This window comes from Alloyangia pacifica (assembly GCF_020524285.1).
GTDB classification, from domain to species: Bacteria; Pseudomonadota; Alphaproteobacteria; order Rhodobacterales; family Rhodobacteraceae; genus Salipiger; species Salipiger pacificus_B.
In genome coordinates this window covers 1-112650 of the sequence record NZ_JAIVKX010000006.1, presented here as the reverse complement: position 1 = coordinate 112650, position 112650 = coordinate 1, and the positions used below count along the sequence as shown (strand labels likewise).

Sequence of the window (112650 nt, the reverse complement as noted above, 5' to 3'; positions counted from 1 at the left end):
TCTCAAGGCCATCGCCAAGGAACTCAACATCCCGGTCATCGCCCTGTCGCAGCTCTCGCGCCAGGTGGAAAGCCGCGAGGACAAGCGCCCGCAGCTGTCGGACCTGCGGGAATCGGGCTCGATCGAACAGGACGCTGACGTGGTGATGTTCGTGTTCCGCGAGGAATATTACGTCGAACGCGAGAAACCCTCGGACGACCGGCTCGACGAGATGGCCGCCTGGCAGGAGCGCATGGAGCGTCTGCACGGCAAGGCCGAGGTGATCATCGGCAAGCAGCGTCACGGCCCGATCGGCACGGTGGAACTCAGCTTCGAGGGCCGTTTCACCCGCTTCGGCAACCTCGTGCGCCCCTGGCAGAACGGCGAAGGCGACAACTTCTGAGCCGCGCACCAGCGGTTGCGGCAACGGCGCGCGCGGGGCAGGAGAACCTTGATTTCCGGCGCCGCGCCCCCTAGATTCAAAGGGCAAGCAGGAAGGAAAGCCTCATGACCGGACCGGATCCCATCATCATCTGACCTTCACCGGGCAGCGCATTCGTGGCTACGACGTGGCTCGGCGCTGCCTTTTCGTGTCTGGCCTCTTCGTATCTGGCCTCTCCGCTTTTCGCTTCTCGCTTTCCGACCAGCCTGACACCCGGCCCGGCACCTAGCCTAGCCAGTACCTAGCCTAGTCTGAGTGCCTGCCGCGCCTGAACGCATCGATTTTTCCTTCCAACTCAACTCTTTGCACAGCCAGTTCCGCCAGCGACCGGGCATCGTCGAAACGGAACCTCTCGAGGCCAAGCGCCCGGTGATCCTGCGCGAGGCTGCCGAGCAATTCCTGCCCGCAGGCTGCCGCATCGCTGGCGCTCTCGATGATCAGCGCGATCACCTTGACCCGCGACTCCGGCGACAGCGTCAGGTAGCTGGGCTGCTGAACACCCTCGATCTGCACCCGGATCTTCTCCAGAAGGCCGTAGAAATTCACCGTCTGGTGCAGCGCCCCGTCGGCGATATTGTGCACCTCGCTGATCCGCGTGCGGTAGATTTCCGTGTGCCGCGCATCGGTGATGTGGGGGATCAGCGCGCGATCTTCCCGGAAGCGCTTCAGCAGGTCCGCCTCCGACGGCGAGCGTTTCAGGAAGCGCTCCATGTCCCGCGTGTTGAAGTCGATCTCGGCAAAGAGCGCCCGCACGAGACTGTCCTGCTGCTTCCTGCGCCGCCGCTCCTCGCGCTCGTCGTCGATGAGCCGTTTCACGAACCAGGCAAGGAAGCCGAGGGTCGGCGCGAGGAAGGCCAGGAAGAACCTGATATCCACATCTTCCATCTCGGAAATTCCTGCCTCTGCCCGTCTCTTGCCGAAAATGCAGAATGAAGAACTTCCGCCCGCAGGTCCAACGCTTTCCCTCTTGACGCCCCGCCCGCGCCCGGCAATCAACGCGCCATGGCACAGGCACAGCTTACCATCGATCTCGATGCGATCCGCGCCAACTGGCGCGCTCTCGACGCCCTCTCCGACTGCGAGACAGGCGCCGTCGTCAAGGCGGATTCCTACGGTCTCGGCGCAGACACGGTCGCGCCGATGCTCGCGCGCGAAGGCGTGCGCCGCTTCTTCACCGCCACGGTCGAAGAGGGCGCGGCGGTCCGCAAGGCGCTGGGGGATGGCCCCGAGATCAACGTCTTCGGCGGACACATGGCGGGCGATGCCGCACTGATCAGGGCGGCGGGGCTGACCCCGATGCTGAACTCCATCGACCAGATGCTGCGCCACGTCGAGGCCCTGCCCGGCCACCCCTTCGGCATCCAGCTCGACAGCGGCATGAACCGGCTCGGCATGGAGGCCGAGGAATGGGCCGCCCTGCGCGAGCTGGCGATGAAGCAGAAGCCCCGACTGATCATGTCGCACCTTGCCTGCGCCGACGAGCCGAACCACGGCATGAACGCCCACCAGCTGCGGAATTTCCGCGAGATGACCGACGGCATCGACGCCCCGCGCTCGCTTTCGGCCACGGGCGGCATCCTGCTGGGCAAGGACTACCATTTCGACGTCACCCGCCCGGGCATCGGCCTCTACGGCGGCATGCCCTTCCGCGACGCGCAGCGCGTGGTGTCGCTGCACATCCCGGTGATCCAGACCCGCGAGGTCAAAACCGGCGAGTCGGTGGGCTACGGAAACAACTTCGTCGCCCGCTCGCCGATGAAGGTCGCGACGATCTCAGCGGGCTATGCGGATGGCATCCAGCGCGCGCTCGCACCCAAGAGCTACCTCTGGGCCGGCGAGACCCGCTGCAAGCTGCTCGGCCGCATCTCGATGGACCTGATCACCGTGGACGTCACCGCCGTCGACACCGTGCCGGCCACGCTCGAACTGCTCGGCCCGCACCAGACCGTCGATCACCTGGCGAACCACATCGACACCATCGGCTACGAGATCCTCACCTCGCTCGGCGGCCGCTACGCGCGGGTTTACGCGGGCGCATGAGCCTGACGCGCACCCTCGTCGCCGCGCCTGCCGCGGCACTGGGGACGCTCGGCCGCGCGGTGATCCGCGCGCTGGGGGCGGCCGGACGGCTGACCCTCTTCGCCCTCGCCGCACTCAGCCACATCGTCCGCCCGCCGCTCTACCCGCGCGAATTCGGCATGGCGCTGCTGCACGTCGGCTGGCTGTCGCTGCCGGTGGTGGGCATGACGGCGGTCTTCACCGGCGGCGCGCTGGCACTGCAGATCTATTCCGGCGGCGCGCGCTTCAACGCCGAGGCGGTGGTGCCGCAGATCGTCGCCATCGGCATGGTGCGCGAGCTTGGGCCGGTACTGGTGGGCCTGATGATCGCGGCGCGCGTCACCTCGTCGATCGCCGCCGAGATCGCCACGATGAAGGTCACCGAGCAGATCGACGCGCTGGTCACCCTGTCGACCGATCCGATGAAATACCTCGTCGCGCCGCGGCTTCTGGCCGCGCTGCTCACCGTGCCGCTGCTGGTGGCGGTGGGCGACGTGATCGGCATCGCCGGCGGCTACGCCGTGGCCACCAGCTCGCTCGGCTTCAACCCCGTGGGCTACCTCGCCAACACGCTGAACTTTCTCGAGCCGCTCGACGTCCTGTCCTCGCTCGCCAAGGGCTGCGCCTTCGGCGGCATCGCGGCGCTTCTGGGCTGCTACTACGGCATGCATTCGGGCCGCGGCGCGCAGGGCGTGGGCCGGGCCACCAAGACTTCGGTCGAGGCGGCGGCGATCCTGATCCTCGCCGCCAACTTCCTGCTCACGGGGGTCTTCTTCTCGGCATGATCACCCTGACGGACCTGCACAAGAGCTTTGACGGCGCCCCCGTGCTGCGCGGTGCCAACCTGCATGTGCCCAAGGGCAGCTCGATGGTGATTATCGGCGGTTCGGGCACCGGCAAGTCGGTGCTGCTGAAATGCATCCTCGGCCTCGTCACCCCCGACAGCGGCACCATCGAGATCGCCGGACAGGACGCCACCCGTGGCGAGCGCGAGGCGCTGCTCTCCCGGTTCGGCATGCTGTTCCAGGGTGCCGCGCTCTTCGACTCGCTGCCGGTCTGGCAGAACGTCGCCTTCCGCCTGCTGCGCGGCCCGCTGAAACGCCCCCGCCGCGAGGCACGCGAGATCGCCGTCGAGAAGCTGCGCCGCGTCGGGCTCGGCCCCGAGGTCGCCGACCGGCTGCCCGCCGAGCTTTCGGGCGGCATGCAGAAGCGCGTCGGCCTCGCCCGCGCCATCGCCGCAGACCCCGAGATCATCTTCTTCGACGAGCCCACCACCGGGCTCGACCCGATCATGGCCGGGGTGATCAACGAGCTGATCCGCGAGATCGTCACCGAGATGGGCGCCACCGCGCTGACCATCACCCACGATATGAGCTCGGTGCGCGCCATCGCCGACCGCGTCGCCATGCTCCATGCAGGCAAGGTCCGCTGGGAAGGCCCGGTTGGCGAAATGGACGCGGCACCGGACCCTTACGTGCAACAGTTCATCCACGGACACGCGGCGGGCCCGATCGAGGCGCTGCGATGACCCTCTTCGAGCCGAGCCCGCTGCTCATCGCGCTGATCGTGCTCAAGAGCTTCGTCTACCTCGAGGTGCTGGCGCTGCTCGCCCTGCTTCGCGCTCTCTTCGCCCGCGGCCCGGCGCGGCTGGCGGCCCTGCTCTCGCTTGTCCTCGCGGGCTGCGGCATCTACGCGAACTTCGCCCCGACGCTGGCCGCCTCCCACGGCCTCTCCGACGTCCCGCTCCTGCCCTCCGTCTCGCGCCTGCTCGCCTGGCAGCAGGGGCTGCCGGCGCTGCTGCTCGCCTCCGCCCCGCTGGCGCTGAGCGCGGCGCTGCCCGGCAGGCGGTTCCGCACCATCGACATCCTGCATATGCTGCTCATCGCGGGGCTTGTCGGCCTGTGGCTGGCAGCGCGCTTCGTCTGACCCACCCCTTCTTCTCTTTCCAAATACGCCGGGGTGAATTCGCCGCTAGGCGAAGAGGGGCAGCGCCCCTCGCCCGGCCTGAGACATTCCATGCTGAAATACGCCAACCTCGCCCTGTTCGTGCTCTACCCCATCGCCTGGGTCGCGCCGCTGATGCGGGCCGGGCTGCTGCCGCTCTTCGGCCTGTCCGAGATCAGCGTCATCTCGGGCATCGTCACGCTCTGGCACAGCGACGTCTTCCTGGCGCTGGTGGTGGCGCTCTTCGCGCTGGTGGCCCCCATGGTGAAGCTCGGAGGGCTGGCGCTGATCCAGTTCGGGCGGGTGCCGCGCCGCGCGCTGCCGCTGGTCAACGGACTGGGCAAGCTCGCCATGGCCGATATTTTTCTCGTCGCGGTCTATGTCACGCTGGTCAAGGGCATGGGCATCGGCCGGATCGAGACCGGCTGGGGGCTTTATCTCTTTACGTTCTGCGTCCTAGCCTCGCTGACCATCGGTCTGCTCGAACGTCAAAAGGAAGGCGATCAGGACTAAATCCATTCTCGGAACAATTGCAATTCTGCCACTGCGATTGTTCACACGGACTTAGCGCCAGTCATTAAAGTTAACTTTTCTCTCTCCTTTCGGTACACTCGACCTATTCTATTTCGTTACCGTTCTTTCTTTGGCTTTTTTCTTGGGAGTCGCCCATGGTGTCCCAACTTCGTGACGCAGGTCTGGCCCTGCACTATCTCCTCCAGAGGCTGGCATTCCTAGTTGTGGCTGCCGTTGGCTTGGGACTGCTGATCTGGACCGCCGCCGCGGCCGCCGGGTTTGCGCCCTGGCTCGAAATCGAGCTCAGCCTCGGCGGTCAACCCGTTGAGAATGCCGGAATTTGGTTGCAGTGCATCCTCGCCGGACTTGCCCTTGTACTCGTGTCCTTCCTGCCAAATGCCACCCACGTCATGGCGCTGGAACGGTCGCATCGCTCTTTCCAGATCGGCATGCGTGATATCGCCCGGGCCTATACGGTCTCGCACCGCGCCGACCGAGAGGGCGTTTTCAAGCTGCAGTCCGAGTTCGATTCGGTGCGCGAGCGCCTCGCCTATCTGCGCGACCACCCGGACCTCGCCGAGCTCGAGCCCTCGGTGCTCGAAGTGGCGGCGCAGATGAGCCACGTGTCCCGCGATCTTGCCCGCACCTACTCTGACCGCAACGTGCAGCGGGCTCAGGATTTCCTGATCGCCCGCCAGCAGGAGGTCGAGGATTTCAACGTCCGGATCGAGAAGGCCAAGGCCGCCGCGGTGGAGATCCGGCGTTGGCACGAACGGCTCGAACTGGACGAGGCCATCGCGCAGGCGCAGCTCGCACGGCTGGTGGACGAGCTCGAGGACATCCTGCCCGAGATCCTGCCCGAGGCCACGGTCAGCATGGATGCCCCCGCTCCCGAGGCACCGGAGGAACCGCGCCCCGATCGCGTGGTGCCGATGCCCCGCGCCGCCGAGTGAGCGCCGCGCACTGATCTCGTCGGAGGGGGCACAGCCCCCTCTGCGGCATTGTCGCGGTAACCCCCGGCGTATTTCTCAAGAGACGAAGAGCCGCGCTTGCGCATGGCCCCGTGACCGGGCAGAAACCGCGCATGGCCAAAGCTTCCGCGAATTTCGTCTGTCAATCCTGCGGCAACGCCACCTCGAAATGGTCGGGGCGCTGCGATGCCTGCGGGGAATGGAACACCATCACCGAAGAGGTGCCGCTCTCGCAGGGGCCCGGCGGCAAGACGCTGGGCGCGACGCGCGGGCGCAAGGTGGCGCTCTCTGACCTTGCCACCACCGAGGCCGCGCCGCCGCGCACCGCCTCGAAGATCGAGGAACTCGACCGGGTGCTCGGCGGCGGGCTGGTGCCCGGTTCGGCCATTCTCGTGGGCGGCGATCCCGGAATCGGCAAATCGACCCTGCTGCTGCAGGCCGCCGCGGCCTTTGCCCGCGCCGGGCAGAAGGTGATCTACGCCTCGGGCGAGGAGGCGCGCGCGCAGGTGCGCATGCGCGCCCAGCGTCTGGGGCTCGGCGAGGCGCCTGTGCAACTTGCCGCCGAGACCAACCTGCGCGACATCCTCACCACACTCGAGGCCGAGAAGCCCGGCCTCGTGATCGTCGACTCGATCCAGACCATGTGGGTGGACAATGTCGCCAGCGCGCCGGGCTCGGTGGCGCAGGTGCGCGCCGCGGCCCACGAGCTGACCACCTTCGCCAAGCGCCACGGCACTTCGGTGATCATGGTCGGCCATGTCACCAAGGACGGGCAGATCGCCGGCCCGCGCGTCGTCGAACACATGGTCGACACGGTGCTCTACTTCGAGGGCGAGCGTGGCCACCAGTTCCGCATCCTGCGCTCGGTGAAGAACCGCTTCGGCCCGGCCGACGAGATCGGCGTCTTCGAGATGACCGGCGGCGGCCTCGCCGAGGTTCTGAACCCCTCGGCGCTGTTTCTGTCAGAACGCGGCACACCCGCGCCCGGCTCGGTGGTCTTCTCCGGGATCGAGGGCACGCGGCCGGTGCTCGTCGAGTTCCAGGCGCTGGTCGCCCCGACGCCGCAATCGCAGCCGCGGCGCTCGGTCGTCGGCTGGGACGGCGGCCGCCTGGCGATGATCCTCGCGGTGCTGGAAGCGCGCTGCGGCATCCCCTTCGCGGGACTCGATGTCTATCTCAACGTCGCCGGCGGCATGAAAATCAACGAGCCGGCGGCGGATCTTGCCGTTGCGGCTGCGCTGCTTTCCGCCCGCGAAGATATTGCGGTGCCGCCGGAAACAGTTGTTTTCGGTGAAATCAGCCTCTCCGGCGCCCTGAGACCCGTGGGCCAGACCGAAAACAGGTTGAAAGAAGCGCAAAAACTTGGTTTTTCCAACGCGATCCTGCCAAGGGGCGGAAAGGCCACGGGCAAGAGCGGCATGTCGCTCAGCCAGATGCCCGACCTTGTCACCCTGGTGGGAGAGGTGTTCGGCGCCGGGTAAGGCGCGACACCGATCAATCGGATCAGACGAGGGGCGCGAGGCGCATGGACGGATTCACTATCATCGACGGGGTCGTCGCGCTCGTCATCGTGCTGTCGGCACTGCTCGCCTATTCGCGAGGGCTGGTGCGCGAGGCGCTGGCCATTCTGGGCTGGATCGTCGCGGCGATCCTCGCCTTCGTCTTCGCGCCGCAGGTGCAGCCGCTGGTCAAGGAAATCCCGGTGCTCGGCGATTTCCTCGCTGACAGCTGCGAGCTGTCGATCATCGCCGCCTTCGCCGCGGTCTTCGCGCTGGCGCTGGTGATCGTGTCGCTCTTCACCCCGGTGTTCTCGAGCCTCGTGCAGCGCTCGGCGCTCGGCGGGCTCGATCAGGGGCTCGGCTTCCTGTTCGGCGTGGCCCGCGGCGTGCTGCTCGTGGCGATCGCCTTCTTCGTCTACGAGACGGTGATCACCGCGCAGGACATCCCCATGGTCGACGATTCGCGCTCGGCCGCGGTCTTCGCGCAGTTCACCGGCAAGATCGAGGAACAGAACCCCGAAGCGGCGCTTGGCTGGATCACCACCCAGTACGAGCAGCTCGTCGGCATCTGCGAAGTTCCGGGCGCCAACGACGCCTGAGCCACTCAGGCTGCCCCCGAGGCATCGAGCCGCGCTTTCGGGCGCGGCTTTTTTCGTGTCACCCGCGCACATGTCGGTTCAAAGCGGCACAGGGCGGCACAAAGATCACGAAATCGCGCAGAGGTGTTAGCGCACGTCTTGCCACGCCGCGCCGCGGCGTCCATATGCGAAGCTTCCGTGACACCCGCCCCTCATGACAGTATGAGGGGGCTGTCCCCAGCCCTATGGATTCGGAGCCGCCCTTGTCCGATCGCCAGATGCCCCCCGCCCATCCCTTTGATTTCGACGCCGTCGATGCCGACAAGCTGCACGAAGAGTGCGGCGTGTTCGGGGTCAACGGGGTCACCGACGCGGCGAATTTCGTCGCCCTCGGCCTGCACGCGCTGCAGCACCGGGGACAGGAAGCCGGCGGGATCGTTTCGTACCACCCCGAGCACGGGTTCAACTCTGCCCGCCGCTTCGGCTACGTGCGCGACAACTTCACCCGCGCCTCGCTCATGGAAACCCTGCCCGGCGAACTGGCCATCGGCCACGTGCGCTACTCGACCGCCGGCTCGAAAGGCGCGGCGATCCGCGACGTGCAGCCGTTCTTCGGCGAGTTCTCGATGGGCGGCGCCGCCATCGCCCACAACGGCAATATCACCAATGCCGACGCGCTGCGCCGCGAGCTGATCGAGCGTGGCTCGATCTTCCAGAGCTCCTCGGACAGCGAATGCATCATCCACCTGATGGCCCGCTCGCTGCAACGCGACATCCCGGCCCGCATGGAAGACGCACTGCGCCGCGTCGAAGGCGCCTTCTCGGTTGTCGCCATGACGCGCACCAAGCTGATCGGCGTGCGTGACCCGCTGGGCGTGCGCCCGCTGGTGCTCGGCAAGCTGGCCGACGACGGCTACGTGCTGAGCTCGGAAACCTGCGCGCTCGACATCATCGGTGCCGAGTTCGTGCGCGAGATCGAGCCCGGCGAGATGGTCGTGATCTCGGGCGGCAAGGTCGAGAGCCGCCGCCCCTTCCGCACGCAGCCCTCGAAGTTCTGCATCTTCGAACATGTCTACTTCTCCCGTCCCGACTCGATCATCGGCGGCCGCTCGGTCTACGAGACCCGCCGGCAGATCGGCGTCGAGCTGGCCCGCGAAGCGCCGGTCGAGGCCGACCTCGTCTGCCCGGTGCCCGACAGCGGCACGCCGGCGGCGATCGGCTTCGCGCATGAGAGCGGCATTCCGTATGGCATGGGGATCATCCGCAACCAGTACATGGGCCGGACCTTCATCGAGCCGACCGAGCAGATCCGTAACATGGGCGTGCGCCTCAAGCTCAACGTGAACCGCGCGCTCATTCGCGGCAAGCGGGTGATCCTGGTCGACGACTCGGTGGTGCGCGGCACCACCTCGCGCAAGATCAAGGAAATGATCCTCGACGCCGGCGCCGCGGAGGTGCACTTCCGCATCGCCTCGCCGCCCACCGCCTGGCCGTGCTTCTACGGCGTAGACACGCCGCAGCGCGAGAAGCTGCTGGCCGCCACCATGTCGGAAGAGGAAATGCGCGAGCACCTTGGCGTCGACAGCCTCAAGTTCATCTCGCTCGACGGCCTCTACCGCGCCGTCGGCGCGAGCGAGCAGGGCCGCGACAACAAGTGCCCGCAGTATTGCGACGCTTGCTTCTCGGGCGAGTACCCGGTCGAGCCGGCGGACATGATCGAGAAGGGCTTCAAGCTCAAGACTGCGGCAGAGTAACACATGCGCTGCGCGCCTCGCCGCCGAGGCGCGCGCCGCTTTCCGCCGTAGCAGATGTTCTGTTGCGGCGCGCACGGGGACGTGACCATTCGTCCCCCTTTTTTATGCCGACGCGCATCCCTTATTTTGGCAGCAATCCGCCGCAACCAGATCAAGGAGAGCGCGCCATGGCAAATTCCACCCCCCCGAAAGTTGCCGCAACGGCCACCACGCGCGCCCCGCTGCCGCGCGGGATCGCCCTGCTCGGCGTCCGCGGCTCCGACCGCAACGCCCGCGCGCTGGTGCGCCTGCCCGATGGCCGCGTGGTCACGGTCGGCGTCGGCAGCCAGATCGGCCGGCAGAAGATCGTCGCCATTGACGAGGATCGCATCGCCCTGTCGAAGGGCGGCGCGGCGGAATGGATCGAGCTACCCTGAGACGCGGCTGACGCACCGCCGACACGCCCGGCCCGCACCGCCCTCTGCGACATCTCGCGCGAATTGACATTTTCCGGTGTCCGGGCGAGACGACGGACATGAGTGAAAAGATCGCCCTTGTCACCGGAGCCTCGCGCGGGCTGGGCTTCGCCCTCGCCGAAGCGCTCGCGCCGGAGTACCACATCGTCGCTGTCGGCCGCACCGTCGGCGGGCTCGAGGATCTCGACGACCGCATCAAGGCCAAGGGCGGGGCGGCGACGCTCGCCCCCATGGACATCACCAAGCCCGAGGCCATGGCGCAGCTCTGCCGCTCGGTCTGGGACCGCTGGGGCGGCATCAAGCTCTGGCTGCACACCGCCGTGCATGCGGGACCGCTCACCCCGGCCAACCACATGGACCAGAAGGACTGGGCGAAGTCGATCGCGACCAACCTGACCGCGACCGGCGTGCTGATCCCCTACGTGACGCCACTGCTTGGCGAAGACGGCCGCGCGGTCTTCTTCGAGGATGACCACGCGGGCGAGCGCTTCTACGGCCACTACGGCACCACCAAGGGCGCACAGATCGCGCTGGCCCGCAGCTGGCAGGCCGAGACCGGCAAAACCGGGCCCAAGGTGGATATCGTCAGCCCCAAGCCGATGCACACCACGATCCGCGTCGTCTTCCACCCGGGCGAGGACAAGACCGCGCTCGCCTCGCCCTATGCCGAGGCCGCACGGATCGTGGACGAATTGGGTCTCGTCTGACCTCTCGGCTTCGGGCCGGCGATCACGTCAGCTCGAAGCGCGACACGCCCGCCGCGGCAAGCCGCGCGTCCAGCTCCGGTGAGGTCAGGAACTCCAGCACCGCCATCGCCTCAGGCCCGGCCATGCGGGTGACGAAGACCGACATGTCGATATGCGTCTCCAGGGCGTCCGGAAAGATCGCCGCGGGCTCGACGCCGGGGCTCGCGAGGATGGTCGTCAGCGGGGCAACCGCAAACTCGATGTCTCCAGCCGCCACCGCCGCGACCGGCGCGCCGCCCCCCATCGGCCTGCACCGCGGGCCGATCTGCGCGACGAGCCCCAGCCGACCAAGCACCCCGAGGAAGGTCCGCCCGCTGGTGCCCGCCCCGGTGTAGCCGATGCTCCGCGCCGCGCTCAGCATCTCCACGATCTCCTGAGTCTCGGTCAGCACCGGCCCGCCGACCCCGTCCCTGCGCGCCACGGCTAGCCGCACCCGGCCAAAGGCACGGTGCGCCTCGGGGGCGACGTGGCCCGCGTCGATCAGCTGCCGGACATAGCGCGGATTGCTCAGACCGATGTCGCCGCGCCGCCCCTCGAAGACCCGCTCGGCGATCGCCGGGTTGAGGTCATGCACCGCCCGCAAGGGAGCCCCCGCGGCGCTTTCCATGCCCGGGCGCAGCTCCGCGACCACGGGCTTGATTGCGAGCGGGACGAGAATGGTAAGTTCCTGCAACGGCATGGGGATGGCCCTGAATGGTAGACTGCGGCGGACGATAGCATGTTCCGCGCTGCCGCGAAGCCCTTCCCGCAGAACGTGATCACACGGCCTGCGACCGCCCCGACCCGGCGCGAGCCGCTACTTCTGAGTCACACCTGAGACCAGATCGCATCAGCGACGCCTCGCAGCCCTGCTGCGCCTTGCTCCACCCCGGGCCATTGCCTATGGAAGGTCCATAACAGGGGTCCATCATGCGCATTCTCATCACCAACGACGACGGCATCAACGCCCCGGGGCTGACGGTGCTGCAGGCCATCGCGGAAGAGCTCGCCGGTCCCGAGGGCGAGGTCTGGACCGTGGCGCCCGCCTTCGAGCAATCGGGGGTCGCCCATTGCATCAGCTACACCCATCCGATGATGATCGCCGAGATGGGCCCGCGCCGCTGGGCCGCCGAGGGCAGCCCCGCCGACTGCGTGCTCGCCGGCCTGCACGACGTGATGAAGGACGCCCCGCCCGACCTGGTGCTCTCCGGCGTGAACCGGGGCAACAACTCGGCCGAGAACGCGCTCTATTCCGGCACACTCGGCGGCGCCATGGAAGGCGCGCTGCAGGGGCTGCCGTCGATCGCCCTGTCGCAATACCTCGGACCGCGCACCCGCGAGCTGCAGAACCCCTTCGAGACCGCCGCCACCCATGGCGCCGAGGTGGTGCGCCGGATCCTCGCCTCGGGCACCCAGACCGATGGCGACTACCGGCTGTTCTGGAACGTGAACTTCCCGCCCTGTCCGGCGCATGAGGTCAAGGGCACCCGCGTGGTGCCGCAGGGCCGCCGCGCCCAGACCAACTACTCGGTCGAGCCGCACCTGTCCCCCTCGGGGCGCAAGTTCCTGTGGATCCGCGGCGGCGACCAGCGCCAGCCCGCGCCGGCGGGCACCGATGCGGCGGTGAACCTCGAGAGCTACATCTCGGTCACCCCGATGCGCGCCGACCTGACCGACCATTCCGCGCTGGCGGCGCTGGAGGAGGCCTTCGCATGAGTTTCGACGCCGAGGCCAAGATGCAGCTGCTCTTCGCCCTGCGCTCGCGCGGGGTGACCGACAGCCTCGTGCTCGAGGCGATGGAGAAGATCGACCGCGGGCTCTTCGTGAAGGGCTACTTCACCGATCGCGCCTACGAGGACATGCCGCTGCCGATCCCCTGCGGGCAGACCATCTCGCAGCCCTCCGTGGTCGGGCTGATGACCCAGGCGCTGAACGTGTCGAACCGCGACAAGGTGCTCGAGGTCGGCACCGGCTCGGGCTACCAGGCTGCCATCCTCAGCCAGCTGGCGCGGCGCGTCTACACGGTGGACCGTCATCGCCGCCTCGTGGTCGAGGCGCGCAAGGTTTTTGATGCGCTCGACCTTTCCAATATCACCGCCTTCACCGCCGACGGCAGCTTCGGCCTGCCCGACCAGGCACCCTTTGATCGCATCTTGGTGACCGCCGCGGCCGAAGACCCGCCCGGGCCGCTCTTGGCCCAGCTGCGGATTGGCGGTATCATGGTCCTGCCCGTGGGGCAGTCCGACACCGTGCAGCACCTCATCCGGGTGACCCGCACGGAACAGGGCTTCGACTATGACGAGCTGCGCCCCGTGCGCTTCGTGCCGCTTGTGGAAGGTCTGGCCAAGGAGAGCTGACCGCCCCAGGCGGCAATTGACATGACGTCCCGGGACAAGGGGCGCAGGTGAGGATCGAGACAGATGGACGACGCATTCCGCAAATCCGCCACCCGGATCGCCGGGCCGTTGGCCGCGGCCGCCCTGCTGGCGGCCTGCTCCGGCCCGATCGACTACGACATGCGTGGCCGCATGGGCGGCTCGGTCGACACGTCGCAGGCCGCGCTTTCGGCCAGCACCATCGACCGGCCGGTGCCCGACGCGCGCGGCGTGCTGTCCTACCCGAACTACCAGGTGGCGATCGCGCGCCCCGGCGACACGGTGGCGGATGTGGCCAGCCGCGTCGGCCTGCCCGCCGGCGAGGTTGCCCGCTACAACGGCATGCAGGCCAACGACCCGCTCCGCCCGGACGAGATCATCGCCCTGCCGAGCCGCGTCGGCGTGGCCGTCCCGAGCAGCAACGTGGACATCGCCACGCTGGCGGGCAATGCGATCAACAACGCCCCCGCCACCGCGCGCCCCTCGGAGGTGACCAGCAGCACGCTGGCCCCGGCGCAGAGCAGTGCCCAGGCCAGCGCCCCGACCAGCGCCCAGAGCAATTCCGCGGCGCAGACCGGCGGCGTCGAGCCGATCCGCCACAAGGTGCAGCGTGGCGAAACCGCCTATACCGTGGCCCGGCTCTACGGCGTGACGCCGAAGTCGCTGGCCGAGTGGAACGGGCTCGACGCCAACTTCACCCTGCGCGAAGGCCAGTACCTGCTGATCCCCGTGGTCGAGCAGCGCGCCGCCCGCGCCGAGACGGTGACCGTGGCGCCGGGCACCGGCTCGCCGACACCGCAGCCGCCCTCCTCGGTGCAGCCGCTGCCGCAGGACGAACCCTCCCGCACCGCCCAGACCGCGGCCGCCGCGACCACTGCGGCGAAGCCGGTGGCCGACATCGGGCAGGCCTCGAGCAACGCGCTGATGGCGATGCCGGTGAACGGCTCGATCGTGCGCGAATACTCCAAGGGCAAGAACGAGGGCATCGACATCTCGGCCCCCGCCGGCAGCCCGGTGAAGGCCGCCGCAAGCGGAACGGTCGCGGCGATCACCCGCAACACCGACAACGTGCAGATTGTCGTCATCCGCCACCCGGACGAGCTGCTGTCGATCTACACCCACCTCGACGCGCTGCAGGTCAAGAAAGGCGACGCGGTGAGCCGCGGCCAGACCATCGGCTCGGTGCGCGCCGCCGACCCGGCCTTCCTGCACTTCGAGGTGCGCAAGGGGTTCGACAGCGTCGATCCGATGAGCTACCTGCGCTGACCGCGCCGCACGCAACGCAAAAGGCCCGGCGCGCGCCGGGCCTTTTTGTTTTTTAGAGTGACCTCACCGCTGCGGGTGAGGCACGACCATTTCAGACCAGCGACACCGCCACCGGGCCCAGCCCGGAGATCTCGCCCGAAACCTCGGTGCCCGCCGGGAAGTAGGGCAGCCCGCAGAGCGAGCCGGTGATCACCACCTGCCCCGGCTGCAGCCCGCCGCAGTGCTCGCCGATCACCTCGCAGAAGAGCCGCAGGTTGGCCAGCGCCGAGCCGCCCGGCACCGTCGCGGACCCATCCAGCACGACCGTCTCGCCGCACACCAGCCGCGCCTCGACCGCACCGAAATCGCTGCCGTCCCAGCCCTCGAGCGCCGCACCCGACACCAGGCCCGCGTTGATCTGCATGTCGGCGAGCTTGAGCAGCGGCGCACCGGCGCTCTCGCCCTCGAGCCGCGTGTCCACCAGCTCGATCACCGGGCGCGGCGCGAAATAGGCTTCCACCGGCTCGGGAAGGCCCGGTCCCGGCAGCGGCTGGAGCAGCTCGAAGCCGATTTCCAGCTCGATGCCGAGCTGGTCCTTCACCGCGGCCTTGCCACCGTCGGCGACAACATCCGCCGCCGCGATCGGTGCGACCACGGGCGCGACCACGCCCGTACCCGCGGCGACCTTGAAGCCCGCCACGGCACCGCGCAGGCGGGCCACCTCGGCCTGAACCACGAGGCTCTCGCTGCGGCTCTCGGGCAGCGCCATGTCGCCCGGCGCCGGCGCGAAACGCGCCCCGGTCTCATGCGCGCGCTGCAGTGCAGCGACAAAATCGGACAGATCTCTGGGGGCGGTCATCGGCACTCTCCGGCTCGGAAACAAGAACCGGCTGCGCGCAGCCGGCCCGGCAAGCCTTAGAGCATCCCAAACCCGCCGCCAAGCGACGGCGAATCTCCGCCTTCGGCGTCGGGCGGGTTGCGGCTTCCCGCAACCGCGCGGCCCGCCTTGTCTCAAAAGGACGGCACAAGTTGCGGAGGTTACTATTCAACTTTTTGTGTCCGCGCTTAGCGCAACCGCAACGCGCGATGCCTTTATCGGCGAAGCGCCGCCGACCCGGCGGCTCCGCAGCCACGCAAAATGATGCGGTCTTCCGCATGATTTCCCTAGAAACTCCGCCCCGGCCCGGTCTATTTCCAGCGCGCGCGGCGAACGAGTCGCGGCGCCGCACGTTTCGTCACGCAAAGCTGAACGGCAAACATGTGCGACGGAATGACCTATTCGGTTCGCGCCTGCAGCATTCTACGCGCGACCCACCTGTAACGGACGCGCCCGTTCTGAGTGCGCCCGAATTGTTCTCCCGGACCGGCCTCCTCCTCTCATCCGCCGATCCGGAAAGACCTGCGAGGCTGACTTGAGACTATCGTTCAAAATTCCGATCCTGCTGGGAGCGGTCGCGAGCCTGTCGGCATGCCAGTACGACGTGCTTGCACCGTCGGGCTGGGTGGCCGCCGAGCAGCGTGACCTGCTGGTCATCTCGACCCTGCTCATGCTGATCGTGATCATCCCGGTCATTTTCATGGCCATCTGGTTCCCGCTGCGCTACCGCGCCGACCGTCCGGACCAATCCGACTACGCGCCGGAATGGTCCCACTCGACCAAGCTCGAATACGTGCTCTGGGGCGTGCCTATTATCATCGTCGCGATCCTCGGCGTGTACACCTACATCTACACGCACCGGCTCGACCCCTACCGCCCGCTCGACGCGGCGGAGATCGGCACCGAGATCGGCGAGCCGATCGAGGTGGACGTGGTCTCGCTCGACTGGAAATGGCTGTTCATCTACCCCGAACAGGGCGTGGCCTCGGTCAACGAACTGGCCGTTCCGGCGAACCGTCCGATCAACCTGCGCCTGACCTCCTCGACCGTGATGACCACCTTCTCGGTCCCCGCGCTCGGCGGCATGATCTACACGATGGCCGGCATGGAGACGAAGCTGCATCTCATCGCAGATGAGGAAGGCACCTACTTCGGCCAGGCGGCGCACTACTCGGGCCCCGGCTTCTCGGAGATGCACTTCGACACGCTGGCGATGAGCGATGCCGATTTCGACCAGTGGGTCGAAAAGGCCCGCGCCTCGAACGACGAGCTGTCGCGCGAAGCCTACCTCGATCTCGAAGTGCCCTCGATGGCCAACGAGGTGCAGTACTACAGCGGCGTCGACGAGAATCTCTTCGACCGCATCCGTGGTCTCTGCGTCGACGAGGGCAAGGTCTGCATGGATCAGATGATGATGCAGGACGAGATGGGCGGCGGCGGCCTCGACGGGATCGCCAACAAGCACATGTACCAATACGACGACCAGCGCGCGATCGACGGCTTCGGCAATCTGATCGGCGAGCCGGCAACGCCCTCCGCCCCGGCCCACGGTGGTCACGCGGACGGCGAAACCCTTTCCATGAACACCCATGAGGGAGCAGCGCACGATGGCAACTGAAGCCCATGTCCAAGCCCCCGAGACCTGGTCGCCGCTCTTCGGCCGCCTGACCCTCGACTGGATTCCCTACCACGAGCCGATCCTCGTCGGCACCTTCTCGGCCATCGTTCTGGGCGGCATCGCCGCGCTGATCCTGATGACCTACTTCAAGCTCTGGGGCCCGCTCTGGCGTGACTGGCTCACCAGCGTCGACCACAAGAAGATCGGCATCATGTACATGGTGCTCGGCTTCGTGATGTTCATCCGCGGCTTTGCCGACGCGCTGATGATGCGCGCCCAGCAGGCCATGGCGGCCGGCGGTGCCGAGGGCTACCTGCCCCCGCACCACTACGACCAGGTCTTCACCGCCCACGGCGTGATCATGATCTTCTTCGTGGCGATGGCCTTCATCACCGGCATCATGAACTTCGTCATGCCGACGCAGATCGGTGCCCGCGACGTGGCCTTCCCCTTCCTGAACAACTTCTCGTTCTGGATGACGGTGGCCGGTGCGCTGCTGGTGAACATCTCGCTGTTCATCGGGGAGTTCGCCCGTGTCGGCTGGCTGGCCTTCCCGCCGCTGTCGGGATCGGCCTTCTCGCATGGACCCGGCGTGGACTACTACCTCTGGGCGCTGCAGATCGCCGGTGTCGGCACGACGCTGTCGGGCGTGAACCTTCTGGCGACCATCTTCAAGATGCGCGCCAAGGGCATGAAGCTGTTCGACATGCCGGTCTTCACCTGGACCACGCTGTGCACCAACGTGCTGATCGTCGCGGCCTTCCCGGTGCTGACCGCCACGCTCACCATGCTGACGCTCGACCGCTACCTCGATTTCCACTTCTTCACCAACGATCTCGGCGGCAACGCCATGATGTACGTGAACCTGATCTGGATCTGGGGTCACCCCGAGGTCTACATCCTGATCCTGCCGATCTTCGGCGTGTTTTCGGAAATCGTGCAGACTTTCTCGGGCAAGCCGCTGTTCGGCTACAAGACGATGGTCTGGGCGACCGCCTGCATCATGGTGCTGTCGTTCATCGTGTGGCTGCACCACTTCTTCACCATGGGCTCCGGCGCCAACGTGAACACCTTCTTCGGCATCACCACGATGATCATCGCGGTGCCCACCGGGGTTAAGGTCTTCAACTGGCTCTTCACCATGTACAAGGGGCGCGTGCAGTTCGAAGTGCCGATGCTCTGGACCACCGGCTTCATCGTCACCTTCGCCATCGGCGGCATGACCGGCGTCCTGCTGGCCGTTCCGCCCGTGGACTTCCAACTGCACAACACGCTGTTCCTCATCGCCCACTTCCACAACGTCATCATCGGCGGCGTGGTGTTCGGGGTCTATGCCGCCGTCACCTTCTGGTGGCCCAAGGCCTTCGGCTTCAAGCTGGACGACAAATGGGGACGCCGCACCTTCTGGTTCTGGTGCGTGGGCTTCTACTTCGCCTTCATGCCGCTCTATGCGCTCGGCCTGATGGGCGTGACGCGCCGCCTGCAGAGCTACATGGACCAGGCCTGGCAGATCTACTTCATCATCGCCGCCTTCGGCGCGGTGCTGATCGCCTGTGGCATCGCCTGCGGCTTCATCAACTTTGCCGTCTCGATCCTGCGCCGCAAGGAGCTGGCCGTCGGCAACGATCCGTGGAACGCGCGCACCCTCGACTGGGCAACCCAGTCGCCGCCCGCCAACTACAACTTCCCGCAGGACGTGGTGGTCTCCGGCCGTGACGCCTTCTGGAAGATGAAACAGGACGGGTTCAAGTGGTCCACCAACTACTCGGACATCCACATGCCGAACAACACGGCCACCGGCATCATCGTTGCCGCCATGGCCCTGGTCTTCGGCTTCGCGATGATCTGGTACATCTGGTGGCTCGCCGCGATCACCTTCATCGGCATGATCGCGACGGTGATCGCGCATACCTTCAACTACAATCAGGATCACTGGATCCCGGCGGCAAAGGTCGCTGAAACGGAAGCGAAGGGAGAGGTCGCATGACCATGCTCGACACTCCGCTGACCGGACGCGTGGAGGGGCCTAACGGCCCCGACCACCACCCCGATCATCACCACGCCAGCCCCACCCCCATCGGGTTCTGGATCTACCTGATGAGCGACTGCATCATCTTTGCATCGCTCTTCGCCGCCTACGCCGTGCTGGGCAACAACTTCGCCGGGGGCCCCGGTCCCAAGGATCTCTTCGAGCCCGGCTTCGTGCTCGCCGAGACGGCGCTGCTGCTGATCTCCTCGGTCACCTTCGGCGTCGCCATGCTGAAGGCCGACAAGCACGACATGGACGCCACCACCCTGTGGCTGGTGATCACCGGCCTGTTCGGTGCGGGCTTCATCGGGATGGAACTCTACGAGTTCAACCACCTGATCCACATCGGCGCGGGCCCCGACCGTTCGGGCTTCCTGTCGGCCTTCTTCCTGCTGGTCGGCACCCACGGTCTGCACGTGACCTTCGGCCTCGTCTGGCTCTGCGTGATGATCGCGCAGATCCGCATGAAGGGCATGATCCCGGCGAACATGCAGCGTCTCGCCACGCTGAGCATGTTCTGGCACTTCCTCGATCTCGTCTGGATCGGGGTGTTCTCCTTCGTCTACCTCGTGAGGCTGATCTGATGAGCGCACATTCCGACACATCGCACGGCACCATGGGCCAGCTGATGACCGGTTTCGCCCTCGCGGCGATCTTGAGCATCATTCCCTTCGCGCTGGTCATGATGGAGACCGACATCGCTCCGTCGACCCTGGTGGCGATCATCATGGGTCTGGGCGCCGTCCAGATCGTCGTGCACCTGGTGTACTTCCTGCACCTCAAGAGCAGCACCGAAGAGGGCTGGACCCTCGCGGCGACCGTGCTCGCGGTGGTCATCGTGGCGATCGTTCTGGCCGGCTCGCTCTGGGTCATGCACAACATGAACGCCAACATGATGCCGATGACCGAGGGCAACATGGTCATGGATCCCGAGGCCACCCCGGGCGCCAGCATGTCCGGTCACGAGGACCACAACTGATGGGCGCGGCGGCGCATAAGCCCGGCGTGCAGCGCCGCCGCTGGCCACTCATCGTGGTGGTCACGCTCATCGCCCTTGCCGGTCTGGTCGGCTTCACCTCGCTGGCAATCTGGCAGGTGAACCGGCTGCACTGGAAAGTGGCCCTGATCGAAAGGGTCGAGGCGCGCGTCCATGCCGCGCCCGTCCCTGCTCCCGGCCCGGAAGACTGGGCCGGGATCACCGCCGAGAGCGCCGAGTACCGGCATGTCACGCTCAGCGGCACCTTCCTCAACGACGAGGAAGTGCAGATTTACACCCCCGCGGATTTCGGCCCTGCCTACTGGGTTCTGACCCCGCTGCGCCGCGACGACGGCACGGTGGTGATGGTCAACCGCGGCCAGGTGCCCGAGAACCTCAAGGATCCCGCCACCCGCGACGCGCCCGAGGGCCCGCAGACCGTCACCGGCCTGCTGCGCATCTCCGAGGACCGCGGTTGGCTTTTCTCGCGCGACAACGACCCCGAGAACGGCCAGTGGTACCGCCGCGACATCGGCTCGATCACCGAGGCCAAGGGGTTCGACGACGCCGCGCCCTATTTCGTCGACCAGGAGATGGGCGCCGATCCCGGGGCCTGGCCGCGCGGCGGGCAGACCGTGATCAGCTTCCGCAACGCGCACCTCAGCTACGCGCTGACCTGGGCGGGGCTCGCGCTGCTGATGGTGGCCGCCTGGGGCCTGTTCATCTGGACGGAATTCCGCCGCACCCGCTGAGGGCTCAGCGCCGAAGCATCATCGGCAGCAGCACCAGCGGCACCAGCAGAAGCAGCAGCGCCACCGCCCCGAAGGAGGCGCGCAGCCCGAAGAGCTCGGACAGGCCACCCATCATCGGCGGCCCCATGAAGAAGCCGGTGTAGCCGATCACCGTCGCGCGGCTGATCGCCCGTGCCCGGGCCTGCGGCGTCAGACGCGCGCCGAGCCAGGCATAGGCCATGGGTGCCAGCACCGAGACCCCGAAGCCCAGCACCGCAAAGCCGATCCAGCCCACGAGCGCGGTCGGCGCAAGCGCGGCGGTCACCGAGCCGAGCGCGGCAAGCCCCGCCCCGGCCCCCAGAACGCCTGCGCCGTTCAGGCGCCGGATCAGCCCCTGCCCCGACAGCCGCCCGGCGCCCATGGTCAGCCCCAGCAGCGTCGGCGCCAACGCCCCGCCCACAGCCCCGGCGCCAAGGTTGCGCTCGAGATGCAGCGCCGACCAGGCCTCGGTCGCCTGCTCGGCCATGAAACCGATGCAGATTACCACCCCCGCAAGCGCCACGATCCCCCAGGGCAGCGGCGCGCGTCCGGTCTGCTCGGTCGTCTCCTCGGGCAGAACAACCTCGCCGCCACGCGCGACAACCGCCGCCACAAGCGTCAGGCAGGCTGCGCCCAGGAAGATGCCCCAGAGCGGCAACCCGCCGCCCCGCGCGATGCCCGCCGCCAGCGCGGCGCAGGCGTAGATCAGCGAGTAGCCGCCATGGGCGAGGTTCATCAGCGGCCGCCCCGAGCGCGCCTCGAGCTGCGAAAGCTGCGCGTTCATCGCCACGTCCACCGTGCCCGCCGCAGCCGCGCAGAACAGCATCGCCGCGGCGAACTGCCCCCAGGATCCGGCGAGCCCCGGCATCAGGAAGCCGACCCCGAGCAGCGCGGTGAAAAGCGGGATCGCGAGGGCCTTCAGCCGCTCCTCGGCCCAGGGGGCCAGCCACATGGCAAGGATCGCCCCGCAGGTCGAGACCAGCATGGCGGTGCCAAGGCCGCCGTCGGTCAGCCCCACCTGGGCCTTGATCGCCGGCACGCAGCCTGCGAAGACGCCCCAGCAGATGCCGATGGCAGCAAAGCCCGCGAGCGGGCGGCGGATCAGGCGAATGTCGGAAAGGATGCTCATGGCGCAAGCCGTGACACGGCCCGCGGGGAAGGTCCAGACGCGTCAAAAGCGGCGCTGAGCGGCGTTTCGCGCGAATAGGCCCTTGCCGAAAACCCCGATCCGGTCTAAGGGGCTGCGTTCATCGCGGGGTGACAGCCTTGGAGGCACCCCGCCCTAGACACATTGGAGATACATTATGGCTGGTGAGATTCCTGATCTCGTAGCCCTGGAACGGTCGGGGACGGGCAAGGGCGCCGCTCGGCAAGCTCGTCGCGACGGCATGGTTCCGGGGATCGTCTTTGGTGGTGAAGCAGACCCGCTTCCGATCCAGATCCCGTTCAACGCGCTGCTCAAGACCCTGAAGGCCGGTCGCTTCAAGTCGACCCTCTTCAACCTCAAGGTCGACGGCCACGAAGATGTGCGCGTGATCTGCCGTGACGTCCAGCGCGACGTCGTGAAGGACCTGCCGACGCACTTCGACCTGATGCGCCTGCGCCGCACCTCGCGGATCAACCTGTTCATCCACGTTGATTTCATCAACGAGGAGCAGGCTCCGGGCCTCAAGCGCGGCGGCGTTCTGACCATCGTGCGTCAGGAAGTCGAGCTGAACGTTCTCGCCGGCGACATCCCGGACCACATCACCGTGGACCTAGCCGGCAAGCAGATCGGCGACGTGATCCACATCAACGACGTTGTCCTGCCGGAAGGCGTGAAGCCGACCATCGACCGCAACTTCGTGATCGCCAACCTGTCCGCACCGCGCGGTCTGGTCGAGGCGGAAGCCGAAGAAGGCGAAGAGGAAGCCGCAGAGGAGTAATCCTCGCGCCCTCGGAATGACGGACGGCCCCGCCAGTTTGGCGGGGCCGTTTGCGTTTCAGGCTGCTTGCATTGCAGGCCCTTATGCGGGGGCGAAGGACTCCGGCATCGGACGCTGGCCCTGCGCTCCGGCCTCAGACCAGCTCGATCACCGACTCGAAGATCTCCAACTCGGGCCCGCCGCGGTACATCTCGGCCCGCCCCTTGGCGCCCTTGTGGGCGATGCGAAAGGCCTCGCTCTTGGTCCAGCCGATGAAACTCTCTTCGTCCTCCCAGACCGTGTGCGACGCATAGAGGATGTGATCCTCGCGCTCCGGCCCCTTCAGCAACGCAAAGCTGCGGAAGCCCGGCACCGACTTCAACTGGCTGTCGCGCTGCGCCCAGACCTGTTCGAACTCGGCCGCCTTCTCGGGCACCACCTTGAAGCGGTTCATCGTGAGATACATGGTCTCTCCTTCCTGTCTGTGCTATCGGCGTTCCCGTCCTATCTAGGGCCAAACAGAGACAAATCGGAGAGACGCGGTGCAGATTTTCGTGGGTCTGGGCAATCCCGGCGGCAAATACGCGAAGACGCGGCACAATATCGGCTTCATGGCCGTCGACCGGATCGCCGAGGATCACGGCTTCACCCCGTGGCGCGCGCGGTTTCAGGGCGAAGTGGCCGAAGGCCGGCTCGGCACCGAGAAGGTGCTGCTGCTGAAGCCGCAGACCTTCATGAACCTGTCGGGCCAGTCGGTCGGCGAGGCGATGCGCTTTTTCAAGCTCGCGCCCGGCGATGTCACCGTGTTCCACGACGAGCTCGACCTCGTGCCCGGCAAGTGCCGGGTGAAGACCGGCGGCGGCCATGCCGGTCACAATGGTCTGCGCTCGATCCACCAGCACATCGGCGAGGCCTACCATCGCATCCGTCTCGGCATCGGGCATCCGGGCCGCAAGGAGGCGGTGGCGGGCTACGTGCTGCACGATTTCGCCAAGGCCGAGGAAGGCTGGCTCGACGACCTGATGCGCGGCATCTCGGACGGGGCAAAGGCGCTCGCGGAGGGCGACAAGCCCGGCTTCCAGAACGCCGTGGCGCTGCGCGTCGCGCCGCCACGCTCGTCGAAGTCGGCTCCCAAGGGCGAAACCGCGCCGAAGAACGACGCGAAGCCCGCCGCCGAAGCGGCTCCGGAAGACAGCCGCAGCCCGCTGCAGAAGCTCGCCGACAAGTTCCGCTGACCGATCCCGCCCTTGCGTCCGCGCGCCTTGCCCGAGGCGCGACGGCTCTCTAGGTTTGACGGCAGTGGGGACACAGACAACGGAGGACGCGATGCAAAAGGATCGGGCAGTCAACGTATTGGGCAGCCAGCTTCACCCCTGTTCGGTCGACCCCATGACCGGCTATTTCCGCGACGGCCATTGCAACACCTGCGCCGAGGACGCCGGCAGCCACACGGTCTGCGCGGTGATGACGGCCGAGTTCCTCGCCTATTCCAAGTATGTCGGCAACGACCTCTCGACCCCGCGCCCCGGGCTGCGCTTCCCGGGGCTCAAGCCGGGCGATCAGTGGTGCCTCTGCGCGCTGCGCTTCCTGCAGGCGCATGACGAGGGCTGCGCGCCGAAGGTGCAGCTCGAGTCGACCCACGCCCGCGCGCTGGAGGTGGTCGCGCTGGACATCCTCGAACAGCACAAGGCGGGCTGAGGCGCCGACTGAGCGCGCGGTCTGGACCGGCTCAGAACGTCGGCGGCGTGCAGGCCGAGAAGAGCACGCAGGGCTCTGCCCCGACCTGCCGGAACCGGTGCGGCACGCGGCTGTCGAAGTAATAGGCATCGCCCGGACCGAGGATCTTGCGCTCCTCGCCAACGGTGATTTCGACACGCCCCGAGATCACGATGCCACCCTCCTCGCCCTCGTGCCCGTACATCACCCGCCCGGTGTCGGCCCCGGGCGCGTAGGTCTCCTTGAGCAGCATCATCGCCCGGCCGATCAGCGTCGCCCCGACCTGCTTAAGCGAGAGGTTCTTCTTGCCGATCTCCACCAGTTCCTCGGCGGCGTAGAAGAGCTGCCGCTCGGGCGCGGGCTCGAAGGCGAAGAACTCCGACAGGCTCACCGGAATGCCGTCGAGGATCTTGCGCAGAGCGCCGACCGAGGGGTTCGACTTGCCGGACTCGATCAGCGAGATCGTGGAGTTCGGCACCCCCACCTTCTTCGCAAGGCTACGCTGCGACAACCCGGCACGCTCGCGAAGCACCCGCAGACGGTGACCTAGGGCAAGGTCCTCCTGAGTCGTGTTCGATGTGTTCATTATCTGCAAAACCCTGTTCGGATGGCACGAATATACAATCACTTGCAGACAGCAAGAAACAGACTTTTGCGTAATTCTGGAAGCGCTAGCCTGCCGGGCAGAACACCACATCGGCCGCGATGCGGCCCCCGGAGGACACACCATGCTCAAGAGAACCGCCAACGCCGAGATCGAAACCCGCCGCAAGGCCGCGCTGGCGCGCGGTGTCGGCGTGCTCACCGATCATTACGCGGTGAAGGCCGAGAATTCCGAGATCTGGGACGCCGACGGCACCCGTCTCATCGACTTCGCCGCGGGCATCGCCGTGGTCAACACCGGCCACCGCCACCCCAAGGTCATGGCCGCCGTCGCCGAACAGCTCAGCGCCTTCACCCACACCTGCCATCAGGTCGTGCCCTACGAGAACTACGTGCGCCTCGCCGAGCGTCTGAACGCGCGCGCGCCCGGTAACTTCGCCAAGAAGTCGATGTTCGTCACCACCGGCGCCGAGGCCGTCGAGAACGCGGTGAAGATCGCACGTGCCCACACCGGGCGTCAGGCGGTCATCGCCTTCAGCGGCGCCTTCCACGGCCGCACCTTCATGGGCATGACGCTGACCGGCAAGGTCGCACCCTACAAGGCGGGCTTCGGTGCAATGATGGGTGATGTCTTCCACGCGCCCTTCCCGAACGCGCTGCACGGCGTCAGCGTGGACGACAGCTTCAAGGCGCTCGACATGCTGTTCAAGGCCGATGTCGATCCGGCGCGCATCGCCGCGATCATCTTCGAACCGGTGCAGGGCGAAGGCGGCTTCAACCCGGCGCCGAAGGCGTTCGTTGAACGCCTCCGCACCCTCTGCGACGAGAAGGGCATCGTGCTGATCGCCGACGAGGTGCAGACCGGTTTTGCCCGCACCGGCACGCTCTTTGCCATGGAGGCCTACGGCGTCGCGGCGGACCTGACGACCATGGCCAAGGGCCTCGGCGGCGGTCTTCCGATCTCCGGCGTGGTCGGCCGCGCCGAGATCATGGACGCGGCGGCTCCCGGCGGGCTCGGCGGCACCTACGGCGGCAACCCGCTGGGCATCGCCGCGGCCAACGCCGTGCTCGACGTGATCGACGAGGAGAAGCTCTGCGAGCGCGCCACGGTGCTCGGCGACAAGCTGAAGGCCAAGTTGGAAGCCCTGCGCGCCGATGTGCCCGAGATCGCCGAGATCCGCGGCCCGGGCTTCATGGTCGCCGCCGAGTTCATCGACGCTGACGGCACCCCCTTGCCCGAGCTCGCCAATGCCATCCGCCTCGAGGCGCTGAACCGGGGCCTGCTGCTGCTGACCTGCGGCGTCCATGGCAACGTGATCCGCTTCCTCGCCCCGATCACCATCCAGGACGAGATCTTCGACGAGGCCATGGGCCTCCTCGAAGCCTCCGCCAAGGCCGCGAAAGGACTCTGATATGAAAGACCTGAACATCACATCGCTGTCTCTCAAGGACGGGAGCCTGCTCGAGACCCGCGCCTACGTGAACGGCGCCTGGGTCGCCGGCGAGAAGACCTTCCCGGTGGAGAACCCCTCCACCGGCGAGATCATCGCGCATGTGGCGGACCTCTCGGCCGCTGATGTCACCACCGCCATCGACGCGGCCTATGCCGCCAAGAAGGCCTGGGCCGCGAAGTCGGGCAAGGAGCGCAGCGCGGTGCTGCGCAAGCTCTTCGACCTGCTGGTGGACAACGCAGACGATCTCGCGACCATCCTCACCGCCGAGATGGGCAAGCCCTGGGCGGAAGCGCGCGGCGAGATCCTCTACGGCGCCTCCTACGTCGAGTGGTTCGCGGAAGAAGCAAAGCGCGTCTACGGCGACATGATCCCCGGCGCCCAGTCGAGCACCCGCATGGTGATCGTCAAACAGCCGGTGGGCGTGGTGGGCGCGATCACCCCGTGGAACTTCCCGAGCGCCATGCTGGCGCGCAAGATGGCACCCGCTCTGGCAGTGGGCTGCACCATGGTGGCGCGCCCGTCGGAGTTCACCCCGCTCTCGGCGCTGGCGCTGGCGGTGCTGGCCGAGCGCGCGGGCCTGCCCGCAGGCGTTTTCAATGTACTGCCCGGCCTCGATGCCGCCGGCATGGGCCAGGAAATGTGCGCCAGCCCGAAGGTCGCCAAGCTGACCTTCACCGGCTCCACCCGCGTCGGCAAGCTGCTGATGAAACAGGGCGCGGACACGGTGAAGAAGCTCTCGTTGGAGCTTGGCGGCAACGCGCCCTTCATCGTCTTCGACGACGCCGATCTGGATGCGGCGGTCGAAGGCGTGATGCTGGCCAAGTTCCGCAACAACGGCCAGACCTGCGTCTGCGCCAACCGCATCTACGTACAGGCCGGGGTCTATGACGCCTTCGCCGAGAAGCTTGGCGCGGCGATGGGCAAGCTGACGCTGGGCGACGGATTCGCGGACGGCGTCAACACCGGTCCGCTGATCAACACCGCGGCGCTGGCGAAGGTCGAGGACCACATCGCCGACGCCCTGACCAAGGGCGCGCGCGTGGCGAAGGGCGGCGCCCGCGCCGATCTGGGCGGCACCTTCTTCGAGCCGACGCTGCTCACCGGCGTGACGCAGGAGATGAAGGTCGCCCGCGAGGAAACCTTCGGCCCGCTCGCCCCGCTGGTGCGGTTCGAGACCGAAGACGAGGCGATCGACTGGGCCAACGACAGCGAGTTCGGCCTTGCCGGTTACTTCTACACCCGCGACCTCGCGCGCGCCTGGCGCGTCGGAGAGGCGCTGGAGACCGGCATGGTGGGGATCAACACCGGCGTGATCTCGACCGAACTGGCCCCCTTCGGCGGGGTGAAGCAGTCCGGCATGGGCCGCGAAGGTTCGAAGTACGGCTGCGACGACTACCTCGAGATCAAGAACCTCTGCTTCGGCGGGCTGAGCTGAGACCTACTTGCAGAAACGACAAAGGGGGCCAAAAGGCCCCCTTTCTTCACTTCGGGAAACCCCGAAGGAGCAAGCGGAGACGCCTAGGTCAGCGCCTCAGCCGCGCTTCACGCCCGGCAGCGCGCAGAGCATCTCGAACAGGTAGTTCGCCGCGATGACTGCCGTGTTCCCCGCCGGATCGTAGGGCGGCGAGACCTCCACGAGATCGCAACCGACGAGGTTCAGCCCGGCGCAGCCGCGGATGATCTCGAGCCCCTGGATGGTCGTGAGGCCGCCGACCTCGACGGTGCCGGTGCCGGGCGCGAAGGCCGGGTCGAGGCTATCGATGTCGTAGCTCAGGTAGACCGGCGCATCGCCGATCTTGGCGCGAATTTCCTCCATCAGCGGCGTCAGCGACTTGTGCCAGCACTCCTCGGCGGGGATCACCGTCCAGCCCTTCTCGCGGCCCCAGTCGAAATCCTCGGGCGCGTAGCCCGATCCGCGCAACCCGATCTGGAACACCTTGTCGTTGAGCAGCAGCCCGTCCTCATGTGCACGCCGGAAGGGGCAGCCATGGGCGACGGTCTCGCCGAACATCTCCTCGTTGGTGTCGGAATGCGCGTCCACGTGGATCAGCGCCACCGGCCCGTGCTTTTCCGCCACCGCGCGCAGGATCGGCCAGGTCAGCGTGTGGTCCCCGCCCAGCGTCAGCGGCGTCGTGTCATGTGCGAGGATGCCCTTGTAGTGCTCGGTGATGATGTCGACCGACTTCTTCAGGTCGTAGAGGTTGATCGGCACGTCGCCGATATCCGCCACCTGCAGGCTGTCGAAGGGCGCGGCGCGGGTCGCCATGTTGTAGGGGCGGATCATCCGGCTCTCGTCGCGAATCTGGCGCGGGCCGAGGCGCGTGCCGGGACGGTTCGAGGTGCCGATATCCATCGGGATCCCAACGAAACAGGCATCGAGCCCTTCGGCCGTGGGCTGCGCGGGCAGCCGCATCATCGTTCCCGGGCCGCCGGTGCGCGGCATGACATTTCCACCAAGTGGTTGATTGAGTTCTGACATTCGAGCCTCGAAGTTCCTATCCAGCCCAGTCTTCCGCGCTTGCACGCTTCGAGGAAATAAGGAATTTCCGAAAATCACTTCGGGATAGCGCAAAGTGAGTCCACTCGCGGCCCCGCGCCGCGCACAGACGCTGCGTCAGGCGCAGCACGCGAGACAGGGCCCTCGGCTCGACCAACAAGCGGATCAACGCTGGCTCTTGAAGAACAAGGGCTTATCCTGTGCGCATATCCTATGCGCTCCGTGCACCGCGTTCTTCGGACAATCCCGAAGTGAATTCCGTTCTTTCGTGATGTTTCCGGAAGCGAGCTTGCAGTCTTCTGCCCTGAACTCTTCAAAAACGCGAAAACAGGGACCGAGACATGATGAAATCCTCCGCGCTCTCGCGCCGCACGCTTCTCAAGACCGCAAGCGCCCTGCCGCTGACCCTTGCCGCTCCCGCCGTGCTCCGCGCCGGCGGCGAGCCGCTGAAGGTCGGCGTCTACGGCGGCTACTTCCAGGACAGCTTCGACAGCTTCGTCTACCCCGAGTTCACCAAGGCCACGGGCATCGAAATCGAAAGCATCGCCGTACCCACCGGCGAGGCCTGGCTGATCCAGCTTCAGCAGGCGGCCCGTGCCAAGCGCGCTCCGGCGGACGTGTCGATGATGGCCACCGTCAGCATCATGCGTGGCATGCGCACCGGTCTCTGGGCGCCGCTCGACGAGACGGCGATGCCCAACGTGTCGAACATCCTGCCGACGCTGATCAACCGCTACGACGACGACGGCCTCGCGGCGGTCGGCGCGGTGTCCTGGTACGTGACCGTGGCCACCAACACCGATGTCTTCCCCCAGCCGATCGAGAGCTGGGCGGAGCTCTGGGAGCCGAAGTACGAAGACAGCCTCGGGCTGCTGGCGCTGGTGTCGAACTCCTACCTGCTGGAGATCACCGCCAAGACCTTCTTCGGCGGCACGGATTACCTGTCGAGCGACGAGACCATCCGCGAAGTGCTGGCCAAGGTCGCCGAGCTGAAGCCGAACACCCGCCTGTGGTACCGCGACGAGGCGCAGTTCGAGCAGGCGCTGAAGTCGGGCGAGATCCCGATCGGCCAGTACTACCACGACGTCACCGGCCTCGCCGCCGCCGACGGCTTCCCGGTTCGCTCCAACTTCCCGAAAGAGGGCGGCCTGCGCGAGAGCGGCAACTGGGGCGTGGCGCGCGTGTCCGACAAGATCGACCAGGCGCAGGTCTTCATCGACTACATGTCGCAGCCCTCGGTTCAGGCGATGCTGGCGCGCAACCTCGGCACCGCGCCGAACGTGGCACGCGAGAGCATGGATCTGACCGACGAGGAGTTCGCCGCCGTGTCCTCGGACATCGAGCCGGTGATCCCGCGCTACGACCTGCACTTCGAACGCACCGACTGGCTGAACCAGATCTGGGCCGAGATGCTCCAGGCCTGATCGCCGCACCAAATTTCAACCAAACAGGAGACGGCCGGGGGCGCTTGCACCCGGCCGCAGGGAAGACGCACGCATGTCAGGTCTCATCGTCGAAAACGTCGACAAGTTCTACGGCTCCGTCCAGGCGCTCAGTGACATCTCGCTCATCGTGGACAACGGGCAGTTCGTCTGTCTGCTCGGCCCCTCGGGCTGCGGCAAGACCAGCCTTCTGCGCATCGTCGCGGGGCTCGAGGATCCCAGCGCCGGGCGGATCGTTCTGGACGGCGCGGACATCACCTCGAAACCTGCGCACAAGCGCGATTTCGGCATGGTGTTCCAGTCGCTTGCGCTCTTCCCGCACCTTTCCGTGGGCGACAATATCGCCTACCCGCTCGCCATCCGCGGCGTGCCGAAGGACAAGCGCCGCGCCGAGGTCGAGCGGCTGCTCGATCTGGTGCACCTGCCCGGCAAAGCCGACCGCGCCATCACCCAGCTCTCCGGCGGCCAGCGCCAGCGCGTCGCCATCGCCCGCGCGCTGATCATGCAGCCCAAGCTTTTCCTGCTCGACGAGCCGATGTCGGCGCTCGACGCCAAGCTGCGCGAGACCATGCAGGTCGAGGTGAAGCGCCTTCAGCGCGACCTCGGCGTCACTTCGCTGCTTGTGACCCATGACCAGCGCGAGGCGATGACCACCGCCGACCTCGTGGTGGTCATGTCCGAGGGCAAGATCCAGCAGGTCGCCCCGCCGATCGAGATCTACCGCAATCCCGCCAACGCCTTCGTCGCCGATTTCATCGGCATCACCAACCTGATCCCCGGCCGGATCGAGGGCGGCCGCTTCGAGGGTCCGGGCGGCGCGCTGACGCTGCCGGGGGCGAAGCCCGGCAATGCCACCCTGTCGATCCGCCCCGAGGACATCGCGCTTGCCCCGCAGGCGGGCGCAGACACGCTGAGCGGCACGGTGACCTTCGTGCGCCACCTCGGCGCCACCACCGAAATCAGCGTCGACACCGGCAACGCCGATGAAAAAGACCTGACCGTCAGCCTGCCGGGCCGCACCCATTGCCCGCTCGAGGTCGGCGACACGGCGCATCTGTCGGTCGATCCCGCATCCGTCGTCGTTCTGGGCTGAGCCATGATCCAGTCCCGTCCCCGCACCCCGCTGGGCTACCTGCCCATCCTGCTGCCGGCCTTTGCGCTCATCGCCTTCTACATCGTGCCCTTCGGCTCGATGGTCGGCATGTCGTTCTTCCACAACCTCGGCGGCGGCGCCTACGAGGAGGTCTTCACGCTCGAGAACTACGCGCGGCTGGTCTCGCCCTTCTTCCTAAGCGTGCTCGGCACCTCTTTCGAGGTCGCCTTCCTCGTCGCGCTCTTCGCCATCGTGATCGGCTTTCCCTTCACCTACCTGCTGGTCAACGCGCGCCGCGGCACGCAGGTGTTCTGGCTGATCGTCATGCTCTCGGTGCTGTCGCTGTCGGAGGCGATCATCGGCTTCGCCTGGTCGACGCTGCTGTCGCGCACCGCCGGGATCGGCGTTCTGTTCGAGGCGCTCGGCCTGACCGAGAAAGCGCAGAGCTACGCCCCCTCGCTCGGCGCGGTCCTGGCCGGCGTCACCTACATCGCCATGCCCTACGCGGTGCTGCTGCTCTACCCGATCCTGAGCCGCATCGAGCCCGACATCGAGCAGGCCTCGCGCACCTTGGGCGCCTCGCCGCTGCGGGCCTTCTTCAACGTGATCGTGCCGATGCACCGCACGCCCATCGTCGTCAGCTTCGTGATGATCTTCGTCTTCACGCTGGGCTCCTACCTGCTGCCGCAGATCCTCGGGCGGCCGACCAACTGGACGCTCTCGGTGGTGATCTCGGACCAGGCGCTGCTGCAGTCCAACATGCCCTTCGCCGCGGCGCTGTCGATCTTCCTGATGACCGTGACCATCCTGCTGGTGCTGCTGGTCACCCTGATCAACCGGAAAGGCGCCAAGGCATGAAACTCGGCAAGATCCTCTCCACCCTCTTCTTCTGGATCGTCGGCATCGTCACCATCGCCCCCTTCGTGGTGATCGCCGGGGTCTCGGTCAACGAGCGCAAGTCGCTGACCTTCCCGCCCGAGGGGTTCAATCTCGGCTGGTACGGCGATCTCTTCCTCGACGCCGAATGGCGCGAGCCGCTGATGACCTCGCTGACCATCGCGATCTGCGCCTCACTGCTGGCGGTGCTCATCGCCTTCCCCGTGGCCTGGTTCAACTGGCGCTACCGCACCGGCTTCGGCAAGCTGGTGGCCGGGCTCGGCGCCATGCCCTTCCTGCTGCCGCCGGTGATCACCGCGATGGGCTTCCTGACCTTCTTCATCATCCTCGGCTACTACGGCGAGTTCTGGACCGTGGTCGTGGCGCATGCGATCTTCCTCGTCACCCTGCCGCTGGTCTCGCTCTCGCTGGGTTTCGAGGACATCGACACAAGCCTCGTCGAAGCCTCGCGCTCGATGGGCGCCTCGGAAACGACCGTGCTGCGCACCGTGGTGCTGCCGATGATCCGCCCCTACGTGATCTCGGGCTTCTGCTTCGTCTTCGTGATCTCGCTCAACGAGTACATCATCGCGGTAATGACCGTGGGCGCGGTGTTTGAAACCCTGCCGATGAAGATCTTCAACGCCCTGCGCTACGGCTACACGCCGGTCATGGCCGCCGCCTCGGTGGTGTTCGTGGCCAGCACCGTGCTGATCTTCTCCCTCGTCGCGGCCTTCAGCGACCTGCCGAAACTTCTCGGAGCCAGAAGCAAATGACCCTGACCCAAAAGGCACTCGCCCACGCCACGCTCTACCCGCTGTGGCTCGACAACCCCGCCGCGCCGGAAACCTGCCCGCATCTCGTGGGCCCGCGCGAGGCGGACCTCTTGATCGTCGGCGGTGGCTTCACCGGCCTCTGGGCGGCGATCATCGCCAAGCAGCGCAACCCGCAGCGCGAGGTGGTGATCATCGAGGCCGGCAAGGTGGCGCATGGCGCCTCGGGCCGCCCCGGCGGCATCGTCTCGACCTCGGTGATGCACGGGCTGGTCAACGCCGAGCGGGTGTTCCCCAAGGACATCGAGATGCTGGAAAAGCTCGGCATCGACAATCTCGACAGCTGGCGCGAGACCATCGAGAGCTTCGGCATCGACGCCGACCTCGAGTGGGGCGGCGAGATGACCGTCGCCGTGCGCAAGGACGACCTGCCCGAGTTGCGCCGCGAGCATCAGCTGCACATGGGTCACGGCCATGACGTCGCCTGGCTCGACAAGGCGCAGGTGCAGGCCGAGGTCGCCTCGCCGCTCTTCGAGGCGGGCATCTGGTCGAAGGAGCGCACCGGCACCGTGCAGCCCGCCAAGCTCGCCTGGGGCCTCAAGGCCGCCGCGCTGAGCCTCGGCGTCACGATCTACGAGCACACGCCGATGGAAGAGGTCGAAGACCTCGGCTCCAAGCTGCGCATCCGCACCCATGACGGCGTGGTCACCGCGCCGAAGGTGCTCTTTGCCACCAACGCCTGGTGCGCCGGGCACAAGAAGATCAAGAACTACGTCGTCGCCATGCGCGACAGGGTGATCGCCACCGAGCCGCTGAGCGACGAGCAGCTGGCACGTATCGGCTGGACACACCGGCAGGGCATCTACGACACCCGCACCCAGCTCAACTACATGCGTCTGACCAAGGACAACCGCATCGTCTACGGCGGGCGCATCGGCTACTACTACGGCGACAAGACCGACCCTGAGGGCGATCGCAGGATCGAGGTCTACGACCGGCTCGCGGGTTACTTCTTCAAGACCTTCCCGCAGCTCGAGGACGTGAAGTTCTCGCACGCCTGGTCCGGTCCGATCGACCTCACCACCCGGCTCGCCGTGCACTTCCAGCCCTATTACGGCGGCAAGGGCGTCTACGCGGGCGGCTACTCGGGCTTCGGAGTCACCGCCTCGCGCTTCGGCGCGCGGCTGGGTATCGAGATGCTCGACGACACCGGCGTGCCCGAACTGGACCTCGGCCTCGCCAACTCCCTGCCCCGCCCGATCCCGCGCGAGCCGTTCCGCTGGCCCGGCGCGGCGATCACGATGCGCGCGCTCGACGAGGTGGATGACAAGGGTGGCTGGCGCCGCGCCTGGGTGAAGATGGTGCATGCGATGGGGTTCCCGCTGTGAGCGTTGCCGAGATGATCGAGACCCGCACCGACGCCGTCTTCCTCAACGGCCACTTCCGCCCCGGCAGGGGTGCGCCGCGCGAAGCGGTGAACCCGGCGACGGGCGAAGCCTTTGCCCGCGTCGCCACCGCCACGCCGGACGATGTGACCGCCGCTGCCGAGAGCGCCGAAAGAGCCTTCGGCTCGTGGCGCCGCCAACCCGTCGCCGAGCGCGCCCGCTACCTGCGCGGCTTCGCCAACGGGCTGGAAGCGCGGCAAGAGGCACTCATTGCCCTCCAGATGCGCAACAACGGCAAGCCGCGCATTGAGGCCGAGATCGACCTCGGCGATGCCGTCGCCTGCTTCCGCTACTACGCGGATCTCATCGAGACCGGTGCCCTCGACCGGGGCCGCGTGATGCTACCCGACCACGGCTTCGCGGGACGGCAGGTGCTGGAGCCCTTTGGCCCCGCCGCGCTGATCGTGCCGTGGAACTTCCCGCTGGTCACCACCGCTTGGAAACTCGCCCCGGCACTGGCCGCGGGCTGCACCGCGCTGCTGAAGCCCTCGGAGTTCACCACGCTGGCCGAGCTGGTCTACGGCGAGATCGCGCAGGAGATTGGCCTGCCCGAGGGCGTGCTGTCGATCCTGCCCGGAGAGGGCGCTATCGGCGCCGCGATGCTGGACGCGCCGCAGATCCGCAAAGTGTCGTTCACCGGATCCAACGCCACCGGCACCCGGATCATGGGCGCGGCGGCACGGCGCCTGCTGCCGGTCTCGCTGGAGCTCGGCGGCAAGTCCCCCATCGTGGTGCTCTCGGATGCCGACATCGAGACGGCGGCGGAGCTGGTCTGCGGCGGCATCTTCTTCAACGCGGGGCAGATCTGCTCGGCCACCTCGCGGCTGATCGTCGACGAGGCCATCGCCGACGACCTGATCTCCGCCCTGCGCGCACGCATCCGCAAGATGGCGGTGGGCGATCCGCGCGGCGAGATCGACATGGGCCCGCTCACCACCATGGCACAGCGCGACAAGGTGCTGGGCTACCTGCTCACGGCGCGCTCCGAGGGGCTGGACTGCCTCTGCGGCGGCACCGGCGCGGTCGGCCCCGGCTTCTTCATCGAGCCCACGGTCTATCTCGACGTGCCCGAGACCAGCGCGCTCTGGCGCGAGGAGGTCTTCGGCCCTGTCCTCTCCGTCCGCCGGGTCACGGGCGACGAGGCCGCCATCGCACTCGCGAATGCCACCGATTACGGGCTGGCGGCGACCGTGGTGGGCAATGACCCCGTCCGTGCGAATGCCGTGGCCGACCGGATCGACGCGGGCCACGTCTGGGTCAACACGCCGCAGATCATCTTCCCCGAGACCTCCTGGGGCGGCTTCAAGGCCAGCGGCATCGGGCGCGAGCTCGGCTTCGGCGGGCTGCAGGGCTACGCCGCGCTCAAGCACATCACCACCCCGGCGTAAGCCGGACCTCAAAGGATGACCGCCATGACCAAACTCATCCGCCTTGCCCCAGAGGGCAGCAAGGGACTCGCGCCCTGCGCCGTCGTGCCCACCGAAGCGCTCCTGCCCGGCTCTGAACAACCCGTCGAGCGCGGCGCCGTCGAGCTGTCGGACGGCGAGACCACCGGCGGCATCTGGGAGGCCACGCCCTACGCCGAGCGTTTCGACAATTACCCGTACCACGAGATGGCGCATGTGATCTCGGGCCGCGTGATCATCACCCCCGAGGGCGGGGAGGCGCAGAACTTCGGTCCCGGCGAGACCTACCTGATGGAGAAGGGCTTCACCGGCACCTTCGAAGTCACCGAGACGCTACGCAAGTTCTACTTCGTCGCGGCCTGATCGCGACACCAAAGACCGGAGGAGAGACTTCATGACACCGAGTGCCGACACGATCTTTCACAATGCCGCCGTTCTGACCATGGATCCCGCGCGCCCCAGCGCGACGGCCCTGGCGATCGAGGGCGGGACGATCGTGGCCGTCGGGACGGATGATGAGGTCCTGGCCCTGAAGGGCCCCTCCACCAAGTTGATCGACGCCAGGGGCCGCACGCTGATGCCCGGCCTCAACGAAAGCCACATCCACCTCTTCGTCGGCGCCGTGGAGCTCTCGCAGCTCTCGCTCTTCGAGCAGTCGGGCTTCGAGACCATCAAGGGCCTGATCCGCACCTATGCTGCCGAGAACCCCGAGTTGCCCATCGTGCTCTGCGGCAGCGCCGATTACACCATCCTCGGCGAGGACCGCAGCCTCGACCGCCATGTGCTGGATCAGATCCTGCCCGACCGCCCGCTGGCGCTGATGTCGCCCGACCATCACACGGTCTGGGCCAACACCGCCGCGCTGGAACAGGCCGGGCTGCTGAACGGGCGCGTGCTGTCGGCCGGCAACGCGGTGGTCATGGGCGACGACGGGCGCGCCACCGGCGAGCTGCAGGAGGCCGAGGCCTTCGGCCCGATCTACGAGCTGACCGCCAGCGGCGGGCGCGACAAGCTGGGCATGGTGTCGGGCCTCGATCCCGCAACCCCGCCCTCGCCCGAGGAGCGCGCCGCCGACAAGGACGTGCTGGAGCGCGGCCTACGGCACCTCGCCTCCTACGGGATCACCAGTTTCCAGAACATGGACGGCAACCGCTACACGCTCGCGCTGCTGGCCGAGTTGGAGCGCGAGGGCCGACTGCTCTGCCGCGGCCGCGTGCCGGCGCGCTACATCTCGGGCAGCGTCGAGGAGGCGCTCGACCGGGCCGAGGAGATGCGCGACGCCTGCGACACCCCGATGCTGACCTCCGGCGCGGTGAAATTCTTCATCGACGGCGTGCTCGACAGCTACACCGCGGTGATGAGCGCGCCTTACGAGGGCCGCCCTGACTGGTCCGGCGAACCGCGCTTCGAGCCCGAGTTCTTCAAGTCCGTCTGCGCGCAGGCCGACGCCCGCGGTCTGCAGATCGCCGTGCACTCCATCGGCGATCGCGCGACACAGATCGTGCTCGACGCCTTCGCCGAGGCGCGCGCCCAGAACGGCGCGCGCGACAGCCGCCACCGCATCGAGCATCTCGAGGTGGTGCGCGAGGAGGACTTCGCCCGGCTGAAGGATCTGGGCGTCACCGCCTCGATGCAGCCGCCGCACCCGCCGGGGCAATGCGGCCTGCCCTTCGAGCCGACGATCACCCGCATCGGCAAGACCAACTGGCCGCGCGCCTATGCCTGGCGGCGGATGCGCGACGAGGGTATCCCGTTGATCCTCTCGTCCGACTGGCCGGTCTCCTCGGTCGATCCCTGGGCGTCGATCCATTCGGCGATGACCCGCCAGCCCTGGCACGAGAGCCAGCCCGACAACCGGCAAACGCTGGACGAGGCGCTGATGGCCTACACGACCACCGCCGCCTACGCCGAGTTCGCCGAAGGCAACAAGGGCATGCTGCGCGAGGGGTACCTAGCCGACGTCGTGCTGCTCGACCGGGACCTTTCCGCGACCGCGCCCGACGACATGGCCGAAGTCCGCGCGCTGCTCACCGTCTGCGACGGGCGGATCACCCATCAGGACGCCGCGCTCTGATCAAAGGGACGGGCCGCGACTGCCGGCCCGTCACCCCTTGGCCTTTGCCTGCGAAAGCCTCAAAATCGAGCGACACAATCCAAGGCCGGACCCATGGTGAAACGCGAGACCCCGAATGCCGCGCTCGGGCGGCGCGTCAACTTCTCCGTCGAGAGCATCGACATCCGGCTGATCCGGATCTTCATGACCGTGGTCGAGGCCGGCGGCATGACCGCCGCGCAGGGCGAGCTGAACCTGGCGCTGTCGACCGTCTCCGAGAAGATCTCCTCGCTGGAGAAACGCTTCGGCGTGCGCCTCTGCCACCGCGGCCGCACCGGCTTTGCCCTCACCGAGGCGGGCGAGCAGTTCTACCAGGAATGCGAGAAGCTGGTCTCGGCGCTCGACCAGTTCGGCCAGCGCACCATGGCGCTCGGCTCGCGTATGCCGCGCAATTTCACGCTCGGGTTGGTGGACAACATGATCTCCTACCCGAACAACGGCGTCTCGGGGGCCATTGCCGATTTCGCCGACCGCGCGCCGGAGGTGCATCTCAAGCTGGTCACGCTGAACCCTTCGGAGCTGCTGAGCGAGGTGCTGGCCCGCCGCGTCGACATGGTGGTGGGCAGTTTCCCGAAGGTGGCGCTGGGGCTCGACTATATCGACCTCTACGACGAGCAGCACAACTTCTACTGCGCCGAGGGGCATCCGCTCTTTGACGCGCCCGACAGCGAGATCGGCATCGAGACGGTCCGCGACCACCGCATCATCTCGCGCGGCTACTGGGGCGCGCGCGACACCCGCATCTTCGCCATCTCCGCGCCGCATGCCACGGTGGTCGACATGGAGGCCGAGGCGCATCTGATCCTCTCGGGGCGCTATCTCGGCTACCTGCCCGACCACATGGCGCAGAGCCTGTCGCACACGGTGCGGCTACGGGTGATCCGGCCCGACCTTTTCTCCTACAAGGCCCGCTTCCAGATCGCCCTGCGCCCGAACTGGGAGCGCCACCCGGCGACGAAACTGATGGTGGAGAGCCTGCGCGACAGGCTCGCCTGACGCGCCTCCGCTCAGCCGGCAGTGATCTCGATGGTGACGAGCCGCGCCGCATGGGGCGCCAGCACGTCGGGGTCCTGACCCTCTGCCAGTGCCGCGAGATCATGCCGCGCAAGTCCGACCGCGGGCAGATCCTCGAGCGCGAAGACAAGGCATGTGACGCCCGCGCCGCTGGCCTCGCGCGGCGCTCCACGGACAACCTCGGCCCGATACGGCGCGCGCACCATGACATTGAGATCGAGCAGCTCCGGCCCCAGCAGATCGCAGCCGCAGCCCACCTCGCCGCTGAAGGCAAAGGGGGCGTCCTGCGCGCCCAGTTCCTGCGCGGTGCCATCCGGGAAGCTCAGCACCATCGGCCCGCCTTCGATCACCGTCAGGTTCCGCATCACCCCGGGAAAGCTCGAGAACGGCCCCGACCGCGCGACCCAGGCCGTGCTGATCCGCCAATCGAAGGCATCGAAACCGGCGCCCTCGGGCACGCAGACGATCTCCGCCGTCTCGCCGCCGCCGTTCTTCCAGGGGGCAAAGCGGCGCCCTGCCGCCCGATGCACCTGCGCAAAGAGGCTCATGCCTGGATCTTCCGCAGCACCTCGGCAAAGCGCGGGGCGATCTCTTCGTCGCGCGCGTGACGGCCGTTCTCGACCACCGTCTTGCCGCGCACGGTGACATCGCGGATGGCCGTGTCGCCCATGGCAAAGATCCAGCGGTCGATCAGCGCATCGCCCTCGGCGGTGGCGAGGAAGGGGTGTTCATGATCCAGCGCCAGCCAGCTCGCCGGGGCGCCGACCTGAAGGCCCGCCTTGGCGATCCCCGCCGCCTGGTGCCCGCCCGCCAGCGCGCCGTCGAACAGACGGCGCCCGGTGGAACTGCCCTCGCCCGCCGCGAGGCAGTTTCGGGCACGGTCGCGCAGTCGCTGGCTGTACTCCAGAAGGCGCAGCTCCTCGGCCACCGAGGTCGCCACGTGGCTGTCGGTGCCGACGCCGAAGCGCCCGCCCTGGGCGAGGAAGTCGCGCGCCGCGAAGATGCCGTCGCCGAGGTTGGCCTCGGTCGCCGGGCAGAGCCCCGCCACCGCGCCGCTCTGCGCCATGCGCGTGACCTCGGTCTCGGTGAGATGGGTCGCGTGGATCAGGCACCAGCGGTCGTCCACCGGCATCTCGTCCAGCAGCCACTCGACCGGGCGGCGGCCGGACCATGCGATGCAGGCCTCAACCTCGCGCATCTGCTCGGCGACGTGAATGTGGATGGGGGCCCCCTCCGGCAGCGCGGCGAGCACGGCGCGCATCTGCTCCGGGGTGGCGGCGCGCAGCGAGTGGATGGCGCAGCCGGCAAGCTGGCCGTCCTCGGCGGCGCGAACGCGTACGGTCTCCATCAGCCGCAGGTAGCCGTCGACGTCATGCAGGAAGGGCCGCTGGCCCGCGACCGGCGGCACGCCGCCGAAGTCGGACTGCGCGTAGAACACCGGAAGCTGCGTGAGGCCAATGCCGCTCTGCCGCGCCGCCTCGAACTGGCGCAGCGAGGTCTCTGCCGGGTTGGCATAGGGCGTGCCGGTGCCGCTGTGGTGCTGGTAGTGGAACTCCACCAGGTGCCCGAAGCCGCCCTTCAGCAGCTCGATCTGCAGGTAGAGCGCGACGGTCTCGATGTCGTCCGGGGTCATACTGGCCACGCAGCGGTACATGCGGTCGCGCCAGGTCCAGAAGCTGTCGGCGCTGGGGCCCGCGACCTCGGCAAGACCTGCCATGGCGCGCTGGAAGGCATGCGAGTGCAGGTTGCTCAGCGTCGGCACCATGATTTCCACCCGGCGCATGCCGGGCGCGGCAGTGGCTCCGGCCTCGATGCTCTCGATGGTTCCTGCCGCATCGAAGCCGATCACCACATCCTGCGCCCAGCCCTCGGGCAACAGCGCCTGTCCGGCAAATACCTGTGAAGTCATGATCCCTCGCGCTATTTGTATAGACTTATATATGCCCCCAAGAGGCGCCCTCTGGCAAGTCCGCACGAGAGGTCTGTCGCCCCGTTTCGCGATGCCGCCTTCCCCAAAGGAAACGGACGTTAGGTCGCAGCCCCCCGGAGGGGCTGCGGGGTTCCCTCTTTCGCGCCGTTTCTCTAAGGGAGCGACCACGCAGCCCGTTCCCGGCCCGCCCGAGGACCCGCCTGCAGGCCCCAGCCGTCTCCACCTGACGCGACACATGCCGGTTTCCCGGCGCGCTGTCTTTTGGAGCATCGCCGCGGGCCGCTGTCGTGACCAGTTCAGGTGCCGCCGCAGAGGCCGCGCCGGGTGCCCATCCAGAACACAAACCGAAGGGAAGAGGTCGTCATGGCGCAGGCCGGAGAACAACGGGTGATACGGGATTCCGTGATCGTGGGGCTGGCGATGTTCGCCGTCTTCTTCGGCGCGGGCAACCTGATCTTCCCGCCGCAGATCGGCTTTCTGGCAGGCGATGGCTGGAGCGCGGCGCTGACCGGCCTGCTGATCACCGGCATGCTGCTGCCGGTGCTCTCGGTGGTCGTGCTCGGGCTGCGCGGCGGCACCGTCGAGCGGCTCTGCACCCCCATCGCACCGTGGTTCGGCGCGGCGCTTCTGGGGGTCACCATGCTCGGTCTCGCCTGGCTGATCGCCGTGCCGCGCACGGCCAGCGTCGCCTTCGAGACCGGCTTCCGGACGCTCGCCCCGGATCTCGATCCCGGCGTCGGCATCTGGCTCTTCTTGCCGGCGTTCTTCTTGGTCTCGACCTATTTCGCCCTCGACCGTTCGCGGGTGATCGACCGCATCGGACAGGTGCTGACACCGCTGCTGCTGTGCCTTCTGGGGATCATCGTGATCTGGTCGGTGCTCTCGCCGCTCGGGGCGCCCGTAGACACCGGAGAGGCGTCCCCCTTCCGGCTCGGGCTGCTGACCGGCTATCAGACCGGCGACGTCTTTGGCGGGATCATGTTCGGCATCATCTTCATCGAGGCGTTCCAGGCCCGCGGTTACACCCCCGGCCCACGCTACACGGCGGCGCTCTGGGGCATGGCTGGCGTGACCTTCCTCGGGCTCTTCTTCGTCTACGGCGGGCTTGAATACCTCGGTGCCACTGGCAGCGGCGTGCTGGCTCCGGACGTGCCGCAGGCGGGGCTCCTGACCGCGCTGGTCGGGCAGCTCGCCGGCAAGATCGGGGCGAACACGCTGGCCGTGGCGGTGCTGCTCGCCTGCCTGACCACGGCGGTCGGCGCGACGGCGGTGTTGGGCGAATACATCCAGAAATGGACGCGCGGCAGGGTCGGCTACAAGGCAGGTGTTCTGGCGGTCTCGCTCACGTCGCTGGTGCAGGCCTTCGGCGGCGTCGACTACATCGTGGCACTGGCCGAGCCGATCTTCCTGCTGCTCTACCCGGTGGGCATCGCCATCGTGATCCTCGGCCTGCTGCCGCGCAACCTGCTCAACGACGGCGTGTGGAAGGGTGCGACGGGCGTGGCGATCCTGATGGGGTTCTACGACCTCGTCGCGAGCCTCATTGCCAAGACGGGCGGTGCGGTGCCTCCACAGCTGCAGGCGCTGCACGAGGCGATCCCGCTGGCCTCGGCAGGTTTCGCATGGCTGATGCCCGCAATGATCGGTGGTCTGCTCGGGGGCCTGGTTTGGCGACTGTCCGGCAAGCCCGACGCCGGCTGGGCCGACGCGGAACCAGTGCCTGCCGAGTAGCAATCCCCTAGGCGGCCGAGCAGAGGGGTCGACCAGAAAGGCGGAGCACCGGGCCACCGGGCACCCCATTCCGCAACGTCACGGTCGCAAATTTGCAAAGTACTGAAAGATATTGCCGGAATCCGCCCCGGCAGAGTCGTCAGGGCGACATTCAGTGCTATGCTCTTCAGTAATCCCCTTGCTGGAAGGCGCGCATGCTTCGTCAACAGAGCCCTGCTTACGGGCCAATGGATTTTCTCGCCGGGGACGGCGAGATGGCCACCTTGATCCGAGAAACGGATTGGAGCGCGCATCCCTTCGGCCCCTCAGAGGAGTGGCCGCAATCCTTGCGCTCGGCGCTGGCGATCTGCCTGAACTCCGCGTTTCCGACGGCGATCTACTGGGGATCCGAGCTGAGGCTGCTCTACAACGACGCCTGGGCGCCCATTCCCGGACCGCGCCACCCGGCGGCGCTCGGCGCCCCTGCGCGCGAGGTCTGGAGCGACATCTGGTCGATCATCGAGCCGCAGTTCTCCGAGGTGATCCGCAGCGGCAAGGGACTGTTCCTGCAGGACCACATGCTGCCGATGCAGCGCTACGGCTACGAGGAAGAGACCTACTGGAGCTACAGCTTCACGCCGCTGCGCGGCGAGCAGGGCAATATCGTCGGGGTCTGGAACAGCGGCAGCGAGACCACCGGCAACGTCCTCCAGCGGCGCAACGCGGAATTCCTGGTCAAGCTGAACGAAGCGCTGCGCGGCGCCGGCTCGGCGCAGCAGGGCATGCGGGTCGCGCTCGAACGGCTCGGCGTGCACCTGTCGGCAGCGCGGGTCGGCCTGGCCGTCCCCGGCGGCACGGGCGAGGCCTTCAGTTCGGCGTATGAATGGTCCGCGCCGCAGTCGAGCCCGCAGGGCGGCGACGGCCAACCGTGGATCGGCACCGAGGCCGAGGCCACGCTGCGCGCCGGCAAGTCGCTGTTCCTGAACCGCCGCGCCGCGGACCTCGATGCCCAGAGCCGCGCCTATCTCGAGGCCCGGCGCATCTCCAACGCGATCTTCGTGCCATGGATCGTCGGCGGCCGGCTGGAACATGCGCTCTTTCTGCACTGGCGCCGCCCACGCGCCTACCGCGTGCTCGACGTGTCGCTGGTGGAGCGGGTTCTCGACCTGGTCATGAGCTGGGAGGCGCGCGAGAAGACCCTCGCCCGAGAGGCCGTCATGGCGCAGGAAATCGACCACCGCGCCCGCAACATGCTGGCAATCCTGCGCTCCACCGCGCGTCTCATCAAGGCGGAGTCGGTCGCGGAGTTCCGCGAGAAGCTGGACGAGAGGATCACCTCGCTGTCGCGGACCCACGGGCTGCTGTCGCGCAAGAAATGGGTCGACGTGCGGCTGCGCGAGGTGATCGAGGAGGAGTTCTCGCCCTACGACAGCGACATCCGCGAGCGCCTCGCGCTGAGCGGGCCCTGCGTTCCGCTCGATCCGAATGACGCGCAGATGATCGCCATGCTGGTGCATGAGCTGACCACCAACGCGGTGAAACACGGTGCATTGCGCACGGCCGACGGCGCACTGCGCCTGCGCTGGAAAGTCACCTCGGAAGGCGTTCTTGCCCTGTTTTGGGACGAGCGCTTCCCCGAGGGCATCACGCCCGAACTGGCGTCGCCCGGCAGCGGCTTCGGCACGCAGCTCCTGACCCGTATCGCGCAGGACCATTTCGGCGGGCAGATCGAGCGGACCCTCGAGCCCGGCCACCTGCGCTACCGCATCACCCTGCCCCGCGGCTCGTGGACGGCGCTGGCCGTCGTGCCAATGCCGCAGTCCGAAGCGCCCGCCCCGTCCGAGTCCGCCCGCCGCGCGGTGATGATCGTCGAGGACGAGCCGATCATCTCACTCGATCTCGCCGGGATGATGGAACACGCGGGCTATGCCATCTTCGGTCAGTTCGCCTCGGTCTCCGCCGGCCTCGACGGCACCACAGAAACCCTGCCCGACATCGCACTGCTCGATGAGAACCTCGGCGGCGAAAGCTCGACGCCGCTGCTCGATCACCTGCTCGCCAAGGGGGTGCCGGTGGTGATCATCTCGGGGTACGATGGCGAGGCGCGCACCGGCGTGCCGCGCCTGTCGAAGCCGATCTCCGAGGCCGAGCTGCTGTCGACCATCGAGAGCCTCTGACACGATCCTGACGTAACACGGCCCTGACGGGACGGGGCGCCTGCGCGGCGCCCCTGCATCATTTCTTGTCCTTGCGCAGCTTGATCGCGCCCGCCTTCTCGGCGAGGTCGCGGGCGATGGCGAAGGCGCCCTTGATCTTGTCGGTGTCGCTGCTCCAGTCGCGGCGCACGACGATCTTGTTGTCCTTGATCTTCGCCAGCCCGTTCTGCGCCTGGATGAATTCCACCAGCCCCTCAGGCTTGGCAAACTTGTCGTTGTGGAACTGCACGGTGGCACCCTTCGGGCCGCCGTCGAGCTTGGCGATCCCGGCGCGCTTGCACATTGCCTTGATCCGCACCACCAGCATCAGCGTGTTGACCTCCTTCGGCAGCTTGCCGAAACGGTCGATCAGCTCGGCGGCGAAGCCCTCGAGCTCGACCTTGGTGGTCAGCTCCGACAGGCGCCGGTAGAGACCGAGGCGCACGTCGAGGTCGGGCACGTAGTCCTCGGGGATCAGCACCGGCACGCCGAGGTTGATCTGCGGCGCCCATTGCCCGTCGTCGTCGGTGAGCCCTTCCAGCTCGCCCAACTTGATCTTGGCAATCGCCTCCTCGAGCATCGACTGGTAGAGCTCGTAGCCCACGTCGCGCATCTGGCCCGACTGCTCCTCGCCGAGCAGGTTGCCCGCCCCGCGGATATCCAGATCCTGCGAGGCCAGCGTGAAGCCCGCGCCAAGCGTGTCGAGCGAGCCCAGCACGCGTAGCCGCTTCTCGGCGGTGTCGGTGAGCTTGGTGCGCGGCTTGGTGGTCAGATAGGCATAGGCGCGGGTCTTCGAGCGCCCGACCCGTCCGCGGATCTGGTAGAGCTGGGCAAGGCCGAACATGTCGGCACGGTGCACGATCATCGTGTTGGCGGTCGGAATGTCGAGTCCGGACTCGACGATGGTCGTCGCCAGCAGCACGTCGTACTTGCCGTCGTAGAAGGCGTTCATCCGGTCGTCGAGCTCGCCGGCTGCCATCTGGCCATGCGCCACCACAAAGGACACCTCTGGCACCTGCTCGCGCAGGAATTCTTCAATCTCCGGCAGGTCCGAAAGACGCGGCACCACGTAGAAGCTCTGGCCGCCGCGGTAATGCTCGCGCAGCAGCGCCTCGCGGACGGTGATCGCGTCGAACTCCGAGACATAGGTGCGGATCGACAGGCGATCGACCGGCGGGGTGCCGATGATCGACAGGTCGCGCACACCCGACAGGGAAAGTTGCAGCGTGCGCGGGATCGGCGTCGCGGTCAGCGTCAGCACGTGGATGTCCGAGCGCAGCTGCTTCAGCCGCTCCTTGTGGCCGACGCCGAAGTGCTGCTCCTCGTCGATGATCAGCAGGCCGAGGTTATTGAAACGGATGCCCTTGGCCAGAAGCGCATGCGTGCCCACGGCGATGTCGACCGACCCCTTGGAGATACCGTCGCGGGTCTTCGCAGCATCGCCCGAGGAGACGAAGCGCGACAGCGGTGCCACATTGATCGGGAAGCCGCGGAACCGCTCGGCGAAGCTCTTGTAGTGCTGACGGGCGAGCAGCGTGGTCGGGGCGATCACCGCCACCTGCACGCCGGACATGGCGGCGACGAAGGCGGCGCGCATCGCCACCTCGGTCTTGCCGAAGCCGACGTCGCCACAGATCAGCCGGTCCATCGGCTGGCCGCTGGTCATGTCGCCGAGTACGTCCTCGATGGCGTGCATCTGGTCGTCGGTCTCGGTGTAGGGGAAGCGGGCGCAGAAGCTCTCCCACGCGCCGGGCGGAGGGTCGATGATCGGCGCCTTGCGCAGCGCCCGCTCGGCGGCGACGCGGATGAGCTTGTCCGCCATCTCGCGGATGCGCTCCTTGAGCCGGGCCTTCTTGGCCTGCCAGGCACCGCCGCCGAGCTTGTCGAGCAGCCCCTCGTCATGTCCGTAGCGCGACAGCAGCTCGATGTTCTCCACCGGCAGGTAGAGCCGCGCGCCCTCGGCGTATTCCAGCAGCAGGCATTCATGCGCGGCGCCGGCGGCGGTGATGACCTCGAGCCCCTGGTAGCGGCCAATGCCGAAATCCACGTGCACCACCAGATCGCCCGGGCTCAGCGACTGCGCCTCGGTGAGGAAGTTCTCGGCCTTGCGGCGCTTCTTGGGCGCGCGGATCAGCCGGTCGCCGAGCACGTCCTGCTCGGAGATCACGGTGATCTTGCCATCGCCCCAAGGCGCGACGAAGCCCTGTTCCAGCCCCCAGACGGCCAGGTGCAGCCCGCGCTTGCCGATGCGCGTGCCATCGATGACCGGGATCGCCTCGGCCAGCCCCTCGTCCTCGATCAGCCCGGTGAGGCGCTCACGCGCGCCTTCGGACCAGGAGGCGATCAGCACCGGCCCCTCGGCCATCTGCGCCTTCACGTGATCGGCGAGCGCGGCGAAGAGCGAGACGCTCTCCTGCTGGCGCTCGAGCGAGAAGTTGCGACCGATGCGTCCGCCCGCATCCACCACGCCCGGCCCGCTGGCCTGCGGCAAGGGCGAGAACTGCACCACGCGGCGGTCCGCAATGGCGGCATCCCAATTGGCCTCGTCGAGGTAGAGCAGTTGCGGCGGCACCGGCTTGTAGACCGAGTCGAGCCGGCCCTTCTGGGTCATCGCGTGGCGGCGGGTGCCGTATTGATCCTCGATGCTCTCCCAGCGGGCGATCCGCGCCGGGGTGATCTGGTCATCGAGCAGCACCGGTGCGCCGGGCACGTAGTCGAAGAGCGTCTCGAGCTTTTCGTGGAAGAACGGCAGCCAGTGTTCCATGCCCTGCGTCTTGCGGCCCGCGCTCACCGCCTCGTAGAGCGGATCGTCCGAGCCCGCCGCGCCGAACTCGATGCGGTAGTTCTGCCGGAACCGGGTGATCGCTGCCTCGTCGAGGATGACCTCCGACACCGGCGCCAGTTCCACCACGTCGAGCTTTTCCTTGGTGCGCTGGCTGACCGGATCGAAGCTCCGCGCGCCGTCGAGCATGTCACCGAAGAGATCGAGCCGCACCGGCCCGCTGTCGCCCGGCGGGAAGATGTCGATGATGCCGCCGCGGATCGCGTAATCGCCGGGCTCGTGCACCGTGGGCGCATTCGAGAACCCCATCCGCACGAGGAAGTTGCGCAAGCCCGCCTCGTCCACCCGGTCGCCGACGCGGGCGGCAAAGGCCGCCTCGCGCAGCACCTCGCGCGCGGGGATGCGCTGCATGGCGGCCGAGAGCGTGGTGAGCAGCACGAAGCGCTGCGGCATGCCGTGCACCAGCCCCGCAAGCGTCGACATGCGGGTGGCCGAGATGTCGGGATTGGGCGAGACCCGGTCATAGGGAAGGCAATCCCAGCCCGGGAAGGTGACCACCGGCATGCCGGGGTCGAAGAAGGCCAGCGCCTCGCGCAGCGCGGCAAGGCGCTTGTCATCGCGGGCGATGTGCAGCACCGGCCCGCCGGTCTTTTCGACCTCGGACAGCAGGAGCCTGGCGTCGTACCCCTCGGGTGCGCCGCCCATGGAGATACGGGCCGATCTGGTAAGCGACTGGGACATGCCGCTCAAATGACCCGCCGCCGGGCCTTCGTCAACCGAGAACGCCGTGTGCCAGGTTCTGGTACATGCCCCACATGGCGGTGATGAAGATCGAGATCATGCCGATCACCTGCACCCAGAAACGGTGCACGGTCAGCTTGCGCCACAGCGCCTCGCCGGTCAGCCCCTGCCCGCGGATGCGCTCGGCGGTGGCAATGCTCAGCAGCCCGACCATCGACATGGGACAGCCCAGCAGGAACAGCGCCTGCGCCAGCTCGATGCCGTACCAGAAACCGAGGCTCGCCAGCATGGCCAGCAGCGCTGCGGTGAAGGCAACCAGCCACAGCCCCGCCTGCTCGACGATGTAAAGTCGGCGGTTGATTTGGATGCGCACCATGTCCTCGAGATCCTGCGCCGCCTGGCCGCCCTGCCTGCGGGCGCGTCCGACCATGTCGAAGGGCACGCCCAGCACCCAGTGGCTGGTGCTCGACCAGAACACCGCCAGGGCGATCCAGAACCACAGGTTGGAAAACGACCGCATGTCGATGGTTTCGAAAACGAGCCCGGTCCAGTCCACTGTGTTCCCACTCTTTCCTGCGGGGCCTCGACGGCCCCTCACGCGCGGCCCTGCCCGGCCCTTCGTCCAACCGGCGATGCGGCAGACACATCTACGGCACCCCGGCGTATGCGCCCCCGGCGGGCCTTGTGACAGGCGTCTTTCCATGCCACCCAAGGGAAACCTTGACAAGGGATACGAAGGACACGCCCGATGAAACCCGTGATATCCGCCTTTCCTGCCACACGTTTGCGCCGCCTGCGCACGTCCCCCGCGATCCGCGCGCTGACCCAGCAGACGCTGCTGACCCCGGGCGATTTCATCTGGCCGGTCTTCGTGCGCGACGGCGAGGGGATCGTCGAGCCCATCGCCTCGATGCCCGGGGTAAACCGGCTGTCGGTGGACAAGGTGGTCGAGGCGGCGCGCGAAGCGCATACGCTTGGAATCCCGGCGATCTGCCTCTTTCCCTACACCGATGCCTCGAAGAAGACCGAGGATTGCGCCGAGGCCTGGAACCCCGAGAACCTCAGCAATCGCGCCACCCGCGCCATCAAGGAGGCCGTGCCCGACATCGCGGTGATGACCGACGTGGCGCTCGACCCCTACAACATCACCGGCCATGACGGCTTCATCGAGAACGGCGAGATCGTCAACGACCGCACCGTCGAGGCGCTGGTCAAGCAGGCGCTGAGCCAGGCCCGCGCCGGGGCGGATATCATCGGCCCGTCGGACATGATGGACGGGCGCATCGGCGCGATCCGCGCGGCGCTGGAGGCCGAGGGCTTCCACAATGTCCTGCTGCTGAGCTACGCGGCGAAATACGCCTCGGGCTTCTACGGTCCGTTCCGCGACGCGGTGGGCGCCTCGGGCGCGCTCAAGGGCACCATGGGCGGCGACAAGCAGACCTACCAGATGCAGCCGGGCAATTCCGACGAGGCGATGCGGCTGATCGAGCGCGACCTGCAGGAGGGCGCCGACATGATCATGGTCAAGCCGGGCATGCCCTATCTCGACATCTGCCGCCGTGCCAAGGAGATGTTCGGCGCGCCGACCTTCGCCTACCAGGTGTCGGGCGAATACGCGATGCTCGCCGGGGCCTTCGAGAACGGCTGGCTGGACCGCGACAAGGTCATGCTGGAAAGCCTCACCGCCTTCAAGCGCGCTGGATGCGACGGGGTTCTGACCTATTTCGCCCCGGCGGCGGCACGGCTGCTCAACGCATAGCGCGGGACCGCGGTCTGCGCGCTTGATCTAGTGACAGCCCGCGCCTGCCTGCCTATAGTGAGCCCGAATAACCGGCGGAAAAGTCGGACACACAGGCATGGGCCGTCACGGACGCCCGGACATCGACGAGGATAGAGCAGAATGACCTACAATCGACGGGGACTCCTCCTGACCCTTGGCGCGCTCGGCGCGACGGGCGCGCTCGCCGCCTGCGGCAACGGCGTGGGCACCAGCAACGCGCAGACCATCGACGCGCGGGTGAACGCCACCGTGAACCAGATGTACGCGCAGTATCCCGGCACCCGCGACCTCGCGGCGAAATCCGCCGGCATGCTGGTCATGCCGCTGATCACCGAGGCCGGCCTCGGGCTCGGCGGCGCCTATGGCCGCGGCGCGCTGAAGGTGAACAACGCCACGGTGGACTACTACTCGGTGGTGAAGGGCTCTGGCGGCCTGCAGATCGGCGCGCAGCAGTACGCGCACGTGCTGTTCTTCATGACCCAGGACGCGCTCAGCAACTTCCGCCGCTCGCCGGGCTGGGCCGCGGGCGCCAATATCGAATACGCCATCCCCGAGGGCGGCGAGACGCTGGCGGCCGAGACCACCACCTCGCTCGCACCGATCATCGCGGTGATCTTCGGCAAGTCGGGCCTGCACATGGGCGCGACGCTGGAGGGCGTGAAATACACGCGGATCATTCCCTGATCGCAACGCCGGGGTCCCGCACCGGAACATGAGTGGGCGCGGCTCCCTCTTCTATGCGCGACGTCCCCTCCGCGAATTTCATACCGGCGGACTTCGAAAAAGAAGACGGGCCCAGCCTCCCGGCGCGGGCCCGTCTTCTTTCGTTCTTCTTCTCTTTCCCAATACGCATGATGCGGAGGCGCCGCACGCGCGGCCTTAGTGGTAGCGGAACTCGCCCACCACCTGCCGCCACTCCCCGGCCGAGATCATCTTGCGATGGGTGAAGCGCACCGAGTGCAGCGGCCCCTCGATCTCCTCCTGCCAGAACTCGATGAACTTGAAGAGCCGCGGATGGTCCGGCGCTAGGTCGTAGTCCTGCCAGACGAAGGTGTTCAGCACGTTGCGGTAGTCGGGCATGCGGTAGAAGAACTCCGCCGTGGTCAGCCCGTAGCCCTTCAGCATGAGTTCGGTGGGAGTCTCTTCCATCGCTTTACCTCGCGTGACAACCATGTAACAAGGCTGCCGAAAGCCGGGTTAGTTTTCAAATAAAACAGCATGTTAGCCACACATCGAGGTGGCTGCCAGAAATCGCCGACCGCCGCCATTGCGCCCAATACCTAGCCTCTGATATAGGTAGTCCCAACTACATATAGAGACAGCACGGACAGGCGAGCAACGTGACCGACACGCCGGAAACCCCCGAAAACGAAGAAGAATCTCCGCGTCCCGAGCGGAGCGGTCATGGTGGCCCGGTGATCTCGATCATCGACGAGATGAAGTCGAGCTACCTCGACTACGCCATGAGCGTCATCGTCAGCCGCGCGATTCCCGATCTGCGCGACGGCCTAAAACCTGTGCATCGGCGCATTCTCTACACGCTCTGGGAGAACGGGCAGACCAAGTCCAAGTCCTACCGCAAGTGCGCCACCGCCGTCGGCGACGTGATGGGCCGCTATCACCCGCACGGCGACTCGGCGGTCTATGACGCGCTGGTCCGCATGGCGCAGGACTTCTCGATGTCGCTGCCGCTGATCGACGGTCAGGGCAACTTCGGCTCGATGGACGGCGATCCGCCCGCCGCCTACCGTTACACCGAGGCGCGGCTCGACCGCACCGCCGAAGCCCTGCTCGAGGACATCGAGAAGGGCACGGTGGACTTCGTTCCCAACTACGCCAACGAGCGCAACGAGCCGGTCGTCCTGCCCGCGCGCTATCCCAACGTGCTGGTCAACGGCGCCGAGGGCATCGCCGTCGGCATGGCGACCCGCATCCCGCCGCACAACCTCGGCGAGGTGATCGACGCGACGCTGGCGCTGATCGAGAACCCGGATCTCTCGTCCGAGCAGCTGATCGACTACATCCCGGCCCCCGATTTCCCGACGGGCGGCGTGATCCTCGGCCGCTCCGGCGCGCGCAAGGCCTATCTCGAGGGCCGCGGCTCGGTGATCATCCGCGCCAAGACCCGCATCGAGGAGCTGCGCCGCGACCGCTATGCCATCGTCATCGACGAGATCCCCTACCAGGTGAACAAGGCGACGATGATCGAGCGCATCGCCGAATGCGTGCGCGAGAAGAAGATCGAGGGCATCGCCCACGTGCAGGACGAGTCGGACCGTTCGGGCGTGCGCGTGGTGGTCGAGCTCAAGCGTGACGCCACCGCCGAGGTGGTGCTCAACCAGCTCTTCCGCTTCACCCCGATGCAGGTCAGCTTCGGCTGCAACATGCTGGCGCTGAACGGCGGCAAGCCCGAGCAGCTGACCCTGCGCACCTTCCTGACCGCCTTCCTCGACTTCCGCGAGGACGTGATCGCGCGGCGCACCGCCTTCCTGCTGAACAAGGCGCGCGAGCGCAGCCACGTGCTCTGCGGCCTTGCGGTCGCCGTGGCCAACGTCGACGAGGTCGTGGCGACGATCCGCAGCTCGGCCGATGCCGCCGAGGCGCGCGAGAAGCTGATGACCCGGCGCTGGCCGGCCGAGGAGATCGCGCCCTTCATCCGGCTGATCGACGATCCGACCCACACGATGAACGACGACGGGACCTACAACCTGTCCGAAACGCAGGCCCGGGCCATCCTCGAGCTGCGCCTGCAGCGCCTGACCCAGCTGGGCGTGAAAGAGGTCACCGACGAGCTCGAAGAGCTGGCCGGCAAGATCAAGGAATACCTCGAGATCCTCGGCTCGCGCGAGCGTATCCTCGAGATCATCTCCAACGAGATGATCGCGGTGAGGGAGCAGTTCGCCGTGCCGCGCCGCACCGAGATCGTCGACTGGGCCGGCGACATGGACGACGAGGACCTGATCGAGCGCGAGGACATGGTGGTCACCGTCACCCAGTCCGGCTACATCAAGCGCACCCCGCTCGCCGACTTCCGCGCCCAGAAGCGCGGCGGCAAGGGGCTGTCTGGCGGCGGTCTGAAGGAAGACGACGTGGTCACCCAGCTCTTCGTGGCCAACACCCACACGCAGCTGCTGTTCTTCACCACCGAGGGCATGGCCTACAAGCTCAAGTGCTGGCGCCTGCCGCAGGGCGGCCGCACCTCCAAGGGCAAGGCCATCGTCAACATCCTGCCGATCCCGCAGGGGGTCTCGGTGGCGGCGATCATGCCGGTCGACCGCGCCGAGGATGAGTGGGACGATCTGCAGATCGTCTTCGCGACGTCCAAGGGCTCGGTGCGCCGCAACCGCCTGTCCGATTTCACCAATGTCATGCGCAACGGCAAGATCGCGATGAAATTCGAGGGCGAGGACGAGAACACCCGCCTGATCAACGCCCGCATCTGCTCGGAAGACGACGACGTGATGCTGGTGACCGACTCCGGCCGCGCCATCCGCTTCCCGGTGACCGACGTGCGGGTGTTCAACTCGCGCAACTCCACCGGCGTGCGCGGCGTCAAGCTGACCAACGGCGACGAGGTCGTGTCGATGTCGGTGATCCGCCACTTCGAGGCGGATTCGGACGAACGCGCCTCCTACCTCAAGATGCGCCGCGCGATGGCCGGCATCGCCGATGATGCCGAGGCCTCGGATGAGGAAGAGGGCAATGCCGACAGCCTGCTGCCGGCCGAGCGCTATGCCGAGATGTCGGCGGTCGAGAACCTGATCCTGACGGTGACGGCGCGCGGCCTCGGCAAGCTCACCTCAAGCCACGACTACCCGATCCGCGGACGCGGCGGCATGGGCGTCACCGCCTGGGAGAAATCCATGCGCGGCGGCGAGATCGTCGCCTCCTTCCCGGTCGAGATGGGCGATCAGATCATGCTCGCCACCTCAACCGGCCAGTCGATCCGCGTGCCGGTCGAGGGGATCTCCTTCCGCTCGCGCAGCGCCGGCGGGGTGAAGGTGTTCAACACCCGCCAGGGCGAGACCGTGGTCTCGGTGGCCTGGATCGCCGATCAGGACGAGGACGAGGTCGACGACATCGCCGAGGACGGCGCGGGCGAAGGCTCCTCCGAGGAGTAAGCTCCGCCGCCCTTCGAATTCGGCGCCCGCCCCCGCGAGGGGCGGGCGTTTTGTTTTGCGTATTTGGAAAGAGACGAAGGGGGCAGGGTTTCTCTACCTTCGCGCCTCGCCGCCCGGCTGCAAAGGCTTGGCAGGCGGCCTGCGCACCCCCATATTTCGCCCATGCTCAAGCTCACCCCGATCCTTCTGGCCATCGCCTACGCCATCGTCGCCTACCGCTTCTCTGCCTGGCGCACGGCGCGGGAACTGGACTCGCGCTCGACCGAACTGGCGGACCCGAAGCTGAAGGCGCTGATGGACCGGATGGCCGCGGCGCTCGACCTGCCGCGCATTCGGGTCAATATCTACGAGATCGAGCCGGTGAACGGGCTCGCCGCACCGGACGGGCGGATCTTCATCACCCGGGGCTTCTACAACCGCTACAAGGCCGGCGAGGTCAGCGCCGAGGAGCTGTCCTCGGTGATTGCCCACGAGCTGGGCCACGTGGCGCTGGGGCACTCGCGGCGCCGGATGATCGACTTCTCGGGTCAGAACGCCATCCGCACGGTGCTGGTCATGGTTCTGGCACGGCTGGTGCCGGGTCTGGGGCCGCTGATTGCCAATGCGCTGACCTCGCTGCTGGCGGCGCGGCTGTCGCGCGGCGACGAATACGAGGCCGACGCCTATGCCGCGGCGCTGCTGCACAAGGCGGGGATCGGCGTGGCGCCGCAGAAGTCGCTCTTTGCCAAGCTCGAGAAGCTGAGCGGCGGCGGAGGGCGCGGCATGCCCGCCTGGCTGCTGTCGCACCCGAAGACCTCCGAGCGCATTGCCGCACTGGAACAGCTCGAGGCGCGCTGGACCGCCGTCCAGAGCTGAGGCGTTTCAGCCGAGGCGGCGGCGCAGCCAGCGGTCGAGCGAAAGCGCCCCGCCGCCGGTGAACACCAGCACCACCATCACGAAGCCCCAGAGCAGCCGCTGGTCGAGGATCGGCGCGTCGGGCTGTCGGTCGAAGAGCGCGCCGATGGCCGTGGCGTCGACGCCATGGCCGAGGATGTCGGTCAGGCTCACCACCAGCAGGAAGCCGATCATGCCGAGCGCCGCAAGACGGGTGAAGAGCCCGAGGATCAGGAGCAGCGGCAGCACGAACTCGGCGGCAGTGCCCGCGGCGACCACCAGGTGCGCGAAGAAGCCGAGCTGGCCGGCGTCGTAGCCTGCCGCCTCCATGGCGCGGGGGAAGATCTGCGCATAGGCGTTCAGCGACAGGCCGAAGCTGTCGATCTTGGTCAGCGCCGAGGACCAGAAGAACCCGGCGAGCGTGGCGGCAAAGACGATCCGGCCGGTGAGACCGAGCACCGCGGGCGCGCGTGCGGTCATCGCCGCCTCGGCGCGGTCCAACTGAAAAAGCAGCGCCGGAACCCCGGCGGCGGGAGGGGCAAGATCGGTCATGGCTCGGGGTCTCCTTGGGGGACGAGGGCGCCCGCGTTGAACAGGCAGGCAAAGATCGCGGCGTGGTCGGCACCCGCGGGCAAGGCGGCTCCGAGCGCCGCGCCGCGGGCCAGCGCATCGAGCGTCGCGGCTGTGCCCGCCGGGGCGGCGCAGCTCAGAACCGCGAGCTTCGGGCGGGTGATCAGCACCTCGCCCGGGGGGCTCTGCGCAAGGTCCGGGCGCTCCGCGTTCCGCGCCCAGATGGACAGCGCCGGGTCTCGTGTCGGAACGAGCCGCGCGGCGGGGTGCGGGCGCGGGGTGCTTTCCGCCAACGCCTCGGGCGAGAGCCCGGCCAGCGCGCGCGGGTCCAGCGGCGCGGCATCGGCGGATTGGCTGGCCTCGCGCCGCGCCTGCTCGATGCGGGCGACCTCCGGCAGGTAGGGCAGCGCCGCGAGCGGCGGGAACTTCGCGATCCAGTCCGGCAACTCGGCGCCGTAAACCGCCATGACCGGGCTGCGCGGCGGGTGATCGCGGGCGAAGTCGCGCGCCAGGGCGGCAAAATAGGCCTCGCCCACCAGCCGCTGCACCACCGGGAAGGCGGCGGCGAGCGCCTCGGTCAGCGCGACGGCGACATTGTTGCGGTAGACGTCGAAGCGGCGCGTGGCGCGGGCCCCCGACGGGTCGCGCAGCGCCTCGGGGCGCGCCGCCTCGGGCGCAAGCAGCGCGCCCGCGAAAGCGCCCTGCCCGCTCATGCCGCCCTCCGCTGCGCCATCACCTGCGCGGCGCGCGCGGCCTCGGCTTCGAGGGTCGGAAAATCGGGCACGTCATTGTCCCATTCGATCAGCGTCGGGCGCGGGCCAATGCGGGAGATGAGCTCGGCGTAGAGCGCCCAGACCGGGTCGGCCACCGGCGCGCCATGGGTGTCGATCAGCAGCGGGCCGCCCTGCCCGTCGTCCTCTTCGGCGTAGCCCGCGAGGTGGATTTCCCCGACCAGGTCAACCGGGTAGTCCTTGAGGTAGGCCTGCGCCGAGGTGCCGAGGTTGCTGGCGGAGATGAAGACGTTGTTGATGTCGAGCAGCAACCCGCATCCGGTGCGGCGGGCGACCTCGGCGAGGAAGCCGGTCTCGGAGAGGGTGCTTTCCTCGAAGACCAGGTAGCTCGACGGGTTCTCGAGCAGCATGCGCAGGCCGAGGCGCTGCTGCACCTCGTCCACATGCGCCGCGACCCGCGCCAGCGTGGCCTCGGTGTAGGGCAGCGGCAGCAGATCGCTGAAATAGGAGCCCTCGTGGGTGGACCAGGCGAGGTGCTCGGAAAACTGGGCCGGGCGCACCCGGTCGATCAGCCGCTTCAGCCGGGCCAGATGCGCGGGGTCGAGCGGACCTTCGCCGCCGATCGACAGCCCCACGCCATGCACCGAGATCGGAAAGCGCGCGCGCAGATCGTCCAGCATGGCAAGGCGCGGGCCGCCCTCGACCATGTAATTCTCGGCGTGGACTTCCAGCCAGCTGACGGCGCCGGGATCGGCGAGCTCGTCGAAATGCGCCGACTTGAATCCGACGCCGGCGGTGGCGGGGAGATGGTGGCTCTGCATGGGATGCCTCCCTTGGCTGGGCGATTGCCCGGTTGGGCGGGAATGGAGCGCGCACGGCGACCGGGCGGCCGCCGCGCGCGGGATCAGCCGGGGGCTCAGCCCTTCGGCAGGTCACGCTCGAGCGGCTCGAGCGAGCCCATGCGCGCGGTGCCGTCGGCCATCGCCGGAAGCTCGATCTCGGCGCAGGTGCCGGCGGGCACCAGCGTCCAGGAATTGCCCTGGTAGTCGACCGAGGCGGTGCCGGCGCAGGTGGTGCCGGGGCCCGCCGCGCAGCCGTTCTCGCCCGCCATGGCGACGCCGTAGCACTTCTCCTGCTCCTGCGCGTGGGCGGCACCGGCGAATTGCGCAAGACCGGCGGCAACGGCTCCGGCGAGGGCGAGGTGTTTGCTGTGAAGGGTCATGTCAGTCTCTCCAATGTGACAAGCAGCGCATCGCGTCTGCACCGGGGTATTCGGCGCGGAGGCCGGCTTTGTTACGTCGCTCGCGCTTGTGTGATAGAGAGGAAATATTCGCGCGCCGCTGTAACACGGCGCCCGCGGCGCCCGTATGCGCAGGTACATTCCCTGCAGGTGGACATGACCACACCCATGGCCGAACCCAGATGACCGGACGCGATGACGAGATCGAGGCGCTGATGCGCAAGGCGCTGGACGGCGACCGCCGGGCCTATGCCGCCTGTCTGTCGCTGCTGGTGCCGCGGATGCGGGCCATGGCCACGCATGACCTGCCCGTGCAACACGGGCATCTCGCCGAGGACGTGGTGCAGGAAGCGCTGCTGTCGATCCATCTCAAGCGCGGCAGTTGGGACCCGCAGCGCCCGCTGCTGCCTTGGGTGCGGGTGATCGTGAAGCACAAGGCGATCGACGCCCTTCGCAAAACCCCGAGCGCCCCGCATGAGCCGGTCGAGGATCACCCGGGGCTCGATGCCCCCTCGGTCGATCCGCTGGCCGGGCTGCACCTCGAGCAGGCCCTGTCGCGGCTCTCGGCCCGGGATGCCGCGCTGGTGCGGGAGCACGCGATCGGGGGAGCCGATACCGAGACGCTCTCGAAGGATTTCGATCTCAGCCCCGGCGCCCTTCGGGTGGCCCTGCACCGGGCGCTGAGACGGCTGGCCGATGCGGCCAGGAAGGAGGAAGAATGGACACCGATGAACTGATTGCGGCGCTGGCCGCCGATGACGTGCCCGCGAAGCGCCCGCACTTGCTGTGGCGCGTCGCCTTCGGCGTGGCGGTGTCGCTCGTGCTGATGCTGGTGTTCTGGGGCACGCGTCCGGGCTGGCCCAACCTGCTGATGATGGCGCCGCTGCTGGTCAAGCAGAGCCTGCCGATCCTGGTGGCGCTGGTCGCCTGGCCGCTGCTGCGGCGGAGCGATCCCGAGGCGCAGGCGCCGCTCTGGCCGCTGTGGCTGCTCGCGGCCACCGGCGCCGCGGGATGGCTGCTCTCCGCGATCACCGGCGGCGACATCCTGGGCGAGACGCTCTGGGCCTGCCTGCTGTCGATACCGGCGCTGGCGCTGCCCATCGCCCTGGCGCTGTTCCGCGGCATGCGCCACCGTGTGGAGCCCCGCCCCGCACGCAGCGGCATGCTGGCGGGCCTAGTCTCGGGCGGCGCGGCGGCGGCGGTCTACGCGGTGCACTGCGACGAGGACAGCGCGGCGTTTTTCCTTTTGTGGTATGGGCTTGCCATCGTGATCTGCGGTCTGGCCGGGCGCGTTGCCGGGCGGCGCTGGCTCGGGGTCTGAGCGCCCCGTGGTGATCCGGCACCGCTGGCCTGCACCTGGCACCGCCTCAGAGGCAGGCTCTCGCGTTCGTGATCACCTTCAGCGAGAGATATATTCCGGCTCGGATTTATGGTAAGGTTAAATTCTGGGACACCTTCGGTTCTTCCCACCTCCCAAGTGAGGAACCCGGAGCCAATTCGGCGGCTCTCTCGCCTCTCCCGCCCTGCTTTCCAGTTGTCCCAGGGTCCGAGATTTCCGGGCCCGTTTACCCCAATTCCTTTGTCAGAGACGAATTCCGTATCTTGAAAGGAATAGCCATGAAGTTCTTTCTCGCCATTTCCTCCCTCTCGCTTGCCCTGGCCACGACTCCGGCCTCGGCACAGAGCAGCCTGCTTGACCAGCTGTCGCAATACGTGCCGGACTCCGTGCTCTCGCTGCTGAGCAGCGCCGAAATACCGACGGCGTTCAGCATGTCGACCGGACGCGACACGGATGCCCAGAAAATCACGCGGATCGAGCAGTTTGCGACCCGCGGTGCTGCACCGCGCACCTTCTCGCGGCAGCAGCTCGACCTCGTCGGCCAGTATGTCTCTGACGACCAACTGGCGGGCATGTCGGGAGAAAATATCGGGGCCGCGATGGCCATCGCGCACTCGAGCCGGCCGGAAGTCGAAAAGCGCGGCATTATCGGGGCGCTTGCAACCCGGTGATCGCCATGACCACTCACGCGAATGCAAGGGGCCGCGGATCAGCGCGGCCCCTCCTCATGGTGGTTTGCCTCCGGACCGGCCTCACGCAGAGGGCGCGGCCTCGAACACCAGGCCCATTGAATCGCGCAGGGTGATCGGCCCGCCGAGGTAATCGTCGCCGATGCCCGGGCTGCGCAGGAGCAGGCGCCAGTCGCCCCCGCGCGCGCCCTCGGGCAGCAGCTCGAGCGGATCGATCTCGTCGGTCTCGCGGCCTTCCATGTGGCAGAGGGAAAACACCCGTCGCCCGTCCGGCGCGTGGCGCAGGGCGGCAAAGACCGTACGGCCGTCGATCGGCTCGAGGTAGCGGAAGCTGTCGTCGGGACCGAAATTGCCGCGCAGCCAGGGGTTCTCCTGCCGGAAGTCGCGCAGCCGCCGCATGAAGCCTGTCTGGTTCGGATCGAGCCAGGACAGGTAGTGCGACACGTTGCAGTACTCGTGCATGTCATCCATCCAGGCGCAGGCGATCCGCTTGAGCTCGCCGACGGTGTAGCGCTCCGGTCCGGCCAACGGCGGCTCGACCGCCCCCAGCAGCGCGGCGATGGTGTTGAGGTCGTAATCCGTCACCTCGACCAGCGCCGGCAGGAATTCGAAGAAGCGCGCCAGATCCTCGCGGGTCTCGAAGCCCATTTCCTTGAGCCGCCGGAAGTTGCCGGGGATCGAATAGCTGTAGGTGTCGACCTGCCACTTGAGGCTGATCGCCTCCTCGGCCACCACCTTCACGCCGTACTTATCGTCCTGGTTGCGGATGAAGCCCCAGCTCGCCCGCGCGGTGGCGTTGAGGAAATCCATCGGCACGCCGGGGAACACGGCATAGGTGAGCAGTGACACCGCCGGGTTGTCATAGGCCTTGTCGAGGATCTCCATCTTGGTGTCGCCGAGCCGGGTGTTGATGTTCAGCTTGGGGTTCACCTGCGTGCCCCGGCGCAGCGTGTCGTGGTTCGCGGTCCCCGAGATCCAGTTCGCCCCGTGCGCGAGGATCTCCTTGATCCGCCAGTATTTCGACAGCCAGAAGGTGTAGATGAACGGCGTGTTGTGGGCGAAGGTCAACGGCCCCCACTGGAAAACGTCGGGATCATGGGTCTGCCCCTCGATCACCGCGCGGTAGGTCGAGCTCAGTTCCCAGTCCTCGTCGGGCCAGGGGCGGCCGTCCTCGAAGACGAACCAGGGCAGATACTCGGTGCCCGCCACCTCCTGAACGAGACCGGACATCTCGCGCAGGTAGTCGTCGTCGTGGCGCAGGGTCTGCGCCGCCCAGTCCCACCACTTGAAGTCCTGCGCACCGTCGACCCGCACCCCGTCGGCGCCGAAGTTCACCTTGCGGCGCTGCATCTCCAGCAGAATCGCCCGCACGTAGGGGTTCAGGTAGTCGAGGTTCTGCCCGTACATGTTGGGACCGGCGAAATAGTGGCTTGAGAGCGCGTTCAGCCCCTGGTTGTCGGAATGGCCGAAGACCACGTCGAGGATCAGCTTCTTGGGCGTCCCGGGGAAATTGTGCAGCGCCGCGGCGAAATCCACCAGCTCGTCTGGCCGGGCACTCTCCAGCAGCACCGGGTTCACCGTCGCCATGCCGGCGATGACGATGTCATAGCCCCAGTTGGTGGTGTTGGGCCGCATCAGCGTGGCCTCGATGCGCCCCTCCTCGGTCAGGCCCTCGGTCCAAAAATCCGGTCCCGCCTCGTAGACGGTGGTCGGCTCCAGCGGCAGCGGCTGCACCGCGTCATAGCCGATGAACAGCTCGTCCGCCGGCTCCAGCGGCAGGCCATTGGCCACCCGCTCGCCGATGCGGTGGATCTGCCGGGTGAGGCTGGCGATGGTCCCCCCCGCGGTGGCGGTGGGGATGTGCAGCTGGAGGATCGACGTCGGCGCGCCGAACTTGTGCGGCCCCTCGGCCTTCAGCGCCTCGAAATAGGCCTTGTCGGGACGATCCTGCTGCATCGAGGCGACGTCATAGACTTCGGCCGGGGCCAGCGCGCCGAAGGGCACGGACATGGCGAGCGGGTCGAGGATGCGGGTCACCTTGCCCTCGGCGTCGCGCCAGACCAGCGCGTAGAAATCGCCGGTCTGCCCGCGGTTGCCCGCCTTCACCCCGGCGGCGATGGAAAATACGAAGGCCTCGCAGCGCTCGACCGGCAGCAAGACCCGGTCGAAACTGGTCTCGCTCTGCGACAGGGTCAGATCAAGCTCGCCCTCGGGGCGCAGGATCTCGACGAAGATGTCACCATCCGAGACGCTCCAGTCCTGCAGCTCGGGCGCCCAGAAGCCGAAGACGACCCGGTCCCCCTCGACCTGCGCGCCGAGCCTGCGCGCGATGCTGCGCCCGGCGCTGAACCTGTCCTCGGCGGTGGTCAGGATGTGCTCGCACCACTGCGAGAGCTCGAGGGTTGCGTCTGCGTCGTAAGACAGGCTTTCCATGCGGTCGTACACGTCCGGGTCTCCTGTTTGAACTGCTTGAACTGCGGTCGTCTTGTTCTGCGGTCTTCCGGGGCCGCCTCGGCCCCGGCATCCGGCGCGCGCTCAGCGCGCCGGGGTGAGCATGACGGTGGACAGCGGCGGCAGGGTCATGCGTGCCGCGGCAGGCTGGCCCTGCGCGCCCGGCGCGGCGGCCTCGACCTGCCCCATGTTCCCGGCGCCCGAACCGCCGTAGATCTCGGCGTCGGTATTAAGGACTTCGCGCCAGACGCCTGCGTGGGGCAAGCCCAGCTCGAAATCGCTGCGGGTCACGGGGGAGAAATTGCACACGATGACCACCGGATCATCACCCTCGGCCCCCTTGCGGACCCAGGCAAAGACGTTCTCGGTGGCGGCATCGGCGAGGATCCACTCGAAGCCCCGCGCGTCGCAATCGCGCCGGTGCAGCGCGGGCAGGTCGCGGTAGAGCCGGTTGAGATCGCGTACGAGCGACTGCATCCCGGCGTGCTTCTCCTCCTTCAGCAGCTCCCACGGCAGTTCGCCCTCGAAGGCCCATTCGGTGGGCTGCGCGAACTCCTGCCCCATGAACAGCAGCTTCTTGCCCGGGTGCCCCCACATGAAGCCGTAGTAGGCTCGCAGGTTGGCGAATTTCTCCCAGTCGCTGCCCGGCATCTTGCCCAGCAGCGAACCCTTGCCGTGCACCACCTCGTCGTGGCTGATCGCGAGGATGAAGTTCTCGGAGAAGGCGTAGGTGAGCCCGAAGGTCATCTGGTTGTGGTGGTGCTGGCGGTAGATCGGATCCATCGCGACATAGCTCAGTGTGTCGTGCATCCAGCCCATGTTCCACTTGAAGCCGAAGCCGAGCCCGCCCTGATCGACGGGACGCGAGACGCCGGGAAAGGCGGTGCTCTCCTCGGCCACGGTCATGATACCCGGCATGGCCTCGTGGGTCTCGGTGTTCATCCGGCGCAACAGGTCGATCGCCTCGTAGTTCTCGCGCCCACCGTCCTTGTTCGCCACCCATTCGCCGTCATTGCGCGAGTAGTCGCGGTAGAGCATCGAGGCCACCGCATCCACCCGCAGCCCGTCGGCGTGATACTCCTCGAGCCAGTAGCGCGCGTTGGCGGTGAGGAAGTTGACCACCTGCGGTTTGCCGAAATCGTAGATCAGCGTGTTCCAGTCGCGGTGAAAGCCCTCGCGCGGGTCCGCGTATTCGTAGAGCGCCGTTCCGTCGAACCGCCCCAGCCCATGCGCGTCCGACGGGAAATGCGCGGGCACCCAGTCGAGCAGCACCCCCAGCCCCTTCTGGTGCGCCGCATCCACCAGGTCGCGGAACTCGTGCGGCGGGCCGTGGCGCACGGTGGGCGCGTAGAGCCCCGTGGGCTGGTAGCCCCAGGAGCCGTCGAAGGGATATTCGCTGATTGGCAACAGTTCGATATGGGTAAAGCCCATGTCCGCCACGTAGTCGACCAGATCCGCCGCCGCCTCCTTGTAGGAGATCGGGCGGCCGTTCTGCGTCGCGTCGCGTTTCCAAGAGCCGAGGTGCACCTCGTAGATCGACACCGGCGCATCGGGCGTATTCCTGGCGGCGCGCGTCTCCATCCAATCGGCGTCGTGCCAGCCATAGCCCCCGATGTCGCGCACCATGCTGGCGTTCTCGGGCCGGTGCTGCGTGCCGAAGCCCACCGGGTCGGACTTGAGCGGCAGGGTGTTTCCCGCTGCATCGGCGATCTCGTACTTATAGAGCGTGCCTTCGCCGACACCCGGCAGGAACAGCTCCCAGAGCCCCGCGCCGCGCCGCTGCATCGCATCGCGCCCGCCCTGCCAGTCGTTGAACGGGCCGACCACCGACACGCTCTGCGCATTCGGTGCCCAGACGGCAAAATGCGTGCCCCAGGATCCCTCATGCGTCATCACATGGGCGCCGAGCGCCTCCCAGAGCCGCCCGTGACGGCCCTCCGCGATGAGATGCGTGTCGAGATCACCGAGCACCGGCCCGAACCGGGAGGGATCGCGGGAACCGTCTTGATCTTGCTGCTCCTGGAGTGCGCGTCGCTGCGAATGCTGCATTTGGCCTTGCTCCCTTTTGGCGACGGCCCGGCTCGGTGAAGAGAGCCAGTGGCTCCCGATGGGTCGGGAGCAGCACAAGCCAGACTGCGGCGGAGCACGGATGCCCGCCGTCCCGGCCGGACCATGATTTCTCTTCATGGTAATGCAACATGCCAAAGCGTCAAAGGCGCCCCTCCGGCCCGTCCGCCGCGCGGTCTCCGAACGCCGGCTTGATTTACCGCAAAGCGGCGCAGGCAGCTTGACCCTACGGTAGCCCAATCATTGCAGGGAGAGGGACCCATGCAGCGCATACTTCTGGCACTGGTTGCCTGCCTTATCGCCTTGCCCGCCTTGGCGCAGGAGGATGCCGCGGCCGTCGACATTGGCGACGACGCCTTCCGCGCCGGTCGCTCGGTCAGTCATGAGAGCGCGGGCACCGATGATCTGTTCATGGCCGGGGAGACCGTCGCGGTGACCGCGGATGTGACCGGCTCGGCGCATCTTGCCGGACGCGTGGTCACGATCGAGAGCGCGGTTGGCGGCGATGTCTACGCCGCGGGCGATCAGGTCACGCTGAGCGGCCCGGTCGCGGGCGATGTCACCGTTTTCGGGCGCGCGCTGTCGGTGGCGGAGGTGGGCGGCGACCTGCGTGCCGCCGGGTCGGAACTGCACCTCACCGGCCCGGTCGCGGGCTATGCGATGGTGGCGGGCGAGGACATCCGCTTCGACGCCGATGTCGCGGGTGACGTGAGCCTTGCCGCCGAGCACGTGGACTGGGGCGAAGCGGCGCGCATCGGCGGGCGGCTGATCGTCTACGAGGACGAGCCGGGCGATCTCGCTGTCCCCGAAGGCCTGGCCCCCGAAAGCCGCATCGAGCGCCGCGAGATCGAGGAGTGGGAGGGACCGCAGCCTCCGGACTGGCACCGCGCGATCGTCGGCTTCCTGATCGGCGTGGTCGTCATTGCCGCGCTCGGCGCGCTGATCGCCGCGCTGGTGCCCGAGCGGCTGGCCGAGATGCGGCGGCAGATCCTCGCACGGCCGTTCCATACGCTCTGGCTGGGCTTCCTGACGCAATCGGCGGTGATCGGCGCGGGCGTGCTCTTCGCTTTGACCCTCATCGGGCTGCTGATCACCCCGGCGATGCTGCTCCTCGCGCTGGTCGGCGGCTTCGCGGGCTACGTGGTCGCGGCCTATGCCTTCGGCGTCGGGCTTTTCCTGGCCTTCGGCCGGGCCGAGCCGCAGAGCATCGGCGAGCGCGCGCTCGCCGCGGGCGCGGGCGCCCTGGCCGCGGGCGTCGTCGGCCTCATCCCCTTCTTCGGCTGGCTCTTCGTACTGGTCCTCGTGTTGGCCGGGGTCGGGGCGATCACCCTGCGGGTGATCCGCCCATCGTTCTTCGTCGGCGACGAATAGGCCCGCCCCAGGGCCCCCTGCACCGACCTCGCCCGCGGAAATTCATTTCGCTGGCGATCCGTGCTATCCTCTTCCCAGGCAGGCAACCCAGGCAAGTGGTTCAGTGACCCGTTTTCCAAGGCTCACGACATAGACTTGGCGCTGCCGGGCGGCAGCCCTTTGTGGGGGAATTTCCATGGCTTATTCGATCGAAGGCGACCTTCTGGAGGTCTGCAACTGCAACGTGCTTTGCCCGTGCTGGATCGGGGAGGATCCGGACAACGGCTATTGCGATGCCACGCTGGCCTATCGCATCAACTCCGGCGAGGTCGACGGCGTCGACATGAGCGGGGTGATCATCGCCGGTGTCGGCAAGATCCCCGGCAACGTGCTGGACGGCAACTGGAAGCGGCAGCTCTACGTCGACAGCAAGGCCAGCAACGAGCAGAGCTCGGCGGCCATCGACCTGCTGCAGGGGCGTCTTGGCGGGCCCCTCGCCGATCTCGCACAGCTTGTCGGGAACGACCTCGAGCCGAAACGGGCCGAGATCACCTTCACCCTCGTCGAGGGCAAGGGCATGCTGAAGATTGACGGCGTACTCGAGGCCGAGATGGAGCCCTACCGCGGCCCCACCGGCGAGGTCACCACGCTCAACGAGAGCATCTTCACCACCATTCCCGGCGCGCCCGCCTACGTCTCGAAGGCCGAGTATTTCCGGCTGAACGACGCCGGGGTCGGGATCGATCTGGACATCGAGAAGACCAACGCGATCCAGGGCTCCTTCCGCTTCGAATTCGCCTGACGGGATGCGCACGCTCTATCACCGCCGGGCCTTCTATGGGCTCGGCCTGACGCTGGCGGCGCTGGCGTGGCTGCTGCTCTGGGCCTGGTCGCAGAGCCCCTACGGGCGCTACCTCGATCACGGCGACTGGATGCAGATCGGGCTCGTCGGCTCGATCTGCGCCGCGCTCCCCTTTGGCGAGTCGCTGGTCCCGGCGCTGCTCTACGTGCTGGGCTGGGTGCTGATGCTGTCGGCGATGATGCTGCCGACCACCCTGCCGATCCTCGACGTCTACGCGCGGCTGGTGCAGAGACGGCCCGACCGGCTGCGGCTGATCAGCCTGGTGATCGCGGGCTATCTCGCCGCCTGGCTGGTCTTCGGCGCGGCAGCGCATCTGGCCGATCTGGGGCTGGTCGCGCTGGTGCGCCGCAGCGACTGGCTGACCTTCAATGGCTGGGCGCTCGGCGCGGCGGTGATCGCGGGTGCCGGGGTGTTCCAGTTCTCCGACCTCAAGCGCCGCTGCCTCGAGCGCTGCCGCATGCCGATGAGCTTCGTCATCGAGCACTGGCAGGGCCGCCGCGATCACCTCAACGCGGCCCGGCTGGGCTGGCGCCACGGGCTGTTCTGCGTCGGCTGCTGCTGGGCACTGATGCTGCTGATGTTCGTCGTCGGCACCGGCAATCTCGGCTGGATGCTGCTGCTCGGCGCGGTGATGGCGGTGGAGAAGAACTTCGCCTGGGGGCAGAGGATCAGCACGCCACTCGGCGTGCTGCTGCTGGGCTGGAGCGCCGGACTCGTGCTGTTGCACGTGGGCGTCTTGGGCTGAGCGCCCCGGCCCCGGCGCTCAGCGCTTCTGGCGTGACTTGTCCTTCATCACGCCGCGCACCATCTTGCCGAAGGCACGGTCCTTCTCGCGCCGCTGCAGCAGGCTTGCCGAGTTGAACTCGTCCTCGGCCTTCAGCTTGCGCCAGCGGGCGAGGCGCGCCGCATCGATCTGGCCGTCGTCGAGCGCCGCCCGAACCGCGCATCCCGGCTCGGTCTCATGCGCGCAATTGCGGAACCGGCAGCCGGTGGTCAGCTCCTCGATGTCCTCGAAGAGCTCGGCGATGCCGGCGGCGACATCGGTCAGTTGCAGTTCGCGCATCCCCGGCGTGTCGAGCAGCAGGCAGCCGCCCGGCACCGGGTGCAGTTCTCGGTGGGTGGTGGTGTGGCGGCCCTTGGCATCGTCCTCGCGGATGCCCTGCGTCGCGATAGTCTGCGCGCCGGAAAGCGCGTTGGTCAGCGTCGACTTGCCCACGCCCGACGAGCCGACGAAGGCCACCGTCCGCCCCGGCTTGCACCAGTCGGCCAGCGCCTTTGCGGGCTCGCCGCCGCGGGCATCCAGCGCCACCACCTGCACCCGGTCCGACAGGCTGCGCGCCTCGTCCACGTAGGGCGCGGGGTCGTCCACGAGGTCGGTCTTGGTCAGCACGATCACCGGCTCGATCTCGGCGTCGAAGGCCAGCGCGAGGTAGCGCTCGAGCCGCGCGAGGTTGAAATCCTGGTTGCAGGAGGTCACGACGAAGAGCGTGTCGATATTGGCGGCGATGAGCTGCACGCGCCGGTCGTGGCCCGCGGCGCGGCGCTTGATCAGCGAGGCGCGTTCGAGCACCTGGCTCGACTTTGGCAGAGCGCGATCAAGAAGCAGCCAGTCGCCCACCGTCGCCTCGGGACCCGGCGGGATCAGCGTGTCGATGCCGTCTCCGGCCACGTGAAGCCCGCCGCGATGCACCGACAGCACACGGACGGGCGGCGTCTCGGCGAGCGCCCCGGCGTCGATCTGCTGGGCGAAGAAATTCCTCCAGCCAAGCGCCTCGAGCGCCGAAAGCGCGCGGCGGTCCGGCTTTGGCGCGTCGCCGCTGCCGGGAAGGAAAGCTGAGTAGTCACGGACCATGGGGTGTCCCGCTGCGGGAGGAAAAGGGAGAGGCCCAGAATGCCACAGCGGCGCAGGGGGGCAAAGCCCCTCGGCGCTGCCAGCCCTTGCGTGAGAGTGCCGCCGGACAAAAGCTGCCGCTCCGGCGGCAAGACAGGGTCAGGCGGTGATGATGTCGATGAACGGCAGGTTGCCCGCGGTCAGCCCTGCATCGACGGGCAGCACGGTGCCGGTGATGCCGCTGGCCATGGGCGAGGCGAGGAAGATCGCCGCCTTTGCCACCTCCTCGGGGCTCACCAGCCGCCCCAGCGGATAGAGCGCGGTGACCTTGGCGAAGATGTCGGGCTGGCGGGCCTTGCGGTCGTCCCATGCGGGGGTGTGCACCGAGCCCGGCGCCACCACGTTGGCGCGCAGCCCGTGCTTTCCCTCCTCGGTCGCCAGCGCCTTGGCCCAGGCGATGATCCCGGCCTTGGCCGCGGAATAGGCCGGGCTGCCGAAATGGCTCATGCCGTTGACCGAAGCCACGAAGACCGCCGCCGCCCCCTCGGGCCTGCCGCGCATCGCCGGCAGCAGCGCCCGGCTGAACACCGCCGCGCCGGTGAAGTTGAGCTGCAGGTCGGTCTGAATCGCCGCCGTGTCGGTGTGTTCCATCAGATCGACGCGGGTCCCCCCGGCGTTGGAGATCAGCACGTCCACCGGCGATTGCGCGATCTTTGCTGCCGCCGCCTCGGTCTGCGCCGTGTCGGTGATGTCGAACTCGACCAACTCATCGGCCTGCAGCCCGCTGCCCGCGCGGTCGCAGGCGACCACATGCGCGCCGGCCTTCTTCAGCGCCGCGATCATGGCGGTGCCGATGCCGCCCCCGGCCCCGGTCAGGACAACGCGTTTTCCGCTCAGCAACATGATCAGGCTTCCTCGTCTTCGGCGGTCACGGCATCGAGCCCCAGCGGGTCCGCCACCTTGGGCCAGAAATCGCTGCCCGCCTTCTGGTAGGCGGTCAGCGCCGGTTTCGTCGGGTAGGACGACGGGCTGTCCACGTGGATGATCCGCGCGGAGACCGGATCGAACCCGGCATGAAAATGGTTGGTGGACTTGACCAGCAGGATGTCCTTGTCCGCGAAATCCACCCCCTGGTTGGAAAAGAGCGTCGGCTCGTAGGTCTGGGTCCGGCTGGAGATCAGCACAATGTCGATCTCGGTGCCGAGGATGCGGACGGTGGCCGAGCGGCCCAGCGTGACGCGGCTGGCGCGGAAGCTCTGGTGGCCCTCCTGCGCGAGATGGATGACCTTGATCTCGGCGTCGATCGGCGGGCCCGCCTCGGCCCCGGCCTTGCCGCCGAAGCGCAGGCGCAGCGTCGCGCCGAGCCCCGCCGCATGGCAGAAGCTCACCGCGACCGGATCCCAGATCGCGCCTACCGCGACCTTGTCGACGCCGCGCGCGATCAGCGAGAGCAGCACATAGGTGCCATCGCCGGCGCAGCCCCCGCCCGGGTTGTCCCAGGTGTCGGCGATGGTCACGGGCATCGAAGGATCGGCCTCGCGCGCGGCGAGCGCCAGGTCGATGCCCTCCTCGTAGTCAAGGATCGGCATCGCGGTCTTGCCGCGCAGGGCGTAGAGTTCCTCGCCCAGCCTGCGGGCCAGCGCCGCGCCTTCCTCGGGCGCATTGTCGGTGACCACCATGATCTTCGTGCCCATCTCCGGCACGTCGCCGGCCATGAAGCCGTGGATGACCGAGCACGACAGGATATTGCCCTGCCCCTCGAGCAGCTTCATCCGGTCGACGAAGCCGCGCATGGGCTGCTGGCTGGTCGGGTAGATGCCGATCATCTTGCAGTCGAAGGTGGAGATCACCGGGCGCACCTCGCCGCGCAGTGCCCTGAGCGCAACCTCCACCACATGCGCGCCGCGCTCCTGGAAGTCGGTGTGCGGGAACTCGAGGAAGGTCGCCGCGATGTCGAGCTGCGCCACGCGCTTGCGGGTCAGGTGGCTGTGCGGGTCGAACTCGGCGGCCACCAGCACGTCGGGGCCGACGATGGCGCGGACACGTTCGAGGAAATCGCCCTCGCAGTCGTCATAGCCCTGCGCCACCATCGCGCCATGCAGCCCGAGCACCACGCCGTCCACCGGCAGCGCCGCGCGCAGCTGATCGAGGATCTCGTCGCGCAACTCCTCGAAGGTCTCTTTCTTGATGAGCCCCGCCGGTTCCGCCCAGGTCGAACTGCCCTCGATCACCGTGAAGCCCTCGTCGCGCCCGCGCTGGCGCAGGATCGGCACCGGCGAGGAGCAGAGCGTCGGGGACTCGGGATGCTCGCCCGGTCCAGCGTAAAAGGCCGCCTCGAAAGCCGCGCGATCGGTCGGCAGCGGCGAGAAGGTATTCGTTTCAGTAGCCAGAGACGCGGTAAACACCCTCACGCGGCGACCCTCCTTGAAAGACGGCGGACCGGGGCGGGCCCGCCTTGGTGAAAACCTGTCGCCTCGGGACGGAGCATCCGCTCAGGCCGCGTCGCGCGACGGCGCGCGCAGGGCGAGGATGGCAGCCCCCACGAGCCCCGGCTCGGTGCGGCATTGCGCCTGCACCACCAGCGGCTCGGTAGGTTTCGCCAGGGTCAGGGGCCGGGTGGCCTCGTCCAGCGCCGCCATCAGCGCGGCATCGTTCGACAGCCCGCCGCCCGCGGCGACCACCGTGGCACCGGTCATGTTGACCACCATCGCCAGCGGGCCCGAGAGCAGCTCCAGCCAGGCGGCGACGGTCTTTGAGGCCCCCGCGTCGCCCGCATGCCAGAGCGCGAGGATCTCGGTCGAGGGCAGCTCGGCCCCGGCGATGTCGCGGTGCAAGCGCTCGATGCCGCGCGCCGAACAGGTGGCATCGAGGCAGCCCTTGAGGCCGCAGCCGCATTGATAGGACGGCAGCGGCGCCTCGAGGCAGTCGAGCAGGCGTTTCGCCACCGGCCCGTGGCCCCATTCGCCCGCGTAGCCGCTGCCCGCACCGATCAACCGGCCGCCAGCGACGAGCCCGCCGCCGACACCGGTGCCGATGATCGCGCCGAAGACCACGTCGTGTCCGCGCCCGGCGCCGACCCCCGCCTCGGCAAGCGCGAAGCAGTCGGCGTCATTGGCAACCAGCACCTCGATCCCCAGCAGCGCCGTCAGCTCGGGCGCAAGGCGCCGCCCGGTCAGGCAGGGAATGTTGGCGACGGTGGCGCGGCCGCTCTTGGGGTCGACCACGCCGGCAATCGAGATGGCGACCCGCTCCGGACGGCCTCCCGCCTCGGCGATGGCCTCGGCAAGCGTGGCGACAAAGGCGTCGAAGTCCTGCGACGGGGTCGGGCGGCGCGACAGCGCGCGCACGTCCCGGGCGCTGGTGGCCACGGCGCTCTTGACCGAAGTGCCGCCGATGTCGAAGCAGACGATCATGCCGCCACCTCATCGCCGGACCGGACGCCACCGACCCAAACGCCCTGCAAGTGCAGCGCCGCGTCCAGCACGAGGAAATCCGCCCGCGCGCCCTCGGTGAGCCGTCCGACGTGGGGCAGACCCGCCGCCTGCGCCGGATAGACCGTCGCCATGCGCAGCGCCTCGTCGAGCGGCACCTCCAGCGCGGTGACGCAATAGCGGAGCGCCTCCAGCATCGAGATATCCGCCCCCGCGAGCGTGCCGTCGGCCAGCGTCAGCCTTCCGCCGGCGCGGTAGATGGTGCGGCCGTTGAGGGTGATCTCGGTCAGTTCGGAGCCGGTGGCTGCCATGGCGTCAGACACGAGGAACACATGCCCCGGCCCGCGCTTGCCGCGCAGCGCGACCCGCATCGCCGTATCGCTGACGTGGTGGCCGTCGGCGATCAGCCCGCAACTCACCGCGCCGCTGTCCAGCGTCGCCCCGACGAGACCCGGAGCGCGGTGGCCCATCTGGCTCATCGCGTTGAAAAGATGGGTGGTCATACTGGCCCCGGCGGTAAAATAGCCGCTTGCGGTCTCGGCGCTGCAATCGCTGTGCCCGAGCGAGACCTGCACGCCCCCGGCCACCAGCCGCGCGACCTGCTCCTCTGTCGCGGCCTCGGGGGCCAGCGTCACCAGCAGGTGACCGCAGCTGCCCGCCGCCGCGAGGATGCGCAGCAGGTCGGCCTCCTGCATCGGGCGCACCAGCTCTTCTGCGTGGGTGCCTTTGCGGCGCGGATCGAGATGCGGCCCCTCGAGGTGCAGACCGGCCAGCCCCGCCTGCCCCGCGGCCCGCGCCGCCGCGCCCGCCGCAAGCGCCTCCGATGTCTTCTCCGCCGTGTCGGTGATCAGCGTGGCGAGGACAGCGGTTGTTCCGAGCGCCCGATGCGCCGCGCAGATCGCTGCGAGCCCTTGCGCGCTCGTGGTGTCGTTGAACTGCACGCCGCCGCCGCCGTTGACCTGCAGGTCGACCAGCCCCGGCACGACCAGGTCCACCTCAGCCTTGCCGGGAATCACTCCGGTGACTTTCCCGACTTCGTAGGTCACCGCTGCATTTTCATGCCAGTCCCAGCCGTCAAAGAGACGGCGTGCGACCGGGGAAATCCCTGTCTTCATGCGCTCCAGCGCTCCCGGGGTCCAAATTGCCAGGCCGCCCCCGGACCGGGGTGCCCGCGACTCAGGCAGAACCTGAAAATGAATTTCATCATAGCCGCCATCTTCCGCATTTTTGTATTGACTGTCACGAAACTCGACCACAGTCTACGAAAATAAATTACGGATTTCGAGCGAAAGCCGCGCGCCATCCCCCGGCACGTCTGGCTTGAACGCCCGAGGCAAGAACAGGGATCGAGAATGAAAGTCGGCATCGTCGGTCTTGGGTACCGTCTAGGCTACCTGAGCCAGGTCTTCACACAAATGCATCCTGATTTCGAGATCGCCGGTTACGTCGATCCCGCGCCCGCGGGCATGGGCCTGCTGCAGGAGAAGGGCATCTCTGCGGGCACTCAATACGAGACCGTGCAGGAACTTCTGAAGGCCGAGGAACTCGACCTGCTGATGGTCGGCTCCCCGAACTGCATGCACCTCGAGCACATCCGCGCGGGCTTCGAGGCCGGCGTGAAGGTCTTCTCGGAAAAGCCCGTCGTCACCACCAAGGAAGACAGCTTCGAGATGGCGCGGCTGCTGGCCAAATACGGCGTCGAGAACCTGCTGATCGGCCTCGTGTTGCGCTACGCACCGCTCTACACCGACCTGCGCGCGGCGCAGGCGCGGGGCGAGCTGGGAGACGTCGTTTCGATCGAGGCGAGCGAGCACATCCCGCCCTACCACGGCGCCTTCTTCATGCGCGACTGGCGGCGGTACGACCGCTGGGCCGGCGGCTTCATGCTGGAGAAATGCTGCCACGACATCGACCTTTACAACGGCGTCATCGGCGCCCGCCCCGAACGGGTGAGCAGCTTTGGCGGGCGCCGCACCTTCGTCCCCGCCAACGACCCGCGCAACCGGGGCATCAACGACCTCGGCGTCTATACCGAGAAGCCGTCGGGCTGGAATGGCACCGACAAGGTCTTCGACAGCGACGCCGAGATCATCGACTACCAGGTGGCCATCGTCGAATACGAGAACGGCGCGGCGCTGAATTTCCACACCAACCTCAACGTGCCCGACGACTTCCGCCGCTTCGCGGTGATCGGCACGCGCGGCATGGCCGAGGGCGATTTCGTCCGCGGCTTCCTCAATGTCACCGACAGCCATACCCGCCAGCCGCTGGAGCGCAAGAGCTACCAGGCCAGCGATCTCTCGCAGCACTACGGCGCCGACGAGGAGATGGCCAAGGGCGTCATCGCCTCGGTGCTGACCGGCGCGAAACAGCCCGTCTCGGTGCTCGACGCGCTCGAGGCCGGGCTGCTGGCCATGGCGATGGACGAGGCCCGCGCCACCCGCACCGTCATCGAGATGTCGCGCACCTGGGATCTCTTCGACGAGGCCCTGACCGCGAAGGTACCGGCCTGATGCCCGGACAGAAATCCGCCGTCCTCTTCGCCTGGATCCTGCTGGTGCCCGCGCTGGCCTATGTGGCCGCCATCGTCGTCTACCCGCTGCTGCAGACGGTGAACCTGTCGTTCACCGACGCCTCGCTGCGCCGCACCACCAATTACATCGGCTGGGAGAACTACGCGAAGATCTTCGACCCGGAGTTCGCCACCATCATCGGTCGCACCTTCCTGTGGACCTTCCTGTCGGTCTCGCTGAAGATGATTATCGGCACCGGCGGCGCGATGCTGCTCAATGCCGCCCTGCCCGGCCGCGCCCTGTTCCGCATCCTGACCATGCCGCCGTGGATCGTGCCCATGGCCATCGGCATCTTCATGTGGGGCTGGATGTACAACGGCCAGTTCGGGATGATCTCGGGCCTGATGCAGCGCTTCGGCCTCGTCGACGGGCCGGTGGCCTTCCTCGCCTATGGCAACACCGCCTTCTGGGCGACGATCATCACCGACGTGTGGATCGGCGTGCCGATGGTCACCATGTATATGCTGGCCGCGGTGCAGTCAGTGCCGCAGGACCTGCACGAGGCCGCCTGGACCGATGGCGCCAGCCGCTTCTACCGGATGCGCCGGATCACCCTGCCGATGATCTTCCCGGCGGCGATCACCATGTCGATGATCTCGCTGATCTCGACCTTCAACTCCTTCGACCCGATCTGGATCCTCACCCAGGGCGGCCCGTCGGGCTCGACCACCACGATGATCATCGACACCTATTCGACCGCGCTCGGCTCCAAGAAGTTCGGCGAGGGCGCGGCCCGCGCCGTGGTGATCTGCCTGTTCCTGTCGGCCTTCGCGCTGCTCTACTTCCGCGCCGTGACCAAGCTGTCGAAGAGGATGACGACATGATGAAGAAAAACGCCATGATCGACCGCTACCGCTGGTGGGAAGTGGTGCTGATGTACTGCGGCATCTTCGTGTTCCTCTTCTTCGTGCTGGCGCCCTTCATCGAGGGCTTCCTGGTCTCGCTGAAACCGCTGGGCCTGCTGTTCTCGACGCCCTACAAGTTCCTGCCCGAGAACGGCTCGTTCAAGGCCTACTTCACCATGTGGGAGAGCGTGCCGGAGTTCGGCCGCTACATCTTCAACTCCTTCTTCATTTCCTCGGTCATCACGCTGGTGGTGCTCGTGCTGGTGGTGCCCGCCTCCTACGCTTTCGCCCGGATCAGCTTCCGCGGCTCGGGCACGCTGCTCGGCGCCTTCCTGGCGGTGAACATGTTCTCGGGCGCGGTGCTGCTGATCCCGCTGTTCCGGCTGATGCGCGCCTACGGCATGCTCAACACCTACTGGTCGATGATCGTGCCGGGCGTGGCCTTCCTGATCCCCACGGCGATCTGGCTGCTCTCGACCTACATGCGCCGAATCCCGCGCGAGTTGGACGAGGCCGCCTATGTCGACGGGGCGAACCATTTCTACATCCTGCGCCGGGTGATCCTGCCGCTGGCGATGCCCGGCATCACCGTGGTCGCGATCACCACCTTCATCGGCGCCTACGCCCAGCAGTTCATCTTCGCGCTGACCTTCAACTCCAAGACCGAGTTCATGCCGCTGCCCATCGGCCTCTATGCCTACTTCGGCCGGCAGGAGGTGATCTGGAACGAGCTCATGGCCGCCAGCTTCGTCGGCATTGCCCCGGCGATGATCCTGATCTTCGCGCTGCAACGCTACCTCGTCGCCGGCCTCACCGCCGGGGCGGTGAAGCAGTAGCCCGCGCAAGACCCGGCTGCCGCGCCGCGCGCGCGGCGGCCCACCACGGCCCCCGAGGGAGGGGGTGACCGGCGGCTCCCGCGAAAGGGAGCGGCAAAAGACCGGCCCCGGGACAGGGGACGCCAGCAAGGCCCGCCGCGCAAGCGGTACAAACCGGCCTGCCCCACAGGGCACCAACCCGCGGGGCACCAACAGGAGAGAAAAGAACATGACCAACACACTTCTTCGCACCGGAGCCGCGCTCGCCGCGCTGACCGCCGCGATGCCTGCCATGGCCGAAGAGATCTCGATGATCGTCTGCGGCGACACGATGAACCCGGTCCAGCAGAAGTACATCGACCAGTGGGAAGCCGAGAACGAGGGCTGGACCGTCGCCCCCGAGGTCGTCGGCTGGGGCCAGTGCCAGGACAAGGTGACCACGCTCGCCGTCGCCGGCACCCCGGTCGGCCTTGCCTATGTCGGCTCGCGCACCCTGAAGGAATTCGCCGAGTTCGGCCTGATCGAGCCGGTGCCGATGAGCGACGAGGAAAAGGCCTCCTACTATCCCAACGTGGTCGACACGGTGACCTACCAAGGCGAGCAGTGGGGCGTTCCGGTCGCCTTCTCCACCAAGGCGTTCTACTGGAACAAGGATCTCTTCAAGGAAGCCGGTCTCGACCCGGAAACCCCGCCCAAGACCTGGGCCGAGGTCATCGACGCCGCCAAGGCCGTCACCGAGAACACCGACAGCGCCGGCTTTGGCCTCGTCGCCAAGACCTTCGACAACACCATGCACCAGTTCCTGCACTGGGTGTACACCAACAACGGCCAGGTGGTCGACGACGAGGGCAACATCGTCCTGAACTCGCCGCAGAACCTCGAGGCGCTGGAAGCCTACAAGGCGCTGGTCCCCTACTCCGAGGAAGGTCCGACCGCCTACGAGCAGAACGAGGTCCGCGCGATCTTCCTCGACGGCGGCGTGGCGATGATGCACGCCTCGATCGGCGCCGTCTCACGCCTGCAGGACACCGACATCGACTGGGGCGTGGCCAACCTGCCGCTCGGCCCGGAAGCCGAGGGCCCCGGCACGCTGCTGATCACCGACAGCCTCGCCGTCTTCTCCGGCTCCGGCTACGAAGAGAAGGCCATGGAACTGGCGAAGTTCCTCACCGCGCCGGAAGCGCAGGAGGAATATGACCTCGCCGAAGGCCTGACCCCGCTGCGCCCCTCGGCGAACATCGACGCGCTGGTCGCAGAGACGCCCTATTGGGCGCCCTATATCGACGGCATCGAGTTCGGTGGTCCGGAGCCGCTGTTCACCGACTACCGCGGCTTCCAGAACATCATGATCGAGATGGTGCAATCCGTGGTCACCGGTCAGGCCGAGCCCGCCGACGCGCTGGCCAAGGCCGACGAAGCCCTGAAGGAACTCGAGTGATCTGAGCCCGCAAGGGGTCTCATGGTCCGGACCTTCGGGTCCGGACCGCTTGACTAGGAAAGGAATCTCCCTTGGGACAGCTTGCCCTGAGCGGTGTGAAGAAACGCTTCAACAAATTTGAGGTCATCCACGGGATCGACCTCGACATCCGGGATGGCGAATTCGTCGTCTTCGTCGGGCCCTCGGGCTGCGGCAAGTCCACGCTGCTGCGGATGATCTGCGGGCTGGAAGAGATCACCGAGGGCGAATGCACCATCGACGGCGTGCGCGTCAACGATCTGCCCCCCGTCAAGCGTGGCATCGCCATGGTGTTTCAGAGCTACGCGCTCTACCCGCATATGTCGGTCTTCGAGAACATCGCCTTTCCGCTGCGCGTCGAGAAGCTCCCCGAGGCCGAGATCAAGGAGCGCGTGATGCGCGCCGCGCGGGTGCTGCAGCTCGAAAGCCGCCTGCAGCAGAAGCCCGGCAACCTCTCGGGTGGCCAGCGCCAGCGCGTCGCCATCGGCCGCGCCATCGTGCGCCAGCCGTCGATCTTCCTGTTCGACGAGCCGCTCTCGAACCTCGACGCCGCGCTGCGCGCCGAGATGCGGATCGAACTGACCGCGCTGCACCAGAAGCTCAAGGCGACGATGATCTACGTCACCCACGATCAGGTCGAGGCGATGACCATGGCCGACCGCATCGTGGTGCTGGACGGCGGCAACATCAGCCAGGTCGGTGCCCCGCTGGAGCTTTACCACAAGCCCGACAACCTTTTCGTCGCGGGCTTCATCGGCAACCCGCGGATGAACTTCATCCCCGGCACCTGCACCTCCGTCGGCCCCGAGGGGGCCACGGTGAGCCTCGTGACCGGCGGCACGATCACCGTGCCCGTCGAGGCGCCGCGCAATCTCGAAGGCACGCAGATCACCCTGGGCATCCGCCCCGAACACCTGAGCCAGGCAGGCGGCGACCTGTCGTTCGACGTGGTCCCGAGTGTGGTCGAGCGGCTCGGGGTCAACACCGTGGCCTATGCCGAACTCGACGGCGTGGGCACGGTTTCGGCACTGCTGCCGGGGTCCTCCCCGGTCGCGCCGGAGACGCCGGCCACGCTCTCCTTCGTCGCCGCCGACTGCCACCTCTTCGACGCCGCGGGCGATGCGCTCGCCCGCAAGGTCGACAGCTCGATGCCGATCCCGGACGTGGCCACCGCCTGAGCCACCTCGCCGGGCTCACGCCCGGTGCTGCCGGCAGACTGAAACAAGATGCCCCCGCGTAGGTCGCGGGGGCATTTTCTTGTGACTTCGGAGTCCTCGCCGTGGCTCTCTGTGGTCGACGGACGCCTATCTCACCAGACGGTGCCGCGCGCGGCCACATCGAGCACCCGCGTCACCCTCTCGCCGTCATGAAAGACCATCCGGTCGAAGAGGTTGGTCACGACACAGGTGTGGTTCGGGATCACCCGCAGCACGTCGCCGACCTTCGGCCCCGCGCCGTCAATGCCAGAAAGATCCACCACACCGTGCTCTTCCGACAGCCCGGTGATCCGCGCGCCGGGATACTCGACGATCAGCCCGTGGTCCTGAAAGCCCAGAAGGTCCGAGGTCAGCGCCTTGGAGCCGGCGTCGATCACCGCCCGGTCGGGCGTCGGGCGCGAGACCACGGTGACAAGGATGTGCATGGCGCAATCCTCGAGGGTGGCATGACCCGCCCGCACCATGGCGCGGTCGTTGTAGACATATGTCCCGGCGCGGTGCTCGGTGGCCGAGGGGATGTCTCCGGCAGCAAAGAAGTCCGGCGTGCCGCCGACCGTCACCACCGGACACTCCAGCCCGGCCTCCTGCAGAAGCGCCTTGGCCGCGGTCACGAAGCCCTCGACCGCCGCGGCCCCGCCCGGCGCCGGATAGGTCATCAGCCCGCCGAAGCGCAGCCCCTCGGCCGCTGCGATCTCAGCCGCGAGGGAGGCGGCCGCCTCCGGCGTCTGCACGCCGCAGCGCTTTCCGCCGGTGTCGCATTCGACCAGCACCGTCAGCGGATGCGCCGCGTCGAAGGTGGCGGCGAGCCCGGCCACGACCTCGGCGCTGTCCGCGGTCACCGACAAATGCGAAATGCGCGCGTTCAGCACCTTGAGCCGCGCCAGCCGGGCGGGTCCGAGGATGTTGTAGGTGATCAGGATGTCGTCGAAACCGGCCTCGGCGAAGACCTCGGCCTCGGTAACCTTCTGGCAGTTGATCCCGACCGCACCCGCCTCTGTCTGGGCGCGCGCCACCTCCGGCAGCTTGTGGGTCTTGATGTGCGGCCGGAAGGCCCGGCCGAGGCCGTCCAAATGCGCCTGTGCGCGGGCGATATTGGCGGCCATGCGCGCCTCGTCGATCACCGGCAGCGGGGTCAGCAACTCCGAGAGCGGCGTGCCCGGCGCGGGCCAGATGTCCTGCGGGCCGGCCATCAGTGGCCCCCGTACGGCAGGTAGCCGACGAAACCGGCGATCTTCCAGCCGTCTGCCGTCTCGCGGCAGGTATAGAGCGTCTGCCACAGCAGCCGGTCCTCGCCGCCATCGGCGCGCTTGATCGTGCCGTCGAACTTCTTGCGCACCAGCGCGACCGGCCCGTCGATCTCGATCTCCTCGAGCTTCGTCGCCCGGAAGATGCCCGCGCGCTGATCCTCGGCATAGTCGGTCTTCTGCCCCTCGGCTGCCTGCCGCAGCCATTCGTCGCGATAAGCCTCGAGCGAGCCGAAGGAGAGCCCCCAGTTCTGCGGGTCGGGATCGAAGTTGCCGTTCATCCCGATGAAGTTCTCGGAGATGAAATCGCCCTCGATCATCCCCCAGTCGGCGCCGATGAAGGCGTCGATGTCGCGCGGCACCAGCATTTCCCAGATGGCGTGGCGGGCGCTGTCCTCGGGCGCAAAGGGGTTCTGCATCGGATCACGCATCTCTGCGGCCTCTTCTGTTGTCATGTTGCAAATTTTTTTCGTGTTTGAGCGAAAACTCTGGCCACTTTTCAAGGCTCATGCCAGAGTGTCAACGAAAATAAGAAAATGATTTTCGGACCCGAGGCGCGCTTCGCCGCGATCGGACACCGATGAAACCGCCGAAGGGGACGGCCGATGGATATCTTTGCAACGCTGATGCAGGAGGGGCTGAAGCTCTCGCAGTCCGAGCAGCGCATTGCCGACCTGGTGTTGAAGGACATCGATTTCGCCACCAATGCCTCGATCACCGACCTCGCCGCAAGGGCCGAAGTGTCGCCGCCCACCGTGACCCGCTTCTGCCGCCGCCTCGGCTGCAATTCCTTCTCCGACTTCAAGGTCACCCTGGCCAAGTCCTCCTACGTCGGGCTGCGCTACCTGCGGCCAGAGGCGCGCTCCAGCACGCCCTCCGAGGTGGCCGAGGACATCGTCACCAAGGCGCAGAAGGCGCTCTTCATGATGCACGACGCGCTCGACATGGCGGCGCTGGAACGGGCTTCCGAGACCCTCGCGGGCGCCGAGATGATCTACGCCTTCGGCTCGGGCGGCAATTCCTCGATGATCGTCAACGAGATGCAGAACCGGCTGTTCCGGCTCGGCGCACGGATCACCACTTCGACGGACCACGGCATGCAGATGATGCAGGCCTCGGCGGTCACGCCGCGCGACGTGGTGATCGGCTCCTCCTTCTCGGGGCGCAACGCCGAACTGGTGCGCGCCTTCGAGCTCGCCCGCGACCAGGGGGCGACGACCATCGCGCTCACCCAGTCCGGCTCGCCGGTGGCCGAGGCCGCCGACGTGGTGCTCACCGTCGATCTGCCCGAGGGCGAGAACATCTTCCGACCGACCTCGACCCGCTACGCCATGCTCGCCGTCGTCGACATCCTCGCCAACCTCGTCGCCTACACCAACCGGACCGAGAGCGCCGCCACCCTGCGCCGGATCAAGGAGAGCCTGATCCGCCACCGTGACGGCGACGACCGCCAGCTTCTGGGCGACTGAGCCCGCAAGAGGCCGCGCCAAAGCGGCCCGCCCCGCAACGCCAGACCAACAGGCCAGAGACCCCCATGACCACGAAGAAACGGATCGCCGTCGGAGGCATCCACACCGAATGCTCGACCTACAACCCCGTGCTCATCCGCGCCGAGGATTTCGCCGTCATGCGCGGCGACGAGCTGACCGCCTCGGAGTATTTCGCCTTCCTGCCGCAGGACGACGTGGAGGTGCTGCCGCTGCTGCACGCCCGCGCCGTGCCCGGCGGGCCGGTGGATCGCGCCGCCTACGAGGGCTTCAAGGCCGACCTGCTGTCCCGGCTCGAGGCGGCGCTGCCGCTCGACGGCGTCTATCTCGCCATGCATGGCGCGATGCACGTGGATGGCATGTGGGACGCCGAGGGCGACTGGATCAAGGCGGTGCGCGATCTCGTCGGCCCCGAGGTGCCGATCTCGGTCAGCTACGACCTGCACGGCAACGTCAGCCAGCGGATCATCGACCAAATCGACATGTTTGCCGCCTATCGCACCGCGCCGCACATCGACGTGGCCGAGACCATGCAGCGCGCCTGGGAGATGTTGCTGCGCTGCCTGCGCAGCGGCGAGCGCCCATTTGTCACCTGGGCGAAGATCCCGGTGCTGATGCCCGGCGAACGCTCCTCGACCGAGGATGAACCCGCCAAGTCGCTCTATGCCGCCCTGCCCGACCATGACCGGCGCCCCGGCATCTGGTCCGCCGACCAGATGGTCGGCTACGTCTGGGCCGACGAGCCGCGCGGCACCGCCGCCGCCATCGTCACCGCCACCGATGCCGCCGGGGCCGAGGCCGTCGCCACCGAACTGGCCCAGGCCTATTGGGATGCGCGCGGAGACTTCGCCTTCGGCCCGGTGACCGGCCCACTGAACGAGATGCTGGAGATCGCCGCCAAGGCGGGCACCGCGCCGGTGATCCTCGCCGAGAGCGGCGACAACCCCACCGGCGGCGGGGTCGGCGACAACGGCCTGGTGCTGAAGGCGCTGATCGAGCGGGATTGGCAAGACGCACTCATCGCCGGGATCACCGACCCAGAGGCCGTCGCCGCCTGCTTCACCGCCGGCCTCGGCGCCGAGCTGGAGTTGACCGTCGGTGCGAAGCTCGACCCGGCGGGCGAAAGGGCTACCGCCCGCTTCACAGTGGTCAACCTCGTGGAGGGCGCCGGCGGCGCCTTTGCCCAGGCCGTGGTGAAGACCGGCGGCATTACCCTCGTGCTCGCTGCGCGGCGCAGGCCCTACCACAATTTCGAGGATTTCGAGCTTCTCGGCCTCGACCCGCGCAAGGTCGGCCTGCTGGTGGTGAAGTCGGGCTACCTGTCGCCCGACCTCGCGCCGATCGCCAATCCGAACCTCATGGCGCTGACCGATGGCGTGGTGAACCAGGACATCCCGCGGCTCGAGAGCCGGCACCGCGCGCCGGGCATCTACCCGTGGGACATGGAGGCGACATTCACCCCCGCCCCTGCCCGCTCTACCCGCGCGTGAGCTGACAATTCACCACACCCTGTAGCGCGGCGCAGTGAGCCGCCGCGCCAGAAAAGACTGCTTCGCCGCGACCTGTGGGCCGCCCCCTTCCGAGAGCCCGATGTTCGATATCCTCAAAACGCTCCGCGCCTCGCCAGGCCTGCGGGCCTGCGCCGCGGCGGTCTTCTGCTGCGGCATCGCGGCGGCCTCGACCGCGCCCTACAAGTCCGTGGTGGCGATCCGCGAGCTGGGGCTCTCGGACGCCGCCTTCTCGGCGCTCACCCTGAGCGCGGCGATCGTCAACGTGCTGGCGTCGATCTACCTCGGCACGCTGGCGGACCGCGATACCGGCTACCGCAGGCTGCTGATGTGGCTCGCCGCCATCGGCCTCGCCGGCTACGGCGCAATTTTCCTCTTCCCGCATCCCGCGGTCTTCGTCATTTCCCTGCTGCTGCCGGTGTCGATCTTCAACGGGTTGGTGCCGATGCTCTTCGCCGCCGGGCGGGTGTTCTCTGAGGGCCTCCCGAGCGCCGATCGCGCCGCCATGTCCTCGGTGCTGCGCGGCATGATCTCGGCGGCCTGGATCCTCGTGCCCGGGGTGCTGGGCTTCGCGCTGGCGGGGCGCGGCTCGATGCTGCCCGCCTTCCTGGTGGCGGCGCTGGCCGCGACAGCGGTGCTCGTGGTGCTCAAGCTCACCATGCCCCGCGGCGGCAGCGGCGATCCCGCGAAGCGCCCGCCGAAGGTCTCCCTGCTCGGTGCCATCGGGCTGCTGGCCCGCCCCTCAATTACGCTGCGTGTGCTCGGCACCGCCGCGATCACCTCGGCGATCCACGTGCACGCCGCCGTCATGCCGCTGATCATGACCGGGCGGGCCGGGGGCACCACCGGCGACGTCGGCATCACCGTGGGCATCGTCGCGGGGATGGAACTGGTCTTCCTGCTCGCCTGGGCGCGGGTCACACGCTATGTCGCGACGGTCACCGCGCTGGCCATCGCCATGGCGCTCTACACCGGTTATCTCGGCACCATCGCCGTCGCCACTTCGCCGGGCATGATCATCGCCGGCGCCTTTCTCGGCGGCACCGCCGCCTCGGCGCTGATCACCCTGCCGCTGGGCTACCTGCAGGAGTTGATCGCCGACCGTCCGGGCCTGTCGGCCTCGCTGATCTCGCTGAACCTCTTTCTGGCCGGGGCGATCGCCGCCGGGCTCTTCGGGCTTGGCACCAGCATCGGCAGCTATTCCACCGTCGCGGTCATGGGGATCGCCGCCGGGCACGCCGGCGCCTTCGGCCTTGTGGCACTGGAACGCTGGCACCCGATCACATCCGCCGCAGAGGACATGACATGAGCCGCATCCTGGAGATTTGCGTCGACAGCCCCGCCGGTCTTGCCGCCGCCATCGCGGGCGGGGCCGACCGCATCGAGCTCTGCTCGGCGCTGGCGCTCGGAGGGCTGACGCCGACGCCCGGGCTGATTGCGCGAGCGGCAGGTGCGCCGGTCCCGGTCATGGCGATGATCCGCCCTCGCGCCGGGGGCTTCGACTGGAGCGAGGAGGAGGTCGCCGCCATGGAGGTGGAGATCGCTGCCGTGGCCCGCGCCGGGCTGGCCGGCGTGGTCATCGGCGCGACGCGGAGCGAAGCGGGCGACGTCACGCTCGACCTTCCCGTCATGCAGCGACTGGTCGCCGCCGCGGAGGGCCTCGACATTACCCTGCACCGCTGCATCGACCTCATGGACGACCCGCTCAAAGCCATCGATCAGGCGGCGGCGCTCGGTATTGCGCGCATCCTCAGCTCGGGCGGTGCCGCCTCGGCTGCCGAGGGTACGGCACGGCTGCAGCAGATGGCCGCCCATGCCGGGGGTCGGCTCGGCATCATGCCCGGCGCCGGGGTCTCCGCCAGCACCCTGCCCGGCCTTCTCGACGCGCTCGACCCGTCCGAGGTGCACGCCTCCGCCTCGGTGCAAGATCCCGGGACCGGCGCCATCGCCCGCTTCGGCTTCCAGCCCGCGGGCGCGCGGCGCACCGATGCCGCCACCGTGGCCGACCTGAAACGCCTGCTCGAGAGACACGAAGGGCGGCCCTGAGGCCGCCCGTCATACCGCTTGTGAATGCCGCTCACTCGGGGTGCACATCAAGATAGTAGTCGAAGAGTTCCAGCTCGCTCGCCGCATCCCGGTCCAGCACCAGCGTCGCGTGGCGGTGCATTTGTAGCACGCTGCCGGGCCAGCGCGCCGAAACCGGTCCCTCGATGACCTGCGCCACGGCCCGCGCCTTGGCGGTGCCAGTGGCCACCAGCAGCACTTCGCGCGCCCGCATGATCGTGCCGATACCCATAGTGATCGCCAGCCGCGGCGGCTCTTCGCCGGCGGGAAAATAGCGGCTGTTGGCCTCGCGGGTGGACCGCTCCAGCGTCTTCAGTCGGGTGATCGAGCTGAGGCTCGAGGTTGGCTCGTTGAACCCGATGTGGCCGTTCAGCCCGAGCCCCAGAAGCTGCAGATCGATGTCCCCCGCCGCGACGATGGCCGCCTCGTAGCGCGCCGCCTCGGCCTCCGGGTCCGCCGCCTCGCCCATGGGCAGATGCGCGCCCCCGGGCGCGATGTCGATCTGGTCGAAGAGCTTCTCGGCCATGTAGTGGCGGTAGGAACAGGGATGATCCCCGGCCAGCCCGACGTATTCGTCGAGGTTGAAACTCGAGGCCCCGGCGAAGGAGGCGCCCCCCGCGCGGTGCAGCGCGATGAGCCGCGCGTAGACGGCCTCCATCGTGCCGCCCGTGGCGAGACCCAGCACCGAGGCAGGCCTTGCGGTGACCTGCGCGGCGATGATCTCCGCCGCGCGTCCCGCCGCCGCGTCAGCGTCTTCGAGGATCAGGATCTTCACCGCGGATCAGCCCTTCAGCGGGCAGTAGGCGACCACGTCCATCTCGACCTTGGCATCGACCATGAGCGGCGACTCCACGGTCGAGCGCGCCGGCGGGTGGATGCTGAAGTGCTTCTTGAAGACCGCGTTGAACGAGGAGAAATCGCGCGCGTCGTCGAGCCAGACGCCGACCTTCACCACGTGCTCCATGCCGCAGCCCGCCAGCGCCAGAACCTCCTTGATGTTCTCGATCACCACCTCGGTCTGCACGGCGATATTGCCCACGACCACCTCGCCGTCCCGCGTCGGCACCTGCCCCGAGACGAAGACGAAATCGCCGGCCCGCACGGCCTTGGAAAAGGGCCGCTCCTGGCCGCCGGCCTGGGTGTCGGCGGCGTCGAGACGCTGGATGCCGGGGATGGTCATGCTAGGGACTCCAAGAAATTGATTTTCTTTTTTCTGGCCTCTATGCCGGAGATAGGCAATAGATTCCTCGAAGATCCAATAAATTTCTGAAATTGATTTTCGGATAACTGCAATTCGACGGTCGGCGCCTACTGCTCCACGGCGCAGGCCCCGTCGACCACCACGCCCCGCGCCGCAGCGGCGCACGCAAGACACGAGGACCGACCTTTCCGATGACCGACACGCCCACCGCCCCGCTCCCCTTCGCCCGGATCAGCCTCAAGTGGAGCATGATCGACGCGCCGGAGCAGAGCATCGCCGAGACCTTCGCCATGCTGGCAGACCTCGGCTACGACGGGGTCGAGATCGACGGCCCGACAGAGCTGCCGCTGGACGAGGTGATCGCCGCCAGCGCCGCGTCCAGCGTTGCCCTGCCCGGGGTGATCAACGCACGCCACTGGAGCCACCCGCTGTCCTCGCCCGATCCGGAAACCCGCGCCGCCGGCGTGCAGGGCATGATCGAAGCGCTGGACACCGCGAAGACCATCGGCGCCGACACGGTGCTGCTGGTGCCCGGCGCCGTCGGTCCCGAGGTCAGCTATGCCACCGCCTGGGACCGCGCGATTGCCGGGCTTGAACAGATCCTGCCCCACGCCGAGCGCACCGGCGTGCGCATCGCCATCGAGAACGTCTGGAACAATTTCCTGGTCAGCCCGCTGGAGGCCGCCGCCTTCATCGACCGCTTCGATCATCCGCTGCTGGGCTGGTACCTCGACGTCGGCAACCTGCTGCGCAACGGCTACCCGACAGACTGGATCGAGGTGCTGGGCAAGCGCATCTGCCGCGTTGATCTCAAGGAATACAGCCGCGCCAAGATGGATGCCGAGGGGCCCTGGAAGGGCTTCGACGTCGAGCTCGGCGAGGGCGATTGCGACTGGGCCGCGGTCAACGCAGCGCTGCGCGGCGTCGGCTACAGCGGCTGGGCCTCGGTCGAGGTGCCCGGCGGCGGGCGGGCGCGGCTGTCGGACATTCGCGCACGGGTGGAGGCGCTGCGCGCCCTCTGAGGGGCCCCCGGAACATCAAAGGGGCGCACCGGGATCTCCGGCGCGCCCCTTGTTCATGGCCGATGCCGCCCTCAGGCGGCCAGCTCGGCCTTCACCTCGCCGAAAATGCGGATGACGTTGGCGAGGCCGGTGTCGCAGCCCATGAGCGTCGGCTCGTTGCCCTCGAATTCCAGCGAGACGTAGCCGTCGTAGCCCGAACCCAGGACCGCCCGGACGATCTCCCGCGTCTCCACGTCGCCGAACCCGAAGACCGTGCCGACGATGTGCCGCCCGCCGAGCGTCTCCAGCCAGCCCGGCCCCGGGTAGCGCTTGCGCAGCAGGAAGTCCTTCACGTGCACGAAGCTGGTGATGTCGAGGCAGTTGCGCGTCGCCATCAGCGGGTCCTCGTCGACGCAGAGGAAGTTGCCCACGTCCAGCGTCATGCGGAAGTTCGGGCTGTCCACCGCCTGCACCAGCCGACGGCAGCGCTCGCTCGAATTCATCAGGAAGCCGTGGTTCTCGATGCTGGTCACCACGTCGCGGGCCGCCGCATGTTCGGCCAATTCCACGCAGGCCTCGGTGATCACCGGGAAGATCGCCTCGACCTGCGCATAGCTGTCCGGCCGCAGAGCCCAGGGGACAACGTCTGTTCGCAGGAATCGCACGCCCATGTCGGCGCAAAGATCGACGTAGCGCTTGGCGCGGTCGATCTGCGCCCGGCGCGTGCCCGGATCTTCATCAATGAAACTCGCCGGGATGCAGAAGCCCGACAGAGGAATGCCCGAATTCGCGGCAGCCGCCTCGAGGCGGCGCCTGGTTTCGGCGTCCTCGTAGAGCTCGTATTCCATCATGGTCTCAAGGCCCTGGCCGATCGTCAGCGTGGCCAATTCCATGTGGGTTCCGCCCGATGCGGCGATCTGCTCGAACACCCCTTCGAGGGTGATCTCCTGGCGCCGCAGGAGCGGCTGGAAGCTGTAGGAGCTGACGCCGAATTGCATGGCAAATCCTTGTTTTTATTTCGGATCACGGGGGCACAGCCCCTTGCGGGCGCCGGCCTTTCCGGGACGCTAGCACCCGAAAATATTTTACACAACCTTATTGACTTCGCGGCATTTGCGGGCGTTCATGCGGCCCAAACTGAAAAGAATTTACGTCCACCTGGAGTTCCGACCATGACCACCCGAGCCGCCGATGTCGTCATCGTGGGCAGTGGCCCCACCGGGTCCACCTACGCGCGGATCATCCGCCGCGACTGGCCCGAAGCGCGCATCCTCATGGTCGAGGCAGGCCCCAAGACCACGCCCGAGATCGGCAAGCACCTCGACAACCTGCCCGACGCCGCGCGCACCGAGGCGCAGCTGCTGGCGCAGGGCCCGAAGCGCGGCGTGGCCTACGCGCCGATCACCCGCGCGGAATGGGAGGCCCGCAAGGCCGGCAGGCACGATGCCTCGCTGCAGCGCCGCCCGGGTCTGTTCTTCGCCAACACCGACACGCCCGACGAGACCGCCTTTGCCGGCTTTGCCGCCGCCTCGGTCGGCGGCATGGGCGTGCAATGGACCTCCGGCTGCCCGCACCCCTCGAAATCAGAGCGCGTGCCCTTCATTGACGAGGCAGAGATGGAGGCCGCTCTGCAGTTGGCCGACGAGCTGCTGGGCGCCAACAAGCACCCCTTCCCGGGCTGCAAGGGCTCCGAGGAAATGCGCCGCCGGCTCGGCGAGGTGTTCAACCCCGGCCGCCCCGAGGACCGCAAGGTGCAGCCCATGCCGCTCGCCTACACGGTGACCGAGGACGGCGTCATCACCCATGGCACCGACCACATCCTCGGCGAAATGGTGAACGAGCCCGAAGAGATGTTCCGCATCCTGCCCGAGACCGCCTGCCGCCGGGTGCTGCACGAGAACGGCATCGCCACCGGCGTCGAACTGGTCAGCATGACCAGCGGCGAGAGCTGGCAGGTCGAGGCGGGCACCGTGGTCGTCGCGGCGGACTCGCTGCACGGGCCGCAACTGCTCTACGGGTCCGGCATCCGGCCCGAGGCGCTGGGACGCAACATCAACGATCATTACCTGATCAACCGCTTCTTCATCACCGACATCGAGGGCCCGCTGACCTCGATGTCCTGGATCCCGCGGGTCGACAACGAGGACTTCCCCTTCTCGGTGACCATCCACGGCAACGATCCGGCAAACTTCCCCTTCCCAGAGAAGGTCGAGGGCAACCTGGTCGGCATGGGCCTTTTCGTCGCCGCCGACCCGCGCCCCGAGAACCGCATCATCTTCGACGAGGACACCCCCGACTGGAAGGGGCTGCCCAGCTTCTCGATCCACGCGCCAATCAACGAGGTCGACGAGACGCGAATCGAGATGGGCAAGGCGGTGGCCGAGAAGATCGCCACCACGCTCGGCACCCTGCTCGACGGCTTCGCCACGACCCGAATTCCCACCGGCAACTCGCTGCATTACCAGGGCACGCTGCGCATGGGCGAGACGGACGACGGCACCAGCGTCTGCGACCGCTACAGCCGCGTCTGGGGCTTCGAGAACCTGCACGTGGCGGGCAATGGCATCATCCCCACGGTGACCGCCACCAACCCGACGCCCTTCATCGTGGCGCTGGCCAGCATGGGCGCGCGCAAGATCGCCGAAGCGCGCCGCACCGTGGCCGAAGCCGCCGCCTGACCGAGACCCGCCGCGCCGCCCCTCCCGGGCAGGCGCGGCGTTCCGCGACCCCGCGAAAGCAGAAAGACGACAGACCCGATGACCGATCAAGCCAGCAAGAAACTCTCCGTCATGGTCGTGGGCCTCGGCCAGATGGGACAGAGCCACGCCCTCGCCTACCACGCCCATCCCGGCTTCGAGATCATCGGCCTTGTGAACCGCTCGAAACGCGACCTGCCCGAAGCGCTCGCGGGCTACCCGTTGCACCATGACTTCGCGGCGGCGCTGGCCGAGCTGAAGCCCGACGTCGTCTCGATCGCCACCCACACCGACACCCACGCCGACTACGCCGTGGCCGCCATGGACGCGGGCGCGCATGTCTTCGTGGAAAAGCCGCTCGCCGCCAATGTCGCCGATGCCGAGCGCGTGGTCGCCGCCGCCAAGGCCCAGGGCCGCAAGCTGGTCGTCGGCTACATCCTGCGCCACCATCCCTCGTGGATGCGCCTGATCTCCGAGGCGCGCGATCTTGGCGGGCCCTTCGCCTTCCGCATGAACCTGAACCAGCAGTCCAGCGGCAATGCCTGGAAGATCCACCAGGAGATCCTCAAGACCACCTCGCCCATCGTCGACTGCGGCGTGCACTACGTCGATGTCATGTGTCAGATCACCGACGGCACCCCCGTCGAGGTGCGCGGCATGGGCGTGCCCTTCGCCAAGGGGCTCAAGGACGGCATGTACAACTACGGCCAGTTCCAGGTGCTCTTCGATGACGGCAGCGTCGGCTGGTACGAGGCGGGCTGGGGCCCGATGATCTCGGAGACCGCCTATTTCGTGAAAGACGTCATGTCGCCGAACGGCGCGGTCTCGATCGTCATGGAAGAGAAGACCGGCTCGGCGGACATCAACGCCCACACCCAGACATCGCGGCTGCGCGTGCACCATGCCGAGACCGGCGCGGATGGCGCGCTGCTGCGCGAGGACGAGTGGCTGAGCATGGAGGGCGAGCCCGATCACCAGGCGCTCTGCGACCGCGAGCAGGATTACCTCTACCGCGCCATCGTCGATGACGTGGACCTGACCCGGCACATGACCGATGCCGTGGCCTCGCTGGGCATCTGCCTAGCGGCGGACGAAAGCATCCGCACTGGCCAGCCCGTGAAGCTCTGAGCCCCCGCGCGCGCCGTCTTGGCGCGCGTGACCGGGGGGCTACCCCTCGTCTTCCGCCTCGGCCACATGCCGCTTCACCGCAAGGAAGCTGTCCGGCGTGACCGAGATGCTGTCGATGCCCGCGCGCACCAGCAGCCGGGCGAAGTCGGGATGGTTGCTGGGCGCCTGCCCGCAGAGCCCGATCTTGCGCCCGGCCTTGCGCGCCTTGGCGATCACCGTCTCGATCATCCACAGCACCGCCGGGTCGCGTTCCGAGAAGAGGTCCGCCAATGCCTCGGAGTCGCGGTCGACGCCGAGGGTGAGCTGCGTGAGATCGTTGGAGCCGATGGAAAACCCGTCGAAGCGTTCGGCGAAGGCCTCGGCCTCGATCACGTTCGAGGGGATCTCGCACATCACGTAGACCTCGAGCCCGTCCTCGCCGCGTCGCAGACCGTTCTCGGCCATCACTTCCAGCACCCGGTCCGCCTCGCCCACGGTGCGGCAGAAGGGGATCATCACCACGGCGTTGCGAAAGCCGATGGTCTCGCGCAGGCGCCGGATGGCGCGGCATTCGAGTGCGAAGCCGTCGCGGTAGGCGTCGGAGTAGTAGCGAGAGGCGCCGCGAAAGCCGATCATCGGGTTCTCTTCATGCGGCTCGAAGGCCGCGCCCCCCAGCAGCCCGGCGTATTCATTGGTCTTGAAATCGCTCATCCGGATGATCGCCGGGTTCGGATGCCACGTGGCGGCGATGCGCGAGAGACCGCGGGCGAGCGTCTCTACGAAATACTCGGTGCGGTCGGCATAGCCGCGGGTGAGCCGGTCGATCGCCTCGCGGTCCGGGCCCTCGGGCAGGCTGTCGTAGCGGGTCAGCGCCAGCGGGTGCACCTTCACCTCGTTGGAGATCACGAACTCCATCCGCGCCAGACCAACGCCATCCGCCGGCAGCCGCCACCAGCGCGTCGCCGCTGCCGGGTTGGCCATGTTGAGCATCACCTTGGTGCGGGTCGGCGGGATCTCGTCGAGCCGCGTCTCCTCGACCTCGAAGTCGGCCTCGCCCGCGTAGATCACCCCCTCGTCGCCCCCTGCGCAAGAGACGGTGATCGCCTGCCCGTCGTGCAGCAGGTGCGTCGCCTGCCCGGTGCCGACGATGGCCGGCACGCCCAGCTCGCGGCTGATGATCGCCGCGTGCGAGGTGCGCCCCCCGTGGTCGGTGACGATGGCGGCGGCGCGCTTCATGATCGGCACCCAGTCGGGATCGGTGGTCGAGGTGACCAGCACCGCGCCGTCGCGGAAGCGGCCGATGTCGGCGGCGCTCTCGATCTGGCAGACCTCGCCGGTCGCCACCGCGCTGCCGACGCTGAGCCCTTTCAGGAGCGCCGCGCCGGTCTCGCCCAGCCGGTAGCTGCGGAAGGCGTGGCTCTCGCTGCGCGACTGCACCGTCTCGGGCCGCGCCTGCACGATGTAGAGCGGACCACCGAGGCCGTCGCGCGCCCATTCCATGTCCATCGGCTGGCCGTAGTGCAGTTCGATCTTCACCGCCATGCGCGACAGTTCGAGGATCTCACCCTCGGACAGCACGAAGCTCTCGCGCTCTGCCTTCGAGGTCGGCACGTTGCGGGTCGGTGCGCCATCTCCCGCACCATAGATCATCTTGATCGCCTTGGCTCCCAGCGCCTTGTGCAGGATCGGCACGCGGGTCTGGTCATCGAGGAACGGCTTGTAGACCTGGTACTCGTCGGGGCTCACCGCCCCCTGCACCACGTTCTCCCCCAGCCCCCAGGCGGCGTTGATCAGCACCAGCCGATCGAAGCCGCTCTCGGTGTCGAGCGAGAACATCACCCCCGAGCCGCCCTCGTCAGCGCGGACCATAAGTTGCACGCCGATGGAGAGCGCCACCCCGAGGTCATCGAACCCCTTGAGCCGCCGGTAGGTGATCGCCCGGTCGGTGAACAGCGAAGCATAGCATCGGCGGCAGGCGGCGAGCAGCGCCGCCTCGCCGCGAATGTTGAGGAAAGTCTCCTGCTGGCCCGCGAAACTTGCGTCGGGCAGATCCTCGGCGGTGGCAGACGAACGCACCGCAACGGCGGGCTCGGCCTCGCCGACGCGGTCACCGAGGGCGCGGTAGGCGGCGCGGATCGCGCTCTCGATCTCCTCGGGCCATGCGCCCGCAGCCACGGCATCGCGGATGTGCCGCCCCGCCTCCGCCAGCGTCCGCCGCCCCTCGGCAAGCTGACCGAGCTGATCGGCGAGAACCGCCTCGAGCCCGTTCCCGGCGATGTAGCTGCGGTAGGCGGCGGCGGTGGTCGCGAAGCCCGGCGGCACACGGATCCCCTCGCCACCCAGACGGGCAACCATCTCGCCGAGCGAGGCGTTCTTGCCGCCCACCTCCGGCACGTCCTCGCGCCGCAGATCCTCGAACCACTTCAGGACGGCTCCGCCGCCTCGCTCCTGAGCATCCATTCTCCGTCCTCCCTTGACGTGCCGCAGAGTAGGCCGGCACGGCGCGGATTGCCTTGATCGACCTCAAGGCCGGAGTCCTGCGCTGCCGGTTGCGACATGGCGCTGATGGCGCTCTACTGGCCCGAGGCGGACTCACGGGCGGAGCGGCGATGAGCGACAATCCCTATGACGTGCTGGGCGTGGCCAAGACCGCCAACGCCGACGAGATCAAGAAGGCCTACCGCAGGATCGCAAAGGAGAGCCATCCCGACCTGCACCCGGGCGATGCAACGGCCGAAGCGCGGTTCAAGGCGGCGGGCGCGGCCTTCGAGCTGCTGAAGGACCCCGAGAAGCGCGCCCGGTTCGACAATGGCGAGATCGACGCCAGCGGACAGGAGCGCCCGCAGGAGCGCCGGTTCTATCGTGATTTCGCCGAGCAGGCCGACAACCCCTACCGCCGGGGGGCCGGCTACGAGGGCTTCGGCGATGCCGAGGATATCTTTGCCGAATTCATGCGCCGGCAAGCCGGCGCGGGTTTTGACCAGGGCCAGAGACAGGGCCAGAAACAGGGCACGGGGTTCGGTCAGGGCAGCTACAGCTTCCGTGCCCGCGGCGCCGATGCGCAATATGCGCTCGAGGTGCCCTTCCTCGACGCGGCAAACGGCGGCAGCATGCGGATCACCCTGCCGGGCGGCGGCAACCTCGAGGTGAAGATCCCCAAGGGCGTCGCCGACGGCACCACCCTGCGCCTGCGCGGCAAGGGCGGGCCGGGCCATGGCGGCGGCACAGCCGGCGATGCCTATGTGACGCTTTCGATCACGCCGCACCCGGTGTTCCGGCGCGAGGGCGACGATATTGTCATATCGCTGCCGATCACCCTCTACGAGGCGGTGCTCGGCGCCAAAGTCGAGGCGCCGACCATTGCCGGCCCGGTGAAGGTGACGATCCCCAAGGGGGCCAGCTCCGGCCAGACGCTGCGCCTGCGCGGCCGCGGCGTTGCCGCCCCGGGCCGTCCCGCCGGGGACCAGCGTATCGAGCTGGAAATCGTCCTGCCCAAAGAGGTGGACGACACGCTCGCCACCTTCATGGAAGACTGGCGCAAGGCGCACCCGTATGATCCGCGCAAGGGCTGGAGGGCTTGAGCATGACCCGTGTCTTCTACTCCGAGCAGGAGGCGATCGCCGCCGTTGGGCGGCTCGACCAGACGCGCCTCACGCGGTTCCTCCGCGCCGAGGTCATCACCCCCGCCGAGGCCGGTGGCCAGCCGGTCTACCGTCAGGTCGACATCGCCCGCATGGAGCTGCTCTGCGATCTCTGCGACGACTTCGAGCTGAACGACGACGCGCTGGGGCTGGTGATGCAGCTCCTCGACCAGCTGCACGGCACCCGCAACGATCTCGTCGCGCTGATGCGGGCGCTCGGCGAGGAGCCGGAGGAGGTCAAGAGCCGCGTGCAGGACCGGCTCGGGCGGTAGCGCGCGGCGGCCTCAGCCCGCCAGCCAGGCCTGTGCCTTGGCCATGTCGGCGGCGGCGAAATACTTCGCGTCGATGCCGAAGGCGCGCTTGCCGACCTGCACCGCCATCTCCTGCCAGCCGGCATCGCCGACGATGGCCGCGCGCTGCACCCTCTTGGCATGGCCGCGCACGAGGTAGAAATGGTCGCGCAGTGCGTCCAGCCCCTGCCAGCCGTCGAAGTCGCGCAGGTCGATGAGCAGCCGGACCTGCTCGTGCGCGGCGAAGAAGCTGTCGAGATCGCCGATGGCATCCTCGTAGGCCGCGCCATCCACCTTGCCCCGCAGCCGCACCTGCAACGTCCCGCCCCCGAGGTCTTCCTGCTGGATCGTGCCGAGGCTCTCGCGCAGCCAGCGTCGCGCGGCATCCGCCTCCTGCATCGGGAAGGTGGAGACGGGGCACGGCATGAAGACCGAAAAGCCCCCGACCGCCATCCTCACGACCCTGTCGTCCGTCACCAGCGCGACGCGGTCGAAGCCGCGCCAGTGCTTGAGCCCGGCGCGCGCGTCCTGCACCATCGCGCCGAGGGTGAAATCCGATGGCTGCGCCTCGACGATGGCCAGCAGCCGCAGCCGGTCGCCCCGTGTCAGCGCGGCATCCAGCGCGGGCATCAGCGTGTCGCGGTAGTCGGCGTCGGTGACCGGTGGGGTCATCTTCAGCTCGAGGATGCCGTGCTCCCCGGTGTCGTGAATCTCGATCATGGCAAAGTCCTCCCGGAGAAAGCATGCCGCAACCCGGGGCATCCGGCAAAGCCCGATGCTCGCGGCACACGATGTCCTGAAGTGCCGGGACAGGCCGTGACCATCCCCCACTGTCGCAAAACTCAAGGCAAGTTGATCGCATTTTCCGCATCAAGCCGCTGTCAGCACGCGAAATTTGACACGGCGCAAGGTGGCGCGCGGCGAATCCCTTACCCTTGGGCAGGATCGTCGTGCCGAGGGCGATCGGCAAGGACCGCAGAAAGAGCCCGAAGACAGGGGCCGAAGACGGCGACCGCAGACAAGGACCACGCATGAAACCCGAGAAGATCGACCAGGCCGGAACGGTCGTCGCCATCCGCGGCGCGGTGGTGGATCTGCGCTTCGACGGCATCGCCCTGCCGAAGATCGACGAGGCGGTGCTGGTGCGGCGCCCGGGCGGCTCCGACGTGATGATCGAGGTGCAGGCCCACCTTGATGCCGCCACGGTCCGCGGCATCGCCCTGCAGGACACCGCCGGGCTGCGCCGCGGCGCCCGGGCGGAGCCGGTCGGAGGGCCGGTCGAGGTGCCGGTGGGCGAGGCGGTGCTGGGGCGGCTGCTCGATGTCACCGGCGGCATCGGCGACGGCAAGGCGGCGCTGCCGCCCGACGTGCCGCGCAGCCCGATCCACCGCCCGGCCCCGCCTTTCCGCGCGCGCGCCGGCGCGGCGCAGATGTTCCACACCGGGATCAAGGTCTTCGACCTGCTCACCCCGCTGGCGCAGGGCAGCAAGGCGGCGATGTTCGGCGGTGCCGGGGTCGGCAAGACCGTTCTGGTGATGGAGCTGATCCACGCCATGGTCGCCAGCTACGAGGGAATTTCGGTCTTTTCCGGGGTCGGCGAACGCTCGCGCGAGGGGCACGAGCTGCTGATGGAGATGACCAATGCAGGCGTGCTGGACCGGACGGTTCTGGTCTACGGCCAGATGAACGAGCCGCCCGGCGCGCGCTGGCGGGTGCCGCTGACCGCGCTGACCATCGCCGAGCACTTCCGCGACGAGGCGCAGCGCAACGTGCTGCTGCTGATGGACAACGTCTTCCGCTTCGTGCAGGCGGGTGCCGAAGTCTCGGGGCTGCTGGGCCGCCTGCCCTCGCGTGTGGGCTACCAGCCGACGCTGGGCACCGAGGTGGCGGAGCTGCAGGAGCGCATCGCCTCCACCGGCGCGGCGTCGGTCACCGCGGTCGAGGCGGTCTACGTGCCCGCCGACGACTTCACCGACCCGGCGGTCACCACCATCGCCTCGCATGTCGACAGCATGGTGGTGCTGTCGCGCGCCATGGCTGCCGACGGCATGTACCCGGCGATCGACCCCGTGGCCTCCTCCTCGATCCTGCTCGACCCGCTGGTGCTGGGCGAAGAGCACGTGCGCGTGGCCAACGAGGTGCGCCGTGCCATCGAGCACTACCGCGGCCTGCAGGACGTGATCTCGCTGCTCGGCATGGAGGAACTGGGCCGCGAGGACCGGCAGATCGTCGAGCGCGCCCGGCGCCTGCAGCGCTTCCTCACCCAGCCCTTCACCGTGACCGAGGCTTTCACCGGCATCCCCGGCCGCTCGGTGCCCGTCGAGGAGACCATCAGGGGCTGCAAGGCGATCCTCGCCGGAGACTGCGACGACTGGGACGAGGCGGCGCTCTACATGGTCGGCACGCTGGACGAGGCGCGCGAGAAGCAGGCCGGGAGGGACGCGGCGTGAGTGGTCTGCACCTCACCGTCACCACGCCGATGAGCGTTCTGGTCGACGAGACCGGTGTGCTGTCGCTGCGCGCCGAGGACCGCAGCGGCGGTTTCGGCATCCTGCCGGGGCACACGGAGTTCATGACCGTCCTGCCCGCCTCGGTACTGCGCTGGCGCACCGCGCGCGGCGCGCTGCGCTTCTGCGCGCTGCGCAGCGGGCTGCTGACAGTGGAGAACGGCTCTGCGGTGGCCATCGCCTGCCGCGAGGGGGTGCTGGGCGATGACCTGCACGCGCTCGAGGCGGAGGTTGAGACCCTGCGCGCCGCCGAGGCCGATGCCGACCGCCGCGAGCGGGTCGAACAGATGCGCCTGCACGCCAGCGCCGTGCGCCAGCTGATGCAGTACCTGCGCCCCGGACGCCCCGCCGCGCCCAGTGCCGCCCCCTTCGCGCAGCGCCCGCCGGGCGGGGAGGCGCCATGACCGACGAGGAGCGCAACCACATCGCCGAGGCGGCCCGCCGCTCGTCGGAGCGGGACAAGCTCGGGCAGGAGACCCCGGAACCCTCGCTCGGCGCGCGGCTCGGGCAGATCGGCATCCTCGGCTGGGCCGTGGTGGTGCCGACGCTGCTGGGGGTGGTGCTGGGGCGCATAGCCGATCGCGCCTTCGGCACCGGGGTCTTCTTCACCGCCCCGGCGATCATGATCGGCGCCGCCATCGGCTTTCACGCCGCCTGGAAATGGATGCACAAGCAATGAGCCCTCTCGACACGCCCTACACCCTCGCCGCCCTCGCGCTCTGCCTCGGCTTCGCGCTGGGGTGGGCGCATTTCGCCAGCCTGCGGCGGGTCACCGGCCTCTATCTCGACGGCGGCGCGCCATGGCGCGCGCTTGCGCTGCAACTCGGTCGCCTCGCGCTGCTCGCCGCGGGGCTGCTGGGGCTGGCGCTGCTCGGGGCGCTGCCCCTTCTGGCAGGCACGCTGGGGCTGCTGCTGGCGCGGCAGGTGGTGCTGCGTCGGGCCAGAAAGGCGCCGTGATGGAAAACCCGCTGTCCCTCGAGTCGCTCTTCCACCTCGGTCCGGTGCCGATCACCGAGCCGGTGCTGGTGACCTGGGCGATCCTCGCGCTGCTGGCGCTCGGCACGTGGCTCGCCACCCGGCGCCTGTCGCTGACGCCCGGCAAGCTGCAGACCGTACTCGAGCTTTTCGTCACCACCATCGACGCGCAGGTGCACGACACCATGCAGCGCGAGCCGGCCCGCTTCCGCGCGCTGATCGGCACGATCTTCCTCTTCGTGCTGGTGGCCAACTGGTCCTCGCTGGTTCCCGGCATCGAGCCGCCCACCGCGCGGCTTGAGACCGACGCCGCGCTGGCGCTGATCGTCTTTGCCGCCACCATCTGGTACGGCATCGCCGCGCAGGGGCTGAGGGGCTATCTCGCCACCTTCGCGGAACCCTCCTGGGTGATGATCCCGCTCAATCTCGTCGAGCAGATCACCCGCACCTTCTCGCTGATCGTGCGCCTCTTCGGCAACGTGATGAGCGGCGTCTTCATCATCGCCATCGTGCTGTCGCTCGCAGGGCTGCTTGTGCCGATCCCGCTGATGGCGCTCGACCTGCTGACCGGCGCCGTGCAGGCCTACATCTTCGCCGTGCTCGCCACCGTCTTCATCGGCGCCGCCGTCGGCGAGCAGACCCCCTCCGCATCCGCTTCCTCTTCCGCAAAGGAGACCCGCCCATGACCGCAAATCTCGTCGAGATCGTCAGCATCCTCGCCGCCGCGCTCGCCGTGTCCTTCGGCGCCATCGGCCCGGCGCTGGCCGAAGGCCGCGCCGTCGCCGCCGCCATGGATGCCATCGCCCGCCAGCCCGAGGCGGCGGGCACGCTCAGCCGCACGCTCTTCGTCGGCCTCGCGATGATCGAGACCATGGCGATCTACACGCTGGTGGTCGCGCTATTGCTGCTCTTCGCCAACCCCTTCGTGTGAGGCGCGCCCGGCCATGAGTTTCGACTGGTGGACATTGGGGCTGCAGACGGTCAACCTCCTCGTCCTGCTGTGGATCCTATCGCATTTCCTGTTCCGCCCGGTGTCAGAGATCATCGCGAAACGGCAGGCGGCGGCAACGGACGAGCTGTCCCACGCCCGCGCCGCACGGGCCGAGGCCGAGGCCGCGCGCGACGCGGCACAGGCGCGTGACGCAGCCGTCGCGGCGCGGCGCGCCGAGCTGCTCACCGGCGCGCAGGCCGAGGCCGAGAGTGCAAAGCGGCAAATGCTGGAGGAGGCCCGCAAGGAGGTCTCCAAGCTCCGCGCGGAGGCACAGGCCGAGGCACAGCGCCGCCACGCCGAGGCCGAACGCGCGCTGCGGGACGAGGCGGCGGATCTCGCCGTCGATATCGCCCGGCGCCTGCTCGACCGCCTGCCCGAGACCACGCGCAGCTCCGGCTTCATCGACGGGCTGGCGCAGGCGGTGGCGGCGTTGCCCGAGCAGACCCGCGAGGGCCTCGGCGCCGAGGGGCCGGTGCCGGTGCGCGCCGCACGGGAGCTGAGCGACGACGAGACCGTCCTGCTCAAGTCCCGACTGGCCGAGGTTCTGGGCCGCGAGATCGCGCTTGCCGTCACCGCCGATCCGTCGCTGATCGCCGGGATCGAGCTCGACGCCCCGCACGCGGTGGTGCGCAACCATTTTCGCGCCGACCTCGACCGCATCCGGCAGGAGCTGCTGAGACATGACTGACGAGACCCCCTCCGCCGACTGGCTCCGCCAAGGCCGCGCCGCGATTGCCCGCGCCACTCTCGAGCCCGAGGCGGAGCCCATCGGGCGGGTGATCTCGGTCGCCGACGGCATCGCCCGCATCTCGGGCCTGCCGGATGCGCCGCTCGGCGCGCTGCTGCGCTTCGAGGGCGGGCAGGCCGGCTTCGCGCAGACATTGGACGCCCATGAGATCGACGCGGTGCTCTTCGACGATGTCACCGGGATCGAGGCGGGTGCCAAGGTCACCGACACCGGCGACATCGTCCGCGTGCCCATCGGCGAGGCACTTCTGGGCCGCATCGTCGACCCGCTTGGCCGCCCGATCGACGACGGCCCGACGCTGGACGCCTCGGAAACCCTGCCCATCGAGCGGCCCGCCCCCGGGATCATCGACCGCGCGCTGGTGTCGGAGCCGATGATGACCGGAGTGCTGGTGGTCGACAGCCTGTTCGCGGTCGGTCGCGGCCAGCGCGAGCTGATCGTCGGCGACCGGGCCACCGGCAAGACCGCCCTCGCGGTGGAGGCCATCGTCAACCAGAAGCATTCCGACGTCCTCTGCATCTACGTCGCCGTCGGCCAGCGCGCCACGGCGGTGGAGCGGGTCGTGGCAGCGGTGCGCGAGCATGGTGCCCCCAAGCGCTGCGTCTTCGTCGTCGGCGATGCGGGCAGCGCGCCGGGGCTGCAATGGATCGCGCCCTTCGCCGGGATGAGCATGGCCGAGCACTTCCGCGACGCCGGGCGTGACGTGCTGATCGTGATCGACGACCTGACCCGCCACGCCGCCACCCACCGAGAGCTGGCGCTGCTCACCCGCGAACCGCCGGGCCGCGAGGCCTACCCCGGCGACATCTTCTACCTCCACGCCCGGCTGCTGGAGCGCGCCGCGAAGCTGCCGCCCGAGAGGGGCGGCTCGATCACTGCGCTGCCCATCGCCGAGACCGACGCGGGCAACCTCTCGGCCTATATCCCGACCAACCTCATCTCGATCACCGACGGGCAGATCGTGCTCGACTCGCATCTCTTCGCCGCGGACCAGCGCCCCGCGGTCGATGTCGGGCTCTCGGTCAGCCGCGTTGGAGGCAAGGCGCAGGCCCCTGCGCTGCGGGCCGTGTCGGGCCGGGTGCGGCTGGAGTACGCTCAGTTCCAGGAGCTCGAGATGTTCACCCGCTTCGGCGGCATTTCGAGCACGCGGGTCAAGGCGCAGATCGCCCGCGGCGAGAGCATTCGGGCGCTTCTCAACCAGCCGCGCTACGCCGGGCTGCGGCTGGTTGACCAGGTGGCGCTGCTGGCGGCGCTGGCCGAGGGCAAGCTCGACGGGCTGAGCCCGGAGCAACTGGCCGGGCTGCGGCGTCAGCTCCCGTCTCGGATTGATGCGGAAGGCGGAGAGGCAAAGGCGGGCCTCGAAGAGAGCGGTGCCCTGAGCGATGCCGCCCGCGCGGCGCTGGTGGAGGTGGTGGCCGGTCTGGCGCGCGAGCTGGGCGGGATGGAGACGGAGGGATGAGCGGCACGCTCTCGGACGTCGAGGAACGCATCGGCACCGTCCACAAGCTCTCGGCGGTGATCGCCGCCATGCGCGGCATCGCCGCCTCGCGGTTGCAGGACGCGCATGGCCATATCGGCGCGATCCGCCTCTATGCCGATACCATCGGCGAGGCCATCGGCCACGCGCTGAGCTTCACCGGGCCGGACCGGGCAGAACCGCCCTCGTCCGCCAGCGGCGGCGCGCTCTTCATCGTGCTCTGCGCCGAGCAGGGCTTTGCCGGCAGCTTCTCGGCGCGGGTGCTGGAGGTGACGCAGGTCGCGCTGCGCAAGGCACAGAACCCGGCGGACGTGCTGCTGATCGGTGACCGCGGGCTGCTCGTCGCTCCCGACTACGGCATTGCGCCGAGCTGGAGCGCGCCGATGATTGCCCATCCCGCGCGCACGCCGCATCTTGCCGGGCGGATCGCCGAGGCGGTCTTCGAGCGCGTCTCGGGCGGTCGCGCCACCTCGGTCTCGGTGCTGCATGCCGCGCCAGGTGGCTCCGAAGGCTACGACGTGGTGCAGACGCGGCTGGTGCCGTTCGACTACTCGCGTTTCCCCCTGCCCCATGCGGCGCTGCCGCCGCGGATCACCCTGCCGCCGGAGGACCTGCTCGCCCGGCTGGTCGAGGAATACATCTTCGCCGAGATCAGCGAGGCGCTGATGCTCTCCTTCGCCGCCGAGAACGAGGCCCGGATGCGCGCGATGATCGCCGCCCACGACAATGTCACCCACTCGCTCGACGCTCTCGTCGGGCAGGCACGGCGGTTGCGGCAGGATGCGATCACCGAGGAGATCATGGAGCTTGCCACCGGCAGCCTGCCGGTGGGTTGAGCCGAGGAGGACCTGATGACCGAGGACTGCCCCGAGACCCAGCCGCCGAGCGCGGATCGCGACGTGGACCTGCCCTGGTGCGCGCCGAAGCCCGCGACCGAGGACCGGCGCGCTCCGGACCTCGTGCGCCGGATCATGGCGAGCCCGAGCTACCTCGAGGGCGATCACGACGTGGACTTCCTCGACCGGGACGACATGCGCGGGGTTCGGCTCATGCTCGACTACCAGAAGGCCGAGACGCTGCTGCAGGCGCATGGCATCGCGCATTCCATCGTCGTCTTCGGCGCGACCCGCATCCCCGAACCGGCCCGCGCCGCCGCGGGGGTTGCCGCGCGGGAGGGCGCGTTGGCGCGAGACCCGGACAATCCGGAGCTGCGAAGCACGCTCGCCATCGCCCGGCGGGTCGCGGACAAGAGCCGCTATTACGAGGTCGCGCGCGCCTTCGGGCGCATCGTCGGCACACAGGAGGGGCAGCACGGCAACCGGCTGGTGGTGGTGACCGGCGGCGGACCGGGCATGATGGAGGCGGCGAACCGCGGCAGCCACGAGGCCGGCGCGCGCAGCGTCGGGCTCAACATCACCCTGCCGCACGAGCAATACCCCAACCCCTACCTGACCCCCGACCTCTGCTTCCGCTTCCACTACTTCGCGCTGCGCAAGCTGCACTTCCTCAAGCGCGCCCGCGCCCTGGTGGTCTTCCCCGGCGGCTACGGCACGATGGACGAGCTTTTCGAGACGCTGACGCTGATCCAGACCCGCAAGATTCTGCCCGTGCCAGTGGTGCTGGTCGGCGAGTCCTTCTGGCGGCGGGCCTTCGACGTGGATTTCCTCGTGGAGGAAGGAGTGATCGACCCCGAGGACCGCGCCCTCTTCTGGTACGCCGAGGAGGCCGGGGAGATCTGGGAGGGCATCCGACAATGGTACGCGCGCGCCGGGCGCGCGCTCACCGCCGCAGCGCCGGGACCGGCCGACCCATGACGCCCCGCCAAGATCCTCTGCCGTTCCACGCGCTGCCCCCGCAGGCTGTGCTCGAGGCCATGGCGGCCTCGGAGGCCGGGCTGAGCACCGCCGAGGCGGAGCGCCGCCGCGCCGTGCATGGGCCGAACCAGCTGCCCGAGCCGGCGCAGCGGCACCCGGTCCTGCGTTTCCTGCTGCAGTTCCACAACGTGCTGATCTACGTGCTGATCGGCTCGGCGCTGGTCACCGCCGCGCTTGGGCATTGGGTCGACACCGGGGTCATCCTCGCGGTGGTGCTGATCAATGCCGTCATCGGCTCCGTGCAGGAAGGCCGCGCCGAAGACGCCATGGCCGCGATCCGCCGCATGCTGGCGCCGCGTGCCTCGGCGCTGCGGGACGGGCGGCGGCGGAGCCTCGACGTGGCCGGCCTCGTGCCCGGAGACATCGTCTTCGTCGAGCCGGGCGCGCTGGTGCCCGCCGACCTGCGGCTGCTGGAAGCGCATGCGCTGAAGGTGCAGGAGGCCGTGCTGACCGGCGAGTCCCTGCCCGTCGACAAGGGCACCTCCGCCGTGGCGCCGGAGAGCGCGCTCGGCGACCGCAGCGCGATGCTGTTCTCCGGCACTATGGTCGCGGCGGGCACCGGAAGAGGCGTCGTCGTGGCCACCGGGCTCGAAACCCAGATCGGCCAGATCAGCGGCATGCTTTCGCGCGTCGAGACGGTGAAGACCCCGTTGCTGACCCAGATGGACCGCTTCGCCCGCTGGCTCACCGCCGTCATCCTCGTGGTCGGTGTCGCGCTCATGGCCTATGGCTTGGTGGTCCGCCACCTGCCCTTCGGCGATCTCTTCATGGCCATCGTCGGCCTTTCGGTCGCCGCCATCCCCGAAGGGCTGCCGGCGGTGCTGACCATCACGCTGGCGGTCGGCGTGCAAAAGATGGCCCGGCGCAACGCCATCGTCCGCCACCTGCCCGCGATCGAGACGCTGGGATCGGTCTCGGTGATCTGCTCGGACAAGACCGGCACGCTCACCCGTAACGCCATGACGGTGGCCAGCCTCGCCTCGGCGGCACGGGTCTACACCGTGGCCGGCAATGGTTACGCCCCGGATGGCGCGATCCGCCCGGATGGGCCCGGGGATTTGCCCGACGCAGGTACAGAGCTGGATGACTTCGCCCTCGCCGCCGCGCTGTGCAACGACGCGCTGCTGCATCAGGGCGAAACCGGCTGGCAGGTCGACGGCGACCCGATGGAGGGCGCTCTGCTGGCGCTGGCCGGAAAGATCACCGGCGACGGCGCCGCGCCCTTCCGGAACTGGAGCCGCACCGATGCCATTCCCTTCGATGCCGCGCATCGCTACATGGCCACGCTGCACCACGACCACGAGGGCCACGCGCGTATCCACGTCAAGGGCGCCCCCGAGGTGGTGCTGGCACTCTGTCGCGACCAGCGGCGCGAGGATGGCGGCACCGCGCCGCTCGACGCGCGGCACTGGCACGAGAGGGTCGAACGTCTCGCCGCCGAGGGTCAGCGGGTGCTCGCGGTCGCGCAGCGTGCCGTTCCGCCGGACCACAGCGTGCTGAACGTGGCCGATCTTGCCGGAGAGCTCACCCTGATCGGGCTCGTCGGGCTGATCGACCCGCCCCGCCCCGAGGCCATCGCCGCCGTGGCCGAATGCCGAAGCGCCGGGATCCGGGTGAAGATGATCACCGGCGACCACGCGGCGACCGCCCGCGCCATCGCGGCCCGGATTGGCCTGCAGAACGTCGAGCGGGTGCTGACCGGCGCCGAGCTCGAGGCAATGGGCGACGCGGCGCTGGCTCGCGAGGTCATCGACACGGATATTTTCGCCCGCACCTCTCCGGGCCACAAGCTGCGCCTTGTCTCGGCGCTGCAATCGCACGGGCTGACGGTGGCGATGACCGGCGACGGGGTCAACGACGCGCCGGCCCTCAAGCGCGCTGACGCGGGTGTCGCCATGGGGCTGTCGGGCAGCGAAGCCGCCAAGGAGGCCGCCGCCGTGGTGCTGGCCGACGACAACTTCGCCTCGATCGTCGCCGCGGTGCGCGAGGGGCGCGCGGTCTACGACAACATCACGAAGGTGATCAGCTGGACCCTGCCGACCAGCACCGGCGAGGCGATGACGGTAATCGTCGCGCTCTTTGCCGGCATGGCGCTGCCGATCACCCCGGTGCAGATCCTCTGGGTGAACCTGATCACCGCCGGCACGTTGGGGCTCGCGCTGGCCTTCGAGGCGCCGGAGGCGGGCGCCATGCGCCGCGCCCCCCGGCCCCGCGCCGCGCCGCTGCTTAGCGGCGCGCTGCTCTGGCACATCGTGCTGGTCTCGGCGCTGTTCCTCGTGGCGGTCTTCGGCATGTATTTCCGTGCCATCGCGCAGGGCCAGTCCGTCGCGCTGGCGCAGACCATCGCGATGAACACGATGGTGATCCTCGAGATCTTCCACCTGTTCTTTATCCGCAACATCCACGGCACCTCGCTGACCCTGCGCGCGGCGCGCGGCACGCCGATCATCTGGGCCTGCGTCGTCACCGTCACCGCCGCGCAATGCGCAATCACCTACCTGCCGCCGCTGCAGGCGATCTTCCGCACCGCGCCAGTGTCTTTCGCCGACGGCCTGCTCGCGGTGCTGGTGGGCGCCGTCTTCCTCATGCTGCTCGAGGGCGAAAAGCGGCTGCGCCTGCGCTGGCGCGGCTCCGGCCGCTAGGGGAGCGCCCCGGCCACGGGACCGACCAGCGCCAGAACCGCCCCGCCCGACAGGATCGCTGCGAGGTAGACCGGCAGCACCCGCAGACCCAGCGCCATGTTGCCGGCGAAAAGGCTGATCCCGCCCTTCACCGCCGAGTTCACCGAAACGGCGATGAAGATCGCCACCGCGCCGTGGAAGACCGACAGGTTGTCGCCTACCAGCCGCGAGACCGAGATGGTCAGCGCATCCACATCCGTCAGCCCGGAGAGCGCCGCCGCGGCGTAGACCCCCTCGACGCCGAGCCAGAGCCGCAGGTAGTGCACGCCGAGCAGGACCACCGCGAGCACGGCGGCAAAACCGAGCGCGGCGCCAAGCTCGAGCGGGTTGCCGATGCCCTCGACACTCCCGGCCTTTTCCCCGGTCTTGCGCGCGCGCATGTAGAGCGCCCCCGTCGCCAGCAGGCCGACCCCGGCCATCAGCCCCACCGGCAGCGCCAGTTGCGCCAGCAATGCGGGCTGGAACACGGCGACCAGCGCGAGCACGCGCAGGAAGGCCACGGACCCGGCCGCGAGAATGCCCGCCGCCGCCATCGGGGCGAAGCCCGGCTGCGCCCGCACCACGCGCGACAGCGCCAGCGTTGTCGAGGTCGACGAGGCCAGCCCGCCACAGAGGCCGGTCAGCAGCATCCCGAGGTTCGCCCCGCCGAGCCGGATCGCCACGTAGCCGAGGAACGACAGGCCGGCGACCACGACCACCGCCCACCACAGCGCGTAGGGGTTGAGCACGCCACCGGGCCCAAAGCCCCGGTCCGGCATCAGCGGCAGCACCACCACCGAGATCAGCGCCAGCTTGAGCACCGCCGACAGCTCGATCTGCTCCATCCGCGCCACCCAGCGGTGCAACCGCGTCTTCATCGACAGGAGCAGCGCGGCGATCACGGCGACCGCCGCGGCGGGGGCCATCTCTCCCAGCATCGCGGCCGCGCCGAGCAGGACCACCAGCAGCAGGCTGATCTCGGTGGTCAGCCCCCGGTCACCGCTGCGCCGGGCCTCGATCCAGTAGCTCGCCGCGAGCAGCGCCGTCAGGCACAGCAGGACCGCCGCCAGGACCACCGGCGCGCTGAACAGCACCAGCCAGCCCGAAACGCCGCCGACCAGACCGGCAATCGCGAAGGTGCGCACGCCCGCGACGCGCTCGCCCTCCTTGTCGCCACGCCCGCTCCAGCCGCGCTCGAGGCCGATCAGTAGGCCGATCGCCAGAGCAAGTCCGAGGCGTTGGAAAATTTCGAGCGTTGTCATGGCGGCCCCCTGCGCGCGTTATGTGCAGTGTACACCTCTCGAGGCCCCGCCGCCTACCCGGGAGCGCCAGCGCTCGCCACCCGGCGCCGCGCGGTTTCAAAGCGGCAACAGCATCTTGGACGCGCTTCTGCATGTGCCGGCGTCCCTCCGATGCCGGCAAAAGAAAACCCCGCAGGAGTCGCCTCCCGCGGGGTCGTGCTTGGGATTTACGCCGGTTCAGGACGTGGTGGCCAGGTCCTGACGCTCGCGCTGAATGGCGATTGCGTCGAGCAGTAGCTCCGGATCCTCGCCCGCCGGGCAGACCTTGAGCGCGATATCGAAATCGGACATGCCCGATTGAAGAAGTTGCGAGACGGTCGAGGCCTGGTCTTTGCTGAAAATACCCATGTGAAAACTTTCCCTCCTTTTGCCCGGACATAGCGCCGCCTTTTGGGCGCGTGACGTCGTCCACTGACTGATGCTGAATGTTCGGGTATCCGCCGGGTGATCCGGCGGAGCCCATGCTCTAGCACAAAAAGGGAACGCGACAAAGAGGCTTTTGTCAGCGATCTCGGCCCGCGCGCAACAACGCCGCGTCACCTGGGTCTGCCGCGCCTCCAACGGATCCGGACGCGGGTCTTTCCGGAGCCTCGGAACTCCACCCGGACATGAGAAGACGCCGCGCAGAATGCGCGGCGCCTGTCGGGACATTCCGTTCCCGGCGTGATCTGGCGGGTCAGGTCTTGGCGTAGACGGGGAACATGCTCGCGTCGCCGTAGTCCTTGATCTCTTCGACGGTCTTCAGCGCGTCCATGTCCGCGTCGGAGATCACGAAGTCCAGATCGGCGTTGCTTTTCATGTGTGCCGGGTTGCCGGTCTTCGGCAACGCCGCAAGGCCCAGCTGCAGAACGTAGCGGATGCAGAGCTGCGGCACGGTGACGCCGTAAGTGTCGGCCATCGCCTTGATCTCGGCGTTGTCGAGGATCTTGCCGTGGGCGATGGGCGAGTAGGCTTCGACCATCACGCCGTTCTGCTTGCAGAAGTCGATCAGATCGAAGGGGGTGTTGCTGATATGCGCGAGGACCTGGTTGATCATCGGCTTGACGGTGGCGTGGTCGAGCAGGTTCTGCAAGTCGGCCTGCTTGAAGTTCGACACGCCGATGGCGCGGATTTTGCCCGCGTCGAGCGCCTCCTCCAGCGCTTTCCACGCCGCCAAGTTGCCCTCGAAAAAGCGGTCGTCGCCGCCGAAGTCGGCCCAGGGCTGCGGGCTGTGGATGATCATCAGGTCGATATAGTCGAGGCCGAGGGTCTCGAGCGAGCCGTCGATGGCCGCCTTGGCGCCTTCGTAGTCCTTCACTTCTGCAGCCAGCTTGGTCTGCAGGAAGATCTGGTCACGGGCCACGCCGCTCTCGCGGATGCCCGCTCCCACGCCGCGCTCGTTGCCATAGGCCTGCGCGGTGTCGATGTGGCGATAGCCCATCGCGATGGCCGCCTTGACCGCGTCGGCGACGACATCGTCTTCGATCATCCAGGTGCCAAGGCCGAGTTTCGGGAGCGCAACGCCATTGGGCAGGGTGAGGGATTCTTCGAGGATCATCTAGGTCATTCCTTCTTTGGGTCGGAGAGGTGCGGGCGGCGCAGTGATTGCCGGCCCGCAGATCCCGTCCGTGTCATGACCCGATATCTAGGCGAGACCGCCTGACTGGATAATCCGCCCAAAATTGAAGCCACTCATGAGAATTCTGCATGAATGGACCCATTGCCCGAGCGCCCGTCGCCTGCCTTGCTTCGAGCGCCCCTCAAGCTGTGAACATGAAAAACCCCCGGCAAGCCAAGCGCCTGCCGGGAGAAATTTCATGCCGGGGGTCGCGGCGGGTCAGTATTCCACCACCGCGCGGATCGACTTGCCTTCGTGCATGAGGTCAAAGCCGTGGTTGATCTCGTCGAGGGTCAGCTTGTGGGTGATCATCGGGTCGATCTCGATCTTGCCGTCCATGTACCACTCGACGAACTTCGGCACATCGGTGCGCCCCTTGGCGCCGCCGAACGCCGTGCCCTTCCAGACCCGGCCGGTGACCAGCTGGAACGGGCGGGTGCTGATCTCGGCCCCGGCCGGCGCCACGCCGATGATCACCGACACGCCCCAGCCCCGGTGCGAGCACTCGAGCGCATCGCGCATCACCTTCACGTTGCCCGTCGCGTCGAAGGAGTAGTCCACGCCGCCGATCTGGTCCGCCCCGCGCTTGGTCAGATCGACGATGGCCTGCACCGTGCTGTCGACCTTCGAGGGGTTCACGAAGTGGGTCATGCCGAACTTCTTGGCCATCTCGGCCTTGGAGTCGTTGAGATCGACACCGATGATCATGTCGGCGCCCGCCATGCGCAGACCCTGGATCACGTTGAGCCCGATGCCGCCCAGACCGAAGACCGCCGCCGTCGAGCCGATCTCGACCCCCGCCGTGTTGATCACCGCGCCGATGCCGGTGGTGACGCCGCAGCCGATGTAGCAGATCTTGTCGAAGGGCGCGTCATCGCGCACTTTCGCCAGCGCGATCTCCGGCATCACCGTGTGATTGGCGAAGGTCGAGCAGCCCATGTAGTGGTAGATCGGCGTGCCATCGAGCATCTTGAAGCGCGTGGTGCCGTCCGGCATCAGGCCCTGGCCCTGGGTGTTGCGGATCGCGGTGCAGAGGTTGGTCTTGCCCGACAGGCAAGACGGGCACTCGCGGCACTCGGGCGTGTAGAGCGGGATCACGTGATCGCCCGGCTTCAGCGTGGTCACCCCCTCGCCAACTTCCAGCACCACGCCCGCGCCCTCGTGGCCGAGGATGCAGGGGAAGAGCCCCTCGGGGTCCGCGCCGGAGCGGGTGAACTCGTCGGTGTGGCACAGGCCGGTGGCCTTGACCTCGATCAGAACCTCGCCGGCCTTCGGGCCGTCCAGTTCGACTTCCATGATCTCGAGCGGTTTGCCGGCCTCGAGCGCGACGGCTGCACGGGTTCTCATGTCTCTTTCCTTCCCGGAGTATCCAAGCGGTGACGGCGCTGCCCGACCGCGCGGGGGCGGCGAAGGGCAGGCCTCAGAAAAACGACGCGAAAGCCGGAGCCGCCTGCGCCGCGCCGCCTTTCCCATGCGCCATAAGTTCTATATCTGCGCGGCGTGAGCAATCGGGATGTTCGGCTGTTTCCGGACAAGTCACCCCCAGATCGCGCAGGAACCTGCAGACCAACGGAGCCCTCATGCCCGACACAGCCGCCCCCCGCTCGGCACAGGATGCCGCCGCGCGCCCCGCACGTCAGGTGCAGATCGTCATCTACCCGGGCTTCAAGTGCATGGAGGCGGTCGGTCCGGTGAACGTGTTCACCGCTGCGAACCGCTACCTCGCCGCCGCCGCCCACCCCGCGCGCTACGAGGTCGAGCTGGTCGCCCCGACGCCGGGGCCGGTGCAATCCGAGAGCTTCCTGTCGCTGACCGCAGAGCGCGCGCTGGCCGAGGCCACGCCGCAGGACACGGTGATGATCGCCGGGGCGCTCGAGATCGAGGAAGCGCTGCGCCAGAACCCGCAGATCGTCGACTGGTGCCGCCGCCACGCAACGCAGGCCCGCCGCTTCGCCTCGCTCTGCACAGGTACCTTCTTCCTTGCCGAGGCCGGGCTGCTCGACGGGCGCCGCGCCACCACCCATTGGAGCGTCGCCGAGCGGCTGCAGAAGGCCTATCCCGACGTGCGCGTCGAGGCCGATGCGATCTTCCTGCGCGAGGAGAGCCTCTATACCTCGGCTGGCGTGACCGCCGCCATCGACCTTGCATTGGCCTTCGTCGAGCAGGACTTCGGGCGCGACCTCGCGCTTTCGGTGGCGCGCGACATGGTGATCTATCTCAAGCGCCCCGGCGGGCAGTCGCAGTTCAGCGCCATGCTGACCGGCCAGACCCCGGCGCGCTCGGGCATCGCCGACATCCGGACCTGGATACATGCCAACCTCGACCGTAAGCTGCAGACCGGCGCCCTCGCGCAGCGCGCCGGGATGAGCGAGCGCAACTTCGTGCGGCAGTTCAGCCGGGACGTCGGCCAGAGCCCGTCGGACTACGTGATGAATGCCCGCTGCGAGCGGGCGACAACGCTGCTGCTCGAAACGGGGCTGCCGGTGAAGACCATCGCGCATCGGGTCGGCTTTTCCTCGGACGACCAGATGCGCAAGGCGTTCAGCCGCAAGTTCTCGCTGACCCCGCGCGAGTACCGGGAACGGTTCTCCACCGCGGCGTGAAGAACCCGCCCGCGGGCTACTGCGGGCTGACCGTGCGGTAGGCGCGACCGTACCACAGCAGCGGCTTGCGCTTTTCGCTGCGCGCCAGGTCGCGCACGTGACCGACAAAGAGCACGTGGCCCTCCGCCTCGAAGGCCTGTGCAACCCGGCAGTCCATCGACGCAACGGCATCGAGCAGCCGAGGCTCGCCCGAGGTCCAGCTTGACCAATCACCCTCGAAGAACCGCTCTTCCGGCGGCAGCGCGCCGGCGAAAGCGTCCGCGATGTCGTCCTGCCCTTCCGAAAGCATGGCGTAGGAGAAAGCGCCGGTCTCGCGGATCAGCTCCGCCAGTTCGGACCCGGCGGCGATCGACACGAGGATCGCGGCAGGCGCCACGCCAAGCGAGATCGCCGCGGTCACGGTCCGCCCGAGGCGATCCTCGCCGGAGCCGGAGGTCACCACGCAGACCGTCGCCGCGAGCGTCGCCATGGCATCACGGAACGCCTGCGGATCGGCGCCGGCGGTGTCCGATGCGGGCTCGCCGGCACCGTATTGGGTTGTCCAAGGTTTCATTTCCCGCTCCCGGGGTTGGGTGAAAAGAGCGTGGCAAGCTTGTCGGGCACGCTGTCCATCTTCGCCGCGTTGGCTGGCGGTGTACCCTGCGCGATGATCACCGGCCAGAGCTCGGCGTACGTGCGGTTGAACTCGACCCATTTGTCCATGTCCGGCTCTGTGTCCGGGCGGATCGCGTCGGCGGGGCATTCCGGCTCGCAGACGCCGCAGTCGATGCATTCATCGGGGTGGATGACCAGCATGTTCTCGCCCTCGTAGAAGCAATCTACCGGGCAGACCTCGACGCAGTCCATGTATTTGCAGGCAATGCAGTTCTCGGTGACGACGTAGGTCATTCCATCTCCATCCGCCGTGGCGGACCTGTCCCGCCGTGCCAGTGCAC

Annotated in this window: 109 protein-coding genes (1 of these 109 only partly in view); 72 read left to right on the top strand and 37 right to left on the bottom strand. The window is 68.0% G+C overall.

From position 1 onward, the window contains the following. Positions 1-382, top strand: the final stretch of a protein-coding gene (locus tag LC039_RS10050) for a replicative DNA helicase (RefSeq protein ID WP_226623768.1). It extends 1106 nt beyond the left edge of the window; the window shows 382 of its 1488 coding nt (coding positions 1107-1488); its start codon lies beyond the left edge, outside the window; the stop codon is at positions 380-382. 285 nt (positions 383-667) lie between these two features. On the opposite strand, the gene LC039_RS10045 is transcribed toward LC039_RS10050, so the two are convergent. Then, positions 668-1306, bottom strand: a complete 639-nt coding sequence (locus tag LC039_RS10045) for a hypothetical protein (protein WP_226623761.1) — start codon at positions 1304-1306, stop codon at positions 668-670. Positions 1307-1423: 117 nt separating this feature from the next. Between LC039_RS10045 and alr the strand changes: the two genes are divergently transcribed. From alr to LC039_RS10020, 5 genes are all read left to right on the top strand, one after another. Then, positions 1424-2461, top strand: a complete 1038-nt coding sequence (alr, locus tag LC039_RS10040) for an alanine racemase (protein ID WP_226623759.1) — start codon at positions 1424-1426, stop codon at positions 2459-2461. Then, complete coding sequence (locus LC039_RS10035) at positions 2458-3264, top strand: MlaE family ABC transporter permease (RefSeq protein WP_226623757.1); 807 nt, start codon at positions 2458-2460, stop codon at positions 3262-3264. Before alr ends, LC039_RS10035 begins: the two co-directional genes overlap by 4 nt. After that, positions 3261-4007: an ABC transporter ATP-binding protein gene (locus LC039_RS10030; RefSeq protein ID WP_226623755.1), complete on the top strand. Its 747-nt coding sequence runs from the start codon at positions 3261-3263 to the stop codon at positions 4005-4007. Before LC039_RS10035 ends, LC039_RS10030 begins: the two co-directional genes overlap by 4 nt. After that, positions 4004-4405 carry a hypothetical protein gene (locus tag LC039_RS10025; protein WP_226623754.1) on the top strand — a complete coding sequence of 134 codons (402 nt, stop codon included), beginning with the start codon at positions 4004-4006 and terminating at the stop codon, positions 4403-4405. Before LC039_RS10030 ends, LC039_RS10025 begins: the two co-directional genes overlap by 4 nt. A gap of 90 nt (positions 4406-4495) precedes the next feature. After that, entirely contained in the window at positions 4496-4936 is a 441-nt protein-coding gene (locus LC039_RS10020) for a paraquat-inducible protein A (protein WP_226623813.1), read from the top strand. A gap of 218 nt (positions 4937-5154) precedes the next feature. Here the strand turns inward: LC039_RS10020 and LC039_RS10015 are convergent, their stop codons facing one another. Then, positions 5155-5367: a hypothetical protein gene (locus LC039_RS10015; protein ID WP_226623752.1), complete on the bottom strand. Its 213-nt coding sequence runs from the start codon at positions 5365-5367 to the stop codon at positions 5155-5157. An 18-nt stretch (positions 5368-5385) separates the two neighbouring features. On the opposite strand from LC039_RS10015, the gene LC039_RS10010 reads away from it, so the two are divergent. From LC039_RS10010 to LC039_RS09985, 6 genes are all read left to right on the top strand, one after another. After that, positions 5386-5889, top strand: a complete 504-nt coding sequence (locus LC039_RS10010; RefSeq protein ID WP_226623751.1) for a hypothetical protein — start codon at positions 5386-5388, stop codon at positions 5887-5889. Between the two features lie 131 nt (positions 5890-6020). Further along, positions 6021-7388 (top strand): DNA repair protein RadA, encoded by a 1368-nt coding sequence (gene radA / locus LC039_RS10005; RefSeq protein WP_226623750.1) that lies wholly within the window; start codon positions 6021-6023, stop codon positions 7386-7388. A gap of 44 nt (positions 7389-7432) precedes the next feature. After that, on the top strand, positions 7433-8005 hold the full coding sequence (locus LC039_RS10000) for a CvpA family protein (protein WP_226623749.1): 573 nt from the start codon (positions 7433-7435) through the stop codon (positions 8003-8005). Positions 8006-8262: 257 nt separating this feature from the next. Further along, complete coding sequence (purF, locus tag LC039_RS09995) at positions 8263-9738, top strand: amidophosphoribosyltransferase (protein ID WP_226623811.1); 1476 nt, start codon at positions 8263-8265, stop codon at positions 9736-9738. A gap of 167 nt (positions 9739-9905) precedes the next feature. Then, complete coding sequence (locus LC039_RS09990) at positions 9906-10154, top strand: pilus assembly protein PilP (protein ID WP_226623748.1); 249 nt, start codon at positions 9906-9908, stop codon at positions 10152-10154. Positions 10155-10252: 98 nt separating this feature from the next. Continuing rightward, complete coding sequence (locus LC039_RS09985; RefSeq protein WP_226623747.1) at positions 10253-10900, top strand: SDR family NAD(P)-dependent oxidoreductase; 648 nt, start codon at positions 10253-10255, stop codon at positions 10898-10900. Between the two features lie 22 nt (positions 10901-10922). On the opposite strand, the gene LC039_RS09980 is transcribed toward LC039_RS09985, so the two are convergent. After that, complete coding sequence (locus LC039_RS09980) at positions 10923-11618, bottom strand: substrate-binding domain-containing protein (protein ID WP_226623746.1); 696 nt, start codon at positions 11616-11618, stop codon at positions 10923-10925. A 230-nt stretch (positions 11619-11848) separates the two neighbouring features. Here LC039_RS09980 and surE point away from each other — a divergent pair, with 230 nt between their 5' ends. The 3 genes from surE to LC039_RS09965 all read left to right on the top strand — a co-directional run bounded on the left by surE (position 11849) and on the right by LC039_RS09965 (position 14559). Next, positions 11849-12634 (top strand): 5'/3'-nucleotidase SurE, encoded by a 786-nt coding sequence (surE, locus tag LC039_RS09975; RefSeq protein WP_226623744.1) that lies wholly within the window; start codon positions 11849-11851, stop codon positions 12632-12634. Then, positions 12631-13275, top strand: coding sequence for a protein-L-isoaspartate(D-aspartate) O-methyltransferase (locus LC039_RS09970; RefSeq protein WP_226623743.1), 645 nt, complete (start codon positions 12631-12633; stop codon positions 13273-13275). Before surE ends, LC039_RS09970 begins: the two co-directional genes overlap by 4 nt. A gap of 63 nt (positions 13276-13338) precedes the next feature. Then, on the top strand, positions 13339-14559 hold the full coding sequence (locus tag LC039_RS09965; RefSeq protein ID WP_226623741.1) for a peptidoglycan DD-metalloendopeptidase family protein: 1221 nt from the start codon (positions 13339-13341) through the stop codon (positions 14557-14559). 91 nt (positions 14560-14650) lie between these two features. On the opposite strand, the gene LC039_RS09960 is transcribed toward LC039_RS09965, so the two are convergent. Next, positions 14651-15397: a hydratase gene (locus LC039_RS09960; protein ID WP_226623739.1), complete on the bottom strand. Its 747-nt coding sequence runs from the start codon at positions 15395-15397 to the stop codon at positions 14651-14653. 553 nt (positions 15398-15950) lie between these two features. Between LC039_RS09960 and cyoA the strand changes: the two genes are divergently transcribed. From cyoA to LC039_RS09935, 5 genes are read left to right on the top strand one after another with little or no spacing between them, the layout of a single operon-like run. Further along, positions 15951-17033, top strand: a complete 1083-nt coding sequence (gene cyoA, locus LC039_RS09955; RefSeq protein WP_226623737.1) for a ubiquinol oxidase subunit II — start codon at positions 15951-15953, stop codon at positions 17031-17033. Beyond that, entirely contained in the window at positions 17023-19020 is a 1998-nt protein-coding gene (cyoB, locus tag LC039_RS09950) for a cytochrome o ubiquinol oxidase subunit I (RefSeq protein WP_226623735.1), read from the top strand. The genes cyoA and cyoB overlap by 11 nt, the downstream gene beginning before the upstream one ends. Next, positions 19017-19646 (top strand): cytochrome o ubiquinol oxidase subunit III, encoded by a 630-nt coding sequence (gene cyoC / locus LC039_RS09945; RefSeq protein WP_413463825.1) that lies wholly within the window; start codon positions 19017-19019, stop codon positions 19644-19646. The genes cyoB and cyoC overlap by 4 nt, the downstream gene beginning before the upstream one ends. Then, complete coding sequence (gene cyoD / locus LC039_RS09940) at positions 19646-20041, top strand: cytochrome o ubiquinol oxidase subunit IV (protein WP_226623734.1); 396 nt, start codon at positions 19646-19648, stop codon at positions 20039-20041. Before cyoC ends, cyoD begins: the two co-directional genes overlap by 1 nt. Beyond that, on the top strand, positions 20041-20790 hold the full coding sequence (locus LC039_RS09935) for an SURF1 family protein (RefSeq protein ID WP_226623732.1): 750 nt from the start codon (positions 20041-20043) through the stop codon (positions 20788-20790). Before cyoD ends, LC039_RS09935 begins: the two co-directional genes overlap by 1 nt. A gap of 4 nt (positions 20791-20794) precedes the next feature. On the opposite strand, the gene LC039_RS09930 is transcribed toward LC039_RS09935, so the two are convergent. Then, positions 20795-21937: an MFS transporter gene (locus LC039_RS09930; RefSeq protein WP_226623728.1), complete on the bottom strand. Its 1143-nt coding sequence runs from the start codon at positions 21935-21937 to the stop codon at positions 20795-20797. A gap of 175 nt (positions 21938-22112) precedes the next feature. Here LC039_RS09930 and LC039_RS09925 point away from each other — a divergent pair, with 175 nt between their 5' ends. Further along, positions 22113-22733 carry a 50S ribosomal protein L25/general stress protein Ctc gene (locus tag LC039_RS09925; RefSeq protein WP_226623720.1) on the top strand — a complete coding sequence of 207 codons (621 nt, stop codon included), beginning with the start codon at positions 22113-22115 and terminating at the stop codon, positions 22731-22733. Positions 22734-22866: 133 nt separating this feature from the next. Here LC039_RS09925 and LC039_RS09920 read toward each other — a convergent pair whose 3' ends face one another. Then, entirely contained in the window at positions 22867-23178 is a 312-nt protein-coding gene (locus tag LC039_RS09920; protein WP_226623718.1) for an antibiotic biosynthesis monooxygenase family protein, read from the bottom strand. A gap of 76 nt (positions 23179-23254) precedes the next feature. Between LC039_RS09920 and pth the strand changes: the two genes are divergently transcribed. After that, on the top strand, positions 23255-23947 hold the full coding sequence (pth, locus tag LC039_RS09915) for an aminoacyl-tRNA hydrolase (protein WP_226623716.1): 693 nt from the start codon (positions 23255-23257) through the stop codon (positions 23945-23947). A 91-nt stretch (positions 23948-24038) separates the two neighbouring features. Continuing rightward, positions 24039-24410 (top strand): DUF2237 family protein, encoded by a 372-nt coding sequence (locus tag LC039_RS09910; RefSeq protein ID WP_226623713.1) that lies wholly within the window; start codon positions 24039-24041, stop codon positions 24408-24410. A 31-nt stretch (positions 24411-24441) separates the two neighbouring features. On the opposite strand, the gene LC039_RS09905 is transcribed toward LC039_RS09910, so the two are convergent. Beyond that, a complete protein-coding gene (locus LC039_RS09905) occupies positions 24442-25014 on the bottom strand; it encodes a cupin domain-containing protein (RefSeq protein WP_226623711.1) in 573 nt (190 codons plus the stop codon). Positions 25015-25156: 142 nt separating this feature from the next. Here LC039_RS09905 and LC039_RS09900 point away from each other — a divergent pair, with 142 nt between their 5' ends. Together LC039_RS09900 and LC039_RS09895 are read left to right on the top strand one after the other, a co-directional pair. Beyond that, positions 25157-26443: a 4-aminobutyrate--2-oxoglutarate transaminase gene (locus tag LC039_RS09900; protein ID WP_226623709.1), complete on the top strand. Its 1287-nt coding sequence runs from the start codon at positions 25157-25159 to the stop codon at positions 26441-26443. A 1-nt stretch (position 26444) separates the two neighbouring features. Beyond that, on the top strand, positions 26445-27920 hold the full coding sequence (locus LC039_RS09895) for an NAD-dependent succinate-semialdehyde dehydrogenase (protein ID WP_226623707.1): 1476 nt from the start codon (positions 26445-26447) through the stop codon (positions 27918-27920). A gap of 96 nt (positions 27921-28016) precedes the next feature. Here LC039_RS09895 and speB read toward each other — a convergent pair whose 3' ends face one another. Further along, entirely contained in the window at positions 28017-28964 is a 948-nt protein-coding gene (gene speB / locus LC039_RS09890) for an agmatinase (protein ID WP_226623706.1), read from the bottom strand. 359 nt (positions 28965-29323) lie between these two features. Between speB and LC039_RS09885 the strand changes: the two genes are divergently transcribed. From LC039_RS09885 to LC039_RS09845, 9 genes are all read left to right on the top strand, one after another. Next, the gene (locus LC039_RS09885; RefSeq protein WP_226623705.1) at positions 29324-30406 is read left to right on the top strand and encodes an ABC transporter substrate-binding protein; all 1083 of its coding nucleotides are present in this window, start codon (positions 29324-29326) and stop codon (positions 30404-30406) included. Positions 30407-30479: 73 nt separating this feature from the next. Then, entirely contained in the window at positions 30480-31517 is a 1038-nt protein-coding gene (locus LC039_RS09880) for an ABC transporter ATP-binding protein (RefSeq protein WP_226623704.1), read from the top strand. Between the two features lie 3 nt (positions 31518-31520). After that, positions 31521-32375, top strand: a complete 855-nt coding sequence (locus LC039_RS09875) for an ABC transporter permease (RefSeq protein ID WP_092428521.1) — start codon at positions 31521-31523, stop codon at positions 32373-32375. Further along, complete coding sequence (locus tag LC039_RS09870) at positions 32372-33169, top strand: ABC transporter permease (protein WP_092428519.1); 798 nt, start codon at positions 32372-32374, stop codon at positions 33167-33169. The genes LC039_RS09875 and LC039_RS09870 overlap by 4 nt, the downstream gene beginning before the upstream one ends. After that, the gene (locus tag LC039_RS09865) at positions 33166-34554 is read left to right on the top strand and encodes an NAD(P)/FAD-dependent oxidoreductase (RefSeq protein ID WP_226623703.1); all 1389 of its coding nucleotides are present in this window, start codon (positions 33166-33168) and stop codon (positions 34552-34554) included. Before LC039_RS09870 ends, LC039_RS09865 begins: the two co-directional genes overlap by 4 nt. Next, positions 34551-35999, top strand: a complete 1449-nt coding sequence (locus tag LC039_RS09860) for an aldehyde dehydrogenase family protein (RefSeq protein WP_226623702.1) — start codon at positions 34551-34553, stop codon at positions 35997-35999. Before LC039_RS09865 ends, LC039_RS09860 begins: the two co-directional genes overlap by 4 nt. A 24-nt stretch (positions 36000-36023) precedes the next feature. Next, positions 36024-36380: a cupin domain-containing protein gene (locus tag LC039_RS09855; RefSeq protein WP_226623701.1), complete on the top strand. Its 357-nt coding sequence runs from the start codon at positions 36024-36026 to the stop codon at positions 36378-36380. A 31-nt stretch (positions 36381-36411) separates the two neighbouring features. Beyond that, positions 36412-38091: an amidohydrolase gene (locus LC039_RS09850; RefSeq protein WP_226623699.1), complete on the top strand. Its 1680-nt coding sequence runs from the start codon at positions 36412-36414 to the stop codon at positions 38089-38091. 93 nt (positions 38092-38184) lie between these two features. Further along, positions 38185-39126 (top strand): LysR family transcriptional regulator, encoded by a 942-nt coding sequence (locus LC039_RS09845; protein ID WP_226623697.1) that lies wholly within the window; start codon positions 38185-38187, stop codon positions 39124-39126. A gap of 11 nt (positions 39127-39137) precedes the next feature. Here the strand turns inward: LC039_RS09845 and LC039_RS09840 are convergent, their stop codons facing one another. Together LC039_RS09840 and hutF are read right to left on the bottom strand one after the other, a co-directional pair. Further along, on the bottom strand, positions 39138-39692 hold the full coding sequence (locus tag LC039_RS09840) for a HutD family protein (protein WP_226623695.1): 555 nt from the start codon (positions 39690-39692) through the stop codon (positions 39138-39140). Then, positions 39689-41053 (bottom strand): formimidoylglutamate deiminase, encoded by a 1365-nt coding sequence (gene hutF, locus LC039_RS09835; RefSeq protein ID WP_226623693.1) that lies wholly within the window; start codon positions 41051-41053, stop codon positions 39689-39691. Before hutF ends, LC039_RS09840 begins: the two co-directional genes overlap by 4 nt. A 408-nt stretch (positions 41054-41461) precedes the next feature. On the opposite strand from hutF, the gene brnQ reads away from it, so the two are divergent. Together brnQ and LC039_RS09825 are read left to right on the top strand one after the other, a co-directional pair. Continuing rightward, the gene (gene brnQ / locus LC039_RS09830) at positions 41462-42805 is read left to right on the top strand and encodes a branched-chain amino acid transport system II carrier protein (RefSeq protein ID WP_226623691.1); all 1344 of its coding nucleotides are present in this window, start codon (positions 41462-41464) and stop codon (positions 42803-42805) included. Positions 42806-43059: 254 nt separating this feature from the next. After that, positions 43060-44961: an HWE histidine kinase domain-containing protein gene (locus LC039_RS09825; protein WP_226623690.1), complete on the top strand. Its 1902-nt coding sequence runs from the start codon at positions 43060-43062 to the stop codon at positions 44959-44961. 58 nt (positions 44962-45019) lie between these two features. Here the strand turns inward: LC039_RS09825 and mfd are convergent, their stop codons facing one another. Both mfd and LC039_RS09815 read right to left on the bottom strand, forming a co-directional pair. After that, on the bottom strand, positions 45020-48502 hold the full coding sequence (mfd, locus tag LC039_RS09820; protein WP_226623689.1) for a transcription-repair coupling factor: 3483 nt from the start codon (positions 48500-48502) through the stop codon (positions 45020-45022). Between the two features lie 31 nt (positions 48503-48533). Beyond that, positions 48534-49058: a component of SufBCD complex gene (locus LC039_RS09815; RefSeq protein WP_413463824.1), complete on the bottom strand. Its 525-nt coding sequence runs from the start codon at positions 49056-49058 to the stop codon at positions 48534-48536. Positions 49059-49250: 192 nt separating this feature from the next. On the opposite strand from LC039_RS09815, the gene hemB reads away from it, so the two are divergent. Both hemB and LC039_RS09805 read left to right on the top strand, forming a co-directional pair. Continuing rightward, positions 49251-50261 (top strand): porphobilinogen synthase, encoded by a 1011-nt coding sequence (hemB, locus tag LC039_RS09810; protein ID WP_226623687.1) that lies wholly within the window; start codon positions 49251-49253, stop codon positions 50259-50261. Positions 50262-50402: 141 nt separating this feature from the next. Beyond that, on the top strand, positions 50403-50966 hold the full coding sequence (locus tag LC039_RS09805; RefSeq protein ID WP_226623686.1) for a YSC84-related protein: 564 nt from the start codon (positions 50403-50405) through the stop codon (positions 50964-50966). Between the two features lie 195 nt (positions 50967-51161). Here LC039_RS09805 and LC039_RS09800 read toward each other — a convergent pair whose 3' ends face one another. Next, on the bottom strand, positions 51162-51431 hold the full coding sequence (locus LC039_RS09800; protein ID WP_226623685.1) for an usg protein: 270 nt from the start codon (positions 51429-51431) through the stop codon (positions 51162-51164). A 191-nt stretch (positions 51432-51622) separates the two neighbouring features. On the opposite strand from LC039_RS09800, the gene gyrA reads away from it, so the two are divergent. Together gyrA and LC039_RS09790 are read left to right on the top strand one after the other, a co-directional pair. Continuing rightward, the gene (gyrA, locus tag LC039_RS09795) at positions 51623-54403 is read left to right on the top strand and encodes a DNA gyrase subunit A (RefSeq protein WP_226623683.1); all 2781 of its coding nucleotides are present in this window, start codon (positions 51623-51625) and stop codon (positions 54401-54403) included. 162 nt (positions 54404-54565) lie between these two features. Beyond that, complete coding sequence (locus LC039_RS09790; protein ID WP_226623681.1) at positions 54566-55258, top strand: M48 family metalloprotease; 693 nt, start codon at positions 54566-54568, stop codon at positions 55256-55258. 6 nt (positions 55259-55264) lie between these two features. Here the strand turns inward: LC039_RS09790 and LC039_RS09785 are convergent, their stop codons facing one another. The 4 genes from LC039_RS09785 to LC039_RS09770 form a co-directional block, all read right to left on the bottom strand. Continuing rightward, positions 55265-55828 (bottom strand): DoxX family membrane protein, encoded by a 564-nt coding sequence (locus LC039_RS09785; RefSeq protein WP_413463823.1) that lies wholly within the window; start codon positions 55826-55828, stop codon positions 55265-55267. Beyond that, complete coding sequence (locus LC039_RS09780) at positions 55825-56559, bottom strand: DNA-binding domain-containing protein (protein ID WP_226623679.1); 735 nt, start codon at positions 56557-56559, stop codon at positions 55825-55827. Before LC039_RS09780 ends, LC039_RS09785 begins: the two co-directional genes overlap by 4 nt. Then, entirely contained in the window at positions 56556-57398 is an 843-nt protein-coding gene (locus tag LC039_RS09775) for a DUF692 domain-containing protein (RefSeq protein ID WP_226623677.1), read from the bottom strand. The genes LC039_RS09780 and LC039_RS09775 overlap by 4 nt, the downstream gene beginning before the upstream one ends. 95 nt (positions 57399-57493) lie before the next feature. Continuing rightward, entirely contained in the window at positions 57494-57799 is a 306-nt protein-coding gene (locus LC039_RS09770; RefSeq protein ID WP_226623675.1) for a DUF2282 domain-containing protein, read from the bottom strand. A 200-nt stretch (positions 57800-57999) separates the two neighbouring features. Between LC039_RS09770 and LC039_RS09765 the strand changes: the two genes are divergently transcribed. From LC039_RS09765 to LC039_RS09755, 3 genes are all read left to right on the top strand, one after another. Beyond that, positions 58000-58554, top strand: a complete 555-nt coding sequence (locus LC039_RS09765; RefSeq protein WP_226623672.1) for a sigma-70 family RNA polymerase sigma factor — start codon at positions 58000-58002, stop codon at positions 58552-58554. Next, positions 58536-59138, top strand: a complete 603-nt coding sequence (locus LC039_RS09760; protein ID WP_226623670.1) for an NrsF family protein — start codon at positions 58536-58538, stop codon at positions 59136-59138. The genes LC039_RS09765 and LC039_RS09760 overlap by 19 nt, the downstream gene beginning before the upstream one ends. Before the next feature lie 296 nt (positions 59139-59434). Continuing rightward, a complete protein-coding gene (locus tag LC039_RS09755) occupies positions 59435-59827 on the top strand; it encodes a hypothetical protein (protein WP_226623669.1) in 393 nt (130 codons plus the stop codon). Positions 59828-59908: 81 nt separating this feature from the next. Here LC039_RS09755 and gghA read toward each other — a convergent pair whose 3' ends face one another. Together gghA and glgB are read right to left on the bottom strand one after the other, a co-directional pair. Next, complete coding sequence (gene gghA / locus LC039_RS09750) at positions 59909-62290, bottom strand: glucosylglycerol hydrolase (protein WP_226623668.1); 2382 nt, start codon at positions 62288-62290, stop codon at positions 59909-59911. A 90-nt stretch (positions 62291-62380) separates the two neighbouring features. Beyond that, positions 62381-64483 (bottom strand): 1,4-alpha-glucan branching protein GlgB, encoded by a 2103-nt coding sequence (glgB, locus tag LC039_RS09745; RefSeq protein WP_413463822.1) that lies wholly within the window; start codon positions 64481-64483, stop codon positions 62381-62383. Between the two features lie 141 nt (positions 64484-64624). Here glgB and LC039_RS09740 point away from each other — a divergent pair, with 141 nt between their 5' ends. The 3 genes from LC039_RS09740 (at position 64625) to LC039_RS09730 (ending at position 67320) form a co-directional block, all read left to right on the top strand. Then, entirely contained in the window at positions 64625-65734 is a 1110-nt protein-coding gene (locus tag LC039_RS09740; protein ID WP_226623667.1) for a hypothetical protein, read from the top strand. Positions 65735-65909: 175 nt separating this feature from the next. Further along, on the top strand, positions 65910-66515 hold the full coding sequence (locus tag LC039_RS09735; protein WP_226623666.1) for a DUF1326 domain-containing protein: 606 nt from the start codon (positions 65910-65912) through the stop codon (positions 66513-66515). 4 nt (positions 66516-66519) lie between these two features. After that, a complete protein-coding gene (locus LC039_RS09730) occupies positions 66520-67320 on the top strand; it encodes a DUF2182 domain-containing protein (RefSeq protein ID WP_226623662.1) in 801 nt (266 codons plus the stop codon). A gap of 18 nt (positions 67321-67338) precedes the next feature. On the opposite strand, the gene rsgA is transcribed toward LC039_RS09730, so the two are convergent. From rsgA to nagA, 5 genes are all read right to left on the bottom strand, one after another. Further along, a complete protein-coding gene (gene rsgA / locus LC039_RS09725) occupies positions 67339-68427 on the bottom strand; it encodes a ribosome small subunit-dependent GTPase A (RefSeq protein ID WP_226623661.1) in 1089 nt (362 codons plus the stop codon). Between the two features lie 138 nt (positions 68428-68565). Continuing rightward, positions 68566-69309, bottom strand: a complete 744-nt coding sequence (locus LC039_RS09720; RefSeq protein WP_226623660.1) for an SDR family oxidoreductase — start codon at positions 69307-69309, stop codon at positions 68566-68568. Positions 69310-69311: 2 nt separating this feature from the next. After that, a complete protein-coding gene (locus LC039_RS26965; RefSeq protein ID WP_226623659.1) occupies positions 69312-70817 on the bottom strand; it encodes a M81 family metallopeptidase in 1506 nt (501 codons plus the stop codon). A gap of 81 nt (positions 70818-70898) precedes the next feature. Continuing rightward, complete coding sequence (locus tag LC039_RS09710) at positions 70899-71819, bottom strand: ROK family protein (RefSeq protein ID WP_226623658.1); 921 nt, start codon at positions 71817-71819, stop codon at positions 70899-70901. After that, entirely contained in the window at positions 71816-72883 is a 1068-nt protein-coding gene (gene nagA / locus LC039_RS09705; protein WP_226623657.1) for an N-acetylglucosamine-6-phosphate deacetylase, read from the bottom strand. The genes LC039_RS09710 and nagA overlap by 4 nt, the downstream gene beginning before the upstream one ends. 306 nt (positions 72884-73189) lie before the next feature. On the opposite strand from nagA, the gene LC039_RS09700 reads away from it, so the two are divergent. From LC039_RS09700 to LC039_RS09680, 5 genes are all read left to right on the top strand, one after another. Then, the gene (locus tag LC039_RS09700) at positions 73190-74350 is read left to right on the top strand and encodes a Gfo/Idh/MocA family protein (RefSeq protein WP_226623647.1); all 1161 of its coding nucleotides are present in this window, start codon (positions 73190-73192) and stop codon (positions 74348-74350) included. Continuing rightward, positions 74350-75234 carry a carbohydrate ABC transporter permease gene (locus tag LC039_RS09695; RefSeq protein ID WP_226623646.1) on the top strand — a complete coding sequence of 295 codons (885 nt, stop codon included), beginning with the start codon at positions 74350-74352 and terminating at the stop codon, positions 75232-75234. Before LC039_RS09700 ends, LC039_RS09695 begins: the two co-directional genes overlap by 1 nt. Continuing rightward, the gene (locus LC039_RS09690) at positions 75231-76091 is read left to right on the top strand and encodes a carbohydrate ABC transporter permease (RefSeq protein WP_226623645.1); all 861 of its coding nucleotides are present in this window, start codon (positions 75231-75233) and stop codon (positions 76089-76091) included. The genes LC039_RS09695 and LC039_RS09690 overlap by 4 nt, the downstream gene beginning before the upstream one ends. 208 nt (positions 76092-76299) lie before the next feature. Beyond that, positions 76300-77508 carry an ABC transporter substrate-binding protein gene (locus LC039_RS09685; RefSeq protein ID WP_226623644.1) on the top strand — a complete coding sequence of 403 codons (1209 nt, stop codon included), beginning with the start codon at positions 76300-76302 and terminating at the stop codon, positions 77506-77508. A 71-nt stretch (positions 77509-77579) separates the two neighbouring features. After that, a complete protein-coding gene (locus LC039_RS09680) occupies positions 77580-78704 on the top strand; it encodes an ABC transporter ATP-binding protein (RefSeq protein ID WP_226623643.1) in 1125 nt (374 codons plus the stop codon). A gap of 131 nt (positions 78705-78835) precedes the next feature. On the opposite strand, the gene LC039_RS09675 is transcribed toward LC039_RS09680, so the two are convergent. Both LC039_RS09675 and LC039_RS09670 read right to left on the bottom strand, forming a co-directional pair. Then, positions 78836-79933 (bottom strand): D-TA family PLP-dependent enzyme, encoded by a 1098-nt coding sequence (locus LC039_RS09675; protein ID WP_226623641.1) that lies wholly within the window; start codon positions 79931-79933, stop codon positions 78836-78838. Continuing rightward, complete coding sequence (locus LC039_RS09670; RefSeq protein ID WP_226623637.1) at positions 79933-80442, bottom strand: hypothetical protein; 510 nt, start codon at positions 80440-80442, stop codon at positions 79933-79935. Before LC039_RS09670 ends, LC039_RS09675 begins: the two co-directional genes overlap by 1 nt. Positions 80443-80592: 150 nt before the next feature. Here LC039_RS09670 and LC039_RS09665 point away from each other — a divergent pair, with 150 nt between their 5' ends. From LC039_RS09665 to LC039_RS09650, 4 genes are all read left to right on the top strand, one after another. Further along, complete coding sequence (locus LC039_RS09665; protein WP_226623636.1) at positions 80593-81456, top strand: MurR/RpiR family transcriptional regulator; 864 nt, start codon at positions 80593-80595, stop codon at positions 81454-81456. Between the two features lie 65 nt (positions 81457-81521). Next, positions 81522-82964, top strand: coding sequence for a M81 family metallopeptidase (locus tag LC039_RS09660; protein WP_226623635.1), 1443 nt, complete (start codon positions 81522-81524; stop codon positions 82962-82964). Between the two features lie 100 nt (positions 82965-83064). Continuing rightward, positions 83065-84291: an MFS transporter gene (locus tag LC039_RS09655; RefSeq protein WP_226623634.1), complete on the top strand. Its 1227-nt coding sequence runs from the start codon at positions 83065-83067 to the stop codon at positions 84289-84291. Next, on the top strand, positions 84288-85028 hold the full coding sequence (locus tag LC039_RS09650) for a copper homeostasis protein CutC (RefSeq protein ID WP_226623633.1): 741 nt from the start codon (positions 84288-84290) through the stop codon (positions 85026-85028). The genes LC039_RS09655 and LC039_RS09650 overlap by 4 nt, the downstream gene beginning before the upstream one ends. Positions 85029-85059: 31 nt before the next feature. On the opposite strand, the gene nagB is transcribed toward LC039_RS09650, so the two are convergent. Both nagB and LC039_RS09640 read right to left on the bottom strand, forming a co-directional pair. Next, positions 85060-85821, bottom strand: coding sequence for a glucosamine-6-phosphate deaminase (gene nagB, locus LC039_RS09645; protein ID WP_226623632.1), 762 nt, complete (start codon positions 85819-85821; stop codon positions 85060-85062). A 6-nt stretch (positions 85822-85827) separates the two neighbouring features. Then, positions 85828-86226 carry a RidA family protein gene (locus LC039_RS09640; RefSeq protein WP_226623631.1) on the bottom strand — a complete coding sequence of 133 codons (399 nt, stop codon included), beginning with the start codon at positions 86224-86226 and terminating at the stop codon, positions 85828-85830. A 212-nt stretch (positions 86227-86438) separates the two neighbouring features. Here LC039_RS09640 and LC039_RS09635 point away from each other — a divergent pair, with 212 nt between their 5' ends. Beyond that, a complete protein-coding gene (locus tag LC039_RS09635) occupies positions 86439-87269 on the top strand; it encodes a sugar phosphate isomerase/epimerase family protein (protein ID WP_226623629.1) in 831 nt (276 codons plus the stop codon). 71 nt (positions 87270-87340) lie between these two features. On the opposite strand, the gene LC039_RS09630 is transcribed toward LC039_RS09635, so the two are convergent. Next, the gene (locus tag LC039_RS09630) at positions 87341-88246 is read right to left on the bottom strand and encodes a sugar phosphate isomerase/epimerase family protein (RefSeq protein ID WP_226623628.1); all 906 of its coding nucleotides are present in this window, start codon (positions 88244-88246) and stop codon (positions 87341-87343) included. A 174-nt stretch (positions 88247-88420) separates the two neighbouring features. Here LC039_RS09630 and LC039_RS09625 point away from each other — a divergent pair, with 174 nt between their 5' ends. Both LC039_RS09625 and LC039_RS09620 read left to right on the top strand, forming a co-directional pair. Beyond that, entirely contained in the window at positions 88421-89926 is a 1506-nt protein-coding gene (locus LC039_RS09625; RefSeq protein ID WP_226623627.1) for a GMC oxidoreductase, read from the top strand. Between the two features lie 78 nt (positions 89927-90004). Further along, positions 90005-91072, top strand: coding sequence for a Gfo/Idh/MocA family protein (locus tag LC039_RS09620; RefSeq protein WP_226623626.1), 1068 nt, complete (start codon positions 90005-90007; stop codon positions 91070-91072). A 39-nt stretch (positions 91073-91111) separates the two neighbouring features. Here LC039_RS09620 and ppsA read toward each other — a convergent pair whose 3' ends face one another. Next, the gene (gene ppsA / locus LC039_RS09615; protein WP_226623625.1) at positions 91112-93511 is read right to left on the bottom strand and encodes a phosphoenolpyruvate synthase; all 2400 of its coding nucleotides are present in this window, start codon (positions 93509-93511) and stop codon (positions 91112-91114) included. 149 nt (positions 93512-93660) lie between these two features. On the opposite strand from ppsA, the gene LC039_RS09610 reads away from it, so the two are divergent. Together LC039_RS09610 and LC039_RS09605 are read left to right on the top strand one after the other, a co-directional pair. Next, the gene (locus LC039_RS09610; protein WP_226623624.1) at positions 93661-94632 is read left to right on the top strand and encodes a DnaJ C-terminal domain-containing protein; all 972 of its coding nucleotides are present in this window, start codon (positions 93661-93663) and stop codon (positions 94630-94632) included. A gap of 2 nt (positions 94633-94634) precedes the next feature. Next, positions 94635-94964, top strand: a complete 330-nt coding sequence (locus LC039_RS09605; RefSeq protein WP_226623621.1) for a chaperone modulator CbpM — start codon at positions 94635-94637, stop codon at positions 94962-94964. Positions 94965-94976: 12 nt separating this feature from the next. Here the strand turns inward: LC039_RS09605 and LC039_RS09600 are convergent, their stop codons facing one another. Beyond that, positions 94977-95702: an STAS/SEC14 domain-containing protein gene (locus LC039_RS09600; protein ID WP_226623619.1), complete on the bottom strand. Its 726-nt coding sequence runs from the start codon at positions 95700-95702 to the stop codon at positions 94977-94979. A gap of 311 nt (positions 95703-96013) precedes the next feature. Between LC039_RS09600 and atpD the strand changes: the two genes are divergently transcribed. From atpD to LC039_RS09545, 11 genes are read left to right on the top strand one after another with little or no spacing between them, the layout of a single operon-like run. Continuing rightward, positions 96014-97432, top strand: a complete 1419-nt coding sequence (gene atpD, locus LC039_RS09595) for a F0F1 ATP synthase subunit beta (RefSeq protein WP_226623617.1) — start codon at positions 96014-96016, stop codon at positions 97430-97432. After that, positions 97429-97893, top strand: a complete 465-nt coding sequence (locus LC039_RS09590) for a F0F1 ATP synthase subunit epsilon (RefSeq protein WP_226623615.1) — start codon at positions 97429-97431, stop codon at positions 97891-97893. The genes atpD and LC039_RS09590 overlap by 4 nt, the downstream gene beginning before the upstream one ends. Further along, entirely contained in the window at positions 97890-98168 is a 279-nt protein-coding gene (locus tag LC039_RS09585; RefSeq protein WP_226623613.1) for an AtpZ/AtpI family protein, read from the top strand. The genes LC039_RS09590 and LC039_RS09585 overlap by 4 nt, the downstream gene beginning before the upstream one ends. Then, on the top strand, positions 98165-98446 hold the full coding sequence (locus LC039_RS09580) for an ATP synthase subunit I (RefSeq protein ID WP_226623608.1): 282 nt from the start codon (positions 98165-98167) through the stop codon (positions 98444-98446). The genes LC039_RS09585 and LC039_RS09580 overlap by 4 nt, the downstream gene beginning before the upstream one ends. Then, on the top strand, positions 98443-99150 hold the full coding sequence (locus LC039_RS09575; protein ID WP_226623607.1) for a F0F1 ATP synthase subunit A: 708 nt from the start codon (positions 98443-98445) through the stop codon (positions 99148-99150). The genes LC039_RS09580 and LC039_RS09575 overlap by 4 nt, the downstream gene beginning before the upstream one ends. Further along, the gene (locus tag LC039_RS09570) at positions 99147-99395 is read left to right on the top strand and encodes a F0F1 ATP synthase subunit C (protein ID WP_226623606.1); all 249 of its coding nucleotides are present in this window, start codon (positions 99147-99149) and stop codon (positions 99393-99395) included. Before LC039_RS09575 ends, LC039_RS09570 begins: the two co-directional genes overlap by 4 nt. 13 nt (positions 99396-99408) lie before the next feature. Then, positions 99409-100143 carry a F0F1 ATP synthase subunit delta gene (locus LC039_RS09565; protein ID WP_226623605.1) on the top strand — a complete coding sequence of 245 codons (735 nt, stop codon included), beginning with the start codon at positions 99409-99411 and terminating at the stop codon, positions 100141-100143. After that, complete coding sequence (locus LC039_RS09560; protein ID WP_226623604.1) at positions 100136-101662, top strand: F0F1 ATP synthase subunit alpha; 1527 nt, start codon at positions 100136-100138, stop codon at positions 101660-101662. The genes LC039_RS09565 and LC039_RS09560 overlap by 8 nt, the downstream gene beginning before the upstream one ends. Next, positions 101659-102516: a F0F1 ATP synthase subunit gamma gene (locus LC039_RS09555; protein WP_226623603.1), complete on the top strand. Its 858-nt coding sequence runs from the start codon at positions 101659-101661 to the stop codon at positions 102514-102516. Before LC039_RS09560 ends, LC039_RS09555 begins: the two co-directional genes overlap by 4 nt. A 15-nt stretch (positions 102517-102531) precedes the next feature. Continuing rightward, positions 102532-103494, top strand: a complete 963-nt coding sequence (locus LC039_RS09550; RefSeq protein ID WP_226623602.1) for an LOG family protein — start codon at positions 102532-102534, stop codon at positions 103492-103494. Continuing rightward, entirely contained in the window at positions 103491-106196 is a 2706-nt protein-coding gene (locus LC039_RS09545; protein ID WP_226623600.1) for an HAD-IC family P-type ATPase, read from the top strand. The genes LC039_RS09550 and LC039_RS09545 overlap by 4 nt, the downstream gene beginning before the upstream one ends. Here LC039_RS09545 and LC039_RS09540 read toward each other — a convergent pair. The 4 genes from LC039_RS09540 to LC039_RS09525 form a co-directional block, all read right to left on the bottom strand. Next, on the bottom strand, positions 106193-107476 hold the full coding sequence (locus tag LC039_RS09540) for an MgtC/SapB family protein (RefSeq protein ID WP_226623598.1): 1284 nt from the start codon (positions 107474-107476) through the stop codon (positions 106193-106195). The two genes, LC039_RS09545 and LC039_RS09540, sit on opposite strands and share 4 nt — an antisense overlap. 216 nt (positions 107477-107692) lie before the next feature. Next, complete coding sequence (locus LC039_RS09535; RefSeq protein ID WP_226623597.1) at positions 107693-107863, bottom strand: hypothetical protein; 171 nt, start codon at positions 107861-107863, stop codon at positions 107693-107695. Between the two features lie 328 nt (positions 107864-108191). Next, complete coding sequence (locus LC039_RS09530) at positions 108192-109052, bottom strand: aldo/keto reductase (RefSeq protein ID WP_226623595.1); 861 nt, start codon at positions 109050-109052, stop codon at positions 108192-108194. Between the two features lie 279 nt (positions 109053-109331). Beyond that, on the bottom strand, positions 109332-110459 hold the full coding sequence (locus tag LC039_RS09525; protein ID WP_226623593.1) for an S-(hydroxymethyl)glutathione dehydrogenase/class III alcohol dehydrogenase: 1128 nt from the start codon (positions 110457-110459) through the stop codon (positions 109332-109334). Positions 110460-110692: 233 nt separating this feature from the next. Here LC039_RS09525 and LC039_RS09520 point away from each other — a divergent pair, with 233 nt between their 5' ends. Next, a complete protein-coding gene (locus tag LC039_RS09520; protein WP_226623592.1) occupies positions 110693-111715 on the top strand; it encodes a GlxA family transcriptional regulator in 1023 nt (340 codons plus the stop codon). A 16-nt stretch (positions 111716-111731) separates the two neighbouring features. Here LC039_RS09520 and LC039_RS09515 read toward each other — a convergent pair whose 3' ends face one another. Continuing rightward, the gene (locus LC039_RS09515; protein ID WP_226623588.1) at positions 111732-112268 is read right to left on the bottom strand and encodes a flavin reductase family protein; all 537 of its coding nucleotides are present in this window, start codon (positions 112266-112268) and stop codon (positions 111732-111734) included. Beyond that, the gene (fdxA, locus tag LC039_RS09510) at positions 112265-112603 is read right to left on the bottom strand and encodes a ferredoxin FdxA (RefSeq protein ID WP_226623805.1); all 339 of its coding nucleotides are present in this window, start codon (positions 112601-112603) and stop codon (positions 112265-112267) included. The genes LC039_RS09515 and fdxA overlap by 4 nt, the downstream gene beginning before the upstream one ends. Positions 112604-112650 lie beyond the last annotated feature (47 nt).

Coding starts and splice junctions, on each gene's coding strand:
- LC039_RS10045 (WP_226623761.1), bottom strand. CDS start 1,306: ATGGAAGATGTGGATATCAGGTTCTTCCTGGCCTTCCTCGCGCCGACC.
- alr (WP_226623759.1), top strand. CDS start 1,424: ATGGCACAGGCACAGCTTACCATCGATCTCGATGCGATCCGCGCCAAC.
- LC039_RS10035 (WP_226623757.1), top strand. CDS start 2,458: ATGAGCCTGACGCGCACCCTCGTCGCCGCGCCTGCCGCGGCACTGGGG.
- LC039_RS10030 (WP_226623755.1), top strand. CDS start 3,261: ATGATCACCCTGACGGACCTGCACAAGAGCTTTGACGGCGCCCCCGTG.
- LC039_RS10025 (WP_226623754.1), top strand. CDS start 4,004: ATGACCCTCTTCGAGCCGAGCCCGCTGCTCATCGCGCTGATCGTGCTC.
- LC039_RS10020 (WP_226623813.1), top strand. CDS start 4,496: ATGCTGAAATACGCCAACCTCGCCCTGTTCGTGCTCTACCCCATCGCC.
- LC039_RS10015 (WP_226623752.1), bottom strand. CDS start 5,367: ATGCGACCGTTCCAGCGCCATGACGTGGGTGGCATTTGGCAGGAAGGA.
- LC039_RS10010 (WP_226623751.1), top strand. CDS start 5,386: ATGCGTGATATCGCCCGGGCCTATACGGTCTCGCACCGCGCCGACCGA.
- radA (WP_226623750.1), top strand. CDS start 6,021: ATGGCCAAAGCTTCCGCGAATTTCGTCTGTCAATCCTGCGGCAACGCC.
- LC039_RS10000 (WP_226623749.1), top strand. CDS start 7,433: ATGGACGGATTCACTATCATCGACGGGGTCGTCGCGCTCGTCATCGTG.
- purF (WP_226623811.1), top strand. CDS start 8,263: ATGCCCCCCGCCCATCCCTTTGATTTCGACGCCGTCGATGCCGACAAG.
- LC039_RS09990 (WP_226623748.1), top strand. CDS start 9,906: ATGGCAAATTCCACCCCCCCGAAAGTTGCCGCAACGGCCACCACGCGC.
- LC039_RS09985 (WP_226623747.1), top strand. CDS start 10,253: ATGAGTGAAAAGATCGCCCTTGTCACCGGAGCCTCGCGCGGGCTGGGC.
- LC039_RS09980 (WP_226623746.1), bottom strand. CDS start 11,618: ATGCCGTTGCAGGAACTTACCATTCTCGTCCCGCTCGCAATCAAGCCC.
- surE (WP_226623744.1), top strand. CDS start 11,849: ATGCGCATTCTCATCACCAACGACGACGGCATCAACGCCCCGGGGCTG.
- LC039_RS09970 (WP_226623743.1), top strand. CDS start 12,631: ATGAGTTTCGACGCCGAGGCCAAGATGCAGCTGCTCTTCGCCCTGCGC.
- LC039_RS09965 (WP_226623741.1), top strand. CDS start 13,339: ATGGACGACGCATTCCGCAAATCCGCCACCCGGATCGCCGGGCCGTTG.
- LC039_RS09960 (WP_226623739.1), bottom strand. CDS start 15,397: ATGACCGCCCCCAGAGATCTGTCCGATTTTGTCGCTGCACTGCAGCGC.
- cyoB (WP_226623735.1), top strand. CDS start 17,023: ATGGCAACTGAAGCCCATGTCCAAGCCCCCGAGACCTGGTCGCCGCTC.
- cyoC (WP_413463825.1), top strand. CDS start 19,017: ATGACCATGCTCGACACTCCGCTGACCGGACGCGTGGAGGGGCCTAAC.
- cyoD (WP_226623734.1), top strand. CDS start 19,646: ATGAGCGCACATTCCGACACATCGCACGGCACCATGGGCCAGCTGATG.
- LC039_RS09935 (WP_226623732.1), top strand. CDS start 20,041: ATGGGCGCGGCGGCGCATAAGCCCGGCGTGCAGCGCCGCCGCTGGCCA.
- LC039_RS09930 (WP_226623728.1), bottom strand. CDS start 21,937: ATGAGCATCCTTTCCGACATTCGCCTGATCCGCCGCCCGCTCGCGGGC.
- LC039_RS09925 (WP_226623720.1), top strand. CDS start 22,113: ATGGCTGGTGAGATTCCTGATCTCGTAGCCCTGGAACGGTCGGGGACG.
- LC039_RS09920 (WP_226623718.1), bottom strand. CDS start 23,178: ATGTATCTCACGATGAACCGCTTCAAGGTGGTGCCCGAGAAGGCGGCC.
- LC039_RS09910 (WP_226623713.1), top strand. CDS start 24,039: ATGCAAAAGGATCGGGCAGTCAACGTATTGGGCAGCCAGCTTCACCCC.
- LC039_RS09905 (WP_226623711.1), bottom strand. CDS start 25,014: ATGAACACATCGAACACGACTCAGGAGGACCTTGCCCTAGGTCACCGT.
- LC039_RS09900 (WP_226623709.1), top strand. CDS start 25,157: ATGCTCAAGAGAACCGCCAACGCCGAGATCGAAACCCGCCGCAAGGCC.
- LC039_RS09895 (WP_226623707.1), top strand. CDS start 26,445: ATGAAAGACCTGAACATCACATCGCTGTCTCTCAAGGACGGGAGCCTG.
- speB (WP_226623706.1), bottom strand. CDS start 28,964: ATGTCAGAACTCAATCAACCACTTGGTGGAAATGTCATGCCGCGCACC.
- LC039_RS09885 (WP_226623705.1), top strand. CDS start 29,324: ATGATGAAATCCTCCGCGCTCTCGCGCCGCACGCTTCTCAAGACCGCA.
- LC039_RS09880 (WP_226623704.1), top strand. CDS start 30,480: ATGTCAGGTCTCATCGTCGAAAACGTCGACAAGTTCTACGGCTCCGTC.
- LC039_RS09875 (WP_092428521.1), top strand. CDS start 31,521: ATGATCCAGTCCCGTCCCCGCACCCCGCTGGGCTACCTGCCCATCCTG.
- LC039_RS09870 (WP_092428519.1), top strand. CDS start 32,372: ATGAAACTCGGCAAGATCCTCTCCACCCTCTTCTTCTGGATCGTCGGC.
- LC039_RS09865 (WP_226623703.1), top strand. CDS start 33,166: ATGACCCTGACCCAAAAGGCACTCGCCCACGCCACGCTCTACCCGCTG.
- LC039_RS09855 (WP_226623701.1), top strand. CDS start 36,024: ATGACCAAACTCATCCGCCTTGCCCCAGAGGGCAGCAAGGGACTCGCG.
- LC039_RS09850 (WP_226623699.1), top strand. CDS start 36,412: ATGACACCGAGTGCCGACACGATCTTTCACAATGCCGCCGTTCTGACC.
- LC039_RS09845 (WP_226623697.1), top strand. CDS start 38,185: ATGGTGAAACGCGAGACCCCGAATGCCGCGCTCGGGCGGCGCGTCAAC.
- LC039_RS09840 (WP_226623695.1), bottom strand. CDS start 39,692: ATGAGCCTCTTTGCGCAGGTGCATCGGGCGGCAGGGCGCCGCTTTGCC.
- hutF (WP_226623693.1), bottom strand. CDS start 41,053: ATGACTTCACAGGTATTTGCCGGACAGGCGCTGTTGCCCGAGGGCTGG.
- LC039_RS09825 (WP_226623690.1), top strand. CDS start 43,060: ATGGCCACCTTGATCCGAGAAACGGATTGGAGCGCGCATCCCTTCGGC.
- mfd (WP_226623689.1), bottom strand. CDS start 48,502: ATGTCCCAGTCGCTTACCAGATCGGCCCGTATCTCCATGGGCGGCGCA.
- hemB (WP_226623687.1), top strand. CDS start 49,251: ATGAAACCCGTGATATCCGCCTTTCCTGCCACACGTTTGCGCCGCCTG.
- LC039_RS09805 (WP_226623686.1), top strand. CDS start 50,403: ATGACCTACAATCGACGGGGACTCCTCCTGACCCTTGGCGCGCTCGGC.
- LC039_RS09800 (WP_226623685.1), bottom strand. CDS start 51,431: ATGGAAGAGACTCCCACCGAACTCATGCTGAAGGGCTACGGGCTGACC.
- LC039_RS09790 (WP_226623681.1), top strand. CDS start 54,566: ATGCTCAAGCTCACCCCGATCCTTCTGGCCATCGCCTACGCCATCGTC.
- LC039_RS09785 (WP_413463823.1), bottom strand. CDS start 55,828: ATGACCGATCTTGCCCCTCCCGCCGCCGGGGTTCCGGCGCTGCTTTTT.
- LC039_RS09780 (WP_226623679.1), bottom strand. CDS start 56,559: ATGAGCGGGCAGGGCGCTTTCGCGGGCGCGCTGCTTGCGCCCGAGGCG.
- LC039_RS09775 (WP_226623677.1), bottom strand. CDS start 57,398: ATGCAGAGCCACCATCTCCCCGCCACCGCCGGCGTCGGATTCAAGTCG.
- LC039_RS09770 (WP_226623675.1), bottom strand. CDS start 57,799: ATGACCCTTCACAGCAAACACCTCGCCCTCGCCGGAGCCGTTGCCGCC.
- LC039_RS09765 (WP_226623672.1), top strand. CDS start 58,000: ATGACCGGACGCGATGACGAGATCGAGGCGCTGATGCGCAAGGCGCTG.
- LC039_RS09760 (WP_226623670.1), top strand. CDS start 58,536: ATGGACACCGATGAACTGATTGCGGCGCTGGCCGCCGATGACGTGCCC.
- LC039_RS09755 (WP_226623669.1), top strand. CDS start 59,435: ATGAAGTTCTTTCTCGCCATTTCCTCCCTCTCGCTTGCCCTGGCCACG.
- glgB (WP_413463822.1), bottom strand. CDS start 64,483: ATGAAGAGAAATCATGGTCCGGCCGGGACGGCGGGCATCCGTGCTCCG.
- LC039_RS09740 (WP_226623667.1), top strand. CDS start 64,625: ATGCAGCGCATACTTCTGGCACTGGTTGCCTGCCTTATCGCCTTGCCC.
- LC039_RS09735 (WP_226623666.1), top strand. CDS start 65,910: ATGGCTTATTCGATCGAAGGCGACCTTCTGGAGGTCTGCAACTGCAAC.
- LC039_RS09730 (WP_226623662.1), top strand. CDS start 66,520: ATGCGCACGCTCTATCACCGCCGGGCCTTCTATGGGCTCGGCCTGACG.
- rsgA (WP_226623661.1), bottom strand. CDS start 68,427: ATGGTCCGTGACTACTCAGCTTTCCTTCCCGGCAGCGGCGACGCGCCA.
- LC039_RS09720 (WP_226623660.1), bottom strand. CDS start 69,309: ATGTTGCTGAGCGGAAAACGCGTTGTCCTGACCGGGGCCGGGGGCGGC.
- LC039_RS09710 (WP_226623658.1), bottom strand. CDS start 71,819: ATGATCGTCTGCTTCGACATCGGCGGCACTTCGGTCAAGAGCGCCGTG.
- LC039_RS09700 (WP_226623647.1), top strand. CDS start 73,190: ATGAAAGTCGGCATCGTCGGTCTTGGGTACCGTCTAGGCTACCTGAGC.
- LC039_RS09695 (WP_226623646.1), top strand. CDS start 74,350: ATGCCCGGACAGAAATCCGCCGTCCTCTTCGCCTGGATCCTGCTGGTG.
- LC039_RS09690 (WP_226623645.1), top strand. CDS start 75,231: ATGATGAAGAAAAACGCCATGATCGACCGCTACCGCTGGTGGGAAGTG.
- LC039_RS09685 (WP_226623644.1), top strand. CDS start 76,300: ATGACCAACACACTTCTTCGCACCGGAGCCGCGCTCGCCGCGCTGACC.
- LC039_RS09675 (WP_226623641.1), bottom strand. CDS start 79,933: ATGGCCGGCCCGCAGGACATCTGGCCCGCGCCGGGCACGCCGCTCTCG.
- LC039_RS09670 (WP_226623637.1), bottom strand. CDS start 80,442: ATGACAACAGAAGAGGCCGCAGAGATGCGTGATCCGATGCAGAACCCC.
- LC039_RS09665 (WP_226623636.1), top strand. CDS start 80,593: ATGGATATCTTTGCAACGCTGATGCAGGAGGGGCTGAAGCTCTCGCAG.
- LC039_RS09660 (WP_226623635.1), top strand. CDS start 81,522: ATGACCACGAAGAAACGGATCGCCGTCGGAGGCATCCACACCGAATGC.
- LC039_RS09655 (WP_226623634.1), top strand. CDS start 83,065: ATGTTCGATATCCTCAAAACGCTCCGCGCCTCGCCAGGCCTGCGGGCC.
- LC039_RS09650 (WP_226623633.1), top strand. CDS start 84,288: ATGAGCCGCATCCTGGAGATTTGCGTCGACAGCCCCGCCGGTCTTGCC.
- LC039_RS09640 (WP_226623631.1), bottom strand. CDS start 86,226: ATGACCATCCCCGGCATCCAGCGTCTCGACGCCGCCGACACCCAGGCC.
- LC039_RS09635 (WP_226623629.1), top strand. CDS start 86,439: ATGACCGACACGCCCACCGCCCCGCTCCCCTTCGCCCGGATCAGCCTC.
- LC039_RS09630 (WP_226623628.1), bottom strand. CDS start 88,246: ATGCAATTCGGCGTCAGCTCCTACAGCTTCCAGCCGCTCCTGCGGCGC.
- LC039_RS09625 (WP_226623627.1), top strand. CDS start 88,421: ATGACCACCCGAGCCGCCGATGTCGTCATCGTGGGCAGTGGCCCCACC.
- LC039_RS09620 (WP_226623626.1), top strand. CDS start 90,005: ATGACCGATCAAGCCAGCAAGAAACTCTCCGTCATGGTCGTGGGCCTC.
- ppsA (WP_226623625.1), bottom strand. CDS start 93,511: ATGGATGCTCAGGAGCGAGGCGGCGGAGCCGTCCTGAAGTGGTTCGAG.
- LC039_RS09610 (WP_226623624.1), top strand. CDS start 93,661: ATGAGCGACAATCCCTATGACGTGCTGGGCGTGGCCAAGACCGCCAAC.
- LC039_RS09605 (WP_226623621.1), top strand. CDS start 94,635: ATGACCCGTGTCTTCTACTCCGAGCAGGAGGCGATCGCCGCCGTTGGG.
- LC039_RS09600 (WP_226623619.1), bottom strand. CDS start 95,702: ATGATCGAGATTCACGACACCGGGGAGCACGGCATCCTCGAGCTGAAG.
- atpD (WP_226623617.1), top strand. CDS start 96,014: ATGAAACCCGAGAAGATCGACCAGGCCGGAACGGTCGTCGCCATCCGC.
- LC039_RS09585 (WP_226623613.1), top strand. CDS start 97,890: ATGACCGACGAGGAGCGCAACCACATCGCCGAGGCGGCCCGCCGCTCG.
- LC039_RS09580 (WP_226623608.1), top strand. CDS start 98,165: ATGAGCCCTCTCGACACGCCCTACACCCTCGCCGCCCTCGCGCTCTGC.
- LC039_RS09570 (WP_226623606.1), top strand. CDS start 99,147: ATGACCGCAAATCTCGTCGAGATCGTCAGCATCCTCGCCGCCGCGCTC.
- LC039_RS09565 (WP_226623605.1), top strand. CDS start 99,409: ATGAGTTTCGACTGGTGGACATTGGGGCTGCAGACGGTCAACCTCCTC.
- LC039_RS09560 (WP_226623604.1), top strand. CDS start 100,136: ATGACTGACGAGACCCCCTCCGCCGACTGGCTCCGCCAAGGCCGCGCC.
- LC039_RS09555 (WP_226623603.1), top strand. CDS start 101,659: ATGAGCGGCACGCTCTCGGACGTCGAGGAACGCATCGGCACCGTCCAC.
- LC039_RS09550 (WP_226623602.1), top strand. CDS start 102,532: ATGACCGAGGACTGCCCCGAGACCCAGCCGCCGAGCGCGGATCGCGAC.
- LC039_RS09545 (WP_226623600.1), top strand. CDS start 103,491: ATGACGCCCCGCCAAGATCCTCTGCCGTTCCACGCGCTGCCCCCGCAG.
- LC039_RS09540 (WP_226623598.1), bottom strand. CDS start 107,476: ATGACAACGCTCGAAATTTTCCAACGCCTCGGACTTGCTCTGGCGATC.
- LC039_RS09535 (WP_226623597.1), bottom strand. CDS start 107,863: ATGGGTATTTTCAGCAAAGACCAGGCCTCGACCGTCTCGCAACTTCTT.
- LC039_RS09530 (WP_226623595.1), bottom strand. CDS start 109,052: ATGATCCTCGAAGAATCCCTCACCCTGCCCAATGGCGTTGCGCTCCCG.
- LC039_RS09525 (WP_226623593.1), bottom strand. CDS start 110,459: ATGAGAACCCGTGCAGCCGTCGCGCTCGAGGCCGGCAAACCGCTCGAG.
- LC039_RS09520 (WP_226623592.1), top strand. CDS start 110,693: ATGCCCGACACAGCCGCCCCCCGCTCGGCACAGGATGCCGCCGCGCGC.
- LC039_RS09515 (WP_226623588.1), bottom strand. CDS start 112,268: ATGAAACCTTGGACAACCCAATACGGTGCCGGCGAGCCCGCATCGGAC.
- fdxA (WP_226623805.1), bottom strand. CDS start 112,603: ATGACCTACGTCGTCACCGAGAACTGCATTGCCTGCAAATACATGGAC.